The sequence below is a fragment of the Bacillus sp. FSL W7-1085 genome (assembly GCF_038595035.1).
Classification (GTDB): Bacteria; Bacillota; Bacilli; order Bacillales; family Bacillaceae; genus Bacillus; species Bacillus altitudinis.
Genome location: NZ_CP152000.1, coordinates 403,700 through 519,042, shown reverse-complemented (window position 1 = coordinate 519,042; position 115,343 = coordinate 403,700). Strand labels below are relative to the sequence as shown.

Genomic DNA, 115,343 nt, shown 5'->3' with positions numbered 1-115,343 from the left:
ATTCCGCATCTTCTATTTTTTCATCAAAAGTTTGGCTATCAAATACCTCTAGTGAAATGAGGTCATCTATATCTTGAAAAATGGTTTTGAGTGCCTTTTTTTGATCTTTTACAATGCTTTTGGCGTTTTTGATGCCCATATGAACGGCATTGTCTAAAAAGTGTTCTTCAACAAAGGTGTCGCCGCCAAAATTTGTATCATCAAGTGTCCCAGAAACACCTTCATGAAAGGCTTTTTGTTTATCAATGAAGCTAATAAACATGTCCACATTTCCGGCGAGTTCTTTGTAGAAGCTTTTAATGTTATCGGCACCTTTTCCAGTGAAGTCGTCACCGAGATTAGCAACACCTTGTAATGCCTTTTTTAAATCTATCATTTGTTCGCGGAGTTCCTGATAGTGTTTTGCCCTTGTATCCATGGCACTGGTTAGTGCTTTTGCATCAAGTATCTTGCCCAGATTAAGCCACTCCCTCCATTATTGATCATAAAGTCTATTTTACCTTTCTCACCGAATTGGAAAAATAGGCTTTAAGTTGCAAAAAATCCAGTCTGTATATTTTTATACAGAAGAAAACAAGTGACAATTGAAATGATTTTACCTATTCAACAAAAAAAGCCAGTCTCCCTAATTGGAAGACCGACTACCTGCTGTTTAGAAAAAGCGTTTAAGGCTTTTCTTGAGCGGAGGGATATCCAGCTCACCTTTTTCAAAGAATTTTTTCAATAAATATTTACTAAAGCCTGCTGCTTGTGTGTACGTGATTTTACCAGGTAACGGTGGTTCATTGGTCACCGCAACATCAATGATCACAGGTTTCTCAGCTTGAAGTGCTTGATCAAAGGCTGGTGCTAGTTCTTCATGTGATGACACCGAGATTCCTTTACCACCGCATGCTTCTGCAAATTTTGCAAAATCAATATCTTCCAGCTCTATACCATAGTTGATGTTGCCTTTTACCTGTTGTTCATATTCAATCATACCAAGGTTGTTGTTGTTTAAGATCACAACGACAATTGGCAGTTTATATTTTACCGCCGTCACAAAATCTTGCATCACCATTGTGAAACCTCCGTCACCACAGACAGCAATGGCTTGGCGATTTGGTTCATTTAATTTAGCTGATATTGCGCCAGGTAACCCACAGCCCATTGTGGCAAGCCAGCTGGAAATAATGAAATCCTGTTGCTTCATTTCGAAATGACGTGCCATCCATACCGTCACATTACCGACATCAACTGAAAGAATGGCATCATCATCGACCGCTTCTTCTAATCTAGCGATGACTTGCTGCGGTTTAAGCGGTGATGTGGCAATAGATTTTTCCTTATCCATTTCTTCTCGCCACTTCATCATGTGCTCTGTACAAGCTTCAAGGAAACCGCGCTGCTCTTTATATTCAATATAAGAGGTTAGTTCATGAAGACCAGTCTTACTGTCACTTACAATCCCCACTTCTACTGGATATCTTTTACCGATCTGATCCGGTTTGATATCCAATTGAATGGCAGGTGTGTCTTCCGGTAAGTAATCCCTATATGGGAAGGAGGTTCCAAGCATGATTAATAAATCGCACTCTTCCATCGCTTCATATGCAGGCTTCGTCCCGATCTGACCTAGGTTCCCTAAAAAGTATGGATGCCTGTCTGGAACAACACCTTTTGCTGGAAGTGTAATGACGATCGGTGCAGCTGCCTTTTCTGCAAACGAAAGAAGTTCTTCTTTAGCATTTCTTAATCCTTTTCCTGCTAAGATGACTGGCTTCTTCGCATTGTTAATGAGTTGAGCAGCCTTTAGCAGTTGATCTTTCTTCGGCCGCACATCTCCCTCTACATAAAGAGGTGATGTATAAATGGGACTCCGCTTAATTTTCTGAGAAAATAAATCATCTGAGACAGTGAGAACCGCCACCCCTTTATGGGTATAAGCAGCTTTGATGGCTTGGTTCAATAAGTCAGGCAGAGCTTCTGCTGTTTGTACTTGCTGATTAAAGACAGCAACATCGTCAAACATCCGCTCTAATTTAATTTCTTGAAATGCATCTCTGCCTACTTCAGTTGAGGCAACCTGCCCTGCTATCGCTAATACAGGTGCACCGTCCGCTTTTGCATCGTATAGTCCATTTAATAAGTGGACAGCACCTGGCCCAGCAATTGATAAACAAACTCCAAGTTTGCCTGTTAGTTTCGCATCAGCTGCTGCTGAAAGTGCTGCCACTTCTTCATGTCTTGTTTGTATAAATTGAATTTTGCTTGATTCATGCCTTAGTTCTTCGATTAATTCGTTAATACTGTCGCCGGGCATTCCATAAATATGTTTCACGCCCCACTCTTCCAGTAGCGCTGTTACTTCTTTTCCTGCGGTTCTTTGCGGCATGTGAGAAAACTCCTTTTTTCTTACTCCATACCACCGCACCCTTTTGATCAAACGTTTCAACTTGCTCTTGTTACTTTTTAAAGTGATATGGAAGAGTGGCGACAACAATATCCCGTTTCCATAATAAACGGAACCTTAATAAGAAAGCAGATTGATTATGCAAAATGGTGTGCCATCTTTTTTTCGGAATAAATTGAGGGACGAGTACCATCACTCTATATTGATGCGCATTTGCTTTCGCTTCAATCGTTTCAAGAAACTTATCAAGCGGGTGAATGAGACTTCGATAAGACGAATGTAAAATCACAAGACGCACATCACTATTCAGCTTTTCCCAATCAGCTTCAATTTTCTTGTCTTTCTCTTTATCAAACGATACATGAACCGCTATGACCTGGTCTGATAAGGATTTTGCATATTGCACAGATTGTTCGACGACACGTGTGACACCTGCTATTGGGACGATGACCACATTTCCTTTGATTTCGACAGGCTCGGTTTCATTCAATAAACGTAATTGTTCTCCAACAGACAGATAATGTTTCTTAATAGAATGAAAAATAAATAGAACAATTGGCATGAAAACAAATACCGGCCATACAAGATGGAACTTGGTCAAAATGAGAATCATGAAAACCGTAAATGAAATAAGTGCTCCTACGATATTGATAGGCATTTTCACTTTCCATCCCTGTGGTTTTTCACGAATCCACTTTACACACATACCTGTCTGAGACAAGGTAAATGGAATAAACACACCGACAGCATAAAGTGGAATGAGGTGTTCCGTTTTCCCATCAAATAACCAAATAAGCAGCATAGAAGCTACACCTAAAAAGATAATACCATTGGAATAACCGAGCCGATCTCCTCTCACTGTAAACATGCGCGGCATATATTTATCCTTTGCTAAGTTGACAGCCAATAATGGAAAAGCTGAAAAACCTGTGTTTGCCGCTAATATTAAAATTAAAGCTGTGACAGCTTGAATGACATAGTAGAAAAATGTCCGTCCAAAAGTGTCTGATGCAATTTGTGACACAACCGTCTCTTCTGGCTTTGGCGAGATGCCAAAACCAAACGCAAGCAATGTCACTCCTACAAATAGAACGGCCAGTAATCCCCCCATCATCAATAAAGTTCTCGCTGCATTTTGTGCAGCTGGTTTTTTAAAGGATGGAATTGTATTAGAAATCGCTTCAACACCAGTTAAAGCAGAACAGCCAGACGAAAATGCCTTTAATAAAAGAAATAACGTGATGCCTGATACATGTGTACCAAACGCTGTATGTTCAGGTGCTGGCGGCACTTGCCCAGTTAATAGTTTAAACCCGCCCACCCCAATTAAAATGAGCAATGAAAAGACAAATAGGTACACAGGATAAGCCAAAATAGATGCCGACTCTGTCAGTCCACGAAGGTTTAACACCATAATCACTAGGACTAATACGATTGAGATCATGACATGATATGGATATAGAGCTGGAAAAGCCGATGTAATCGCATCGGTCCCAGCAGAAATGCTCACTGCTACGGTTAAAATGTAATCGACGAGTAATGATCCACCAGCAACCAGCCCTGGTTTTTCACCTAAGTTTCTGCTGGAGACGACATACGCCCCGCCGCCTTCTGGATAAGCATAAATAATCTGGCGGTAAGATAGAATTAACGCCATTAAAAGAATTAATACACAACCTGCAATCGGGAGTGAGTACCAAAACGCTGCCGCACTGACAACTGATAGAACAATTAAGATTTGTTCTGTACCGTATGCGACTGACGACAATGCGTCTGATGACAATAATGCCAAAGCTTTGATTTTTGATAGTTTTTGTTCTCCTGCTGCCTGTGATTTTAATGGTTTACCAATTAAAATACGCTTCATCAAACTGTACATGTGATGCCCGCTCCTTTAGTGTCAAACGATTTGAGTTACAAAATTTGGATCGCCAAAAAGACACAGAGGCAATAGAATGCCCCTGTGCCTATTGTTTAGATCACAGGTTGGTCTTTGCTCTCTTTAACGCTTACGAGGTTAGCTGACGGATTCGGGCGCATGAGATTTTGCCCTACCTTAAAAGGATTCACCCCACGTGGTGTTTTATACCACCACAATTGGTTCCCCCGCTCATCGAAATGATTCAGCGATTGGTCTTTTATAAAAGAGATCATACTCCCGTTTGACACCAAAGTAAAGAGATTTTTTCAAGGTCTTTTGATCGTTTAGAACTCAGTCTTTTTACGGTTTTTTCGTACGAAATAGACAATCATCACAAGCACAAAAAGGATGAGTGCAGCGATACACACAAAGTAAATCCAAGACTCGCTGCTGCTTTGTTTTTCACTTGTTTTCAGACTGCTGGATGTGCTACTGACGGATTGATGATTAGTAAACACGCCTTTGTTTTTACTCTCTATTGCAACTGTTGCTTTTTCTGTATTTGTTTGAAGAAATTGCATTACTTCATTTGACACGTTAGCTTCAGCTGCAGTCATTCCTGAAAAGACTGTCATTTTCTGTTCTTTATTCCAAACAGATGGCTGCGTCCATACAATTCGAGCCGTTGTTTCGTTGATCATGCCGAAAGAAGATACATCATATTGATCCTTTTTCACCGGAACAATGAGATCGGCTGCTTTTTCTTTCAGAAGAGAGAAAGTCTGAATACCTCCGATAAAAATGAGAGGGTGATTTTTCAATTGTTCATTTGTCACTTGAGAAGCTTTTATTAAATGATATTGAGCTACTTCTGGCTGACTAAAAGATTCCGTCAACATGGCCATTTGATTGATTGTTTCACGTTTGATTTGATCTGGTATGATGATCAATGTATTTTTCGAAGTGAACGGGAGCGGCCATGCGGCTAAATCTGGCTTTTCACTCGTTGTTCCTTCTGGTATTTGTAAAGAGCTATTTTTGTCAATGAATATCCAGCCTTCTTCATCCGTATGTCTGCAAGATTCCATGTTTTTAAAACCACTTGTGACAAATTGCAAATCAATATATTCATTTTTTTGAAGTATCTTTGAATCTACTGGAATCGAGACATGATAGAATCCATTCGCATCTTTGCTGCCTAGTTTTGTTAATGGTACGTCGTGCGGTTCGTCATTGATCATAACAGTTAACCGTTCTGTTTTGCTTGCCGCTGTCTCAGATTTTTTGAATGAAAGATTGAGCTTTGCACCTGATTTTTGGTTAGCCAGTAGCGCTTTCGGATAATAGTAGTGGTCGGATGCCGTCTTGTTGGTCCCAACCGTGACATCATCTCCGCCAAAATCTTTCAAATGAATCTTGTGAGATGGTTTAGACGTTTGAGCTGCAGCCTTTTGAAGCACTAGGTCTGTTCCAGTCAGTTGATCCGTTAATTCTGACTGAGTTAGAACATTGATTTTTTCAGCGATTGTCACAGGCTTTTCCGCTGTCACAAATAGAATGGGCTGTTCTGTTTTCTTTGCTGTCAAAGTTCTCATCGCTAACGTAAGATGATTGCTTTTCGTTTTAATTCCTGCAGCTTGTTCAATCGTTTTCATCCGTCCATCCCAGCTTCCTTTAGCTCCCACAGCAATCGTTGGGTGAGCCACTTGCTTGATGTCCTTTTCTTGGATAAGTTTGATCTCTTTTTGGCGATCTTTGTTTTTCAACGTACGGTATACTTTGATGGCTGCTTCTAATTCAGCTGCATCCGGTGAATTAGGAATTACAATGTCTGTCTGTTCTTTCTGATCACCTGTTTGAATAAAAGGTGATGGAAAGCTATCTAATGTGAAATCTTTTGTCTGGATTCCTTTGAATGTAAGTTCACTTTCAGGATACACTTTTAGCCAATTAGCAGGTGTCTCTTGGTTGATACACACGCCTTCTTTTAAAACACCATAAAATGTGACCTGAATGCGGTGAGTACCTTTTTTCAATTGTGCTTTGTTCAACTTGATTTGAATCGACTTCTTCTGGTTTTCCCCTGATACAGGGATGGTCTTTTCGATCTCTCCATCAATCATAACAGTGAATGAGGAAGGTGAAATCAATAATGGTGAAGCCTCTATATTGAACGTCAATGTGCTTGACTCTGTTTTTTCCTGATCCACTTGATAGGTAAATTCAGTGCGGTCTTCTTGTCCATATAAGGTCACTACGTCTTCTGATAGATGCTGCGTTTTTGTTTTGCTTTCTTTTGAAAAATGAACCCAAGCATCTTTGACTTGAACTCGGTTGGATTGCGCCATTGCTTGACCTGCCATGAAAAAAGGCTGGATCGCTAAGGATAATCCTAATATATAAATCAACCATTTTAACGATTTCAATATGTCACCCGCTTTTCTTTTGTTGTTGATTGTAACGCTCGGTTTTGTACCATTTCACTTCTTGTTTCAATAATCGGCTTTTCACCTCTACACATAAGGAGTACACAACAAGCGCAATCCATACTTGGGAATAGGTAAAGTACATGAGAACGACAATGAGAATGTTTTGTTTGGTCAGCTCTGTTTTCTCTATGCTTAACGTAATCATTACTTCTGTTAAAAAGAGGAAGAAGGCTAACCCCCATAGGATGAGTGCCACAGCTCCCACAGATAAGTGAAGATCAACGAATAAGTTTACGATAAAAATGCCATTGGAGAGCAGTACACCAAAGAAAAATAAGAAATACGTAAAGAAAAAATAAAATAAATCGAAAATCATTCGTTTTCGTTTTAATTTCATAAACTGCCTTAAAAATTTGAGCACAACATATTGGTTGCCTCTAGCCCAGCGTGTTCGTTGCCGCCACCAGACTTTCCATGTTTCAGGCTCTTGTTCCCATGTAATCGCAGCAGGAAAGAACCGAATCACATAGCCCAGGTTATACACACGAATCGTTAATTCAGTGTCTTCAGCTAGTGCATGGACATCCCAGCCGCCAAGCTCTTCTAAAATGTGCCGACGGATCGCAAAGTTGGTGCCTGGTATTGTCGCAATTCCAAACCATTTCCATCTCCCGCCTTGCGCCATCCACTGGAAGCAGATCGTTTCTATGTTAATGAATTTTGTCAGGAGGTTTTTGGCTGCATTGATGACCCTGAATTTCCCGACAACAGCACCTGCTTTAGGATCATTCAATAATCCAAGAACCAAATGGTAGACGGCTTTCTTTTCAGGCATATTATCTGCATCGTATACACAAATAATGTCTCCTGTCGAAGCCTTTAAGCCTTCATTCAGTGCAGTAGATTTCCCCTTCCCTGCAAATGGCGGCTTTGTTTCAATCATATGGACATGATCGTATTGCTCACTAAATGATTGCACAATCTCCCCTGTACGATCAGAGGAATTGTCATTAATCACAATGATTTCAAGAAGGTGTTTGGGATAGGATAACTGGACCATGGCTTTTAGCGTCTGCCGAATGACCACTTCTTCATTATGTGCTGGAATGAGAATGCTGACGGTCGGCAGATCTTTCCCTTGTTTTGTCCATTTAGGCAGCACTTTTTCGTAAGTTAAATAGTGCTGAAAGCCTCCCTGCATCAGAAACATATGATATAGGAGCATGATCCAAATCAGTATTAATGATAGGTAAAATAAGATATCAGCCACCTGATTTTCTCTCCTTAAAGATCCGTTTTTTCATCGTCAGCCTTAAATACAATGTGTAAAAAGCAAATGCCACAATAAAGAGCAGCACCACCATTGTGAGTATTCGAAGCATATTTTCCATCCCGCTTCGTTTGTTTGTTTTTGGTTCAGCTATATTGGATTGCTCTATTTGAATCTGTCCATTTCCTGTTGTTTTGATCTGGACATTCTGAGTTTGAACAGTCTGTTTTGTTTTCTTTAAATCTAGCCATTCACTAGAAGGGATCGCATCCATTTGTGTGATTACATCTTGCAGCCCATCTATCCCCGCTTCCACATCATAGGACAGCCCAATGGCGGCGGATTGGATATGCTGCAAGGATTGAATTGTTTGCTCAGTCAGTATGTTTGCACCTTCTTGGTCAGACGCTGTATCTATAGACTGTTCAGGATATAAAGTCATGCCATGAAGCATGGCGGGTGTCGACAAAAATGGTGATGCACTTCTTGTTTTCCATGTACGGTCTGAGAGCTGCACCTGTCCAAATAGACTGGACACATGGCGGGAAATCACTTCATAGCCTTGCAGGGAAATGGCGTCATTTGGCACTTCAAATGCAAGAGGATATAATCCCTGCTGCGCAAGCAGTTCAATGCCTTTTGTCAGCTTTTCTTCTGTATAGATGGCTTCTTGATGTTGATTGGATGTGTTATACGCATTAAAATCTTTTTCATTTGGAAAAAAGCTTTTGTTCAGCTGTTGATTAGCTTTCTCTGGTTCATTTGACGTAACGGGCTGATCGTACTTGACATCCCAGAATTCAAAGCCTTTACCCGACTCCTCCGTTCGATACGTACGGCTAAACCCGTGAAGAACGACACTTGCTCCATTGCTTTGCAATTGTGTTAACACGTGGACAAGTTTAGGCCGGTCACTGAGCGTCACTTCATCCCCTGTTGCTGGATCAATCCATATAGGGGTCACCGCCAGCAGAAAAGGGATATGGCGAGCTGTTACGTATCGTCCAAGTTCAAGTAACTTCTTCTCCTCCGTGACGGGGTTAATCTTCCCAATCTGTAAGTACTTTGTCGTCGTTTGATTAGAAGCCGGCAGGAGACTTTCCAGCACCTCTGCAAGCAGCTTGTCGTGCTGAAGGATATTTAGCATTCCGACATATGCCGCACCTTCTTTTGTTTGAATCACAAATGGCTGTTCAGCTTGATTTTTCTTCAATAAGAATTTACGTTGCAGATCTGTCCCTTGAACCGTCTGAGCTGTGATTCCTCTCTCTAACTGACGGTATTCTTGATCATCAGTATCTTTGATTTGACTGATGTGATCTTGTTTGTGAAAAGTAAGCTTGGAGAATGGACGAAGCTGTTCCGCATTGTATCCTATTGCGATTAAGCGTTTTGATTCGTTTATAAGACGAATTGTTTGTGCTTTCAACGTTCTCTTTTCTTCACCTATATAGATAACTAGCTGAGAGTCATTGAGGTTCTTTTCAGTGATTTGTTCATCAGATAAAATGGTCGTTCGTGTGGAAAAATGCCCCACAAGTACATCAAGCATATGAACAGATGGCGTTGTCTCACCTGATTGTGTGGAATAGACGATGAGGGTCCTTGACTCTTTCTCAAGTGCACCGGCTGATGTACTGTCTTTGATCGAAAGCATAGAGAAAAGAACGATTAACAAACAACATTTCGTCAAAACATTAAAGTTCATTCATCATCATCTCGTTTTCTAGTTCTTCTAAAAATTGCTCTGGTGTCCGATAATCCGAGCTGCTTGTTAAATGACAAACATGAAAGGTTAAGGTCACTTCACGACCATTTAGCAGGACATGCGTTTGCAGTTTATCCTTTAGCTTTTCAAGAACGATCGAGACGTTTTCTGCAGGTGTGTGAGTGAGCAGCAGCCCGATTCGTTCTTCGGATAATCGAAATTTCTTATCGGTTTCTCTCACACTTTCGCGTATCTTCATACTGAGTTGCTGGAAAAGATGCTGCATTTCTTTTTCTCCATATAATGTTTTGAATTCAGCTGAGTAGTGCATATGAAGAAGGATAAAGACGAATGGCTGTTTGTATCGTTCTGCTCGTTTCATTTCCTCAGACAATTCGAGCCTCATCCGCTCTGCATTGTCAAAGCCTGTGGTTGAGTCAATCGCTACAAATTGTTTGATGGCCCTCTTTTGTTGTTCAATGGTGTAACGCATCGTTTTTATTCGCTCATGCACGTTTCCAGCAGAAATAGCAAAAAAGAGAAGCGCCACGCCCCATATCACGACATCTTGCAACGTTTGATGAGAAAAGAGGGAATTTGTGTGACCAAGCTCTGTAAAGAACATCCCGCTTCCTATAAAGAACAAAATCAACAAAGTAAAAACCAATGCTGGCAAAATACCAAATAAAATGCCGCATCCTATCACGACAAATGTGAGTGTGATGATCATGACACTCTCCGCATCACGTCCATTCAAGTAGCCCATAAATAAAATGAGTCCCGCAAACATGAGGAGCACCGTATAATACGTGCGATAGGTGTTACTGAATAACCTTTTCATTTAGAAGCTCCCTTTCTGCAATTAGAGGCAATAAATTATCAAATGAGTGTGTATCTTTTTCGTTCATGTAGCCTCCGTAATAAGGCTTGAGAGGATCTTGGATTTGCAGCTCTTTCATTCGGTGATAGACGTCTTTTGCAAAATCATCTTCTCCTTGTTTGAGTGCATATAAGATCACCAGTGCATAGACCGAAGGTGATTCATACGTCACTGCTGGCTTTAATGTGCTCAGTTTATATCGTCCATACAGTTTTCCTTCCTTTTGGAAGTTGGTTTTCAGCCATTTCATGATGACTGTTGTATCAACCTGTGCACGTTCGGCATAAAGAGCCGTATAAAGCTGGTCGATCAAGTTGATTTCCTGATCAAACGAGTAGACTTTCTTCGCTATGTCATAGGATTTTGGAAAAAATCCTTTTTGTCTCGGTGCATTTTTTAGAATGGCCAATTGGTTGTTCATCATTTGTTCTGTGAATAGGTGGAGGGATACTAGTTCTTTGATTGCTTTTGGGTCAATATATGAAAGTGTGATTGTATGTGAAGTTTGCTTTGTCGATGCATCATAATAGTCGGTCAACATACCCTTGAACATGTTTTTGTCTTTTAACGCTTTGGCGATTTTTTTGGCTGTGGTTTGATACACTGACTTCTGCCACAATTGATCTGCTTTTTGAAGTGCTGTTACTACACGTAAGTCATCAACTAAAGCATTGACTTTGCTTTTTTGATGAGATTCGATTTGCCAGCTAAGAAGATTATGTTCCAGTAAAAATTGAGTGCGCAGGACGTCTACCTGTTGATCAAAAGATGTTTGATCTTTTTTTCTAACAAGATAATCCATCCAAAGTCCGAGCGATTCTGATAAGTAAGTAGGCTGCTCCGCAAGCGAGGTCCGGATCATGCCTTGATCTGTCATTAAGTGGTGAGTCATAAAGTACTCTCCTGACAATACTGGCTTTGCAGGTTCTGGTTGAGCTGAATGTTGCTGCTGTTTCCAGGTACATCCGCCTAGTAAAATGACAATAAGTATAGCGATAGACGTACGATATATGGGTGTATCCATTCGTGTCCCCTTTCAATCCTTGTTCTCTCTAAGCATCTAACGATTTATTATAGAGCGTTTCTGTTTAAATGAAAATAAATATTTTATACCAAATTACGAGTCTTTTCGCTTACATATTCCCATTTACAGAAAAACAACATGTCAAAATACTCGAACAAACAAAAAACCCATGCGAATTCACATGGGTTTTTACACAACTATTGATCTAATTTTAGTTTCTTCAATTGTTCTGCAAGTGCGTTATTGATTGGTTCTTCCACTTTCTTTTGTTTCTTCATATATTTGGACACATCGTGCTTACTGGCTCGTTTTTGATTGGATTGTGATTTGCGTTTTTCGAAAACAGACAGTTTCTCTCTATGACCACAAACACAGGCAAATATTTTGCCATCGCCTTCCCCGCGCAGCTCAAGCTTTTTATGACAGTTCGGGCAGCGTGCATTTGTTTTCTTTGCCACATTTTTTCGATGTCCGCATTCTCTATCCTGACAAACAAGCATGGTGCCGTTTTTCCCGTTCACTTTTAACATGAGTTTTCCGCAGTCAGGGCAATGTGTGCCTGTCATGTTGTCATGCTTAAAGGTTTGGTTCGTTTGTTTGATTTCAGATACGGCTTGTTTTGCATATGACTTCATTTCACTCATGAATTGAGAAGCTTTCAATTGGCCTTTCGCAATTTTAGAAAGCTTTTGTTCCCATTCCGCTGTTAACGCAGGTGACTTTAAATCTTCAGGTACTAAAGAAAGTAGCTGCTTCCCTTTCGATGTGATGAAGATGTCTTTGCCTTTTTTCTCAATTAAGAAGCTGTTAAACAGTTTCTCAATGATATCAGCTCTTGTGGCCACTGTCCCCAATCCACCCGTTTCACCAAGGGTTTTCACTAAGTCTTTTTCCTTGTTCTCCATAAATGCAGACGGGTTCTCCATGGCAGATAAAAGGGTCGCTTCGTTAAAACGAGCAGGAGGTTTCGTTTCGCCTTTTGTCTCTTTTAATTGGCGTACTTCAAGTGACTGCCCCTCTGTTAATGCCGGCAAGTGCTGATCTGCTTCGGCTGATTCCTCGTCTTCATAGGAATCATCGTACACGGCTTTCCAGCCGGCTGATTGCACAATTTTTCCTTTCGCTGTGAATGTCTCACTGCCGATCTTGGCGATCACTGTTGTTTCCTCATATTCAAAAGGGGTCATCAGTACAGCGAGGAATCGCTTGGCAATCAGGTCATATAATTTACGCTCTTTATCGCTTAAAGCACCTGGATACAGCTCTTCCTCGGTTGGAATGATCGCATGGTGATCTGACACTTTGGCATCGTTGACAAAACCTTTATGTGCTTTAATGCCTGATTGTAGAATGCGATTCACATGCTGAGCGTAAGGTCTAACGTTCATTCCTTTGAGTCGATCTTTTAATGTAGGCACGATATCTGCCGAAATGAAACGTGAATCCGTACGTGGGTACGTGACGAGCTTATGCTGCTCATACAGACGCTGAAGTGTAGACAGTGTTTCTTTTGCTGAAAAACCGTAGCGTTTATGGGCATCACGCTGCAATTCTGTCAGGTCATACAACCCTGGAGCAAAGGATTTTTTCGCTGTTTTTTTCAGTGCATCAATCACTGCAGGTTTTCCTTTACAGGCTGCCAAGCGCTCCTTCACTACATCCTCTTGGAATGTACGGTTTTGTTTTGTCTTTGCATCCTGCCAAGTCAGCGTCAGTCCGTCTACTTGTGCAGTCAGCCCAAAGAACGGCTTCGGCTGGAATTGCTGAATGTCTTCCTCTCGCTTGGCGATCATAGCAATCGTTGGCGTTTGCACACGTCCACAGGATAACTGCGCATTGAACTTCGTTGTCAGCGCTCTTGTTGCGTTGATCCCTACAATCCAGTCGGCCTCTGCACGCGCTACCGCAGAGCGGTACAAGTTGTCATACTCTCTGCCATCTTTTAATCGTTTGAACCCTTCTTGAATGGCTTTGTCTGTAACAGACGAAATCCATAGACGTTTTAGAGGCTTTTTCACATGTGCTTTTTCAAGAATCCACCTTGCCACAAGCTCCCCTTCACGCCCAGCATCTGTTGCGATGACAATGTCTTTTACATCTTTTCTCGCAAGCTGCGCTTTGACCGCTTGGAACTGTTTACCTGTCTTTTTCATCACGACAAGCTTGAGTGGTTCTGGAATAATTGGTAAATCCTCTAGGCGCCAAGATTGAAATTCTTTCCCGTAGCCTTCTGGATCAGCCTGTGTCACCAAGTGGCCCAGCGCCCACGTGACAATGTATTGATCTCCTTCTAAGAAACCATTTCCTTTTTTATGACACTTCAGCACACGTGCAAGGTCACGTCCTACCGAAGGTTTCTCTGCTAATACAACTGTTTTTGACACGAAATTTCACATCTCTTTCTTCTATCCATCCTTTTATTATAGCAGACGTGGAGATCCGGTTCTAATGACTGAACATAAAGCTGAAATACTAGTGTAAAGACAACACACTTGAAATAGAGACATATCTACACTGAAACGTATTCAGAAAGTACCACGAAATTAGAGCTTGTAGTGCCGCATAGACACCAACCCGCCAAATTTTCGTTCATCATATGTTTTCCAGTCATACAAAAAACCCTCTGTATTCAAAAGGCGTTAGAAAAAAGAATTTAGCATTTATGCCCTAGCTCGTTTCATTGATATCGATTAATCTTTAAAATCCATCACAGCTGCAATTCTCCCATTTTTTAAAAATAACATGAACATATTTTGAATTTTTCGTAGATTTCAGCATGTCCAGACGATCTTTCGTTTATATTAGAAGATGAGAAACTAGCTTTTATACAGGAGGATTTGTATATGCATACAAGTATTAGCCGTCTGAGACAGGCGGGTTTTATTGAGGGTATGTCTCTTTTAACCCTTCTTTTAATTGCCATGCCTCTAAAATATTTTGCGGATATTCCGATGGCAGTCACCATTGTGGGCTCTCTTCATGGCGCATTGTTTGTGATCTACATGCTCATTTTGGCATATGTGACATTTAAAGTTCGCTGGCATTTGAAATGGTCCATCGCCGGATTCTTTGCGGCATTCATTCCTTTCGGCAACTTCGCCTATGATAAGGTGCTTCGCCAGTATGATACAAAAGCTTAATCAAAAGGGCTAAAACGAAATTCGTTTTAGCCCTTTTTCTACACGCTGACGTATTTTTTAAATCGATGCATATTTCACAATGGCTGCTTGACGTGTCATTTCGTGATATGCCACCCATAATTCATCACCTGGCAGTACGCTAGTGATCGGATCGATTGGCTGTTTCACTTCATACATCACGCCATCTCTCTCAATCTGAATGATCGCTAACGGCTGGTTACCGATGACACCGGAAAATGTGACATGGGTCACTTTTGCACTTCCTTGTTTCTCTTGCATAAGACTGATTTCTTTATCCAGCTCTTCTTGTTTTGTCTGCATCGTGATTTGAGTTCCTGGCGCGACCTCCATATGGTCAGGGATGAATTGACTGACCGTTTTTGTGATGGATTGACCTCCGCTAGAAACCGTCACATCCAGCATAATAGGCTTTTGTTCATGGATGACCATTGGATATTGCTTCACACGCTGGATAGTTCCTGTTAATGTCACGTCTTTCCCCGCACGATTCCGCACTTCATGCCCATAGGCTGCCATTTTCAACTGACCGCTGATGACAACGAGATCGGCTTTTTCTCCTGTTCTAAACTCAAAACCAGCGGCTTGAATCATCGGAATGGTATACCTTTTCTGATCTGCTTCAAATGTAAGTGATAAGACGGTGCCTCGTCCTACGGTTCCATATGATTCTATGTTTCTTAAAATAGCGCCTTTGATGAACTTTGGCTCGCTCGGCTGCGAGAAGTCACCCTCTTTTAAGAGCATCGCTTTTTTCTTTTTCGGATTGTAGAGAATGGCGATACGCTGACCCGGTTGCGGTATCTGAGTATAGGATACAACCGTTTTAACCGCCTTCTCGATATTTTCCCCATCATATTGAAATTGAAGCTGCATGTTAACCAGCGGCTGTTCATTGATGTAAGTACCCGTTTCTTTGACAGATACAATATTGGCTTCTAATGTGACACTGTCCTTTATCTTGTTCTTTCTCACCAGTCTCAAAATCGGCGGCAGGAAGATCGCTAGCACAAATAACAGCAGTGGGATAAAGAGCCATATCGCCCAGTTGAGAATGAGTGGTCCGCCCTTCATGACATATTGTATAAAGGTGTCAACAGACGTTTGGTGGGCTGGACTGGCATTTTCGATTGAGATGACCTTTTGCAAAGGGAATTCCTTTAGCTGTTTGCTTTTCGCCTCAAATGCCCCCGTTAATTGGTTGCCAAGTGAATAATAGAGCCAATCGCTCTTCACATTTTTATGAAAAGAGAGATCTTCTTTTTGTAAAGATTCATATGACAACGACTGAAAAAGCTTGCTGGCAGACGTCGCCTTATTCGTGCGATGATTATAAATATAACCAGTCAGCTTGCCTTTTGCTTCATCCTTTGCTGTAGAGCCTAAAAGAAGAACTTCTTCTTCATTCAACTGGTAGATAAAGGTTTGGTAAATCGGTTTTGGTGTTGGGACGACTTCCCCAAGCCTTCCCTCTGCATCCACTTTCCTTGGTCTTTTTGGATAGTTGGATTCGACAGCGACAGCAACGTTTTGTGATGATCCGATCGTTTTTTGCAGCTGCTGCACGACTTTATCTTCAATGAGGCTAAACGGTTCGGCACTTTTGGAGACATAGACCCCAAGCTGATGCTTCTCGTTTGAGATTCCGCTGACATACGCCTTCTGGTCATTTTTCAAAGTCAATTCAAACATAGGGAATGGGGTCTGCCCTCTAAAAGAATTCATGACGACATCGATGGAAACAGGTCTTGCTGGCAGCTTCAGCTCGTTGAGATTGTGGACATGAAACTGACCATTCTTTAGCTCACCGAGGACCGCAGCAGCGCCTTCCATTTCTCCTGTAAACACAAGCCGTCCATTCCATTGATATGTATTCGTTTTTAAAAACGAGGGTATCTGTAGATTTTGCTTAACGAGCTCTTTCTTTTCCCCGCTCGGCGTTAGTTTCTCGATCAACAGCTGCTCGTCTTTATTTTTTAAAGCAAGTAAGAGGTTGTTACCTTGAGTGGATGGCAGCATTTCATTAAACGTATCGCTTTCCGTGGTCCATTCACTGATTCTTTTTCCTGATTGGGGATCATACATTGCAAAATGGAGCTGCTGGTTTTTTGATACAGCACTCACCACTCGTTTTCCTTCATCAAATGTAAATATTTGTTTGACGTCATATTGCGTCGCTTTCCCTGCGGACAAATCATCTTGGTAATGGTTCCACACCAAGACACTAAGAATGATTGCTGGAATAAAGAAGACAATATACCTGAGGAAAATCACTGGTATTCTTTTCACTTGATCGCTTCCTTTCATGGAGTTCCTTTTTCTTATACGTCAGTGCAGCGAGAATGTTTCATGCTAGAAGAATACCATTCCAACTTTCTAAATCCATATTTTACATATTTGATTGTTTACGATAAAATCCAATCAGATTCAAAAAAAGGATGTTATCTCAATGGATAAGCTATCATCGATCATTCTAGCGGCTTGGCTGCGTGTTCCCCGTTGGTTCAAGCAAGGGGTGCTCGTATCTATTACCATTTTCTTTTTTTATATGTGCTTTGTAAAGGGGCTGACTAGCTGGTACACCTTGCCGCCTGTCACTTTGCTCGCATGCGCCATTTGTTCCTTTTTCATCTGGATGGTGTGGCTAAACAGTCAAAAAAACAAGTAAAAAGGAGAATTTCATGAAAGAATCCATCTTTTATTTTGCTATCTCTTTTGTTCTTCAATGGGTTTGGTTTGGGGTTGTGCATCCAGATAGAGGCGTGACACTGCTGGATATGTTGATCTTCTCTATTTTGTTTACGGTGATGTTCTTTTTTATTGGCCGGATTTGGAGGTATCAGAAGAAAGGGCGAAGTGAGTAATGATGAAGCATTTCCTCTTTCTGTCGATGAGTGTTCGTTGTTCTATTGTTGGCGGCGGATCTTTTTGAAGGAGATATCATGCGGACGGTCTCCGCTTTTATCTTCCTTTTTCCTATTTTATTGTTTAAAACGTAAAAAGGCTGCCAAATAGATGGCAGCCCGTTTCTTACTCTTTTCATGCAAATAAATAATCAATGTTTAATCTCCGTCACGGAGTGTATGAATTAAGATTCGATCATATCAGTGTGTCATATGTGTTCCGAGTGAACCTACGTTTGAAAGTAAACGCCATGGAAGTTCTGGATAACAAGACAACGAAAGCCCTACCTCTCATTCGTCCTTACGGCTCCGAAGCCGTGCCAGTGTGAATTGTAAATCAAAACGTCTTTTTTCCATTCTTCCGCTTTTATAGGGGGGCGGTTGCAGAAGGAAAAGAATAAGTTTGTTCGCTTTGACAGCGTCTCGTTCTTATCAAGTAGAAGCTCTATTGCTTCTCATTATGTCATAGAAAAAAGAAAGTTTACTTTCTTTATTTATTTGCTATTTCAACACTTAATATAAAACTATAACACGTTCCCCCAACTTACGCAAGTGTTATAACGATAATTCTGCTGGTGTCCGGTTTCCTTCGTTCATATAACGAATGGAGGTTGGGTCAATCTTAAGGATCACTAGGTTTGGATCATCTTTTCCTTTAAACCATTTCTCCATCTCATCTGACCAAAGGCGGTCGATCAGTTCTGGATCATCAGTCAATGTGGCTTTACCTGCGATTTCTGCATATGTGTCCCCAAATCCTTCACCTGAATAACCAATGAGAATATGAACATTCGGATTTTTTTCAATCTCATCCGCTTTATGTGTTTCTTTGCTTGTTGGTGTATATAATGTCAGCCCTTCATGAAAAAAAGTCATATAGCGGGTATGCGGCTTATCTTGTTCAACAGTCGCCAATGTTCCCACTTTTTGTTCGTCTAATAAGTTCATTACCTTTTGCTTTAACTCTTCTTGTGACATGTATCTTCACTCCTTCAAAATGTCATCCGTACTCTTAGGTTTCCACGACAATCCATTCATTAAACAAAGAAATGTGTTTTTCATAAAAAGACATCTTCTAGCTGATGCTATAAAAAACGGATACATTGAAAGGGGAAATTGAATATGCATCATGAAACGATGTTCCATTTGAGTTCACTTGTTATTGCAGCAGTTGTTGTGGGCATTATCATATGGTCTGTCTCATCTGTACAGAAGAACCGGAAGAAATACTAAACAAACCGCCCAATCAAATCTGGGCGGCGTGCTATTGATCATGTATTCATAAAGGAACCGCCGTTGACATGAAGTGTCTGTCCCGTCATATAAGACGATTCGTCCGAAGCAAGCAGTACATAGCAGCCTACATGCTCCACAGGCTGTCCTGGTCTTCCCATTGGGGTCTCGGCCCCGAAGTTTTCGACACTGTCTTCATCAAATGTAGATGGAATGAGCGGCGTCCAAATTGGACCGGGTGCTACACCGTTTACCCGAATTCCATCTTTCACAAGCGACTGTGCCATAGAACGAGTAAAGCCGTTGATGGCCCCTTTTGTCGCTGTATAATCAATCAGTACCTTGTTGCCTCGATACGGGTTAATAGATGTTGTATTAATAATGGAACTTCCCGGTTTTAAATAATCGAGTGCCTTCTTCGTAAAATAAAAATAGGAATAGAAATTGGTTCTAAAGGTTTGGTGAAGCTGTTCACTAGAAATATCTTGAATACGTTCTTTCGGATGCTGTTCGGCCGCATTATTGACTAAGATGTCCAGCTGTCCAAAGGCTTCAACTGTCTTTTCTACCGCTTTCTCGCAAAAGGCTTCGTCCCCGACATCCCCTGCAATTGTTAAACATTTGACGCCTTCCTGTTCTACACGTTTTTGCGTATCCTCTGCATCCTCATGTTCATTTAAGTATACGATCGCGACATGAGCTCCTTCTTTGGCATACGCAACAGAAACGGCACGTCCAATTCCGCTGTCTCCACCTGTAATCAGCGCTACCTTACCTTTTAGCTTACCAGACCCTTTATACGATTCATCCTCATAGATCGGGGCAGGATTCATTTCTCTTTCACTGCCTGGCTGCTGATCCTGCGTTTGGCGCGGAATGCCATTTGTTAAGTATTCACGTAAATCCATGTGTAAGCTCCTCCTTGATTTGTTGATGTATCCTTTCATTACCACTTCATTTTTTCACTCAAACATCCCTATGCGTCATCGATGCGTTTTGAAAACTGACAGGTTTCAGGATGGGAAAAATCGGTTACATAAACATAAAAAAGGAGCGTTCTCACATGCTGTCAACCATTTCTAAAACCTTTAGCAGACCAAAAGGCTGGCTCGGAAGCATCGCAGGTTTTATTATGGCAAATGAAAATAAGGCACTGAATCAATGGGCGATCCAGCATTTAGATTTATCAGATGGTGAAAACATATTGGAAATAGGCTATGGCCCCGGCTATAGCATCAAACATATGCTCAAGCATTTTGACGATCTTCACATTGATGGACTAGATGCTTCTTCAACTATGAAGGAACAGGCGCATTCGCGTATAAAGAAACGATCCAAAGAGAAGCAGGTCCGGCTGTATGTCGGGAAAATTGAAAAAACGCGCCTGCCGGCGGATCAGTATGACAAAGTACTTTCTGTTAACAATTATACGATTTGGGATGACCCAAAGGCTGGCGCACTCAACCTTTATCACACCTTGAAGCCGGGCGGAACACTCGTCATTGTGATGCAACCAAGAGAAAAAGGAGCGGACGCCAATCGAACAAAAGAAATGAGCGAAAGCATCCTCAATGACTTAGAATTTGCTGGATTTGATCAGTTTTCTGTTGAATATGAGGAGATTCGTCCCACCCTTGCTGTCTGTGTCACAGCAAAAAAGCCGAGAAGCGAATAAGCTCTCGGCTTTTTTCTTACCATTTTGCCTCTTTGACAAATTGATAAAAAAGTTGATGTAATTTCTGTTCAATCTCTTCCTTTGTTCCTTGTTCATAAAGTGCCATGCTTTCTTCGCTTTCAATGATGGATGAACTGATCAGGCTAAACATTTCAGCCCCTTCTTTGCCAAGCTCTAGCGGCGCCAGCATGAGGAGCATTCTGGACATAAGCTGCTGCCCGCCATCCATGCTTTTGATCTCGTATGCCTCATCAAGATCATAGATATGAAAGACCGGTTTCTTAATGAGATCATGCTTTAAGTGAAAAAGAGCAAACTCGGTTCCTGGAATGCCTAAACCACCTTGCTGCTCACGCTCAAGCAAACCGGCTGTCACTTCGTCTGCACGTTCTAAATAGCCTTGACTTTCAACCTGACGCATCAGCTCTCTCATTGTTGACTCATGCTGCTCTGTCGTCTTCTTTTTTTCGATTGTAAAATGGGACAAGATGCTGCGAATCACTGACATATAATTCGTGATTTGCTCTGCCATTCCTATCATATCAACCGTTTCCTCCACCGATTCTTTTGCAGATTCCTGCGCTCTTTTTTTCTCAATCAGATAAGGAATTTTTCGTTTAATATGAGACTTGACCCGCACTGCGTCATCCTCGTTTAAGAGCGGGCTGACCATAATGTAATCAATATGCTCATAGGGGATCGGCACGGTTGATACGATCATGTCATAGCTCGCAGCGTCGATTTCCTTTAGCTCCATTAAGGAAGATAGATCGAATTTGGCGATCTCAGGCAATTCTTTTTTTAATCGTGATGCGAGCATTTTTGACGAACCGATACCGCTTGAGCAAACGACCAATGCATGAATCTTGGTTTCTTCTTTTTTAATTTCAAGCACCGAACCAAAATGAAGCACGATAAAGGCAATTTCATCCTCTGGAAATTCGATCTCAGGAAAGAAGCGCTCCACACCTTCTTCAATCGCCATGAACAGCAAGAAGTAGTCTTTTTTTATTTGTTGTGTGAGCGGATTATAAATCCGCATCTTTTCTTTTAAACGATTCATAGCTGGTTCAAGATGAGACACGAGTCCCTCATACAATGAATCGTTTTCATTTAAATGATAGCCTGTTTTATGAGAAATAAAGTCAATGAGTTTCTTCGTTCTCAGCGCGATATCTAACTCAATCTCATCAATGCGGTATTCTGCCGTAAAGCTTCGATTTGCACTGCGCAAATGGATGGTCATGTATCCAACTTCAGCTTCAGGAATCTCTACATTAAACATGCGTTCTAATGCTCGTGCGATTCTGAGTGAAGATTCAAATTCCTTCGTCCGCTTTAATTCAAGCAATTCTTCCTCTTCCATCCGAATGGTTTCACCGATTTGAATGCGTTCAATGGCATAGGTTAAGTGAACGACAAGTGCAATATAGGCACTATCTGACAACGAGAGAGAGAGTCTGTTTTTCAAATGAAAGAGCAGCCTTTCTACCTTGAGCAGCTGTCCTCGACTGACTACCCCAAACACCTTTTCAGTCGCTTTCGTTCGATGTTTAATATTCATCTCAATCGTTTCGAGAAATAATTGAATGTCGAGACGGTCAACGATCAGGTTCCCGACAATTTTTCGTTTGGCTTCCTCCGGCCCTTTTAATTCAATGCCGTACCCACGCTTGCGGATAAGCAGTAAACCGTAAGGAGCGATCCAGTCCGTCAGTTCATCTAAGTCGTAGCTGATGGTCGCATTTGTGACCTGCAAGTCGGCTGCAAGTGTATATAATTTCACCGGTTCTTTTGCTTCAAGCAGGGCACACAGGATTAAGAGCTTCCGTTCATCAGAACTATATTCAATTTGATCTTCATTTGAAATATGAGACAGAAGCCGCTGTTTGTCTTCCTGTTCACCGACCGCCTTCAAGCCCTTCCCCGGCTGTTTATCAAGTGATAGGTTGTAATTCTTTAAAATAGGTTTAATGGATTTAAGTTCTCTATGAATGGTTCTTGTACTTACCTGGACAGAATCGGCGATCTCACGAATGGTGACATAACGATTTTGCTGAATCATATATTTGATCACTTTCTGTTCTCGTGCCGTTATGTACATGAAATGCCTCCTTCTGCTTAAATAGGTCTATTGTCACACTTTAATATAAAACGCTTTCACTGATCGATGCAACCTGAAGTTGATCTAAATTTGGCACACAGGCTGTGACAAAATGAAAGACTCACACGTTTCTCCAAAAGGAAGGTCCATAATCCTTTTGATGAAATTGAATCGTTTGTTCATGAAATGGCAGTGTGCCCCCGACCTTTAATGAATAGGTAGGATTATAGACGGGAGAGCCAAAGCAATACTCCATCGTCCCTTCCTCCGGCCGAAACATGACGGTTCGCATCGTCCCAAACAGCTCTTCATAATTGTGCACAGTCAGACCAGCAGGGTATTCTGCCTGAAATAGTTCCGTCAGAGACTCGCTTGACGGCTGTTCTTCTAAAGCTTGAATTAACATGTCGTACCTGACAACAGAATGATGTTTCGTCAACCCTTTTGCCGTGTGATCAGCGAGCGGATGGTTCGTAGCCGCAATAAATCCACGCTCCGGCCTTCTCACCTTTTTTTGCCCATCAATCATTTCAATCACAGCCGCCTCTCCCTTCCGGTCAGCAAGCATGAGGTGAACATTAGACGCGACGGGCATTTCCTGTACCAAACGGACGGCATCCTCCACCGTTTTACAGGACTCTAGCACAGCACGAATGACATGATATACTTGCAAGCCAGCAACAGCCGGCGGCTTTAAGCCTGGTTCGTTGCCAACAGGCGGACCGCATGCAGAAAATGTTACCGATAGACCATGCTCATTCATCCCATCCGATCGACCAAATAAGATTAATGATGAGCCTGTATGGACTGCTGAGCCCTTCACATGCGTAGATACAAGACGCATATCATCAAACAGCGGAGAAAAATCATAGTTGCGCAGCATCACCGTCTGTTGATTGGCAGCCTCATTCCCCTGCATCACACAATGGGAACAGCCTGGCTGAAGATGCGAAGAATAGAAAAAGGTCAAATCGCTTTCATCTATTTGCATTTCATCACAAAATCCCGAGAGCTCTTCTTCTAACTGAGGAAGAAACGGTCGAATCAGCTGCTTTGTTTCCTTCACAGCCTCTTTTGATAACGGTTCTGATTGAATGTATTGTTTCTTAAGCAAAGGGCGTTCCTTCAGCCAAATAGCCTGCTGCTTTCCTACCTCATAAGCTGTTCCTTTCAATTCATGAAAATACGCACTCATCTCCTGCATGCATCCACCTCTTTTGTCTTAGTTTCTTTTATCATATCGAAACAGCCCTTCATTTAAAAGAATGAAAAAAACTGTAATCCCGCGGGATCACAGCTGTTTGCAGGATTTTTGAAACAGCGCTTCTGCCATTGCTTCATATCCTTTGTGGTTCGGATGAAATTGATCAATCGATAAGTATGCGCTTTGATGACCTTCAAATACACCGTAAATATCCACCACTTCTACATGTGGATTCGCAGCAAGCTGGCGAAGGTGATGGTTGTATTGCTTCAGCCATCTCTCGGCGATCGGAATCTCAGGAAAAGGATTATATAAATTCAATAAATATACGCAGTATGGTTGATGCTGCCCTCTTTTTATCAGGGCGATTTCTTGAACCATTTTGCTAAAATTCGCCTGACAATGCATAGACGCTTGCAGCAGTTTCTTTTCATCTTCACCTTTTTCATACTGCAGAACAGCTTGAACAAGATCATTCCCGCAGCCTGTGATGGTGATGATGTCAGCATGAGCAATCGCCCGCCTTACATCAGACCGCTGAAAAAGCTGCAAGATCTCTTCCGTTGTTAACCCTGATTTCGCAAATACGGACAGTTTCACCGGTATATGCAACTTCTTTTCAAGCTTCGCCGCATATCGCTCCGTAAAACCGCCGCCAAATAAACGTGCCCCCACCCCAACCGTTAAGGAATCTCCAATCGCAACATAGGATCGTCCCACTCTTATCCCTCACTCTCTCCTGCCTTCTCTTATATATACGAAAAAGAAGAGCAAATGCTTGTAGCAGATGGCTTAAAGGCATCCACCTTTTTTTCAAAAACGCAGGATGAGTCGCATTTACAAACACTTTACTTGCGATATCGATCCATTTTTTGTTCAATGGGAGTAGGGTTTTTTTGCTTAAATCGCAGACTTGAAGCGTTTCAGAAAAATTTACAAACTTTTTATCTTGATTTCAAGACTTTATACCTTGACTTCAAACTATATAGTGATTACAATGAAAATATCAGTTTTTATGTAACTGTGCTTGTTACATCTTTTTCATAGCATTCCAATATGATTAAAGATGCCACATATTCAGTGTATCTTTGGGATACACTAAAAAAATCATTGAAACAGGAAGGATTGAATGAACATGGCAAAAGTTTTATACATCACTGCACATCCGCATGATGAAACAGTTTCTTACAGTATGGCTACTGCTAAAGCATTTATCGAATCTTATAAGGAAGCAAATCCAAGTGACGAGGTTGTACATATCGATTTGTACAAAGAAAACATTCCTCACATTGATGCAGATGTATTCGCTGGATGGGGCAAGCTTCAATCTGGTGCTGGCTTCGATACACTTTCAGCTGAAGAGCAAGCGAAAGTTGCTCGCCTAAACGAATTAAGCGATCAATTCGTTTCTGCTGACAAATACGTATTTGTTTCACCACTTTGGAACTTCTCATTCCCACCAGTTCTTAAAGCATACATCGACTCTGTTGCTGTAGCTGGTAAAACATTCAAATACACTGAGCAAGGTCCTGTTGGATTACTAACAGACAAAAAAGCGCTACACATCCAAGCACGTGGCGGATACTACACTGAAGGTCCTGCTGCTGAACTAGAAGCAGGTCACCGTTACCTTGGAACAATTGCAAACTTCTTCGGTATTCCTTCTTTCGAAGGTCTTATTGTTGAAGGTCACAATGCTGAGCCTGCAAAAGCAGAACAAATTAAAGCAGATGCGATCGAACGTGCAAAAGCTTTAGGTAAAACTTTCTAATTATGAACACGCAAAAAGCCAATGATCTTAACGGTCATTGGCTTTTTATTTGTTCAGTTGCAAAACCTAATTCTTTTGAAATGCCGCTGGCCGCTTTTTTGACCTGCTCAATTAAATAAGGAAGCCGTTCCTTTTGATAGCCAGCCTCAAACCCTGCAATACTAATGCCTGCTGCCACTTCTCCGTGATGATTGAAAATGGGCGCTCCAATAGCCGCAGTATAGTTTTCAAGCTCTGAATAGCTTAAGGTATATCCACGCCTGTTTGATTCTTCGATCATGTTTCGCAGGACATCTTTATCGGTAATGGTTCCGATCCCGATTTTCCCGAGCTCTACCGAATCAATATAGGCAAGTCTCTCTTCCTCTGGCAAAAAGGAGAGAATACTTCTCGCACAAGCTCCCGCATATAATGGGGATCTCCTTCCGACAGCGGTATAGAGCCGGACAGGCTGCGTTCCTTCCATTTTCTCCACATAAATGGCTTCATCTCCTTCACGAATAATGAGCTGAACAGCCTCACCTACCTCATCACGCAAGTTTTCCATAAAGGGCCTTGCAATTCTACGGATATCAAGGCGGTCTGCGACAAGCTGACCGTATTCAAGGAACATTAATCCTAATCGGTAAACACCTGAAGGATGCTTTTCTAATAACCCCATATCGGCTAACGAGTTGGCCATTCGGTGTACAGATGTTTTGGGCATGCTCGAGAGCTCAATCATGTCATTTAACGTTAATTGTTCGTGTGTGATAAAAAGCCGTAATATCTCCATTGATTTCACAACGGTTTTATTTGTGTTCTGCATGTTCCTCACCTTTTCTAAAACGAAAATGCTTCGAGTTTTAATCTTGCCGTCAGGTCCTTCATCTCTGCTTCTTGTGTGAATAAGGCTTTCTCTGCTTCTTGGCGGTCAATTTGTTGAAACGTGAGATTCGCTCCAGGCATCGCCTGCGCAATGAGCGGCAAATCGACTGTTGCCACCTCACCAATACGGGGATATCCACCTGTCGTTTGACGATCTGCGAGCAGAATAATCGGCTGGCCGTCAGGAGGAATTTGAATAGAGCCAAAAGCAACCGCTTCTGAAATCAATTCAAGTTTTTGCTTTAAACGAATCGGTTCCCCTTTCAATCTGCATCCCATACGATCAGATTGGGGAGTGACCTGATAAGACCGCTCGAAAAAAGCTTGCTGCGATTCTTCCTGAAAATGAGATAAATGTCTGCCTGCAAGCACCCGAATGACTGGTGATTTCCCGAGAGGCAAAAAATGCGCATGATTGACTGTCCAGTCTGGCGCACGTTCCCCTTTGCTTTTTAACATGTGAACGAGGCGCTCCGCCAGTGGTGACGGTTCTCCAATTGGCAGGACATCTCCTTTTTCTAGCGGACGCCCTTCTATCCCGCCTATCTTCGCTCTGACGTACGTACTTTTACTTTTCATCACCGGCTCAACATCAAATCCACCGGCTACAGCGAGGTAGGAGCGGCATCCCCTCTTACAAGGGCCAAAGGTGATCGTGCTTCCTGCTCGAATGAAGAGTGGTTTCCATAGAGGCGCTTGTTCCCCGTCAATCTCAATCTCCACATCAGCACCGGTCACGGCGATCAGCTGATCCTTCTGACATGTCAACACTGGGCCGGGCCCCATTAAAGTGATTTCCAGCACCGCTTCGTTTTCTTGATTCCCGGTGAGGATGTTGGCGATTCGGAGTGAGAGCGGGTCCATGCTGCCGCTCGTTAACACACCGTACTTCTGATAGCCTATTCTCCCTTTATCTTGAATGGTGGTGAACATTCCTGGCTTGATGACATGCATACTCAACGATCTTCCTCCTTCATGCTGAAAAATTCCTTTTCAGACAGTTGAACAAATCGAACCTCGTCCCCTGCCTTTAGTAGACTAGGTCTCTCAGCATTCGGCCGAAATAAGGACAAAGGGGTTTGTCCAATGAGCTGCCAGCCTCCGGGTGTAGATATCGGATAAACCCCTGTCTGCTTCCCTGCAATACCCACAGATCCTTTTGGAATCGACATTCTTGGTGTTTGTCTGCGCGGAGCTGCAATTTTTTCAGAAAGTCCGCCTAAAAACGGGAACCCAGGAGCAAACCCAATCATATAGACAAGATACGTCCCGGATGTGTGAATGCGTACAACTTCTTCAGGCGTCAAATCATTGATATGGGCGACTTCTTCTAAGTCAGGACCGAGCTCTCCTCCATAACATACAGGAATGTCGACGATCCGGCGCTTTGCCTGATTCCCCTCCTGCCAGTTGTCTTCAAGGAGGTTTTCAATATAGTCTTTGACCCATTCATACGGAGAGATCGAACGTTGCTTAAGCTGAGCAGATTGATACACCTTATAGGGCTCATAAAAGACGGTCACGTTTGTAAAAGCTTGAACAGCTTCCACATATCCTTCAAATGGATGCTGTTCAATACATGAAAACAGCTGCTTCACACGCTCATGAATGTCTTCACTTATATCAGTCCCGGCTTGGATGACAATGGCTGCGTCTCCTAGCGGGTGGAACGTGATCGTATCTTTTATCGTTGAAAATGTCACTCTTATGACACCTCTCTTTCTACAGGACACCGAGCTTTTGATCTCTTACATCTGTGATAAACATATGACCGGGTGCATGGGTGATCGCAATGTCTGGCTTAGTGTGCATGACGATGGCTTGCGGCGTCACACCACATGCCCAAAACACCGGAACTTCCCCTTCTTTGATCACAGATGGTTCTCCAAAGTCTGGTTGATCTACATGTTCAATGCCAATCACAGCTGGATCACCTATATGGATAGGACCGCCATGTACCGATGGGAATCTAGATGTCACCTGAACACTTCTTGTGACTTGATGCGCTGGGATCGGCCTCATACTGACAACCATCGGACCATGGAATACACCTGCCCTTTCACATGGAATGTTCGTTTGATACATTGGGACATTATGACCGTCTTCAATATGGCGGACAGGAATGTCATTCAGCATAAGTGCATGCTCAAACGTAAAGCTGCATCCGATGAGAAAGCCCACCATATCATCCTCCCAATAGGAAGAAATATCTGTTATCTCTTCTTGAAGAACCCCTTTTTTGTAAACACGGTATTTAGGGAAATCCGTTCGAATATCGGCATCAGGTGCTGAACGCCTTGGCACTGGATCACCTGGGTCGAGCACATCAAGCAAAGGGCACGAAGCCGGATTCCGCTGACAAAATAAAAGAAAATCGAAGGCCAGCTCTTTTTTGACGATCATTAAGTTGGCTTGCGCAAATCCCTCAGCAAAGCCAGCCGTTGGTCCTGTGATCTTCTGCTTACGAATCAATTCCCTTATTTGTGACGGCTCATAGGTTTGATATGCTTTCATGTGATCAGCTCCATAGTTTTGGAATTTCATTCATGATGGTATATCCGCCCATGATTGCCATGATGACAACAACAAACGCACCTGTTGCGGTCAAAAAGAATGGATGGCGATAATCACCGACAATTTCTTTTTTATAGGCAGCAATCAGCAATGTTCCGAGTGCAAGCGGCAAGATCAATGCATTGATGGCCCCAACCAAAATCAATATGTTCACAGGTCTTCCAATCGTTATAAAACAAATGGTCGAGAGCGCAATGAATCCAACGATAATGCCTCGTTGATTTTTCTCGATTTTTGGTGAGAAGGTTTTAAAGAAGGAAACGGAGGTGTATGCTGCTCCAATGACTGAGGTAATGGCAGCAGCCCACATAATAATCCCGAACATTTTATATCCAACATTTCCAGATGCTAATTGAAAAACAGACGCAGGCGGGTTCGACGGATCAATCTGTAAGCCTTTTGAGACAACTCCTAGAACGGCTAAAAATAAAGCCACACGCATCACGGATGTGATCAAAATACCGAAAATGGAACTTTTCGTCACTTGCGGCAATGCTTCCTTCCCCTTAATGCCAGCATCCAGCAGACGATGACCACCAGCAAAAACGATATAACCACCAACTGTCCCGCCGACAAGTGTGACAATGGATAACATGTCAATTTTCTCTGGCACGAAAGTTCTCATAACCGCTTCTCCAACTGGCGGTGCTGTGGAAATAGCCACATACAGCATCAGACCAATCATGACAAAACCAGCGATTTGTGTGAATCGGTCCATCGCTTTTCCTGCCTCTTTGATGACAAAAATGAGAATGGCAATGACTGCACTGACCCCAGCCCCTATGCGGGGATCGACGCCGAATATGACCTGAAAACCGAGACCTGCACCAGCGATATTTCCAATATTAAAGGCAAGACCCCCAATGACAATCAAACAGGCTAACACATATCCGAGCCCCGGCAGAACCATATTGGCAATGTCCTGTCCTCTTTTTTCCGAGACGGCAATGATACGCCATACATTTGTTTGCGCAAAAATGTCTAGTAAAATGGAAATCAAGATGACAAACCCAAAGCTAGCTGCGAGCTGCTGTGTGAACACCGTTGTTTGTGTTAAAAATCCCGGTCCAATGGCGGACGTTGCCATTAAAAAGGCTGCGCCCATCAGCATAGAACGGTTCCCTTTTGGAGCTTTCATCTGTTTGGCTTTCTCTCTTTTCATGCTGTTTCCCCCTTTGATGACGATTTATCGAAAGGCCTTGAGTTGAATAGTGGCTTCTTTTAGCTCCGCTGTAATGGTTTTTGCAAATTGAAGCGCATGACTGCCATCCCCGTGGATGCACACCGTATCTGCTTTGAGCTGAACATCTTCCCCTTGCACTGTCCGCACTTTCCCCTCTCTTACCATACGGATGACCTGCTGAACTGCCCTTTCATCCTCTTCAATAAGTGCATGAGGTTCACGGCGGGATGTCAGTGTCCCGTCTGGTTGATACGTCCGATCAGAAAAAACTTCATGTGCCACTTGAAGACCGATTCTTTCCCCTGCTGACGCAAGTTCACTGCCTGACAGCGCAAATAACACAAGGTTAGGATCAATATCATACACAGCCTTTGCAATTGATTCAGATAATTCAGTATTTTTAGCCGCCATGTTGTAAAGGGCACCATGTGGTTTGACGTGCTGCATCATGCCGCCTTCTGCTTTCAGAAAAGCTGATAGTGCACCAATTTGATAGATCACAAGATCATAGGCTTCCTCTGCTGAGATAGCGATTGGACGTCTGCCAAAACCGACTAAATCTTGCAGACCTGGATGTGCACCAATTTGAACCCCTTTATCCAGTGCCATTTTAACCGTCTTTCTCATCACAGTTGGATCTCCCGCATGAAAACCGCATGCAATATTGGCTGAGGTAACATATTCAAGAATTTGTTCATCTGAACCGATGGTGTATTGACCAAAACTTTCTCCCAAATCACAGTTAATATCCACTTGATACATAGGACCCCTCCTTGTCGTTCCGAATTGCGGAATAGAAAGTCCGAATATTCGAATTTATATTGATTATACCAACTTTGAATAGACTGCACATGAAATTGTCAGAAAATATAACAATAGAACTAGGAGAAAACAAAAAAAGTGAGAGGTCATGTCCTCTCACTTTTTCTACTCGTTTATTTAGACAGCACCCAATGTTGGATGGCTTTTGCTACCCCGTGCTCTGTATTAGGAGCCGTAATCCAATCAGCCGCTTCTTTCACAACTTCTTGTGCATTGCCCATTGCAATGCCTAATCCGGCTTCTTGAATCATCGCCATATCATTCAGACTGTCGCCAAGTGACATGACGTTGTCCATTGTGCAGCCAATGCGTTCTGCTACTTTTGCAAGAGCTGCCGCTTTGTTAATGCCTGCTGCATTGACTTCGATATTGGTTGGACTGGAATTCGTGATTTCTAGCTGTCCATTTGTTTTCAATGTATGGAGGACTTCCTCACGAACAGCATCGTCATGAATATCAAAACCAAATTTCAACCATTCGTGGTCATGAATGCGTTCAGGGAATTCTCCTCTCCACACCTTATCCACAGTAGATGCCCAGTAATCGGTTTCGTATCTGTTTTTTAGATCCCACATCATCTGAACGTGATCAGGATGCAGCAGTTCCCGTTCGATCAACTGGAAGTTTGAATCCCAAATTTCACTTCCGTTCGCTGTGACAAGATAAGAAGAGAGTTTCAGCGGCTCGACCAGCTCTCGGCATGTCATCAGCGTACGTCCTGTGCTAATCACCACATGGACCCCTTTGGCTTCTGCTTCTTTAATGGCTTGTTTATTTTCCTCAGGAATGACGTGCTCACTGTTTAACAGCGTGCCATCCATATCAATGGCAATCAATCGGATGTCTTTCTTATCAGCTTGTGTTGACAAATTGAGTACCCCACTTTGTATCATTTTTTGAATCTATCTTTATTTTAATATAAAGATGAAGATGGCACAAAGGGACGAGTTTGATCCCAAAGAAAAAAGACCTTGTGACAGGTCTTTTTTCTTCTTCTTAACGTTCACATGCGATGCCGTCTTTATCACGGTCAAGGTGTGTATTTTTTAAGTAGAGTGCTTTTGATACATAAGGCTTGTACTTCGTTTTTCCACCTTTGTTTTTCGTATTTTTGCTTTTTGCCACGCCGCCTTTATACACTTTGTTGAGTGCTTTGCAGTTTTTGTACTTGACTGTCTTTGCATCCGCTGTGTGAGTGTCAACTTGTGTAAAGCTAAGTAAAAGACCGAAAGATATGACAGCCACCATGATTTTTTTCAACATGTAAGTTCCCCCCTGTTTTTTCTCATTTTACATTTTTATCATATGTCACCACATTTTGTTTTTCAAGACGAACGAGGTAGGAATATTGGTTTTTTTGGAATTAAATGAATCTTATTGCCTATGTGGTAAAATGAGTGGGAAACCTTTCCGGTTTTGACACGTATATGAAGAGAGGAGCTTTCCACATGAAAATGAAATATACCATTCTATATGTAAACGATGTTGAAGCAAGTATTCAGTTCTACCATCATATCCTCGGTTTCCCGATTAAATTAAGAGTTGAATCCTATGTTGAGTTTGATACAGGAGAAGTGACCTTATCGATTAATTCACGCCAAGATGTGAAAGAGTCACTTGGTCTGCCTGTTCCAGAGGCAGTTAGCTCGTCACAAACGTTTGAGATTGGCTTTGTTGTGGATGATGTGAATGAAACAATTGCATCCTTGAAGGAAAAAGGAGTACCTGTCATCAAGGAACCTGCCAAGAAGCCGTGGGGACAAACGGTCAGTTATGTGTCTGATCCTGATGGACATTTCATTGAAATATGTGATGCGGTCTCCTAATAGCTGTCTGAAGGAGTGAAGCATAATGAGAAAGAAACATGCTTTTTTTGCTGGTGTTTGCTCCATGCTGTTGATTTGCAGTGCGGCGCTCATATTACAGCACCATGAATGGATTGGATTCGTCAGTGGTGGAATCTCTATTATTGCGTTCGTTGCATCTGGATTTCTTATGGGTGCATGGACCAACGGGGAAGAGGCACGAGCGGCCTATCACTCTGAAACAAAAGAACACCGGATGTTTCGTCTTGATACGGCTTTTCTTTTCATCATCTTTGCCCTTCCGCATATGGGTGCAGCACTGTTGTATGTTTTTATGTAAATAGTTGATTTGGTTCAAAGGAGTAATTAACATGGCTGTTTTTGTCTTATTCGTTGTATTTGGTTTACCTATGATCTCTTTGCTGATTGGTATTTTCGGCACATTGTTTTTAAAGAACATTTGGTTTCCTACATTGATTGTGCTGGTTGCGAGTGTGATTCTGATGTTCACCTCTATTGGTGGAAATGAATCTTTTCTCATTTGGGTCATCATCTACACAGCCTGTGCATTTCTCGGTGCGTTCATTACAAAGCGATTCCAAGTTGTTTCATAAATACTCATCAAAAAAAGAACAGTTTACACTGTTCTTTTTTTGATTAAATATCGGCACACCATAGCTCTATTTCGATTTTCAGCTCTGGCCACCCTAATGCAGTCACATAGGCAACGGTCATTGATGGATATGCCGTTTTGAAGATTGCATCCCACTGTGGGTATAGATGATCCCAATCAATTTCTTCTGTTGCCCAAATATTGACTTTGATGACGTGTTCTTCATTCAACCCTTCTGATGCAAGGATTCTCTTTATATTTTCAAACGTATTGGTGACTTGGTCGTTTAAGCTTGATGGGATCTGTCCATCCGCTCCTGTCCCTACTTGACCTGATGTCACAAATAACCCCGCACCCTTTGGCACCCTTGTGATATGACTGTAGTTGCCAACGGGTTTCGGCATACTTTCTGGGTTTTTTCTCGTGATTTTCTCCATGTAAATCCCTCACTCACTATGATTTTTCTGCGTGTTTTTCTTCCTGTAGACAGACTTCACCAATTTTTGTCTATCCTAAAAGAAAACAGCAGTGGAGTATCCGTAGCCACAAGGTAAGAACATCAATATTTTCTTTTTCATGGACGAAACACTCCTTTTTGATTGCGTGAGCAAGGTTTAAATTCATTTCATCCTACCTGATAAATGAACTACAGTCAAAAATAAACGATAACGTGTAATATCTTGATTCTTATTGCCTATTATCTAAAATCGTTCTTTTCTTGTTCATGGTTTGTTCAAATTTCTTCTATATAGTAGATCGTAATAGGAGGTAGGATACATCATGGCAAAAATAAATAAGAAAATGATTAGTCTTTGCACCGCAGCTATCAGCAGCTTATACATCACTGGTTATGCAACTACCCATCACGCGCAAGCCGTTCAAACAGCACAATCAAATACACAAACAGACGCTTCTAATAATACATCTCTCACATCAGATACTACCGCCACTCAAACAGAAGATACCACTTCAGAAACTGAACTCACGGATGGTACTTTCTCTGGTACTGGATCAAATGAGATTGGCTCTATCAGTGTATCTGTTACCATCAAACAAGGAAATATCACTTCTGTCGAGATTACGAGTGATAACACTAGATACGGACAAAGCTCCATTTCCTCATTACCCAATGAAGTGGTCATCAGACAAAGTGCTGATGTAGATACGGTGAGCGGCGCAACATTAAGTACTCAGGATTTTGAAACAGCCGTTGCTCAGGCTTTAGAGCAGGCAAAGGCATAGAGAGGAGACACCATGATGAAATGGTTAGGACAACAAAAACTCATTACTTTTCAAAAATCCATGCTGGCTATGGGAACTGTTATCAATATTCAAGTGGTTGCCTATGAAGAAGATCGACGGGCTGTTTTAGAAGACATCAACCGTGCCTTTTCCATTTTTTACGATATCGAGCATCGTTTTAGCCGTTTCCGCTCTGATTCTGAAGTCATGAAGTTAGCCAATCGTTCAAAGCAAGAGGTATTAGTCAGTGAAATGCTTTTCGATTTAACAGCCTATGCGCTAGAGTTAGCTGAATTAACAAATGGAAAGTATGATCCAACCATCGGAAAAATCATGGAACAAAAAGGATTCGATCGTTTATATACGACAGGACAAACTTTTTCATCACATGACGTTCCACATGCAGCCGTTCATTATCGTGACGTCCAGTTAAACGAGAAGAATCGGACGATCCATTTGAACAAACCGCTGATTTTGGATTTCGGTTCTATTGCAAAGGGATTTGCGTGCGATCTTGCCGCAAAAGAGCTTGAAGCATGGGAAGGCTTTATGATAAATGCTGGTGGGGATGTGTTGGTATCTGGATTTAACGAACAACAAGAAGAGTGGACAATTGGGATTCGGCATCCCATTCACAAACAGACCAACATCTCGGTCATTCAAACCACAAATTGTGCGATTTGTACATCTGGAAGCTATGAACGGATCAGTCGTTATGATCCTCATACGCACCATTTGATACACCCTCAAACGAAACAGTCTGAACAAAGTTTGTTAAGCTGTACCGTCATTGCACCACTCGGTATGCTCGCCGATAGTCTATCCACAGCTGCTTTTTTATTAGGTCGAGAAGAGGGTTATTCATTTTTAGCCGAACATGAAATACCTGCCGTGATGGTAGATCAAACCGCTGATATGATCGTAACACCGGAGATGAAGGAGGTTCACTCATGGAATCACAACCAGCACCTATCACAAACCAAACATTTTTGAAACCATCACCCTCACTAAAAGCCTACATTCGGACACCAAAACGGTATGTCATCGCCATTCTTTTGGTCCTTTTAGCCGCCGGGAGTCTGCACGCTGGTTTTCTTAGTGGTCTCGCTACAGTTGCTACCAGCATCGGGACAGCACTAATTCTTGACTCTTTCATCTCAAGAGTGATTTGGAAAAACAATAAATACACAGTCCCTGATGGAGCTCTGCTCACAGGGCTGATTATTGGCATTGTTCTAAGTCCAGCTACTTCTTTTGCTGTTTCTGTTTTCACAGCCGCAGCAGCCATTTTATCTAAGCATGTCATCACTTATCAAAAGAAACCAATTTTGAATCCAGCTGCGTTTGGTTTATGGCTCTCAGTCATTTTATTTTCTTCCAATCAAAGCTGGTGGGGCGGTATGTCTCTTCTACCTTGGTGGACCCTATTCCTTGTGGTGATCGGCGGTTATTTGGTGACCAACCGCGTACAAAAATTCCCGCAAGTTTTCGCCTTTCTAGCAGCATACGGCCTGATCCACCTCATATTGGGATTCATTGGCTTAACGGATGCTTCATCTGCTTTTATTACACCCTACTTAAATGCTGTCTTGTTTCTTGCGTTCTTTATGTTGACTGATCCACCTACTTCACCAGCAAAGAATCGTGATCAAATCATCTTTGGTATCATCTGTGCTGTCGTTTCGTGTGTGGACTTCTATTTATTTAACAGCTTATCTTACTTACTCACAGGGCTTTTATGTGCCAATGCCTGGAAAGCCTATCGAACGTACCAAACAAATCAAAAGCGACGGGTAATACGGACGAAAATCGTCTAAATAAAAAAACGGACATCGACTTCTCGACGTCCGTTTGACCATACCTTATAAACGATAACGTGCAATATCTTGATTCAATCGCATGCTTAGCTCATTGAGCCTTTCTGCTGCCTTCGCCACATTGGAGATGGCGGTGACTTGTTCGTCTGTAGATGCAGTGATTTCTTCAATCGCTGCGGCATTTTCTTGAGAAATATGGGCTGCACCATGCATCGCTTTTGTGATGAGGTCGTTTTGTTCCAGTAATGTGTTCAGCTCTTTTGCCATCGCATTTGTTTCAACGATGGTTTGTGAAATCGATGTAGAGATGGAATTGAATTCTTGTTCTGTTGCGTGAACCGCTTCATCAAGCTCGGCAAAACGATCCATTGTTTTGGACATCATGCCAGCTGTAGCCGTCGTTTCTTCTTTAATGCCTTGAATCATCTGCTGGATTTGAACGGCTGATTGCTTTGTCTGTTCAGCTAAATTCCGCACTTCACTCGCCACAACCGAGAATCCTTTGCCATGCTCTCCTGCACGAGCTGCTTCAATGCTCGCATTCAGGGCCAGTAAGTTCGTTTCATTTGAAATGCTTTCAATGGTATCTGTGATTTGAGAAATATCTTGTACTTTTGTACTTAACTGCTCAATCCCTGATCGAATGCCTTGAGATGCCTGAATGGATTGCTCATTTGATTGTTTTAATTGCTGGACAATTTGCTGACCCTGCTCGGAAGATTGGTTCGACTGGTCTGAAATTCGTTTGATCTGGTCGCTTTGTTCTTTGACGTTTTCAATGGATTGATTGAACTGAGTCATTTGTTGATTGGCTACCTCAAGGTCTGATGCTTGATGAAGTGTCCCAGTTGAGATATCCCCAATCGCTCGGCCAATTTCTTCACTGCTAGCGGATGTTTCTTCAGAGATGGCGGATAGATCTGTCGCAGATTCGACGAGCTGGCTGCTCGTTTCCTGCAAACCGCTCACAAGTGCTCTAAGCTCTCCTGACATATGATTAAAGCCTTTTGCCAACTGCCCAATTTCATCCGAGGTTTCTTTTAAGCTGGTGCGTTCAATATTGCCCGCCGCAATTTCTTTTGAAGCAGCCGTAACTTGCTTGAGCAGTCTCACTTTTCCTCGGGCTGCCAAATAAAAGACACCCATACTTAAAAGAGCGACACCTGCTGTAATGAGAATAATATAGAGCTTCATCTGCTCTAGTTCTTTATAAAATTCATCCTGAAATACGGCGATTCCTATACTCCAATTCCACGGTGTAAACTGGTTCATATAAGCGAGTTTTTGCTTTTCTTCCCCCGTGGCATCGTCTTTATCCATATAGGTGATATAGTGTGCATCCTCGCCTTTTGCTGTAGCGCCAGCGACCATTTTTTGACGATTTGTCGTGTTATCTGGGATGACACCGATGTCGTTAACCGGATGAACCTGTGATGAATAATCGGCTCCATATGCGACAAGGTAGCCTTTATTTTTATAGATAAAATCTGATTTTTGAAATTGATACCCTTTGCCGTTGTCATTTTTAGGCCCGCTCAAGTAAATACGGGCTTGTTCCTGCGCCTGTTCAAGCGTCAGTTCTTTGTTCTCCACACGGTCGTTCAATTGTTCAAGAGTGGCCATCGCTCCATTTACGATGTGTTTTAAATCTGCTTTCCCTGCATCAATTAAGACATTTTTCGCTAAAAAATACCCCGTTGTTCCTACAAGTCCGCCTGTTAAAATTGTAATAACGATAATGGCTGACATCAATTGAAAAAAGACACTTCTTGAAGCAAACGCTTTCTTTTTCATGTTCTAATTCCCCCTTACTACATATATCGTCTCATGCAGGGGAAAGTATTAAAAAAGTCATAGAAAAAAATCCCTTTCACGTTAGAAAGGGATTTTTTGATTATCGCTCGGTTTCTTTGAGGATGGCTTGATAGAGATCGTCTTCAGGTTTGAGTCCACATACCTCTTGAAGCACACCTTCAATTCCTTTTTCTTTCCTTAATGCCTGCAAGCGAACCGCTTCTTCGTCTTCTGCAAAGTCGTAAGCCAAAGCAGCAGCGATCCCTTTGATTAAGTACACTGGCTGCTTGATCTTTTTCGCTGGACCGATTAAACGGTCATCTGCTCCCAGCTTTCTAAGAGGAGAGCGTGCGACACGAGTCACTTCATCGGAAATAAACGCATTTTCAAATCGCTTGATGATTTTTTGAATATACGCATCATGTTCTTCTTTTCGGAAGCCATACGCGTCAATTAAATAACTGCCCGTTTCATGAAGGGCACCTTCGACAACTTGACGAATGTCTGGTGTATCAACAGCTTCTTTAATGGTTTTTACGCCTTGCTGATACCCGACATAAGCCGCTAGTGCATGTCCTGTATTGACGGTGAAAAGCTTCCGTTCAATATACGGCGTCAAATCTTGGACAAAGGTCGCTCCGTCAATTTGCGGAACATCTCCAATAAAGCCCGTCTCATCAATGACCCACTCGAAAAATGGTTCAACTGACACTTTGAGAATGTCCTCATGGTGCTGAATCGGAACAATGCGATCAACCGCAGCGTTTGGAAAACCCACGGTTTGTGATATCGCTGCTTGCTCATCTACTGTTAAATGAGAGAACACCGCTTCTTTTAAATGAGCACTTCCCCCAATCATATTTTCACATGCCACGATGTTGATGATATGGTCAGGCTTTTTTTGTTTTAATCCTTCAGCAATCGATGAGGCAATGATCTTCAATACGGCTGGTCCAACAGCTGTTGTAATCAAATTGGCTGTGGCAACGGCCTCTGTTAATGCTGCTGGATTTTGCGAAGAATTGATCGCTGATACGGGCCCGACTACTTCTTGCTTCTGCCCTGGCGCTGCGAGTTCAACCGTGTATTCTCCTCTTTCATTCAGCTCATTGATGACCGCTTCATTCACATCGGTAAAGACAAGCTCAAAGCCTGATGTCTTTAACAAAGAACCGATAAACCCTCTGCCAATATTCCCTGCTCCAAAATGAAGTGCCTTCATGTTAGTTCACCTCGTTAAAGATGGCGATCAGTTCATCCTGATCCTTTGCATGAATGATCCGTTCTACATTTTCTTCTTCTGAACAGACAATCGCAATTTGAGACAGAATATCAAGATGCTCGTTGTTTTTCCCAGCGATCCCAAAGACGACTTTCGCCACATTTCCTTCACCATATTCAACACCATCTGGAATTTGGATAATCGAAATCCCTGAATGAAGGACTGCCGCTTTCGCATCCTCTGTTCCATGAGGGATTGCAATGCCGTTCCCCATAAATGTAGAAGAGATCTCTTCTCTTTCAAACATTTTGTCGACATAATCACTTGTGACATAGCCGTTTGCTACGAGGACTTCGCCTGCTTTTTTGATGGCCTCTTCTTTAGAACCTGCTTGTTCGTTTAGAAAGATATTGTCTTTAGAAAGTACTTGTTTCATACATGATCACACACCTTTTTTAGAATAAAAATCAGGAAAACAACCAAAACGGGGAGTTCAATTAGGAAAAATTGGACTCAACCCGTTTCGTCATGTTATTTTTTCAATTTCTCAATCAGCTCATCATATTTCGGGCTGTTTAAGAAATTATCCACTGAGATATGCACAGCGCCTGGCAGCTTTGCCTTGGCTCTGTCTGTTAAATCTTTATGAGTAAAGACCACATCCGCATCGTCTGGGATGTTGCTGATAGAAGTGTTTGTCACATCGATATCAAGCTCTGCCTTTTTCACTTTGTTTTTCAGAATGGACGCACCCATTGCACTTGAACCCATCCCTGCATCGCAGGCAAAGATGATTTTGTTCACGTCATCTGGATTGACATCACTTGGAGATGCTGCTTGCTCGTTTGCTTGAGCGTCTTCTTTTTGTGCCGTAAGAGCAGCGGCTGCTGCACTTTTCTTGCCTTTCATGTCCTGCATCTTTTCTGTTGCTGCTGTTAAATCTTCGTCAACTTCTTTAGATGCTTTCAAAATGACCGATGCGACAAGGAACGATACGATAGCTGCTACGACAACACCTGCTAAAACGGCAAGGTGACCGCCTTTTGGAGACATCAGCATAAGCGCAATAATACTTCCTGGTGACGGCACAGCTTTTAATCCTGCATTTAATAATGTGAACGTCAGGACACCACTTGCTCCCCCTGCAATGACAGCCAAAATAAGTTTTGGTTTCATTAAGATGTACGGGAAGTAAATTTCATGGATTCCTCCTAAGAACTGAATGACAATGGCACCTGGTGCAGACTGTTTCGCATTTCCTTTTCCAAAGAACATATACGCAAGAAGAACCCCTAAGCCTGGCCCTGGGTTTGTTTCAAGCAAGAACAGAACAGATTGCCCTGTCTTCGCTGCTTGCTCGACCCCTAACGGACCTAAAATACCTTGGTTAATCGCGTTGTTTAAGAATAATACTTTTGCAGGTTCAATGAAGATACTTGCCAGCGGTAGTAAATGAGCATTGACAATGATATCTACACCTGCCGCAAGGGCTTTATTCAGACCTAGTACCACTGGGCCGATGGCATAGAATGCAATGGCAACAAGAATGGAACCGAGGATACCTGCCGTAAAGTTATTCACAAGCATTTCAAAGCCAGATTTGATTCGGTCTTTGAACAGCTGGTCGATTTTCTTAATAAGATAACCGCCCAGCGGCCCCATGATCATGGCACCTAAAAACATTGGAATGTCTGAGCCAACAATGACCCCAATCGTAGCCGTAGCACCGAGCACTCCGCCTCGATGGTCATAGACGAGTTTACCGCCTGTGTAACCAATTAAGAGCGGCAGTAAGTAGTTAATCATCGGTCCAACGAGTGTAGCTAATTGCTCATTCGGAAGATAACCACTTGGAATGAACAAAGCTGTAATCAGTCCCCATGCAATAAATGCACCAATATTCGGCATAATCATGCCGCTTAAATAGCTTCCAAAGCGCTGTACTTTCACGCGGAATCCGCTTTTTTCCTGCATCTGTGAAAACCCCTTTCTTCTCTCCCTTTATTTCGGGCTTTATAGGTCAAAAGATATAAGAACAAGAGTCAGTGAAGCCCTTATACCTATCGTAAAACGCTTTCACTTTCCCTTCAATTGAAACTAAATGTCACTTTGTCACTTAGTGTGTGACAAAATTGAAAAATAATGTGACACCTCTCGGCATACCATAGATGATAGCGGGGTAAAAGTTAAATCTACTGTTGTTTTGGCGCAAAATTCATTGGAATTTCACAACTTTCAAATGGTCACTTCTTGTTTCCTCTACTTAAATCGAATAGGCTTATATTGATCAAACATTCAAGAAACGTCTGCGCAGACAAGACATGACACAGAAAAAGTGAACCATCTTGCTATCTGTTTCGTTTACCTTTTAGAGTGGGCGGTACAATAGAAAGAGCGGTTTTTCTGTGACTCACAGTTTACTGCCGCTTTCTTTCTGATACATGAGACATTTTCATAGGTAGAAAGGCGGTTATTCACATTGTTGAAATATAGTAAGTGGCTTTTGCTGCTCATCTTCATGTTCTCCTTCTTCATGCCAAAAGAGGCATTTGCTCATGCATATGTGGTGAGCTCAAATCCAGTGGCAAATGAAGAGCTGGATCAGCAGCCTCCTGCAGTCTCGATCACATTTAGTGAAGGAATCGAAAGTGGATTTCATGCCATTAAGGTGTTCAATGCAAAAGGGGATCGTGTAGATCAAGGAGATACGGTCATCAAAGAGCAAAAGATCATGGAAGCAGCTTTAAAAAAGAATTTACCTAAAGGAATTTACACCATTCAATGGAATGCGGTATCAGCCGATGGACACTCTGTGTCTGGCATGATTCCTTTTAGTATCGGAAAAGCGGATGGAGGATTTGATCAATTAGATCAAGGACAGTCGAGTGAATCCATCGATATGGCTTCAACCATTGACAAAGCCTTTCTGTATACGTCATTTAGCTTATTTCTTGGAACCATTTTATTTGGGCTTCTATGGTTTAAAGCGGCCATAACCGACGTTTTAGCCCGGCGAATGAAGCGACTCTTAACTGTTTCATTGATCATGATGGGCGGAGCACTCTTGTTCCAGCTGCCGATTCAAACTAAATCAGCGGCAGACGTGTCCTTTTTAGGGGCATTTCAACCATCTCTTTTACAAGAAACCATTGCGTCGACTTCAGGCGGGAGTCTGTGGATGATGCTAATGGCGTCATTTGTTCTACTGACGATCTGGACAATTGTGGCGATGAAAAAAGGAAACTTCACTTCCTTCCGGGTATGGCTGTTTCCACTGCTCATTTTCATCGTGCTCCTTTGGCTGAAAGCACAAATCGGTCATCCAGCCGCAACAGATAATAAAATACTGACAACGTCACTTGACTTCATTCATCTCATTTCTGCATCCATTTGGGTCGGCGGCTTAACAGCCATTGTCCTTCTTTTGATGAAGAAACTACCGAATGAAGATCAGCCGCTCATACGCAGCACCCTGACAGCTTTTCATCCGTGGGCACTGCTCTCGGTTGGACTGATTGTGTTTTCTGGGTTTGTGAATGCGATTTTTATTCTGCAATCATTTGATGCCCTTTTCCAATCAGCTTATGGACGCACCTTCTTAATCAAACTTGGTTTATTTATCATCATGGGTCTTCTTGGGCTCGTCCATTATTTGATGCTGAGATGGGAAAAGAAGCAGAAACGAAACGTATCTTTACGAGCAGAGTGGATCATTGGGATCGCTATTTTACTATTAACAGCCGTATTCACCAATATCCCAAGTCCTCCGCCACCTGCACCAGAGCCATTCTTTGCAGCCAATCAGGTGGAGCATCGTGACCTTGTGTCTTTGAGCATTACCCCGAATGCTCCTGGTAAAAACACGTTCGAGGTGGCATTTACGAAGAAGGATGGACAAACGATCACAGACATTCAATCTGTGACAGCTAAGATCCACAAAGTCTCCTTGTTCGGTGATGAAACGCCTAACGAATTTCAGCTGAAACGATTAAAGAATGGACACTTCTCGGCTGAAAACCTCTTACTAAATGAAAAAGGCACTTGGAAAATTAACATTCATGCGTTAACTGGTTCTTTTGACAACATCGATACGACATTCATTAGAAGAAACTAAAAGGAGTTTATATGATATGAAAAAATACGTTAAAGCTTTATTACCAATGCTTCTCGCTTCATTTTTACTGGCGATTCCTGTGAGTGCACACGTGACAGTCAAACCTGATACATCTGCGACAAATGCTTGGGAAACCTATACGTTAAAAGTACCTTCTGAAAGCGACAGTCCGACAACAAAGGTTGTCATCACGATGCCTAAAGGCGTAGAATTCCAGCAATACGAGCCAGTGCCTGGCTGGAAAACAACAACTGAAGAGAAAAACGGAAAAGTCACAAGAGTCACTTGGGAAGCAACTGGCGATGGTGTCCTTGCTGGGCAGTTCCAGCAATTCGTGTTTGTCGCAAAAAACCCTGAAAAAGCCGGCGAAGCGGCATGGGATGCGTATCAATATTATAAGGATGGAACAGTAGTTGAATGGACTGGCGACAAGGACGCTGATAAGCCTCATTCGATCACAAATATTGTTGCGTCTAATACCGTAACGGATTCACATGGGCAAGAAAAACCAAAAGAAGAAAAGGCATCTGAAACAGCCTCTGCTTCTTCTTCACCACTTGTTCTTGGTCTGTCCATTGTAGCCTTAGTTGTGGCATTGATTGCACTTGGGCTTGCTTTTAGAAAGAAATAAACCTTACATGAGCGATCGTTTTTTCAAGCGGTCGCTTTTTATTTTCCCAACCTATCATTTCCAATATAGGATTGAATAGGATACTCGTGCATGCCATAATGAGACACATGACCACCTAGGAGGCTATGAGATGAACCATCTAATCATATTTGCTCATCCCCAGCAAAGCTTAAATCAAACCCTATTAGATCTTGTTGTAAGCACTCTTTTGAACAATGGTCATGATGTGACAGTTCGTGATGTGTATGCCATTGGCTTTCCGCCAGAGCTGACAACAGCAGAAAAGGCTGCCATGAAAAATGGGCATGTGCCGGTACCGGTTCAAAGAGAGCAGAAGCTGATTCAGCAAGCCGATGTCCTCACATTTATCTTTCCAATATGGTGGACAGGCTTGCCGGCGATGCTAAAGGGTTATGTAGAGCGCGTTTTTTCAGAGGGGTTTGCGTATGAGATCAATGAAAACGGAGTGGTGAAAAATCTGCTTCGAGACAAAAAAGGGGTCATTATTAATACGCATGATGCACCGAGGACCTTTCTTGATTCAAATATGATCATCACCCCCAGCCATCAGATGACGACAGATACAGCCGCCTTCGATCTGATCGGCGTTGAGCCAGTCGAACGGCTCTTGTTCAGCAGCATGGAACAAGCATCTGCAGACGACATCCACGAGATTCTCAAAGAAACAAAAGAAACGGTGGATCAACTTTTCCCACCGGCTGTTTAACATAAAAAAGACTGCCGAGACTTCTCGGACAGTCTTTTTCACATGTTATTCATCTAAACCAATTGACACATACTTCGTTTCTAAATAAGGTTCGATGCCTTCGATGCCGCCTTCACGGCCAATACCGCTCTCTTTCATACCGCCGAAAGGTGCCTGCACAGCGGATGGTCCCCCGTCATTCCAGCCAATAATCCCGTAATCTAGATTCTCAGATATATAGAGGCCATTGCGGTAATTCTCTGTAAAGAAATAAGCCGCAAGTCCAAAAGGTGTATCGTTCGCTAATTCAATGGCTTCATCTAATGTGCTAAATGTCGTAATTGGTGCAACTGGACCAAACGTCTCTTCATGCATAATGTTCATTGAAGGGTCGACATGAGTTAGCACCGTCGGCTGAACAAAATAATACGACTTCTCCTCGTCAAAATGTGTATCGCCGCCGACAAGAACTTTCGCCCCTTTATCCACGGCATCTTGAATTTGGTCGACAATTTTATCGAAGCCTCGCTTATTGATAATCGGTCCGATGGACGTGCCTTCTTCAAACCCATTTCCTACTTTCAGCTTTTCCACTTCTTTGCTGAAGCTTTGCGCAAATGCTTCATGAATTTCTTCATGGACGATTAAGCGATTGGCACAAACACACGTCTGGCCTGCATTACGGAATTTAGATGCCACTGCTTGTTTCACAGCCAATTCAAGGTTGGCGTCCTTATCTACGATCAGCGGGGCATGACCGCCAAGTTCCATAGAAACGTGCTTCACTGTGCTCGCACTGTTTTTGATGAGATGTTTTCCAACTGGTGTTGAACCAGTAAACGTGATCTTGCGGATCAATGGACTATCTGTGAAAATTTCCCCCACTTCTTTTCCATCTCCAATCACCCATTGCAAGGCTTCCTCTGGAATTCCGGCTTCATGGCCTAATTTCACAAGCTCAATGGCCGTAAGCGGCGTGTCTTCAGCAGGTTTTACGATAAACGTACAGCCCGCCGCAAGCGCTGGTGCCGCCTTCCTTGTAATCATCGCCGCAGGGAAATTCCATGGTGTAATGGCGGCAACAGGACCGACTGGCTGTTTTGTGACAAATAGGCGTTTGTTTGTCGTATGAGACGGGATCGTTCTGCCGTAAATCCGCTTTGCTTCCTCTGCGTACCACTCAATATATCCAGCGGCATAGACAATTTCTCCTAATGCTTCTTGATACGGCTTCCCGTTTTCTTCTGTGATGATTTTTGCAAGTCTTTCTTTATGCTCGATCATGAGATCAAACCATTTGCGAATGATATTTGCACGTTCATGGGCTGACGTTTTTGCCCATGTTTTGAATGCTTTGTGTGAGCGAGTGATCGCATCTTCAATCTGTTCTTTTGTATGCTGAGCAACTGAGGCAATTTCTTCTCCGGTTGCAGGATTATACACTTTGAGTTCGTTTGTCATGCTCTATCTTCTCCTTCGTTCTTGGATTCATTACATATAGTATATACCCAATGAGTGCCCAACCTAAAAGCAAAATCCATTCAGCTGGCCATGACAAGGAAGCCGGCATCCCTGGAAAATAAAATGAAAGAAAAAGGAGACTGAGTCCAATGGCAAAAACGCCGGTCGTCCGCCAATATTTAATGCGGTATGGACGCTCAAGCTCAGGTTCTGTCTTGCGAAGTCTCATAAAGGCAATGGACACAATCAAATACCCAACGATAATGCCCACACCCCCTGCATTGACAATCCACACGAGGGCAGGTCGGCCTAGTAATGGTGCAAAAAAGGCCAATGCACCTAAGAACAAAATGGCATTTGTCGGAGTTTTATACCTCGGATGAATATACGCAAACCATTTGGAAATCATGCCTCTTTCCGCCATTGCGTAGAGGATACGGCTTGCACCAATAATAAATGCATTCCAGCTCGTCACAATGCCTGCTACACCGCCAATGACAAGCACAGTCCCAAACGCCTGATGACCAAGAAGCTGTACCATGGCATCTGCTGTTGCTAGTGATGAAGCCTCAAGCTGACCTTTTGACAATCCTGCCGCTACTCCAAAGACAATGAGCAGATAAAATACAACCGCACTCACAATGGAGATAATCAAAATTCTCCCGATGATTTTCTTCGGTGCGTTAATCTCCGCCGCTACCTGCGGGATGACATCAAACCCAACGAATAAAAAGGGAATCATCACTAACACAGCCATCAGACCGCCAACCCCGCCTTGAAACATCGGCTCAAGGTTTGCAAAATCTCCATTAAATGTAGCTCCGCCTAATAGAAGAAAACCTGTCAGGATAATGGCCACTGTGAACACCGATTGAAAAATAGCAGCAGGCTTTGCGCCAATGTAGTTGAGAGCTGTTAAAAACAGCGCACCGCCAGATCCAATCAATACCCATGTAAAGTAAACATCCCATCCTCCTATATTCCATAGGAAACCAACATGCTGTGTTGGAATGACATAGTCAATGACTGTCGGAAGTGCGACCGCTTCAAACGTAATCACGGACACATAACCGAACAATACGCCCCATGCGGAGACAAACGCTGATTTGATCCCAAATGCCCGCTGGACAAAGACGAGTCCTCCGCCTGTTTCTGGAATTGCAGAGGAAAGCTCTGCATACGTTAGTCCAATAAAGATGACGAGAATGCCCCCTATGACAAAGGCAATCACACTTCCTAAAAATCCAGCTGTTAAAATCCAATCTCCCGAAAGTACAACCCAGCCCCAGCCAAGCATTGCACCAATGGATAAAAACAGTACGTCTGACTGCGACATGGTTTTAGCCATTTGTTGTTTTTGCATACAACCATCCCCCTTTGTTGTTTAGCGTGCTGTGAAGGCGTCTTCGATAATCCCTAGTCCTTCTTGCAGCAGCTCATCTGTGATGACAAGTGGTGTTAAAAAGCGAATAATATTCCCATTGATCCCTGCCGTTAATAAGAGTAGTCCGTGCTTGTTTGCATAGGCTGCAATCGCTGCGGCTGTCTTCTTATCTGGTGTACGCGTTTTTTGATCTTCCACAATTTCAATGGCCGCCATTGCCCCTAAACGCCGGACTTCCCCGATGAATGAATACTGACTTCTCCACTCATTCGCTTTGTCCTCAATGACTTGTCCAATGTGTTCAGATCGTTCATTCAGTTGTTCTGTTTCAATAATATCAAGTACAGCCAAAGCCGCCACACAGCCTAATGGACTGCCAGCATACGTCCCCCCTAGCTCCCCTGGGTCCGCTGCATCAAGTAATTCTTTTCTGCCAACGACACCGCTCAGCGGCAGGCCAGCTGCAAGTGATTTTGACACAGTGATTAAGTCTGGCACCACATCGTAGTGTTCAATCGCAAAGTATTTCCCTGTTCTTGCGAATCCTGTTTGGATTTCATCTGCCACGAATACGATGCCATGCTGCTGACAGAATGAAGCGACGTGCTGGACAAAACGCTTCGATGGTACAATGAATCCGCCCTCCCCTTGGACTGGCTCCATCACCACACAAGCGACTGTTTCTGGTGCAACGGTTGCGACAAAGAATTGATTGAACTGATCAATGATGTATTCGTCGTAGGCTGCATCGCTTAATCCTTCAGGTTTTTGATAATAATAAGGATACGGCGCTTGATACACCTCTGACGCAAATGGTCCGAATCCAAATTTATAAGGCTTGACCTTGCTTGTCATGCTCATCGTCATATTCGTTCTTCCGTGGAACCCTCTTGTAAAAGAGACAACCGCTTGTCTTTTCGTATATTTACGGGCAATTTTCACTGCGTTTTCAACTGCTTCTGCACCTGAATTTAAGAAAATGGCTTTTTTGTCGTGGTCGCCTGGTGTGAGGTGGCATAGTTTTTCTGCCAATTCGATATAGGATTCGTACATCATGACATTAAATCCTGGGTGAATCAGGCTATCTGCCTGTGCTTTGACTGCTTCCACAACCTTTGGATGGGAGTGTCCTACATTTAATGTACCGATGGCGCCTGCAAAATCGATAAAACGATTGCCATCAATATCGAAAAGCTCGGCTCCCTTCCCTTTTGCTGCAAGATGACGGTTGCCATTACTTACGCCTCTTGCGACGTATTGATCTCTTTTCCCCTGCCATTCCTCTGTTGAAAAACGGTTTGTTGTCGTTTGACTCATTGTCATCCATCCCCTTTATGTCTTTTTTATTATTCTGAATATTTTTTGGTATGATAGAAAGTACCAATATCATTTTTTTCATGGTACCAGAGAGGATGGAATGACGTGATGCTGACAATTCAACTAGATCAAACAGGGGAAAACGGGTTTATTTATCATCAAATTTACACGAAAATTAAAGAGGAAATTTTAAACCGCAACCTGCAACCACACGATCAATTACCGTCTAAACGAGAGTTAGCAGATACTTTAAACGTCAGCGTCAATTCAGTGAATGGCGCCTATCAGCAGCTGCTTGCCGAGGGATATTTATATTCAGTTGAACGGAAAGGCTTTTTTGTGGAATCACTGGAAACATTTCATGAATCAGATCAACTGAAACCCTCTTCCCTTCCAGCTGATTTAAAAGAGAATCCGATTGAGCGAGATGACTGGTATTCCTTTTCACATATTTCTGTTGATACAGCCAATTTTCCTTTTAAAAGCTGGCTGAAAAGTGAGCAAAAAGCGATTCATCTCCACCAAGAAGCCTTTGGTGAGCTGCCGCACCCACAAGGCGTCTATGAGCTACGGGAAACGATCGCCCGGCTGATTGGACTTGCACGAGGGGTCAAATGCTACCCTGAACAGCTCATTTTAAGTGCGGGTACACAGTCACTCATTCATTCGTTATCTAGCATCCTTCCAGCTGATCAAATATATGGATTAGAAAACCCCGGCTACCGTAGACTGTATCAAATGCTGAAAAACAATCATCACCGGATTGAAACGATTGGCATTGATCGAAAAGGGGTGCGGATGAGCGATATTCAGAAGAAAGAGCCAAATGTGTTGATCATTACGCCTTCTCATCAGTTCCCAACAGGGGTGATCATGCCGATTTCCCGGCGGATACAGCTGTTAAACTGGGCAGCTGATCAGCCAGACCGCTATATCATTGAGGACGATTATGACAGTGAATTTAAGTATGGCACAGACAGCATACCGGCACTGCAGAGCCTTGACCGCTATGACAAAGTCATTTATATGGGGACCTTTTCGAAATCATTGCTGCCCGGCTTGAGGATCAGCTACATGGTGCTGCCGCAGCATTTATTAAGACGCTATAAGGAAGAACAGCACTTTTTTATTCAAACGGCCAATCTTTTTACACAATACACCCTTCTTTATTTTATAAAAGATGGCGCCTATCAGCGGCATATTAAAAGAATGAATGGGCTATATGAGGAAAAACGAAAACAGCTTATTGGAGAGCTTGACACTGTCTTTCGTGACAACGTACGAATTATCGGGGAAAATGCAGGGCTGCATTTTATCGCAGAATTCCGCTCAGATCGCACGCAGCATGAGATTTTACAACGTGCCAAAGAGCGAAAGCTAAAAATGTACGGAATGGACCGTTTCACCCTTGATGAGCATGTACCCGGTCACAAAGAAGGCTTTGTCCCGCTCGTCCTCGGTTTCTCTCATATGCGGCCAGAGGATATTAAGCCAGCGGTGAAACGCCTGTATGACTCGATTTATGGGAAATGAAACAGCTCATGTAGATGAATCGTGGCGCTCCTTTGACGGGACTAAACCCATAGAGGAGTGTTACGATCACATTCTTTCATAAACGTAATAGTTGATGTGAATATTTTTTTCTAGCAATTTCACGAGTGTTTGAAGGCTTTTTAAGTTGGTTGGCAGTAACGCAATACCATCTCCCTGTTCAACGATTTTGATCATTCCTTCAAACGAATCTAACTCAAATAGGGTTCGATCACCCAGCATACGTCTGGCCTCATGTCTTAATGGGCAAAGCTGATCACGATTCACGACCAATGAGATATCATCATCGTATATTTCTTTAGATTTTCCATACACGTTCAATGCCAAGCTCTTTACCTCTTTTAATTGATATTCCGCTTTTTCCATTTGATTAAAAGAAATAATTTGATCATACACATCCTCTGTTAACTTTTTGTTGATCGTACTTGATGAAGCAATGATAAAATCAGTGGCTTGAATATCCTCTAAAACATGCTGCTCGTATAAAACGTTAAATAGAAGCTCAGAGCATAAAACGGTCTTCTTCTTTGAAGTCAATTTTTGTTGAATGGCCTTCGTTTCTTTTAAGATTTTTTGAGCGTACTGATAAAATAAATCCCCCTGTCCTGTTGAACTGATTCCATGATGATGCCGGATAAAAAATGTTGCATCATATAAAGTTTCAAGCGCTTTGATTCTTTGAGAAATATTGGATTGCGCATACCCTAAAGCTTTAGCCGCTTGATTAATCGATTCTTTTTGATACACCTCTATAAAAATAATCAAATCATTTATATTCATCATGATCACCTATCACTTTTTGTGATAACAATAACACAAATATGTATTATTCAACTGGTTTTAAGTCGATTATGATGGCTATTGAAAGGGAGTGTTTCTATGCATGCCATGCAATATCATGTGGATCTGCCTGCGGATTATGATATGAATATCATTAGAAAAAGAGTACGAAACAATGGATGGAAAACAGATGGATATCAGGATTTATTATTTAAAGCTTATTTGATCACTGAAAAAGACAAACATAGGAGTTTACACAATGGCTATTGCCCATTGTATATTTGGAAACAATCTGAGGGGATGACGGATTTTGTGTTTAAGGGGTCATTTGATCATATTTTACGTTCTTTTGGCTGGAAACAAATCAATATTGGCATCACGTATTCCGTTCATTTAACAGATGATTTTCATCGTAGCACATTCGTTCTTGAAGAGTATGTGACGATTCATCCTACTGATTGTCTGGAAAACCTAGATATCGCTCATCTCTTTTCCCATTTTAACGACAATAAGGGTGAAGTCATCGTATATAACCCCGATAAATGGAAATGCGTCAAATATTCTTTTCTAGACTCATTGCCAGTGAATATAGAGAAGCAAATTCACACTTATGAGATTATCCATCTGTCTATGGATCATTCAATGGCCTAATTCCCTTTTACACGAGACGCATCACAAATCCCCAAGGTCACAATGCCTTGGGGATTTGTCATTTATTGATGCAAAATTCTCTTACCACCGCTCCTTGTCTACAGCTAATACGGATGACAAGAGGCCTGGAAAAGCGGTATCAATGTCGTCCTTTCTGAGAGAGTAGTAACGGTGCTTCCCGTCAATTCTCACTTTCACGATGCCTGCTTCTCTTAGTACTTTAAAGTGATGCGACAGTGTGGACTTGGCAATGTTCATATGATACGTACCGCATGTTCTCTCACCCGCTTCTGCTAAGCAGCGGACAATCTCCAGCCGAACAGGGTCAGCCAATGCTTGCAGCACAGAAATGAGTCTCATGTTTTCTTGGGTTGGATGATTTGGATTATTCATACGATAAATGTATCGTATTTTGTTCTAACATACAATCTCGTTACTCGCCTATGACATTGTAACGCGACAACCTTTGGAAACGACTATGACTCATAGACACTATTTTGAAGGGAAGAACCTTATTTGACACGTACAATATGGACTTGCTTATTCATGCTCTTATTGGCAACGAGCTTATGCGCCTGCCAATCTGTTCAGCAATTTGAGTCAAAACCACCTAGTGCAGAAGAGTTATTAGCTCTCGATCCACAGGCAGATTTATTTCAATGGGAAGAAACGATCTATGAAACAAACATAGATTGGACAAAATCATTAAATGTAACAAAACATCAGCAAGTAGGTGTCATTCAGAAAACAGCTGCCACACATTTTGAACATGGAACAGCTTCTCGGTTGAAAAAAGGAACACCTATTTACTCTGTCAAGGAGCGGGAAGATCTTTTGATCATCGAACGTAACGGACAAATCCACATATATGCCGCACATGCGGAAGGATAAAATACCTGTCATCAGATAGGTATTTTTTTAAGTTCATTTTCTTGTCATGTGCCATTGGTTTTGTTATCATAGCAAAAGTGACCACTCGGTTTCCATTGTGACCATATGGTTTTGCCGATTCGGAAAGGACTTATGAAGATGAACGAAAAGCAAGAAGAGATTTTGCGGGTATCGAAGAAATTATTTTCTCAAAAAGGCTATATGAGTGTCTCCATGCAGTCAATTGCTGATGCCTGTAAAATATCAAAAGCGTCTATTTATAAACTGTTTGATTCAAAGGAAGCTCTTCTATTGGAACTGATTAAATACAATCAGCGCAAAATGAGAGAGATTTCTCAGATCATTCATTCCGAAACGACGCTGTCCAAAAAGGAAAAATTCACAAAAAAGATTAAGCTTGAGCTTGAAGAGTTTAAAGAGAATCATAAATTTTTGAATATGCTGTCCTTTGAAGCTTTTTCACAGCATTCGCCCATCGTCATTAAGCATTTACGTGAGACACGCTCCATTATCATGCAGCGACACAGAGACATCATTTTAAGCACATATGGTGAATCTGTTGCGCCTTATGTGTGGGATCTTGTGATTGTCCTCAACGGATTAATGAGAGAATTCATCTTGATGTTGGCGATCGAGCACAAGAACATCCAATTAGAAAATGCCGCCGAAATGATCATCGGTGTGATGGATCGTGTATCAATAAAGCCTTGCTCCATTGAGCCTGTGCTAACAGATCAGCTGATGGACTCTTATTTGCTTTCCACACAGGAAGAATATGATGAAGAAAAGCTTGTCATCTCGTACTTAACAAAAATAAAACAAGAGCTTCACACACTATCAAACGGAGAAGAAAAGGACGATCTCCTCTCTGCGTTTGAACTGCTGAGTCAAGAACTGTCAAAGGACCAACCGAGAACCTTTTTAATCAGCTCATTGCTTGATTATTTAGGCAAACACAGCGTTTTATCTCAAAACGTGTCACAGCTGAAAAGCATTATTTTATAGATAAAGAAGGGATAATATGAACCAATCAACAACATCGTATAACCGGTCTGTGATTGTTGGGATTTTCCTCGTTGGGGCGTTCGTTGCGATCTTAAACCAAACGCTTCTCATTCCAGCGATCCCGCATATCATGGAAGAGTTCAATATTGATGTCAGTAAAGGCCAATGGCTGACCACAGCCTTTATGCTGACAAACGGGATTCTCATCCCAATTACGGCCTTTTTAATTGAGAAATTTTCAAGCCGTTCCTTAGTCTTAACGGCTCTTAGCATTTTTACAGCAGGTACCATTCTTGCTTCGTTCGCCACGAATTTCCCGGTGCTTCTTGCAGCACGTATCGTGCAGGCAGCCGGCGCAGGGATTTTGATGCCGCTCATGCAAACGATCTTTTTAACCATTTTCCCAAAAGAAAAACGCGGGCAAGCCATGGGTATGGTCGGACTAGTGATTTCATTCGCACCGGCGCTTGGACCAACACTTGGCGGCTGGATTGTCGATTCCTTTAGCTGGAAGTTCTTATTCTATATTGTTCTTCCAATCGGTATTATTGATCTCATTCTTGCTTTCTTCTTAATGAAAAATGTCACACAGCAAAGAGACACTCGTATCGATGTCTTATCGGTGATCCTGTCTTCCTTCGGATTTGGCGGACTGCTGTACGGATTTTCAAGTGTCGGAACGTATGGTTGGACGAGTGCAACCGTCCTGATTTCACTCATTGTCGGTGCTGTGAGCTTGTTCTTCTTTATCCTGCGTCAGTCGAATTTGAAAAGACCGATGCTTGAGTTTGGCGTCTTTAAGTTTGCGATCTTTAGCTTAACGACCTTCCTCGGTATGCTCGTCTTTGCCTTACTGATTGGAACAGAGACGATTCTGCCGCTCTATACGCAGAATGTCAGAGGGTTATCTGCCCTTGATACAGGGCTGATCTTATTGCCAGGGGCTCTCTTTATGGGATTCCTATCACCGATTATCGGACGAATTTTTGACAAAGTAGGCGGTAAAGGGCTGGCTCTAGGCGGGTTTACGATATTAGCTGTCACTTCCCTGCCATTTATGATGCTGAGCCTTGATTCATCGATTACCCTCATTACAGTGGCCTACACGCTTCGTTTAATCGGGGTTGGGATGATCATGATGCCGCTGACAACAGCCGGTATTAACTCGTTACCACCGCATTTGATTCCGCACGGGACAGCAATGAATAATACGATGAGACAAATGGGCGGCTCTATCGGGACGGCTGTGCTTGTCTCCATTATGAGCAGCTCTGCTGCCAATGCAGCATTATCCGATCCAATGAAGTCAGCCGTTCATGGCATGAATACGTCATTTATCGTGTCTGGTGCTATTGCGGTCATTGGACTCGTCCTTTCATTCTTCTTAAAAGAAAAACGTAAAAACAAAGTGATGAAGCAGGAGCTATCTTCTTCGTCCTCTTCTTCATAAAGACAAAGAGCTCGGCATATCGCCGGCTCTTTTTTCATCTATTCACACATAACGTCCTCTCCAAAAATACATTTGTTCATTCAGAGAAGAAAAACCTTGATAATTTGAAGAAAAGAGTTGATAATAGAAACTATTCAATTTGTGAGAAAATTTTTACTATAGGAGATGTATGCATTGAAGGTCGTTAAATTTGGTGGCAGTTCTCTCGCTTCTGGCAAGCAGCTGCAAAAGGTATTTGACATTGTCACAGCAGATCCAGCTCGAAAAGCAGTCGTTGTTTCCGCACCAGGAAAACGGCATTCAACGGATACGAAGGTCACCGATCTATTAATTAGCTGCGGTGAACAATATTTACGTTTAGGTGAAGCAAACGATTTACAAGAAGCTGTCATCGAGCGATATGCCTCGATTGCGGATGAGCTGGGATTAGGTCAAGACATTATTGACACCATCCGGCAAGATGTAAACACGTTATTACAGGCTGATTCTTCTCATCCTGAGCGTTATCTTGATGCGATTAAAGCAAGCGGTGAAGATAATAACGCAAAGCTGATTGCAGCCTACTTTCAGCATCAAGGGGTCGAAGCGCACTATGTGAATCCTAAAGAAGCCGGTCTATTTGTCAGCGACGAGCCTGGTCAAGCGCAAGTCCTTCCAGAATCGTATGATCATTTGTACAAATTAAGAGAACGCTCTGGCATTATTGTGTTCCCTGGCTTTTTCGGTTTTAGTCTAGCGGGTGATATCGTCACTTTTTCCCGTAGTGGATCAGACATTACCGGTTCCATTTTGGCAAATGGACTGAAGGCAGATGTGTATGAAAACTTTACGGATGTGGATGCAGTCTACGCCGTCAATCCAACGATCGTTCATGAACCAAAAGAAATCACAGAGCTGACGTATCGTGAAATGCGTGAATTGTCCTATGCGGGTTTTTCTGTATTTCATGATGAGGCACTTATTCCAGCCTTTCGGGCAGGCATTCCTGTTCAGATTAAGAACACCAATAATCCAACTGCAAAAGGCACAAAAATTGTAAATCAACGGGATCATACGAATGGCCCTGTTGTGGGAATCGCGTCAGACAATGGATTTTGCAGTATTTATATCTCTAAGTATTTGATGAACCGAGAAGTGGGCTTTGGACGTAAGGTGTTGCAAACGTTAGAGGAATATGGACTTACGTATGAACACGTGCCTTCTGGCATTGATGATATGACCATTATTTTAAGGCAGGATCAGCTGGAGGAGCAGCAGATTGAACAAGAGCTTTTAGACCGATTAAAGCTTGTGCTTGATGCAGATGAAGTGGTTCTAGAGCAGAACCTCTCGCTTATTATGGTTGTAGGAGAAGCGATGCGTCATAATGTTGGTACAACAGCAAGAGCAGCAAAAGCGCTGTCAAAAGCCAAAGTGAATATTGAAATGATCAACCAAGGCTCTTCAGAGGTGAGCATGATGTTTGGCGTCAAAGCGGCTCAAGAAAAAGAAGCCGTTCAAGCCTTATATGAGGAATTTTTCTCTATGTCCACGGTGCCTGTCTCCATTTAATCAGCAGACTGTCAGATCTCCGGATCGGCAGTCTTTTTGATCTCGCACGATTTGCGCATTAAAGTATATCTATTTCTCGTTTGATTTTGTATGATAGAGACAAATCAACTATTGTTCCGGCCATTGATCGGAGCTACAAGGAGTCCTAATCCATGCCTCGTCAACAACTATTAAAACAGTTTCGCAATTTTCATGATGCTTCTACAAGTATTTTAAACATGATGAGTCAATTCATTCATATGAATACACTGTTTATTGCTAAAAATGATCAAAACACCAATCAGATTGTGAAGGTGCTAAATCATGACGAGCAGCTTCTTGAAGAAGGGGAAGAAAATCCTTACGAGAAGACATTTTGCAAGCTGGCGGTCGATCATCGCGATACGCTGTTGATCCCTGATATCCGCTTGGACGAGCGTTCAAAAAACTTAGACGTCACGAAACAGCTGCAAGGCGGCTCATTTATTGGGGTTCCCATCGATTTTACTGATGGTACGAACTATGGAACAATTTGTGGACTTGACCTAAGGCCGCAGCAATTTACAGAAGAGCATGTTCATATGTTTGAAACGATGGCATCTTTGTTGAGTTACGTCTTAGAACTCGACCAGGCCAATCGGCAGATTCAGCAATTATCTGTACCGATCGTACCTGTTGTTGACGGTGTCGCCGTGCTCCCTCTTCTTGGTGATATCGAAGAGACACGTGCGCAGCATATTTTAGAAACCATTTTACAGGAAAGCTACAGGCTGTCGCTCTCTCATTTGGTCATTGATGTTTCAGGGACAAAACGACTCAATGAACAAAGCATTCAATACTTGGTCAGCTATGCGCAAACGTTAAGACTGTTAGGCATTTCAGCTGTTTTAACAGGAATTAAGCAAGACCTTGCGCTGAGTGCGATTCAATCGAATATTTCATTTAAAGACATCACCATTCGTAAGGATTTACCGCAGGCACTTGCTCATATCGGCTTAACGTTCTCCAAAACAGAATAAGTGATGCTACACCAAAAAGGGCTAAACCGAGTTTAGCCCTTTTTATGTGGTAGCGGCAATCGAATGATAAATGTTGTTCCCTTATGTTTTTCGCTTTTTAAATCGATATGTCCTTCGTGCAAGTCCACAAGCTGCTTGACAATCGACAAGCCAAGTCCGTATTCTCCATATGGTGTATTCGTTCTCGAAATATCCGCTTTATAAAAACGTTCCCAAATGTGTTTGACTTCTTCGGGTGCAATGCCGATTCCCGTGTCTTCTACTTCAATGATCGTTTCCCCGTTCTCTTCTTTCCCTCTCAAAGAAATACGGCCGCCTTCTGTAAATTGAATGGCGTTCTTTGTGATGTTGACGAGGATTTGAATGAGCCGGTCATAATCTGCGTATACCTTTTGTTCAGGGTGAACCTCTACCATGAGCTGATTGTTTTTCTCTTCAGCCATTCGGCTCAGCTGCTCCTTAATCACTTCAAACGTATCAATGAGTGGATAGTGAAATTTTTGAAGGGTGATTTGATTCGACCTGATTTTCTCATAATCCATATTTTCATTGACGAGACGCAGCATTCGTTTTGTCTCATCAGTGATGAGCGCATAGCATTTCTCTTTCTCTTCTGCCGGCACATCCGCAGTATTGAGCCATTCGACCAATCCTCGAATGGTCGTCAGCGGTGTTTTCAATTCGTGAGACACATCCGCAATGAATTGGCGTCTTCGTTTTTCGAGCCGGTCAATTTCCTCTCTTGACCGTTGAAGACGATTGGCCATCATATTAAAATCCTCACCTAGTGTGCCAATTTCATCAAGGTGTTTGTTTTCAAGATGAATGTTGTAGTCACCATGCGCAATTTTCTCAGTTGCCTCTCTCAATTTTTTGATACGATTCACATGGAACTTCGACAGAAACAGACTGAGAATAAAGGTAATCGTCAATGCCACAAACACGATGATATATAAATACCGGTTCATTTGAGCAATCAGCTCTTCTGCTCCTTGAATAGGAGCTATGAGCACCACCCCGCCCTTCAGCTTTCCGTCTTCCATGACAGGAAGTGCCACAAGTGATGCTTCTTGATCAAGCCGGCGCGAATCACTTCGCTTGACAATGATTTCTTCTCCTTTTGCAAGCTTGGCCCACAAATCTTTTGTGAGTAACGCTTCATGCGGTGGCATCTCTTGCTGCTGAGACAACACAGTCCCTTTTTCATCAAAGACGAAAAAACGGATTTGTCTTGTCGAAAGAATGTCTTCAAATGGACGCAAACGGAAGTTCATCTCGGCTTTCGACAGTTGTTTAAAATTCTCCAAAATTTCATTCCCATACGAACTCATTTCGTCTACCCTATTTTGATAGGCAATATCTTTTACAAAATGAGACATGAGGGTGCTGATAATAATGATGGCAATGAGCAATAACCCAAGGTGACTAATCAGCAACTGGTAAAAATATTTAATCTTCATCGAACTTATACCCTACGCCCCATACCGTATACAGAAAGGGCTTAGGTCCGTCTCCGATTTTTTGGCGCAATCGTTTAATATGAACATCAACTGTTCGTTCATCACCATAAAATTGGTATCCCCAAATTTGCTCAAGCAATTGTTCTCGTGAAAATACTTGCCGAGGATGCTGAATAAAAAAGCACAGCAGATCGTATTCCTTTGGCGTTAAATTTTCGATCCGTTTCCCCTCTAGAAACACTTCTCTCGTTTTTTTATCTAACTGAAAATGTTCGGTCTCTAGCCGTTCACCCTCTTTCGCTCCTTCTTGAGTAGATGTTGTTTGAGCAAAACGTCGTTTCACTGCTTTGATTCTTGCCATTAAGGTGAGCGGACTAAAGGGTTTTGTCACATAATCATCTGCCCCAAGATCGAAGCCCAGCACCTGATCAGATTCCGTTTCCTTTGCTGTCAGCATAATAATCGGAACATCACTGATCTGCCGTACTTTTTGACAAATGGTCAGACCATCCATTGAAGGAAGCATGACATCTAAGATGAGCAGATCCCAGTCCTCCTCTTGCTTAAATCGATTCAATCCTTCTAATCCATCATGGACAAATTCCGCTTGAAATCCTTCTCGTTGAAAAAACATATCCGTCATTGTACAAACACTCTGGTTATCTTCAATCATTAATATTTTCATCATCAGCCTCCGCTGTTGCCTTTGTTTTTCTATATGTAGCTTTATTTTACATGTTCCTTCTCAAATCTCAATTGGATTGATACGATTTCATGAACTTATCATGCTTTGGTCATCTTTTATTCATACTTTTTGATGGAGTTGTATGTCGAGGTGAGCCTCATTGATTTTTGTTATGAAAAAAAACTCATCTTATTGATGAGCTTTTTTCCTTGTCATGCCAGCAGTTGCAAGTAAGCAGCGTCTTTCCCCTCTTCAACCGCCTGTAAAAGCTGCTTTGCCTGTGATGTGCTGGTGACGCTGCTTAACTTTTGTATGATGTCTTCTGTCGATAACGCACAGCCTGGTGCTCCCCGAGGGATATCGACCCGTTTGCTGATGGTGGTGCCGTCAGATAAGGTGAGCTTTACAATCGTAAATCGTCCTTTTGGCACTGCGTCTGGATGGGGTTCTATCGTTTGATCATATACTCTATTTACCCGCTTCATCCATGTCCGCAGCTCTGGTGAAATGGCTTTTTTCGTAAAAGCATCCAGTGATAAAGGTTGTCCAAACACCGCTAGTGCGATGACATACTCGACACTAAATCGTCCCTCTTCTCCCGTCAAAGGTGTCCGCTCCGTGAGTGCGGCATCTCCGCCAGGCGGAAACATGACGTCGACCTGTTCGATCTTCCCCTGTAAGGAAGAGTGTTCTTGTACTAATGACTCGATCGCATCAGCTGCATGATGCGCCGCTGAACAGAACGGATACACTTTAAACCATAGACCTGGCGACACGATACGCCACGCAGTGCCATAGTCTTCTAGCAAACATCTTTCCGCTAGTTTCTGATCCCCATAGAGAGAAAAGAAGCCCAGCTCTCCATCCAGAAGCGATTCACTCCCGCCAAAACCTGAGCAAGCTAAATCTATGGACCATACGGCTGTTTTAGCGGCGAGGCCAGCTTGTAATGGTTTCATATCAGTCCCAAACTGCTTTCGCATTCCAGCTGATTGCGCACCTGCAAAGCCGATCGCTTTCGCCAGCTCTTTCTGTGAAACTTGTTTCAAATAACCAATCGCACAGACTGCTGCAATGGCTCCGAGAGTTCCGGTATTATGCCAGCCCCGCTCATAGTGCGACTTGCCGATGGATTCACCTAGCCTTGCCATTACTTCGACGCCAGTAATGTAGGCTGCTAGAAATCGATCACTGTACGCCTCCCCGTTGGTCAGCTGGGAAAGCAAGGCCGGGATGATGACCGCACTTGGGTGTCCTCTCACATCAGAATGCACATCATCATAATCAAGGGCGTGAATCAGGTAGCCATTTAGCATGGCCGCGGATTGACGGCTGACCTTCTTCCCTTGTCCAATGACAGGAATTTGAGCCGCGCCGCCTTCTTGTTCCACCAGCGCCATGAGCTTCTGAATCCCTTCATCCTCTTTTGCAGCAAGCGCTGCTGCCGCAGCGTCTAACAGACCGTTTCGAGCCATTTGAACGGCCTGTTGATCTTGCAACGGATCAGCAGAGAGCACTGCCTCTGCGAGCTGTTTCGTTAGTTCCATGATCTTGACTCCAATGCCCGAACCGCAAGCTCGGCAAAGAAGGCAGCGGCAACAGGGAGTGCGTCTTCATTTAACGTAAAGGCAGGGTGATGCCATTCCTCGGTACCGCTCGTCCCCATCCAGACGAAAAAGCCTGAAATGTGCTCTTGGTAAAGGGCAAAGTCTTCTCCGCCTGGTGACTGTTCTGCCTCCACTACTGCGAGATCAAGCGCTCCTGCCGTTTCTTCCACAACCTTTGTCAAACGCTCGTCATTCATCACAGAAGGTAAATACGGATGCCATTTCACTTCTGCCTTTGCGCCAAATCCTTCTGCGATACCGCTCACGATCTGTTTCATGAGATCTGGAATCATCGCTCTCACTTCAGGTTCAAACGTCCGAACGGTCCCTTCCATCTCGACGCGATCAGGTATCACATTCCATGATGTGCCGCCTTGAATACGTGTGATGCTGACAACCGCATGATGCAAAGAACTAATGCGGCGGCTGACAATTTGCTGTAGGGCGCTTGTGATCTGACCGCTGATGGCAATCGGATCAATTGTGTGATTTGGAATTCCAGCATGACCACCCGTTCCTTGAATGTCGATTTCAAACCGATCGACACTCGCCATTAACGCTTTTTCTCTTATCCCGATGGTGCCAACTGGCAGGTTAGGTTTATTGTGCATACCAAATATCGCATCGACTCCATTTAAGACGCCTGCCTCTATGACGTGTTTCGCTCCTTGCGCCACTTCCTCAGCCGGCTGGAACAAAATGCGCACTGTTCCCTTGAGCTCATGTTTCCGTTCTTTTAATAGGACGGCCGCACCAAAAATCGAAGCGGTATGGAAATCATGACCGCATGCATGCATTTTCCCCTGTATCTTTGAAGAAAATGGTTCGCCAGATGCTTCTTCAATTGGAAGTGCGTCAATATCGGCTCTCAGAGCAATCGTTGGTCCCTCTTGTTCTCCTTTGATTTCACAAACGACCCCGGTTTGAAGATCTGGGAAATCGAGCACTGTGATCCCTTCCTCTTCTAACCAGCCTCGTAGTTTTTTTGTCGTTTCATACTCTTCAAATGCTAGCTCTGGATGCTCATGAAGCGCTCGGCGTATGTTAATTAAACGTTTGTTTAAAGCTTCATTTTCTATTGATTTCACTGATACTCACCCCTCTAAAGAGTAAAAAGCAGCTTATGCTTCTTCAGCCGCTGCTTCTTTTTGGATAAATCGTTTTGTTCGTTCATTCTTCGTTTCGTCAAATAGTTCGGTTGGCGTTCCCTGTTCAATGATATGACCATCTGCCATAAAAATCACATGATCTGCTACTTCTCTTGCAAACGCCATTTCATGTGTCACGATGATCATCGTTGTTTCTTGAATGGCAATGGATTTAATGACTTGAAGCACACCTGAAACAAGTTCTGGGTCAAGTGCTGATGTTGGTTCATCCAGCAGAATCGCATGTGGATCGACCGCTAACGCACGGGCAATCCCGATTCGCTGCTGTTGACCGCCGGATAGTGTAACCGGATAGCTGTCAGCTTTTTGTTCTAGCCCTACTTGTTTCAATAGCTCCATACCGATCTCATTTGCCTGCTGTTTTGTCATTTTTTTCGTCACAAGCAGTGACTCTGTAATGTTTTGCAGGGCTGTTTTGTTTTTGAATAAATTATAGTTTTGAAACACCATGGCCGTTTGCTGACGCAGGTGATGGGCTTCTTTACGTGTATATTTAGACGCATTCAGCTTCGCATCGCCAATTTCAATCGTACCTTCATCTGGCGTTTCTAATAGATTTAGACAGCGCAGCAATGTTGATTTACCGGAGCCAGAAGGTCCGATAATGGCCACAACCTGCCCTTTTTGCACGTCAAGATTAATTCCGTCTAAGACGACAAGGTCGCCGAATGATTTTTTCAAATTGGTGAGCTTGATCATGTCCACACCTCCTTAATTCCGGTAAGGTTTGCTGATTTTTCGTTCAAATAGGTCTTGTAGGAAACTATAAATGATGGTGAGTACCCAATACACAATGCCAACCGCTAAATACGTTTCAAAGTACTTATAGTTGGCCGATGCAATCATTTTCCCTTGCGCAAACATTTCTGCCACCCCAATGGTAAAGGCAAGCGATGTTTCTTTTAAAAGTCCAATAAAGGTATTCCCCGTCGCTGGAATGGCATTTCTGACGGCCTGCGGGAAAATAATTCTGACGTAAGACTGCCATCTTGTCATGCCGACAGATAAACAGGCCTCAAGCTGCCCTTCATCCACTGAATTAAGAGCCGCTCTAAAAATTTCTGCTAAGTACGCTGAGTTTTTAATACTTAAACCGATAATGACCGCTGTTAAGGCATCCATTGAGGTCATCGCAGGGAATAGCTGCGGAAGACCAAAATAAATGAGAAAGAGCTGAACCAAAGTTGGAACCGCTCTGAAAAAAGAAATATACAGCTTGGCAAATTGGTATAAGACAGGTATCCGGTTTTTCGTTATAAGCGCGAATACCACACCAATGATAATGGCAAATACCATGGAGACAATCGCCATGAAGATCGTTATCGGCAAGTATTGAATCAAGGTTGGAAAAACCGTCACCATATACTGCCAATCAATGTGATTCATGTCTGCTTTTCACCGCCGCTGTTGTTATTTTTTAATTGGAACTGTGACATCATCTTTGAAATATTTTTCAGACAATTTCTTCAGTGTTCCGTCTTCTCTTAATTCTTTGATCGCTTGATTGAATTCTTCTCTTAGCTTGTCGTGCTTTTCATCTTTGGCAAATGGGTAGCCGACTTCTTCATATACGATTGGGTTGCCGACGATTTTGAGTGGAAGTCCTGTTTTTTCAATTTGAGCTAACAAGACACTGCGTCCGTTGACGTAAGCATCTACACGGCCATTTGCCACTTCATTTAAGACACCGTCTTGTGTTTCATATGTTTTGATGTTGATTTTCTTGTCTGGGTCTTTGCTCTCTAGGTTTTTGGCATGGTTTGAGCCAAGAACAGCCGCCACCGTTTTTCCTTTTAAGTCGTCAAGTCCTTTAATGTCCTTGTTGTCCTTCTTGACAATGATTTGTGTTCCTGCGTATGCATACGTATCTGTAAAGTTGAACGTTTGTTTACGCTCATCTGTAATCGCAACTTGGTTTGATACGGTATCCAGCTTACCAGATGTCAGCTGGCCCATCAGCCCGCTGAATTCACTCAGCTGCCAGTCTAGTTTGTAGCCTAGCTTTTTCGCAATGGCTTCTGTGACCTCGACATCAAATCCTACTAGTTTGCCGTTTTCTTTATAAGCAAATGGATAGCTTTGGCCTGTAGCGCCCACTTTAAGCACTTTCTCGTCTTTGCCTTCACTCTGATTACCCCCGCCGCATGCTGCTAACACCGCAAGCATTGCCGCAAATAAAACAACTAGCCACTTTTTGTTTTTCATGTTCGTACACCCTTCTTTCCTCTTATGGTTGTGTAATATCTGATCGTAATTGTTTTTTAAAATAAATGGTGATATGGCCTTTGCCTAGATCCTTTTCACCTGCTCTGACATAGCCTTTACGCTCATACATGTCCATGAGCCACGGATGCTTATCAGCTGTCCCAAGAGAGACAAACGGTACCTTTAGTGTGTCCCTTAGCACTTCCGTTTCAACCCACTCAAGCAAGGCTGAGCCTGTGCCTTTTTTTGCCGCTGGTTCTGAAGCAAACCACCAAATATGCGGAACGCCGAATGGTCCTGGCTGTTCTCCCCACGGCATACGGAGTGATAAGGTGGAGAGAAGCTCTCCGTTTTCTTCCATTACATAGCAAAGGTTCTTTTGTACATTTTTCTGAACGAGGGCGACATCTGCATGTGCTGCTTGGAACTGGATGCCGAGCTCACGAATCGGCTCATAGGCTCTTGTTGTCAGTTCAAGCAACGCTTCTATATCATCCTCAGTTGCCAGACGAAACGTATATCCCAACGTTAGTCACCTCACCTTTATGTCGTGTAGCGATTTTTTGGCTGTTTTAAGCCGAGATTTTCTCGTAAAGTTTTTCCTGTGTATTCTGTTTTGAACAGGCCTCTTTCCTGAAGGATCGGAACGACGCGGTCTACGAAGGCATCAAGTCCTTCTGGCAATAATGGCGGCATCACGTTAAAACCGTCGGCTGCTTCCTCAACGAGCCATGTCTCCATCACATCTGCTAGCTGCTCTGGTGTTCCAATGAAGATATGGTGCCCACGGGAACCTGCAACAGATTGGTAGAGCTGGCGAATGGTCAGGTTGTCCTTTCTCGCCATATTCATCACAAGGTCAAAGCGGCTTTTCACGGCATTTGACGCGCTTGGATCAATCTCTGGAAGTGGTCCGTCTAGTGGATACTGCGAAAGATCAATACCCCCTAAGTAGTTTTGTAAAATGCTAAGGCCGATTTCTGGAACAATCAGCTCTTGTAATTCTTCATACTTCGCTTTTGCCTCTTCTACTGTATCGGCAATGATTGGGAAGATGCCCGGCATGATGCTGACATCCTCTCTAGCTCGTCCAGCAGCCTCTACTTTTCCCTTCAAGCTTTGGTAAAATTCCTTCGCTTTGTCGAGATCGTTTTGTGCCGTAAAAATAAGCTCAGCCGTTTTAGCCGCAAGCTTTTGACCATCTTCAGAAGATCCTGCTTGAATGATCACCGGCTGTCCTTGCGGTGTGCGTGATACGTTAAGCGGTCCCCGTACGGAGAAGAATTCACCTTTGTGCTGCAGCTCATGAAGCTTACTAGACTCAAAGAATTCCCCTGTTTCTTGGTTTCTGATAAGGGCGTCCTCTTCCCAAGAATCCCACAAACCTTTGACGACATCGACGAATTCTTCAGCTCGTTCGTATCGTTTGTGGTGCGCTAAATGCTCTTCTCCGCTAAAATTTTTCGCTGTTTCTTCAATAGAAGATGTGACCACATTCCATGCTGCTCGTCCGCCTGATAAATGATCGAGTGAGGCAAACTGTCTCGCAATATGGAATGGCTCACTGTATGTAGTTGATGCTGTTGCTGCTAAACCAATTGTTGAGGTAGACTCTGCAATCGAAGAAAGCAGGGTGAGCGGTTCAAATCTCGTTAATACATTTGGATGAGATGTATGATTAATTGATAAGCTATCGGCTAAAAAGAGCAAATCCAGCTTCCCTTCCTCGGCCTTTTTCGCTAATTGTTTAAAGTAATCAAGATTCATGGCTGCGTCTGGTACTGCTTTCGGATGTCTCCAAGAGGCGACATGATGTCCAGTTCCCGCGATGAATACGCCTAGTTTGAGCTTCCGTTTCGGCTGTGACACTTGTTTTTCATCCTTTCTATATCTTCCTTGTATCAAGTTATTATTTTACAAGATACATTTTTCTGATTGAATTAATCGGTTTTATCCATAAAAAAAGGGCAAATGTTGTGAAAAATGAAAAATAATTATTACTATATGCCCTTTTTACATGATTGTCAACCGCCTTCTGAACCTCCAAAAAAAGGGATTTACAGGCGTTTACGGTGGATCAATTTCAATATTTCCGATGAGCCGGTCCGTGGAGTGTGTCATCAATTGACTGCGCTCTAGTACGTTATGGGCAATCACTGAATGAGTGGAAGATATGGTGCGGACGGCAATCGCTTTTTGAGGAGAGAGATTAATGATGTTATTCCGCAGCACACGTGCTGAGACAACCTCATCAAGAAAAACGGCTGTCGGCTGTCCGATTGAACGATTTAAATAAAAGCGGTTATCACCAATTTGGGGTGAGCCATTTTTAATATACATCACCACATATAAGGACGTTTCTTCAAAGGAATTGTCTTTAATCTCTAAAGGAGCGGTCGTATTGCTGTAGACGGCATAGTTTTGATAGTGCTTAAAACGATTCTGCCATATGAAAGCCTTTGCATTTCCTGTCACGCTGATTGTATACGAAGATGCGAGCTGTGAATGTCCTTCTTGAATAAAGTGATTGCCGTTGATCCCCGCTTCTCCCTCCTGCACCCATATCCCTCGGCTGAATTCCTTGAATTGATTATGCTGAATTAAGATATTCGTTCCTCTGACCATCGCCGCATCGATGACAGAGTAGACGGTATTGTTTGAAAAAACAATGCTGTCTGATTGATAAATACGCAGCGATGTACTTCTAAGCCGTGTGTTTGTCCCTGACTCAATATGGTTTCCTTCTATTAAAATACGATTGGCCATATAGACAGACACAGCCGCATCTTCAAAAAGACTGATTTTATTACCTGTGATGTGCACGCTGTCTCCCCTCACATCAATACCCTTTTCAAATCCTTCAATCATATTGCCAATAATGATCACATTGTTTTCCGATTGATCAAGCGGCACGCCTAAGCTCGTAATCCCTGCTTTTGTCACGCCCCCTCCCACTGCACGAATCAAATTATTCGCAATGATCATTTCAGTGGCGAAGCCATAGGAGATACTGCTGTCCGTTTGATTGCCTTCAATGATCACACCATAGCCGTTGAAATTATAGATAGAGCTGGCTGCGCCGCCTCTGACTATGTTGTTTCGAATTTGAATATTCAGCGGTTCCTCCAAGTTGGTCGCATTTTCTCCGTATCCTTCAATATCAATGCCCATTTTTGGCTCGACCCCGTTTACCCCTGCCCTTTCAAGCAAACAGTCTTCCACAATGACACCATCACAGCCTGTAATAGAAATATTGTTTCGCCTTGAATCAGTGATGGTGCACCCAGAAATATGAATTGACGAAGCAGGCGAGTACGATTCGATATGGGTCAATAAACCGTGCGGACTGACAATGATACCGTCTCCCGTACAATTGTTGATTTGAACACGATCGATATTCACATGGGAAGCACCTTCAATACACACCCCGAAGCCCCATTCATGTGTTTTTCTTTCTGGCGGGAGTGCCTTGTACACATGCTCATCACGGTCGCCTTCAATCCGCCCGCCCCGAATGGTCACATGCTCTACCTCTCCTATATAAAAGGCTGCATATCCCCACGAATCATTTGGTTTCACTTTGATAACGGCATCTGATGCCATCTCAATACAAATATGACTTGGCACTCGAATGCCGGCATGACGAAAAGGAAAAAATTGATCCCCCCTGTACACCGCATCTATTAGATACGTTCCACTCGGCAGCCAGACGTGGGAGTAGCCCTGTGCTTTTGTCCATTCCAGGCATTCGTTCAGTTTCGCTGTACAGTCCGTTTTCCCGTCAGCAATCACGCCAAAGTCTAATACATTGACAATGGGTTTCTTCAGATCAGATTCATTTACATCCCCCAATTAAAACCCCTCCTTTTTACACATGTCCTCTTGTCATCCTATGCATGTGGGAAAGGTTTGCTTGTACGATATTTCAAATTTTATATAAATTCTTCTGAAATAACTTTCCGATGATTTTCACTTGAGCGAATTTTTCATCTTTTTGAGTCTTTACGCCTATTGAACTAACATTTTCCTGTTTTAGAATAGTTTTATATTGACACAAGAACTATACAAGAATATCATTTTTCTCATATCTCTTTTTTTAAGAAAGGATCTATGCCATGTCTACAATTGACCACGATAAAATTGTTAAAAGTGTTCCTCAAAAAGGGTTTTTTGGACATCCTAAAGGACTTTACACACTGTTTTTCACTGAATTTTGGGAGCGTTTTTCTTATTATGGCATGCGTGCACTACTTATTTATTATATGTACACAGAGGTGACAAAAGGCGGTCTTGGCTTCGACCAGACAACCGCTAATTCGATCATGTCTGTCTATGGTGCGCTTGTCTATATGTCAGGCATTATTGGCGGATGGCTTGCCGACCGGGTATTTGGTTCATCCAGTACGGTCTTTTATGGCGGGGTATTCATTATGCTTGGTCATGTCATTTTGGCACTACCTAGCGGAGCAACAGCGCTCTTTATTAGTATGGGGCTGATTATTATTGGGACAGGCCTCCTAAAGCCGAACGTGTCAAACATAGTCGGTGACCTATATACAAAAACAGACCCTCGCAGGGATTCTGGATTCAGTATTTTCTATATGGGGATCAATATGGGTGGTTTTATCGCCCCATTAATTGTCGGAACACTCGGTCAAAAAGTGAATTTCCACCTTGGTTTCTCACTCGCTGCCGTTGGTATGCTTGTTGGACTTATTACGTTTGTCATCACGAAAAAGCCGAATCTTGGACTTGCCGGCACTTATGTCACAAATCCACTATCAGCTACTGAACGCAAGAACTTCAAAATTTTCGGTACATTGATCGTGATTGTACTTGCTGTTTTTGCTGTCATCGGTATTCAAACAGGAGCGCTCACGATTAATCTATTCACTTGGTTTGTCAGTGTCCTTGGTGTGCTGATTCCAATTGTTTATTTTATTGTGATGTATTTTAGTAAAAAAACGAGTGCAGTGGAGCAGTCGAGGGTACTCGCTTATATTCCATTGTTCCTAGCTGCGGTGATGTTCTGGGCCATTCAAGAACAAGGCTCAAATATTTTAGCCACATATGCAGATCAGCGAACAAACTTGAATTTCCTTGGCATGACATTAGCCTCTTCTTGGTTCCAATCATTGAACCCAATCTTTATTGTGCTCCTGTCACCAGTATTTGCTTGGTTATGGGTCAGACTCGGTAAGAAACAGCCGTCTACCCCGATTAAATTCTCACTTGGCCTTCTGTTCGCAGGATTATCCTTTATCATCATGATCATTCCTGCCTACATGTCTGGACCAAATACACTTGTAAGCCCACTATGGCTCGTTCTAAGCTTCTTCCTTGTCGTCATCGGAGAGCTTTGCTTATCACCAGTTGGGCTGTCAGCGACAACAAAGCTGGCACCTGCTGCCTTCTCAGCGCAAACGATGAGCCTTTGGTTCCTTTCAAATGCGATGGCACAAGCCATTAATGCACAAGTGGTCAAGCTGTTTGATAAAGTGCCAGAAACCGTCTATTTCGGGATCATCGGCATGCTCGCTATCGTTTTATGTGGTGTCATGCTTCTGCTTACACCGGTGATTAAGAAAGCGATGAAAGGTGTGCATTAAATTGAAAAAGAAGCCTCCCAAATGGGAAGGCTTCTTTTTTTGAATTAAAACCGAATTTCATCATCTCCGTGGATTTGCAACTGGAGCGGTTCACTTTTCACCTGATGTTTTTTCACATAGCGGTGATAGACAACATATCCAATGATCATGAGCGGTACGCCGACATACAGCCCAATCCGCTGCTCAGCATCAAAGGCAAGACTGATTAGCACAATCGAATTCAGCGTGATCGCAATGATCGGCAGTGCCGGATAAAGAGGGGTTTTAAATTTTAGGTTTTCCAGCTTTCCGCCTGCTTTCAAATATCTTCTGCGGAAAAGCAGCTGTGATAATGTAATCGTAATCCAGCCGGTTTGGGCACTCATGCCCGCAATAGACACGATCCAAGCAAAAACGGTTTTCTCTGCAAAGAATCCTGATAATAACGAAATACCTGTAAACAGGAAAGTGAGCAGTAAGGCATTCATCGGGATGCCCCGCTGATTGACTCGTCTAAACGCCTTCCCTGCCATTCCTTCCTTCGACAAAGAGTACAGCATTCTCGTAGAGGCATATAGGCCAGAGTTCGCCACAGATAATAAAGCAATGATAATGACAAAGTTCATGATATCTGCCGCATAAGGAATGCCCGTTCTCTCAAACACAGTGACAAATGGGCTTTGCAGCACACTCGCTTCTTTCCAAGGCACCATGCCCGCTAAGACAAAAATAGATAAAACGAAAAAGACAAGGGTGCGCCAAACCGTCTGATGAATCGAGCGAGGTACGGTTTTCTCCGGATTTTCACTTTCTCCTGCCGCAATCCCGATCAGCTCCGTCCCTTGAAACGAAAAATTCACCGTGATCATCGTGACGACAACGGCCAGCAAGCCATTCGGAAACAGACCGTCACTCACAAAATGACTAAAGTAAGGAGCTGGTTCCCCGCTCGTCGTTTGAATAAAACCAAACATCGCCGCTCCGCCTACGCCAATAAATAGTAAGATGGCAACAATCTTAATGGTTGAAAAGAAAAACTCCGACTCCCCGAACGCTTTCGCTGACCTGGCATTTAATAAGAACAAACACAGCCCAAATATGAGACACCAAATCCACACATCCACTTGTGGAAGCCAGCGTCTCATCAGCTGCCCTGCTGATAAAAATTCCAGCGCCACGGTGGCTGCCCAGCCAAGCCAATAAATCCAGCCAACAGCAAATCCTGCTGCAGGACTCACAAATTTCGTCGCATACGTATGAAACGACCCCGACACAGGAAGCGCGACTGACAGCTCTCCCAAACACAGCATGGTTAAATACATAATCAATCCGCCCACTATATAGGAAAGAACAGCTCCAACTGGCCCTGCTTGTCCAATCGTATAGCCTGTTCCAAGGAAAAAGCCTGTCCCAATGACACCGCCAAGAGAAATCATAAATAAATGGCGGGAGGTCATCGCCCTTTTCAATTGTTCGGGCTGATTTTGTCCAACATCCACAATGATGCCCTCCTTCTTCTAAGATGTTCTGTTATCAAAACATGTCTCCATGTGATTATTCCATTTTCAAAACAACCTACTAATTATACATCTTTTATAATAAATATGCTTCCTTCTATCGTCACTGTTTCAAAGTCTTTATTTTAGTAATGTTCGCACAACTAAGAGCAAATAGACATTGTAGAGAATGGAGGTTTGAAAGAATTGGGTTCAGGGCATAAAGTTGGTGAGATTCGCTCAAGCTAGTTTCAAATGCTTTACTTTTAGGTTGCTTCTCTGTAAGATCATATGTTGTAAATACCAACAAGAAAAGTGGGGAATAAAATGAAAAAAATGTTCTTTGCCATTATTTTAGGCGCTTGTGTTGCATTGATCACAGCATGTGGATCAGCTGCAAACGACAGCGCAAATAAACAATCTGGGTCTAAGGAATCAGGTGACCTTTGGAAGTCCATTCAGGATAAAGGCGTATTAACCATCGGTACAGAAGGTACATATGCTCCTTTCACCTTCCATGACAAAAAGACAGATAAATTAACTGGCTATGATGTCGAGGTCATCACAGAAGTCGCAAAACGTCTTGACTTAAAACCAGAATTCAAAGAAACACAATGGGACAGCATGTTTGCTGGTCTGAATTCTAAACGTTTTGATGTGGTAGCGAACCAAGTTGGTAAAACTGGACGTGAAAATCAATATGATTTCTCTGATAAATACACAACATCTCAAGCCATAGTTGTGACAAAATCAGATAACAATGACATCAAGAAACTTTCTGATGTGAAAGGCAAAAAAGCAGCACAATCATTAACAAGTAACTACAACAAATTAGCTACAGATGCTGGCGCTAAAATTGAAGGGGTTGAAGGTCTTGCACAATCCATTCAATTGATTCAGCAAGGGCGTGCTGATTTGACGTTCAATGATAAATTAGCTGTCTTGAATTACTTGAAAACAAGCGGTAACAAAAACCTAAAAGTTGCATTTGAAACAGGAGATCCACAAGAAACGTATTTTGCCTTCAGAAAAGGCAGCGGCGAAGTCGTTGACAAAGTGAATGGCGCACTAAAAGAAATGAAGAAAGACGGTACACTCGCTAAGATTTCTAAGAAATGGTTTGGTGAAGATGTTACAAAATAATATCCTCGGAGTCGTCATTCCGTGGGATCTTCTTCAGCAATCTTTTTGGCCAATGGTGATGCAGGGAATTTATTATACAATTCCCCTCGCCATCATTGCCTTTATCATTGGTCTTTTTATCGCGCTTGTGACAGCTCTTGCTAGAATGTCTAAAATCAAAGCGCTCAGATGGATTTTTTCTATCTATGTGTCGGCTGTTCGCGGAACGCCGCTTTTTGTGCAATTGTTTATTATTTTCTATTTCTTTCCGACATTTAATATCACACTTGATCCATATCCAAGTGCTATCATCGCTTTTTCTTTAAACGTAGGTGCGTATGCTTCGGAAATTATTCGTGCATCCGTCCTCTCTGTTCCAAAAGGACAATGGGAAGCGGGGTATTCGATTGGGATGACCCATCGCAAAACGCTCGTCCGCGTGATTTTACCGCAGGCAGTGCGTGTATCGATTCCGCCGCTGTCTAATTCATTCATTAGTTTGGTGAAAGATACATCGCTTGCCTCCCAAATCCTCGTGGCAGAGATGTTCCGTAAATCACAAGAAATTGCTGCGGCGAACTTGGATCAAATTTTATTTATTTATATGGAAGCAGCCCTGATTTATTGGGTATTCTGCTTCATTCTATCGCTCGTTCAACACCAAATTGAAAAACGACTTGATCGATATGTCGCAAGGTAAGGAGGGAACGACATGCTAACAGTCAAAGGCTTAAACAAATCCTTTGGTGAAAATGAGATTTTAAAGTCGATTGATTTTACGATCAACAAAGGGCAGGTTGTGGCGATTCTTGGTCCATCAGGTTCAGGAAAAACAACGATGCTTCGCTGTTTAAATGCACTTGAAATTCCAAATGCCGGCTCCTTTACCTTCGATGATTTCTCGATTGATTTTTCTAAAAAAAATAAACAAGCTGATTTGCTCAAGCTTCGCCGGAAGTCAGGCATGGTGTTTCAAGATTATCATCTGTTCCCACATCGCACTGTTCTTGAGAATGTGATGGAAGGTCCAGTCCAAGTCCAGCGCCGTCCGAAAGAAGCGGTGCGAAAAGAAGCGATTCAGCTCCTGCAAAAGGTAGGACTTGAGGATAAAAAAGATTTGTATCCCTTCCAGCTGTCAGGCGGTCAAAAGCAGCGTGTCGGCATTGCCCGTGCACTTGCCATTCAGCCAGAGCTTATGCTTTTTGATGAACCAACCTCTGCGCTTGATCCTGAGCTTGTCGGAGAAGTCTTAAAGGTCATGAAGGATCTAGCGAAAGAAGGCTGGACGATGGCGGTTGTCACACATGAAATCAAGTTTGCCCAAGAAGTGGCGGACGAAGTGATTTTTATTGATGGCGGCGTCATCGTTGAACAAGGTCCTCCTGAAGAAATCTTCAAACGACCAAAGGAAGAACGAACAAAACAATTCTTAAACCGGATTTTGAATCCAGTATGATGAAAAAAGGCTGTTCTCATCATGTGAGAACAATCAGCTTGTAGACAAAGTCTACAAGCTTTTTTATATAATAAGGGTAATAACACAATTCTGTGGGGGATGAACATGTTATGGAAACATGAAGAAGAAAGAAGAAATCAACTAGAAGTAGTGGCTTTAGATGAATTAGTACCTAAAGATCATCTTGTACGAAAAATTGATCAAGCGATCGATTTTGATTTAATTTATGATCTCGTCAAAGATCATTATAGTTCTGTTAACGGTAAACCAAGTGTGGATCCCTTTGTTCTCATTAAAATGGTTTTGATTCAATATCTATTCGGCATTCGCTCCATGCGTCAAACCATTAAAGAAATTGAAACCAATGTGGCTTATCGTTGGTTTATTGGATATGGATTTTCGGAGAAAATTCCGCACTTTTCTACCTTCGCTAAGAGCTACGTGAAACGCTTCCACGATACAGATTTATTTGAACAAATTTTTTACCGAATCTTAAGAGAAGCGATGAAAAAATGTCTCGTTGACCCTTCTATCGCCTTCATTGCTCAACCCATGTAAAAGCGAACGCTAATAAGAAAAAACTTGAAAAGAAAATCGTTCGAGTAGAAACACGAAGTTATCAAAATCAGCTTCATGAGGAGATCAATATTGATTGTGAAGAACATGGAAAAAAGCCCTTCCTCTACAGAATAAAGAAAAGGAAAAAGAAATCAAGGTCAGTACAACTGAACCAGAGAGTGGCTACTATGTAAAGGATGAACGTGAAAAGTTATTTGCTTATTCATTTCATACAGCTTGTGATTCAAAAGGATTTATTTTAGGATCACTGGTCACTGGTGGAAATGTTCATGATAGTCGTATGTTAGATTCACTCGTATCAAAGGTGACAAAGAAAGTCGGAAAACCAAATGTAGTTGCAGTAGATGCTGGATATAAAACATCCTTACATCGCCAAGTTTTTAATGGATAAGAGATAAGACCTGTCATGCCTTACACTCGTCCGAGAACAAAAGCTGGTTACTTGAAAAAGAATGAATATGTGTATGATGCACATTTTGATTGTTACATTTGCCCAAACGGGCAAATTCTTTCTTATCGTACAACAACTAGAGAAGGCTATAAGCAATATACGTCCGATTCAGAGGTATGTAAATCCTGCTCATTTCTAGAGAACTGTACACAAAGTCAAAATCATACCAAACAAATTCATCAGCATATTTGGCAGGACTATCTAGATGAAGCAGACCATCTGAGACTCACACAAATGAATATGGACATCTATGCAAAACGGAAAGAAACAATAGAAGGCGCCTTTGCGGATGCAAAAGAAAAGCATGGTATGCGTTGGACGAAACTTCATGGACTAAAAAAAGTTTGAATGCAAGCGATGCTTACTTTCGCTACCATGAATCTTAAAAAATTAGCAAACTGGACATGGAAAGAACCATGTCCAGCGTAAGACATCAGATAGATTTTATCGAAATAAGTGAAAACCCCACTTTTACTTGAAGTAAAGGTGGGGTTTGTCTACGGTCTGACTGTTCTCATCATGTGAGAACAGTTTTTTTGATTTTACGCATCAAGCTAGCAAATCTGCATGGACCCATAAAGTTATCATGGCCAAAATAATTATTCAATCTTACGATAATTTTTTATTAACCATTTCATCTAAAAAATTGGATGACTTCTCTCCCATACAATTTTTATTAACTAAAAAAAAAAACTGTAAAAGTATTTTCAAATTAAAAAATTACTGATTGATTTCCCTTAAAACTTGATAAAACGATAGTTTATTTCTTACTGTATATTTTATATTTTATAAATTTTAATAGGTACAGCCCTTAAATATTGAATCTTTCCTTTCAGTATCAAAATCTAAGGAACACATTTTTTATGAGTAGAATTACTCTTAAAAGCAGCAATATTTCAAATTCATTAATTTTTAAGGAAAAACGACAATTTTCACCTTACTTCGACAAAACGACGGTGTTATATTGCATTTAGATACATTTTATTACATCAATGGATAATTAGTTGAATTAAAGAGTAAAAATGACAATTTTGATATACCTCGTTTTAAACAAATGTTAATTCGTTTAAAACTAAATGAAACGCCAGCAAACAAATATATATCTATATTTACAATTCATGTAGCAAAGCCAGTTTTTAAAAGAACATTCTAACACATGTATTTGTCATTCAAACGGCGCTTAACTTAATCCTTCAAGCCTAGAATTTAAACTAAACCAATAAATTCTATCCTCTTTGAAATGCACAGTTATTTTTCATCATGATAAACACCTTATTGTTTCCTTAACAAATATCTTACGTGAAACCTATAATTAATTATCCGAATTTTGCAATACTTATATGCATAAATGGAAAATTTAAATTGCTTCTTAATCCGAAAATTAAATTGTATAAACATAGTATAAAAAAGGGGTTAAATCCATGAGTAATCAATATATCTATACATTAACTAAACATTTCTGGATTTCTTGCGCCCATAAAGTCACAGGTGCGGGAAAATGCGCAAGGCTTCATGGCCATAACTACAAGGTTACCTTTTGCATTACCGGTTCAGCATTAGACGAAAAAGATATGTTAATAGATTTTCGTGAAGTGAAGCACCATTTAGAGAAAAAGTATGATCATTATGTGCTAAATGATTTTGACGAATTTAACAAAATAAAAGGAGGATATGAGCCGAGCACCGAAAGGGTCGCTCAGGTTTTTTTCGAGATAATAGAATCATTATGCAACGCAAAGAGGAATCAGCCACATATTAAATGGATTGAAGTTCAAGAAACCAATGAAGCCAGTGCGAGATACGAAAAACTTGAAAGGAGGTGATCTTGTGGAAAAAGAAATCGTGAAAAAAGAGGAAGATCAAATTTCTGAAGATTTGCTCTTGACTGACGAATTGGAGCTTGAAGAAAAAGAACTTTTTTTAACCAACGCTAAGACGATATAACAAAAAATAGGATCTACAAAACAAATCGTTTTGTAGATCCTGATAATGATAGGGTGTGATCTTATAGACATTTTAAAAAAATGCTATGAAGATTTTTTAAAGATAGATATGGAAACAGAAATCGGACATCTTCTTAAACATAAGCAAGCTGAAAAAATAATTGGCATATGGAACTTATGGAGCGGTATCAGCTTCACACAGTTTGAAAAGTATGTGTGGCAATGCATAAATAAGGCAAAAAAAATTCAAGACGTCATCAATATAACCGGAACGATGCACATTGCCATAAATCTCCTCTACGTTTTAAGGAATCACCAACTATGTAAAATAAGCAAAATTGGCGAAATCGAATTTTCAAATGATCTGATGAACTTTGAGGTTGCTGGTGATCTCGCAACTGCGGTTTTTCCGGAACGGATAAGAAACAAAAAAGAACATGGGCAGTTTCAAGCAACATGGACCACTTCGGTTAAGCGTGCAAATATAATTTTTGAGAAAGTGCCTCCGTGGAAAGATGTATTTTTTTGCGGCGATGATGATTTAACAAGCCTTGCTCTTGCCCAAATCAGTGGCAACGCATTTAACATATCTGTAGGTGATATAGACAGCGATCTCGTGTCTTTTATAGAATCCATCAACAGACGGGAAGGGTTGCAAATTGAAACATTTGAATTTGATGTCACATATGAAGCCCCTGACAGGCTTAAAAAGAAATACGACGTATTCCATTGTGATCCCCTCGATCATGGGCAAGGCATAGATTTATGGTTACAGAGGGCACAAGAAGTATTGAAAGGCGAACCAGGGGATTTGATTTATCTGAATATTAGTGCGGATCGTCTCGGACAAAGAGAGTATCTTCTATTCAAGCATCTCCACGAGATGGGCTTTTACTTGGAGGAAAAACATAAAAATTTTAGTAGCTATCAAGTGGAAGAAGAACCTTTTTTAAATAAGGAAAAATTAAATGATGAAATAGGAAAATTAAACCTTGAGTACAGCGCAATAAAAGATTTATATATTCATACAGATCTATATGTTTTCATCAGAAAAGCGGTTAGATCAATTTTTCTTCCGCAAGAATTTTTGGAGATTAGAAGAAAAATATGATGAGGTGTTTTAATGTACGTGCTAGGTATAAATGGTTGGGATAAAGGTGTGCACGATACGAGTGCAAGTTTATTTTATCAAGGAAAATTGCTCGCTGCCGCTGAAGAAGAACGATTTATAAGAAGAAAAAAAGCTTTTGACACAGTGCCCGTTCATTCTATTTCTTATTGCTTGCACGAAGCAGGTATTACAGCAGATGAAGTCGACTATATAGCATTAGGCTGGGATGTGGAAAAACTTGAAATTGAGTATGGCGACAAACAAAGGCTGACAACTAAAGATATCTTGCATTGTGTTTTCCCTAAAAATATGTTTCCGAGAAAAAAAGACCCAACACTACAAATGTATCCCCACCATCAAGCCCACGCTGCTGGCGCATACTATAGTTCCGGATTTGATGACGCAGCAATACTTGTAGTAGACGGTTCGGGCGAGGAAGAGTCCATCACAATCGCTAAAGGAGAAAAAGGGCATATCGATTATCTTGAAGTTTACCCTTTGGAATGTTCCTTGGGAATCTTTTATGAGGGGTTATCAAAATATATTGGTCTGGGCAGATTTAGAGAAGGAAAAACAATGGGCTTGTCATCTTATGGAGTATGGGAAGGGAACGTCCCGTTAATTGTCAACAAACATGATGGATATAGAAGAACTTATAATCAAATTTTAACAGATTGGGTACGTTACTTTTATAAAAAATTCGGTGAAAAGAGAAATTCAGCACATTATGTCTACGACCACAAAGGGGCTAAACTATACGATCAACTTGATGCATTATCTTATAATCATGTGGCAGCTTTTGGACAAAAAGCATTGGAAGAGAATTTGATCTACCTTGCCAAGAGGGCGATAGAGATTACCGGTTGCTCTCGATTATGCATCTCCGGCGGCGTCGGGCTTAACTGTGTAAGCAATAGGAAACTGCTTGACTTAGAAGAAGTTAAAGATATTTTTATACAGCCCGCTGCATCTGATGCAGGAGTATCATTAGGGGCAGGAGCAATGCTGTCTAAAGAACTGGGTTTTGATGTAAAGCTTTCGAAAGACCATGTCTATTCAGGACCGGCCTTTAGTGATAGAGAAATTAAAGATTTGCTAGAACAATACAAAATTAAATATGAGTTTTTTGAGAATGGCATAAACGAAGCTACAGTCGAGCTTTTAAAAAAAGGAAGTGTCGGAGCTAGATTTTCCGGAAGAATGGAATTCGGACCAAGAGCTTTAGGAAACCGAAGCATTCTGGCCAATCCGCAAAGCAAAACAATGCTTCAAAGGGTAAATTATATAAAAGAAAGGGAACAATGGCGCCCACTTGCACCTAGCATTAATGCAGAGAATCAGACGATGGCGATAAACGAGGTAACGGCATCTCCTTATATGCTTTTAAACGCAACAATACATAAATCCTCGCTAGAGTTGCTTCAGGCAGTAACTCATATCGATGGTTCCACAAGGCCTCAAATCGTAGATAGAGAGGTGAATTCACCTTATTGGGAGCTTATTCAATGTTTTTATGAAGAAACCGGAATACCAGCTGTTTTAAATACGTCTTTTAATATTGGAAATGAGCCGATCGTTTGTTCACCGAAGGATGCAATTCGTTCATTTTTTTGTTCTGAGCTAGATTTTCTATTCTTAAATCATTTTTTAATCAAAAAATAAGATGAGGTGAGTGTTCATGAGTTCTACCTATCCAAACTTTCCGGAATACAAACTGAAAAACATCTATAAGGGGGAAACCTTCTTTAAGAGAGGGGCGACCAGCGACCATATCTTTCACGAAGAATTTGAACAATGGCAAAAATTCTTTTGTAGTGATGAGTACCTTCCGCCAGCCGGAAAAGACATCATTTTATTCCAAGTCTGCACATGGGCAAAACCATATGACTTTTCTTATATTGGAAAAAAAATAAGAAAGATAACAAATAAATTTGAAAGGATACACCCCATCATATTGTCTAATGCAGGCGTTATCCCTTATGAATATCAAATGAATCCGGCATTTTGCGCATACGATTGGATACAAACAGAGGATATATCCGAAGAAGAAGCTTTAAGAATGAAAAAATTATATCAAGATTCACTTTTAAATCGAATAAAGAATTATTTAACCTCCAAGCAGCAACATTATAAAGCAGTTGTACACTATTGCATGCCAATAAAGGATTCAATTGTGACTGACATTCATGATTTTTGCAAAACAATAGACCTCACATATTTTCATACACCTGGTTTGGAGACATTCAGAAGTTCAAAAGGCGTCTTGACTAACTTAAAGGATTGGGGAGAGTTTTATATTTTAGATCCTGTGTTGAATGATTTGGAAAATACTTTAAAAAAGGTGAGTAGCATTGATAGATCTGTCAATCGTAATACCAGCTTATAATGACCCTAGACTTGACGATTGTTTAAAAAGCATAGACATAGAGGCAGAAATTATAGTCGTACTCAACGGCGCAACCAAACAAGTTGAAAATATCGCCAAAAAACACAATGCAATAATGGTCTATCTTCCCTTTCCAAATCTTGCAAAGGCTTATAACGAAGGAATCAAGTCTTCAAGCAAAAATAATGTTCTGCTAATGGATTCAGATTGTATTTTTAGAAAAGGCTGTATAGATAAGTTATACAACATGTTGTATAAACATCCGTTAGCTAAAGGAAGGGTTCTTTTTGCCTACCGGTCAAAAACAGAAAAAATAATTGCAACTTCCAGACATATTCATACCACTAAAAAAAATGCGTATTCCCCCCCTTTAGCATTTAGAAAGAATATTTTAGATCAAATAGACAACTATTATTTTGACGATCAAATAAACTGGACAGAAGATTATGATTTTGATGCAAGAGTGAGGAGGGCTGATCTCAGCATCGGATACGATGATAGTGCCCAAGTCATACATCCTGCCCTGACGCTGTTAGGCGATTTGAAAAGCTCTTACAACTATGGAAGGGGACAAGCAAGAGGGGTTAAATCGAATAAAGAATGGTATTCTCCTCCTAGCAACCTGTTGAAAAGCATGCTAAAAAGTTGGACTCCTTTGAAAAATAGGTTTGGTACGGGTGTAGCTATTTATCTTTCTTTATGGCAGATTGCATTTTTCATGGGGTTTAAAAAGGAAAGCAAATCATTTGAAAGAGGTGTAAAAAAGAGTGGTTCAGCAAATACAACAGTATGACAATATCTCTAGCGTTTATGATAAATTAATTCCTGAACCGGACGGACTATTTGATTTCTACAGCAGCTTTGTAAAGGAAGGTATCACAATTCTTGACATCGGATGCGGATCTGGCCGACTGGCCTTTCAATTAGCCCAAAACGGTGCAACCGTTCATGCTATCGATATTTCCGCAGGAATGGTTGAAAATGCAAAAAGGAAACTTGCTACATCTGACCAGAAAACATTAGAACGTATACATTTTGAGAAGGCCGATATAAAAAATTTCCATTGTGATAGCCAATTTGATTATATTTTTATGAGCGGTGGTGTTTTTGAGTATCTTTTGACCCCAAAAGATCAGGTCGAAGCGCTAAAAAAAATTAAGCAACTGCTAAAACCTGAAGGCAAGTTTATTTTTGACATCATATCGCCGCCGCAAGTCTGTCCTTACGACAAGAGGCAAAAAGATTTTGGAAACACAGCTAATCCCTCCAAAGATCATCAATATATTAAATCCCAAAGTATATTTCGAATAGACCATTATAAACAAATTGTATCAACTTATTGTTTATTTGAAATACATCAAGGTGATAAAGCAACGGAGAAATACGAATTCAAGTTTTTAACTAGATATTCACTACCGACAGAACTGTTTTATCTTCTAAAATCCAGAGGTTTTACTGTTTTAGACTTTTATGGGGATTACAATAGAGAACCTTTCAAGCGAGGCAGCGAGTTTATGATCTACATCACAAAGCTTTCTTAAAGAAAGGAGAAAGTGAATGCACACAAATAACAGAAAACATTTAGTCATCGCGCCACATCATGACGATGAAATGATCGGATGCGGGGGAACAATTGCCAAAGCGATTAAACGCGGGGATCAGGCGAGAATTATTATCGTCACAAAGGGCGAACTTTCCGGAATCGATGGCAGCATTGAACAAAATATTCAAATACGTGAAAACGAATGCAAAAGAGCTTGCGCAATCATCGGCACACAAGATATTCATTTTTTAAAAGAAAAAGACCGGGCGCTCACCTATAGAAGAGATCTTGTTGAAAGAGTGCTGATGCATATAGATGATTATCGGCCTGATTATGTATACTATCCTCACTCGGAAGAAGCTGACCGTGACCATCGAATTGTTCATGAAATTACCAGTGAGGCATTATTTTTAAACCGCTCTAATTTTCTGCGAAACAAAAACAAGATCAAAAGATGTTTGCAGTATGAGATTTGGACTCCGTTAACCACTTATCAATTAGTCAGTGATATCAGTAGTGTGATAGACCAAAAAATGGAGGCTTTAAGCGCATATAAATCTCAAGGAGCCATCCTCCAATTGGAAAATGGGGTTAAAGGGTTAAATGCATATAGAGGTATGCAGGTCGGCACTGAGTTCGCAGAAATTTTCAAATTTTAAAACTTATCAACGGAAGGATTTGGTTATGTTCATACAGGTCGAAAATGTATCACGTTCATTCAGCAGAGCTTCAATGGATGAAGGATTTTGGAATTCCGTTAAGAGTCTATTTCATAGAGAAAAAGAAGTCATTCATGCTATAAACAATGTTTCTTTTTCAATTCCAAAAGGAAAAATTATTGGTCTTATCGGTGCAAATGGGGCAGGCAAGTCAACTTTAATTAAGCTGATGACGGGTTTGATTACACCGACTTCAGGGAGGATAACGGTCGATTCATTTACGCCGCATAAAAAAGAACCGGCGTTTTTAAAGAAAATAGGGGTTGTATTAGGACAAAAAAATCAATTGTGGTGGGATCTTACACCATACGAAACATTTTTGCTCCATAAAGAAATATATCAGATTGCCCAAGCTGAGTTTGAGGATCATATAGAGCGACTGACAACCGCTTTGCATGTGAAGCATGTTGTGAGATCTCCCGTTCGAAATCTTTCTCTTGGCGAAAGAATGAAATGTGAATTGGTAGCCGCGCTACTTCACTCTCCTGAGATTTTATTTTTGGATGAGCCAACAATTGGCTTAGATTTTATTGCTCAAAAAAATATTAGACGATTCTTGAAGTCATACTGCCGGGAACGGGAAGTGACAGTTATCTTAACGAGCCATTATTTACAGGATATCGAGGAGCTTTGTGAGCAAATTATGATTTTGCGAGATGGAGCGCTTTATTATAATGGGAGCTTTAAAGGTTTGCCAGGTTTAAACGATGATGAATACAAGTTGTTGTCGATCACCCTATCAGAAATGGAAAACCTTTCGCTTTTGAAGCAATATGGTGAAATCATCGAAGAACTGGATCATACTGTTCTTTTGAAAATTAGTAGAAATACATTCAGTCAGGCTTTGAGGGATATTATCAATAATTACGATATTATTCATTTTGAGGAGAAGCATACAGAAATCCAATCTTTATTAGAGGAGATTTATAAACAATCAGAGCATGTCGGAGTTGAAAAAAATTGAGAAAATATATTAAGCCGGGGCTCATGGCCATACAGACGGCTTTTCAGTATCGACTCAACACCCTGCTGTATATGGCATTTAGCCTGCTTCCACTTATTGCAGTCATTTATTTATGGCAGAATGTCTACGATCAAAAACAAATCATTGAAGGCTACACAATTGAATCAATGATTACATATTTAATTATAGCAAAGATTCTCGAGATCTTATTGCTTCCTTCTTTCCACTGGTCAATTCAAGATGAGGTGAGCAGCGGTGAACTTTCAAAATATTTAACAAAACCTATTTCATACTGGGGATTCTGGTTTTCAAAAAATACCGGAAATAAGCTGGTCCAATTAACGCTTGTTATTATTCCAATAGGAATTATTTCTTTTTGCAATAGAGAATATTTTTTATTTCCTGATTTTCATGATTTAGCAGGTCTGATTGCAGCTGCCATCTTGGCGATGATTTTGTATTATAATTTGTATTTTCTTGTTTCTCTATTTTCTTTTTATTTTGTTGAGATAGCTTCGTTCTTTTTTACAGTAGATATTTTGCTTGAACTGCTATCAGGTACGCTATTTCCATTAAAGCTTTTGCCGGACCCATTTTTTCATATCGTTAAAAATCTCCCATTTGCCTATTTGATTGATTTTCCTGTAAACATATATCTTGGCCGTTTGGGAATGGGAGAAATCTTTTACGGCTTATTTATTCAACTTATATGGATCGGCATACTTTCTGCTTTTTCGAAGTATGCGTGGAAACGTGCGATGTCAAAATATGAATCGGTTGGTGCATGAAATGAGATACATCACTCTTTTTCTCCACATTGTTAAAATCAATAGCATTAATTTAATGATGTACAGAACCAACTTCTTTATGAATATTATTGACAGTCTCATATGGTTTGTCATTACACTAATTTTTTTCAATACACTCTTTGGTTATGTGGAAAACGTCAATGGATGGAGTATATATGACATTTATTTACTAATCGGAACAAGCGAGATATTAAAATCTTTAATTTTTGTATTGTTTATCAATAACCTTCCCTATATCCCATCATTGGTTAATAAAGGAACCTTGGATCTTCTTTTATTAAAGCCCGTAAACAGCCAGTTTATTATTTCTTTGCGGAAATTAGATATGGGGAATTTCGGGAATTTAATTCCAGCAATTTTGCTTGTTATATATGCATTGATCAATCTACATGTCGCCTTACAAATAAACCAAATATTTGAATATTTGTTCCTTATTTTAACCGGAGTAGTGCTGGCTTACGCACTCTGGTTTATCACTATGACATTATCGATTTGGATTACGAAAGTTGACGGTCTGCACGAATTGTTTTTAGGGGCAATGACGCTATTTAGATATCCGACGTCTTTTTTTAAAGGGATTGGCAGAATAATTTTTGTTTTTATTTTTCCTATAGTGATCGTCGCAAATGTACCGGTGGAACGCCTTCTTGATGTGTCTAATGAAACAAACGTTTATCAGTATTTCTTATATGTTATTGGTTTTCTAGTATGTAGCGCGATATTTTGGAAATTCTCTCTGAAACATTATCAGAGCGCGGGAGGGTGATGAGCGTAAAATGAATGCAGATACAACAGTATTACCAATGGTCGAAATTTTCGAAACAATAGAGGGTGAAGGATCTGCTGTGGGAAAACAGACGACATTTATAAGGCTGTTTCATTGTAATCTGCGTTGTGTGTGGTGCGATACAAAATACAGCTATGCCCCCAGCAAACCCGAGTTTGAAGCTACAATAGAAGAGATCGCACAGAAGGTGTCCCGTTTGGCAAACCATTATGTTTGTTTAACCGGGGGAGAGCCCTTAATCCATGGGGAAAAATCTTTAGCTTTAATTCAGAGGCTGGCTAAAATCGATGTAATTAAAGATATTCATATTGAAACAAATGGTGCTATTCATTTAAAGACTTTTATAAACATGAGGCGTCAATCCCCTAAAATGTCCAATAAAGTTCGATTTATAATGGATTTTAAACTACCAGAAAGTGGAGAAATGGAAAAAATGATCTATGAAAACTTTGATTTATTAGATGAAAATGATGAAATCAAATTTGTTATAGGATCTGAAAACGATTTTCAAATCGCCATGGATGTTATTGACAAGCATCATAAAAAGGGCCGGCTATTAATGAGTCCGGTTTGGGAGACGATGAAGCCAGCGAATCTAGTCAAAAAAGTTCTAAACAGCCGGCGGAAAGATATTCAAGTTAATCTTCAGATTCACAAAATCATTTGGGATCCGAAAGAAAGGGGTGTTTAATATTAAAAAGAATGATAAGAAAGCAGTCGTTGTTTTAAGCGGTGGATTAGACAGTGCCACCTGCATGGGAATTGCAGAGAATGAAGGATACAAGTTGCATGCCCTCACGTTTTACTATGGGCAGAGACATTCCAGAGAAGTGGAACAAGCTAAAAAAATTGCAGAGCATTATCAAGTACAAGAGCATAAAATTGTAAATATTGATTTTTTAAAAAATTTAGGAGGCAGCGCATTAACCGATGAAAATATAGATGTACCGAAAAAAGTGAATCAAAATAACATCCCGATAACATATGTACCGGCTAGGAATTTAATTTTTCTCTCCTGTGCATCAGCTTATGCGGAAGTGATTAAAGCAGAAGCTATTTTCACTGGAGTAAGTAGAGTCGACTACAGTGGGTATCCAGATTGCCGTCCAGAGTTTATTGAAAGCTTAAACAATACGGTCCGTCTTGCGACCAAAAGAAATATCGAAGGGGAAAAAACAAACATTTATACTCCTCTTATCAATTTAAGTAAAGCGGATACAATAACGCTGGGACTTAAGTTGAATGTGCCTTACGAGCTTACTACCTCCTGCTACAACGGAGAAGAGTATGCCTGTGGTGAATGTGACAGTTGCACATTAAGGTTAAAAGGTTTTAAAGAGGCTGGTTATAAAGATCCTATTACTTATAAAAATATTCAAATGATTTAAAAAACGGAAAATCGGTAGACACCAAAGATAACCTTATCATTTAAGTAAACAATAAATCAATGTACTGATCAATTTTACGAATCAGGTGATCCTCTTTGATCCAATTGATCTAACAATACAAATTCTGCTTCGTGCTGAGGATAATTTCTAATGTGGAACATGAGAAAATCACCTTCCTGTACTAGACTTTTTCCTATTATAAATGAGAACATGGAAAATTTAAGAAAAAGGCTGTCAAGATTTTCTCGACAGCCTTTTTTTATATCTCTTTTTGCAGCCGCAGCGCTAGTAAATCTTGCAGGAGCAGTCTCGCTCCCTCTGGGCTGACAACTACACCGCCTGACAGCGCCTTATTGGAACAGGTGACTTGCCCTGTAACGATACAAGGTTTATCCTGCCAATAAGGCTTTATCACAATGTGACTTTCTTCTTGATAGATTTCAATAAAATCTTGTGGATGAATTTTCAACCGTTTTCTTATATCTGTCGGCAGGACAATTCTTCCAACATTATCTATATACTTTACATCTTCTTTATTTAACAAATTGACCCCCCCTGCATCTCTAGATATGATATAGAAGATTCCCTGTTTATCAAGGGATTAAGCGCTCTAATCGATTAATGAAAGAATGAGCTGCAGGCTGATCCAGTGGCTAAACACGCTTCCCATATATAATATATCTGTTTGGCGCAGGCCCAATGAAAGAAAAAGGATAACATGTGGTGAGGACAAGTTCTTCCTTTTCCTGTTGTAGTGTAATAATACTTTGATCATCTTTTTTCACAATCTTTGTTTTCTCAATTTCATAGGTAAACCGACCGTATGAAAGCTCTATGACAAGTTGATCCCCTTTCACAAGTTCTCCTGTTCGTCTAAACACAGTATCACGATGCCCAGATAAAACGATTTGTCCCTGTTCGTTAGGAAAATAGCTCTCGTGATAATGACCCACTCCCTTTGCCAAATCCTCCGCCGCTGTTCCTTCTACAATTGGTAACTCAGCGTTTAACTTTGGAATGTGCAAGAGCCCAATGGTTTCACCAGCCTCCGGCACAAAAGAGGAATCCATTTTCCCCTTTTGCTGGATGGCTGCTTGCGCTGACTGGAATGATTGATCTACTTGTCTTTGTCCATCAACGATTTTCATATATCCTACAATCACAAAACAAATACCTGCTGTAATCAATAGAGCTGAGATGATTTTTTGAAACATGGACGATTATCCGTTTCTTTTTCTTCTTTTCCATACAATAAGGGATGCACCTATTAGTACAAGTGCAAATCCTGCTAGTAAAAGATTGTACATCTCTGTTGCAGTGTTCGGAAGATGATGACCAGGTGTATCCGGTTCTGAATGAGAAGGCTGCTCTGGATTTGCTGGCACCTCTGGCACATGCGGCGGTACTACCGTTGTTGAGTTTTCAGGTTTGTCTGGTTCGTCAACATTATCACCCTTCACAACTGCGATATTTTGAATGGTTTTACCTTCAGATCCTTTCGCGACCTTCGCTTCAAAAGTCACCGTATGCCAGTCTGTGTCTTTGATATCACCAAATTGTCCGGTGACTGTGCCTTTTGTGTAGTCTCCGTTGTCGTCATCTTTTGCATCTGTGACGGCTTGTCCATCTACTTTTAATGATCCTTCGACGTATTCAAGACCTTTTGGTAGTTGATCTGCGATGACTAGATCTTTGATGATACTGTCTTCTACACTATTTTTTGTTTTGATGGTGTAAAGAAGGATGTCGCCTACCTGAACTTGTTTTTCATTTGTATTGCCTTCTGCTTTTTGAGAGATCTCAGATGTTTTTTCTGATTCAAGCTTTGGATCTCTTGGATCAATGTTTGTTTCGGTGGTCGGCTCATCTGGCGGCGTGTTTTCGCCTGTTACTTTTGCTGTGTTTTGAATGGTTTTATCCGCTTGGCCTTTAGCAACCTTCGCTTCGAAAGTAACAGTATGCCAGTCTGTGTCTTTGATATCACCAAATTGACCGGTCACTTTGCCTTTTGTGTAGTCTCCGTTGTCGTCATCTTTTGCATCTGTGACGGCTTGGTCATCTACTTTTAATGATCCTTCGACATATTCAAGACCTTCTGGCAGTTGATCTGCGATCACTAAATCTTTGATGATACTGTCTTCTACACTATTTTTTGTTTTGATGGTGTAAAGGAGAGTGTCGCCTACTTGTACTTCTTTTTCATTTGTATTGCCTTCTGCTTTTTGAGCAATCTCAGATGTTTTTTCTGATTCAAGCTTTGGATCTCTTGGATCAATGTTTGTTTCGGTTGTCGGCTCATCTGGCGGTGTGTTTTCGCCTGTTACTTTCGCTGTGTTTTGAATGGTTTTATCCGCTTGGCCTTTTGCTACTTTCGCTTCAAAAGTCACCGTATGCCAGTCTGTATCTTTGATATCGCCAAATTGACCGGTCACTTTGCCTTTTGTGTAGTCTCCGTTGTCGTCATCTTTTGCATCTGTGACGGCTTGGTCATCTACTTTTAATGACCCTTCGACGTATTCAAGACCTTTTGGTAGTTGATCTGAAATCACGAGATTTTCGACGATGCTGTCCTCTTCAAGATTCTTTGTTTTGATCGTATAAAGAAGGGTATCGCCTACCTGTGGTGTTTTTTCATCTGTGTTCCCTTCTGCTTTTTTCTGAATGCTCGCTGTCTTTTCTGATGCTAGTTTTGGTTCACGAGGATAAATTTCTGTTTTCGTTGTTGGATCATCTGGCGGTGTGTTTTCACCTGTTACTTCGGCAGTGTTTTGAATGTCTTGACCAGCCTGTCCTTTTTCAACTGTGACTTCAAACGTCACGGTATGCCAGTCCGTGTCCTTCACATCACCAAAATAACCTGTGACCTTTCCATCTGTGTAGTCTCCGCTATCGTCGTCTTTCACATCTGTGACAGATTCTCCATCAATTTCAAGAGACCCAGCGACATACGTCAGCCCTTTTGGTAATTGATCTGAGATCACTAGATTTTCCACAAGGCTGTCTTCTATCGTGTTCTTTGTTTTAATTGTATAAAGCAGGGTATCTCCTACTTCTGGATGCTTCTCATCTTTGTTACCTTCAGCTTTTTTCTGCAAGACCGCTGATTTTTCTGATTCCAGCTTTGGATCACGAGGATAGATTTCTGTTTTTGTTGTTGGATCGTCTGGTGGTGTGTTTTCACCTGTGACACTCGCTGTATTTTGAATGTCTTTGCCAGATTGTCCTTTTTCAACCGTCACTTCAAATGTCACGGTATGCCAATCTGTATCTTGAATATCACCAAATTGTCCTGATATGGTACCATCTGTGAAGTCTCCGTTATCGTCATCCTTTGCGTCAGTGACTGCCTCTCCATCCACTTGAAGTGAATCCGGCACATACGCTAATCCTTCCGGCAGTTCGTCTGAGATCACTAAATTTTCAACGAGACTGTCTTCTATCGTATTCTTTGTTTTAATCGTATAAAGAAGTGTATCACCGACCTCTGGATGCTTCTCATCTGTATTGCCATCTGCCTTTTTCTGCAAGACCGCTGATTTTTCAGAAGTCAGCTTTGGGTCACGAGGATAGATCTCTACATTCGTTGTCGGCTCGTCTGGCGGTGTGTTGCCGGTTGTGACACTCGCTGTATTTTGAATATCTTTGCCTGCCTGGCCTTTTTCAACTGTGACTTCAAACGTCACGGTATGCCATTTCGTATCTTTCACTTCACCGAACGTTCCAGTGACAGTTCCATCTGTCATATCACCGTTGTCGTCATCTTTTACATCTGTGACCGGATTTCCATCTACCTGAAGTGAATTTGGTACATAAGATAATCCTTGAGGTAACTTGTCAGAAATCACAAGGTCTTCTATTACACTATCTTCAATAGCGTTACGGGCTTGAATGGTATACAGCAATGTGTCCCCTACTTCTGGGTGCTTCTCATCTGTATTCCCATCTGCTTTTTTCTGTAAGACCGCTGATTTTTCTGATTCAAGCTTCGGATCACGAGGATAAATTTCTATGTTTGTTGTTGGATTGTCTGGCGGTGTGTTTTCCCCTTTGACATTCGCTGTATTTTGAATATCCTTGCCAGCTTGCCCTTTTGCTACTTTCGCTTCAAATGTCACGGTGTGCCAATCGGTGTCTTTCACATCACCTATTTGACCTGTCACAGTACCGTTTGTAAAATCACCTTTGTCTTGATCCTTTGCATCTGTTACGCTTGTGCCATCTACCTTAAGAGATCCAGAAACATAGGTTAAGCTGCTCGGAAGGTTATCTGATATGATCAGATTTTTAAGAATGCCGAATTGCACCGTATTTTTTGCTCTAATTGTATAAAGCAAAGTGTCGCCTACTTCTGGATGCTTTTCATCTGTGTTGCCTTCTGCTTTTTTCTGTAAAGCAACAGATTTTTCTGATTCAAGGTTAGGGGGATATGGATCGAATTCAGGCTTCACCCTTGAAGCTAAGTCGTAAGATAATGAATCACCTACAGTGCCCATATATGTTGTACTTAATGTTTTCGCATCAAGTGTAAAAAGAGTAGAATGACCAATAGAGTCATCTTTTCCTGATTGTAATAGCATTTGTCCATTTGGCAAAAAGCTAATTCCTCGTACTCCTCCCTCAATCGGTTTACCATCTGCATTTGTGATTGGAATCACTCGAATGACTTCAGCTGTTTCAGGATTCATTTGCGCAATGGACCCACTGGTATTAGATGCGAACCAAAGATAGCCATCCTTATCGACGACAAGGTCTCCGCCAATGTCTCCGCCAATGCCAGGACCAACGTCATAACCGACAATTTTCTTAGACGTTTTTTGACCAGTTGCTAAGTCGTACGTTGCAAGGTAGGGTTCTCCATCAACCGCATACGAATGAATATATTTACCGTTATAAACAACGGCATTAGGCGCTCTTCCGCCTAAAACACCTACACGCTCTGCTTGTCCAGTGGTCGCATTTATTTTATAAAGAACTGGCTCTCCACTTGCTGTCGTAGTTGCATACACAGTGTTTTCTTGATCATTCACAGCAACACCGTTCACTACAGTCGAATTAATTCCCTTCACCTGTACACTAGCCTTTACGTTTGTTGGATTTTGCCCATCAAGCTGATAAAGAACTAACTTCCCATTTCCAATCATGTAGGAATCTGCGTTATTGACAACCACCGTCCCAGCGGCTTTCGTAACAGGTGGCGAAACTGTTAATAAATTCCCAGCAATCAGCACCAATATTAGAAATAATTGACTCGTTCTTTTTAATATGTTCATTTTTTGACATCCCCTTTTCCCTGCTCTAAATCATAATGGTATGTACCAGTTCACCTCCCACACTTTGGTAAAGAATATCAGTAACATTTCAGAACCCTCAACATGACTAAAAGACTATTTTCGACAAAAATAGCCCTTTTGTCATATACAACTTTCGACATCTGATCCAACTATGTTTTTTCCAATAAAACAAGTTTTTTTATCGTGTATCAAATATTTTATCTATCAATAAAAACAGGCCTAACGGCGCAATTTACATACAATCTATTCTAATTTATCTTAAATATTCTTTAATTGGATAAAGGTTGTTTTTTTGTCATTTTATATTGAATTTTTTTCTTATTTTCATAAAAATTGTTAATTATTGGTTCACTTTGTTAAAAAAAACAAGGCAAAAGTCTTGCTCCAAAATTTGATGTTTTCTGCTCTTTTTATGGAAAAAATTCTTTTTGTCGAGTAAGCGATTACAATGGAGCAAAGCCATTTAAAGGTGCGTGCGAGTATGTTACGATTGAAATCGAGTGTTTAAGAAAGAAGGGAAAGCTTTTGAAGCGGGAACATCTTTTACGTTGGTTTTTTTATTTTGTTGGATTGATTGTACTTGCTTTTGGACTATCGCTGACAGTGAAGGGAAAGATCCTTGGCATTGGTCCGTGGGACGCTTTTCATTATGGACTGTTTCAGCATTTTGGTTTAACCATTGGACAATGGTCGATCATTATTGGTGCACTCATTGTGACACTGACATCTGTTTTCACGAAATCTTTTCCAAAGATCGGCGCCCTTCTCAATATGGTGCTGATTGGCGTGTTTATTGATTTCTTTAATGCAGTATTACCTGCACCACATGGGTATTTACCTGCTTTATATGTATTTATTACGGGCGTGATTGTGTCTGGGTATGGCGTTGGCATTTATGTCTCAGCTAATCTTGGCGCCGGGCCAAGGGATTCATTAATGCTGCTCATCTCAGCAAAAACAGGGCTGAACGTACAGTGGGTTCGAAATGGTATTGAGTTAACCGTGCTTCTATTTGCATGGATGCTCGGCGGCCCGATTGGCATTGGAACGATTCTGACGGCCATCTTTACTGGACTCGTCCTTCGCTTTTCATTGCCACAATCGACACGGCTCTTGCAGCTGCTCATTACAAAAACAGCGGAGAAACCTGTTCAAACCCTTACCCGATAAGAACAAGCCATTCTACTAAAAGAATGGCTTGTTTTGTGCTAAACTAAATAGACGAAATATTCTTAAAACAGGAGATGATCCTCTGATGCAGCTTTTCCATTATCATTACTGGACACCATTTGTTGAGGAGACGGAGCAGGCGTACACTTCATTAGGCTTTGAAGTAAAGGGTCGTTTCGCAAAGGAAGGTTCCTTTCCTCCTCCGCAGACATGGGATGATTTTAGAGAGAAGAAGCCCTCTTTCCGAATCATTGAGATGAGAAAGGGACAGATCAATATCACATTTGGTTATAGTAAGAAAGTCCTTTTTGATCACATCGGCTTTCTAGTGACTGATGATGAATATGATCAGCTGCTGGTACAAGCGCAAAAGAGAAACTGGGCAATCCAGACCGGGGAGCGAAGAACGTTTCTTTCTACACCGATGCGCTTAAGGCTTGAATTGCAGCGGCGGACAGATGTGATTGAAACTGGTGAAGAAGCAATTGCCGAGATGACGATCGCAGTACCTGATTTGACTCATACACCTGCGGTCGATCAGTTGCTGGACGGTTTGACACAACCTATTCATTGGAAAAAAGGAGAACGTCTCTCTTTACTTGAAGTGAAGATGATGGATTCTCATGGGATGAATACGACCGATCCAAACGGTGTTCACGTCCTCAAACAAGGATAAAAAGCAGCGAGATACGCTGCCTTTTTTATGATTGTTTACGGATTGGAATCCAAATCAATGTCACATGATCTGGAGAATGTATCTCTCCATCTAAAGGGTACGTTTCCATCTCCATTCCCCCAGCATGCTCATATCCTGAGGCAGGAAACCATTCTGTGAAAATGCGTGTCCATGTTGAATGCACAGCGGTTTCGACAGGCCCCTTTGCCTGAAATACAGCCCACGTACTGGCCGGAATCTGCTCGACTGTCATGGTCGAATCTGGTTCTTCCTCACCTTGCTCAATCCCAATGATATAGTCAAATGTTTCAAGCGTTTCATCAAAATGCGCACATACACCGATATATCCGAGTTCTCCAGCTGCATGAGCCAGTGAATCCGTCCATCCTTCTTGATTGACACGCTTCCAAAAGTCGGGAATATCCTGTTTGTTTTGGCTATTCTTTGTTGTTGTCTTTAGTCTTCTGCCCATGATTGAAAATGAATCCTTTTCCACAATACGATAATGCATCGGTTCGACTCCTTTTATTTGAAGTTCGAAGGAGAGACGAGGGTAGGCTTTCACTGTATACTTGCCTGTTTTCACTGCTGCCGGTGTATATCCGTGATGCCGCTTGAAGGCTTTCGCAAACGACTCTGGGGTTTCATAGCCATACTTCACCGCCGCATTAATGACTTTCACTTGCTTGGTCATGAATTCTTCTGCCGCAAGGGTTAATCGTCTTTTGCGAATATATTCTGCTACTGCAATTCCTGTCAGCATATGGAATAGCCGCTGATAATGAAATTTAGACATACAGGCGGCCTCTGCCACTTCTTCGATCTGCAAAGGCTGATCCAGCCTCTCTTCCATATAATTGATACTATCCATGATCAAGTGAATCATTTTTCCCTCTCCTTCCTTTTCCACTATATCGAGAACCGCCCGCACCTTCCTGTCATTTTGTGCTTTCATTGAACAGGATGTCTGTTTCTCTTTTGCAGAGGTTCATCCAATGGTACAATAAATGTAAAAAATTGAGGTCCTTTATGAAGATTTTCGCTATTCAATTACAACCTTTAGATGATAGAAATGCACGAAAACAAATAGAACAGCTGAAGCCTTTTGTATCACTTGAAAAACGCGCCGCCGCTGAGCGCTTTCGTTTTTTGATCGATGCAAGAAGAACGCTTTTAGGTGAGGTACTGATTCGTCACATCATTCATGAGATGTACGCACTGCCTATGGAACAGATCATTTTTGAAACAGAAGGGAATGGAAAGCCTGTTGTCCGGCAAATTCCTTCTTTTCATTTTAATCTTTCTCACTCTGGTGATTGGGTCGTGGGCGCAGTAGATGATGCGCCTGTTGGCATTGATATTGAAGAGATTAAACCGATTGATTTAGCCATTGCCAAACGATTTTTTTCAGCTGACGAATATCAAGATTTACTCTCACAGCCGGCAGAACGGCAGGAAGCCTATTTCTTTCATTTATGGTCCATGAAGGAGGCTTTTATCAAGCTGACAGGGAAGGGAATATCCTATGGTCTTTCATCCTTTACCGCTCGCTTGTCAGAGGATGGACAGGCTACTTTGAGATTACCTGATCACGAAGCCCCTTGCGTTGTCCAAACATATTCGCTTGATCCTGCCTACCAAATGGCGGTTTGTACAAGAAAACCTGCTGCGGCTGAGCACGTCGATATACTCACTTGTGAGAACATGCTATCTCGCCTTAATAACGTGTGATTTGTTGAAGTGATGACTTTAGCAAATCGACGCCTCGTGCGATTTCCTCTTCTTTTACATGCCAAATGTTCAGCTGAAGTATAGGCTCCTTTTGATAAGTAGAAATGAAATGGCGGTCGATCGGCTGAACCATCACAGAAGCCTTTTTTAGCTGCTGAATGAGCTGATTCATCGGAATGGACCGGTCGACACGAACGTGGGTATGGGTAGCTGGCTCCTCTTCCCCCAGCTCATAAGCGCCTTGATCATTTTTCAAACAGGCCACAAGTTGTTTGGATCGAGCTCTATAGGTCGCCTGCATCCTTTCTCTATGACGCTCAAACATCCCGCTTTTCAAATAAATTTCTAAAGCAGCCTGCGAGAGCATCGAGCTGTCGATATCAATAAGCCGTTTATGTTCACTAAAGGGGCCAATCAGCTCGTTTGGTAAGACGACAGCACCTGTTCTAAGCCCCGGAAAAATGATTTTTGAGAAGCTTTTTAAATAAATGACTTTCCCCGCCTGATCATATGAATAGATCGGGTCTCTTTTTGTATCGAATTCTAAATCAGCCAAATAATCGTCTTCAACGATGTAGACATCATATGCTTCGGCAAGGGCTGCAATCGCTATTTTTTCTTGTTTCGACAGACTCGTTCCAAGCGGGTTTTGAAATCTTGGCATCGTATAGAAAAAGCGAATATCACCCTCTCGGAAGATACGCTCCAATTCCTGAAGGTCGAGTCCGTTTTCCGTCCGCTGAATCCCCCGGACAGGTAGCTGGTTTTTCTCTAAGTATTGGAGGAATAGGTGATAGCCTGGCTGTTCGACCAATATGGTCTGTTTTCCATTCGGAAACGGGATGGTGCTTAAAATCGATAAAGCCAGCTGAATACCAGAAGTCATGACGATCTGTTCTGGAGAGGCAAACACTTGATAATCCGTTAAACGCTTTGAAATGATTGGCAGTAAAGATGGTAATCCATTGGTGGTGCCATAAATAAATAAATCATTTTGATACAGATCAATCGCTTGATTGATGCAGTGCTGAAAATCGACATATGGAAACACAATGGGATCAGGCGCTGAGGAAGCAAAATCAATCCATGTGCTGCCCTTCTTAACGGCTGACTGATTGGTTTTCACGACAAAATAGCCACTTCTTTCTACAGAGTACAGCAAGTGTTCACGCTCTAATGTGTCTAGTGCTTTTATGACAGTGCTTTTGCTCACAGCATATTGAGCCGCTAAGTGACGAATGGATGGAATTTTCATTCCAGCATTGTATTCACCGCTCTCGATTTTGTTTTTTATATTCAACACAAGCTGATCATATTTCCTCACAGTACTACCCTCCTTGTACCGGTACAGATATCAATAACTCTTATTGTACACTTTACTTGATCCGTTTACGATAAAAAGACAGAACCGGTCAATTCAACTGAAGCATGCATGCTCTTGTAAGGAGAATTCTGATGGATATGTCAAAACAAAAAGCGTATGCTGCTTCGATCGCATACGCCTGTATTATTGGTTTTTCATTCTTGTTTGTCAAAGTGGCCTTAGCATCAGCGAATCCAATTGATGTATTAGCACACCGATTTACTGTTTCTTTCGCAGCCGCTCTTTTGTTATTTCCATTTTTACGAAAAAAGTACCGTTTTTCCATTCAATGGCGTGATCTCATTTACATTGTGCCATTTTCCTTGCTTTATCCTGTGTTGTTTTTTGCATTTCAAGTGTGGGGGCTGATGTTTACCTCTTCATCAGAGGCCGGCATTATTCAGGCGACCATCCCTATTTTGACAATGGTGCTTGCAGCATGGTGTTTAAAGGAACGCCCTACCTCGATCCAGGTGCTGTTTACCATTCTTTCTGTGTCCGGGGTGATGCTCCTCTTTGTGGTGAAGGGAATTGATGTGAAACATTCTCATCTCATTGGTTATGTGCTGATCTTACTTTCAGCCTTATCATCCAGTGCCTATAGCGTATTTGCCAGGGTGATGACACGGCGATTCCATGTCATTGAACTGACTTTCGTGATGACATTCTTTGGATTTGTCTTCTTTAATGCTGCTGCTCTCATTCGGCACTCGGTAAATGCTACACTACCGCAGTTTTTTAGTCCGTTTACGCAGCCATCCTTTGTATGGTCTATGCTCTTTTTAGGCATTCTCTCTTCACTGCTCACAGCGTATTTATCAAACTATGCTCTTTCCCACCTTGAAGCAGCAAAGGTGAGTATCTTTAACAATCTTTCTGCTTTCATTACCATTGCCGCTGGCGTGCTTATTTTACATGAAACGATTGATATGGTTCACCTCATCGGGGCTGTGCTCGTCATTGGCGGAGTGATTGGCGGGAATGTGGTGAGGAAGGGGAATTCAACACAGAAGAACTAGACAAAACTAACAACAAAACCATTTATTGTCTTGTATTTTTTTGTATAATAAGGAGGGAGAACCTTTCCTTATTATACAAACTAAAATGGACGTGTTATGAGTGCATATATTTATAGTATATACAAAGATATTGATCCTCAACGAGTTAAGAGGCTATCAACGTAACAGACCTTATTTATATGTGTTATTTGTGATGAACTACATACTAGCACCACTCTTCCTAGGTGGACTGCTTGCGTTTTTTATCAAAAACGTATCAATCATCTACATCTCATTTTTCATTTTTTTAACAACGATTCACCTTGATAAAAGTCTTATGCGAATCTTATTTTCTTCAGATAAAAAACAAATGGCCATCCTGAAATTGAATATGGATCAATATATTTTTGGGAAAGATATGAGTAAATTTTTCGGTGTCATGATTGGTTTTATATGCTTTTTTTTAGGTTCTTTCTGCATGATTTTAAACACACATGCTTTGTATCATTCTTTTATTCTTGGAGCCTTAGGCATTAGCTCGTTATTATTCGGATATTTACTTAGATTGAACTTATTATTACTTCTTACTAGACCTAGATTCTTTTCAATCACACCCATGATTCAATACATCACCACTGGGATCATTGCTTCTTGGATGTTTTTTGTTTTTAAATTCGAATTATTTTCTATTCCTTTTTCTAACCAATTGGTGCTTACGCTTGCTGCTTTGATCTTTCTTACTTGTCTTATTTTGTTAATCAATTGGAAAAAGAACCTTAGATATACGCCTATCTTCCATTCAGATGAGAAGGATAGAAATCATCAAAACACAACATCAAGATCTTTCGATCATATTTTATTTTTTGAAATCACCCTTCTTTTGAGAAACCCTCCAATACAATGGTCGGTTTTACTATTTATATTAACAATATCTGGTGGTCTATTTACTCTCATTCTGTATGGTGTTCATACAAACCAAATCGAAACACTGAATATAGAAAATGATTTTTTGTTTATCTTTAGTGTGATATTCCCTATGATTTTTATTTCTAACGCCCTTCAATCTTATGTCTCTTTTGATGTTGATGGTCCCATTATTCCTTTAAAACATAGGTTACCTCACTTTATAAAGAACAAAATAAACTCTAAGTTGATATTATCCGTTTTATTACATATGTTTTTTTGTATTGTATATGCTATCTTTTCTACTTTTACAATAAATGTAGATCACCCCTTTTATGTGATATTTACTTTGTTAGTTAGTAGCGTTTTAATAGGCGTATGCACAGTTGGTTCTACTGTTCTATTTCCTTATTTTAAATGGGAGTATGTGTATCAAGTTCCTAGCACACTGAGCAAATTAACATTAAACCTTTGCTTCAGTTTCATTTTAGGCTTATCCGTTATGTCCTCATATAACCTAGCCTCTTTTATTGCGGCAAATACGATCATGATTGTTTGTACAGTGATCATCATCGTCATCATGTTTTTATTTTGGGATAAAACGATTAACAAAAACTGCAAATCAGTTAAAACATTATTCGAGTGAGGGATTGTATGCTTTCAATTCATGATCTAATCAAGGAATATACAGAGTCCAACTTCAAAATATCAATTCATGAATTACATTTTCATAAAGGCTCAATTGTTGGATTATTAGGCAAAAATGGTGCTGGAAAAACAACCATTCTTGAAATAATCGCGGGGTTGATCACACCAGATAAAGGTGAATTGATCATACAAAAGGATATAGCAAATGGTTTTTCAACTGTCGGTTACATGGAAGATGATCCAACACTTTTTGAAAACTTAACATGCTTCGAATTGATTAAATATCAATCCATGTTAGTTGAACAACCGTTAAATAAAAAACAGATTCAACATTTATTAGAAAAATATGGGCTTGAAAAACAAGCCCATATTCGCTCTTCTTCTCTATCCCGAGGGATGAGGCAGAGAATTTCTTTTATATTAACCACCTTACACAATCCAGCTATTATCTTATTAGATGAACCATTTACCGGTCTAGACCCAGCAAATATGACACTTATGAAAAGACATCTAAGAGAATTTAAGGCTCAAAATAAAACGATCATTCTTTCTACACACATCCTGCAATTTGCCGCTAACTTATGTGACGAGATCCTTTTTATAAATGAAGGACAAATCGTTCATTCAGAAAAAAAACCTTCCGAAGAAATATTTGATGAAGGTCAGCTTGAAAAAAGATTCTTTGAAACGTTATCCTAAATAGCAGTTTCTCTGCGTTTAAAATGATATTCAGCTATAGAAAACAACGGCCCTCGTTTGACGGGGCCGTTGTTTTCTTTTATTGGCTGATGAATTGCCTTTTTGTTGTCTGCTCAATGACATGCCTCATATGTTCTGCGAACTGCTCGAGGTGTGTGTTGATATACATGTGGCCTCCTTCGAAATCAGTGCGTTCGATGGCATTTGCCCATGTTAGCCAGCCGTCTGCGTCTTCCATGCATTTCTTATCTTGCTTTCCGTTCAATAAATAAACGGGTGATTGAATGATTGTTTTGTCTGTGTGCTGGAAGGATTCTAATGCTTGATAGTCGGCACGTAAGGATGGTGTAAAGTAATCCATCATTGGCTTGTTCTCTAACAATTCTTTTGGAATTCCGCCCATTTCAGCAATATGCTGAACAAATGCTTCATTCGATAAATGGGTCAATATTTGTCTTTTTGTTTGCGGCGGCTGAATGGCAGAAATGACAACTGCTGCCGGATCGATGCCTTCCCTTTCTAGCAACTGAGTCAGCCTGTACACCACAAGTCCGCCCATGGAATGTCCGAACAAAATAAATGGACGGTTTAATTTGCCTGTCAGTCCTTCTTTATACAATTCAGCCAGCCGGTCAATGCTTGTTTCAAGCGGCATGAGGTTCGTTCCATGACCCGGAGGCTCTGCTGCTGTCACTTCGGCCGTGTCCTTCAGCTGTTCAAAGAGCGGACGGTAAGAGGCGGAATATCCGCCTGCAAAAGGAAAACAAATAAGCTGAATGAGATCTGATTTTTTTTCAAAGGTTTTAAATAATTGGTTCATACGTCCTTACCCCTTTACGATCGTTTCAAGAATCTGCGCAAGTTGATCTGCCTGCGGTCTTTTCATCATGGTCACGTGGTCGCCTTTTATTTGATAATACGAGCACGTTTCTCTCGTGTAAGCTTCCCAATCGGCAAATTTTTTCTGGAAATCTGTGGCGTGATCGCTGCTTTGTATAATATAAAACGGCACAGAGAATGGGTCTTTTTCTAATTCAATGGCTTGTGACATGATGGTATTATGAGTCTGCATTTGCAAGTATTTATCTAAATAGTGATCATTCATAAATTGATGAACGACTTCATCCTTTTCTGCTTCTTTGAGGATTTTCTGCTTCACTTCTTGGAAGCTGAGCCCTTGTAATGCTTCTGGTTTGATGCCGACGAGGTTCCCCATACCTAGGACGAGGGCCAGCATTTTCACTTCTTCTTCGTTCATATCGGCATGAAGCGCTTGATCTGCCTCATCTCTTAATACCGGAACCGTATCTAAAATGATCAATCCTTTTGGCGCTTTTCCTGCATGACAGAGTCTCTGATTCATTCCGTAAGCAAGATGTCCGCCCATGGAATGCCCTGCCAAATAATCAATGCCTGGTCGATAGAATGTCTCAATGGCTTCAATAAAAATGGTGACAAGCTCTGTATAATGAAGGAATTGTGGTTCTTCATCCTCATACAAGCCTGGAGACTGCAAGGCGTAAACAGCTCCTTCATGTGTCATGAGCTTGGCCACATCGATATACCCCATCACCGTTCCACCAGCAGGCGGTGCAAAGAAAATTCTCGGTTCAGCCGGATCCCCTTTTTTCAACTCGATCACATAGTCTTTCGGCGCTCTTTCGACAGGCTCGCCTGTTTCTGGCACTGTGTCCAAATATGCCGCTAACTGCGCTGGCGCTGGGTGCATGAAAATCCATTTCGGATCAACACGGACACCTTTTTCTTTTAATTTGGCAACGGCTTGAATACTCATAATGGAATCTCCGCCTAAATCAAAGAATGAATCATGAATTCCTACTCGTTTGACACCAAGCACTTCACTGAAAGCTGTCACAATCAGCTGCTGGGTTTCTGTTGCCGGTTGATCGTCTTCATGTGAGGAAGAGACTGCGTCTGTCGGCTCCGGCAATGCTTTTTGATCGACCTTCCCATTTGTTGTGACAGGAATTGCGTCAAGTACGATAAAGTAACTTGGAATCATATAGCCTGGCAGGCTTTCCTGTAAAAATGCTTTCCATCCAGGAACAGGCTCTCCCCCATCTGTGACAAGGTAGGCTGCCAGCCGTTTTGAGCTGCCGTACGTTTTAGCAATGACGGTACATTCTTTTACTTGTGGGTGTTTGAGCAGAGCTGTCTCAATTTCTCCACATTCAATTCGGTAGCCTCTAATTTTGACCAAGTTGTCTTTTCGGCCAAGGTATTCAATACTACCATCAGACCGCCATTTCCCTAGGTCACCGGAACGATACAGTTTGTCCCCTTTTAATGCCGGGAATGGATTGTCAATAAACCGCTCCTGCGTACGCTCTGGGTCATGCAAATATCCCTTCGCCAGCCCTGTTCCACCGATATAGATTTCTCCTTTGACGCCTGTTGGTACTGGATTGAGATGATCATCTAGTATGACAACCGTTGAGTTGGCGACTGGCACACCGATTGGCACTGATCTTGCATCCTCGGGTACGTGTGTGACTTGATAAGTGGTCGCTAATGTTGTGTTTTCTGTTGGACCGTAAGCATTGATCAGCACACCCTTCATATGTGGCAATGCCTTTCGTGCATGCTCACTAGACATGGCTTCTCCGCCAACGAGTAATGTACGGTATCCAGCCACACTTTTTGGATCATGCTCAATCAGCCGGTTGAATAATGCAGTTGGCAAACAGTTGGCTGTGACTTGATGCGTTTTGATTAAACGAGTTAATTCGTCCATATTCAGAGCAGCATATTTCGGGATTAGAACCAGCTGACCGCCATTGAGCAACATTCCCCATAATTCAAAGGTAAAGGCATCAAATGCATAGTTAGACAGCTGAAGCATTTTATCTTCTGAACCAAGCTCAATATAGTTTGTTTCTTTCACTAAGCGGACCACTCCTGCATGAGGAAGCATCACGCCTTTTGGTGTGCCTGTTGAGCCTGAAGTGTAGTTAACATAGGCAAGCTGGTCTTCTCCTACAATCGATTTTTCCCTTTGATACACTGCGCCTGTTTCTGGTAATGGCTTGTCCATTTCAATCTTTGTGCCGCTCAGATCGTCTAAACGATTAATCAGATGCGACTGGGTTAAGATGATATCGCTTTGTGTATCGCGAACGATCAGACCGATGCGGGCATCTGGATACTCAGGTGACATCGGTACATAAGCAGCACCCGACTTGACGATCCCTAGAACTGAGACCATCATGTCAAACGAACGATCAAACAGCATCGGGACAAGTGAACCTGGTCCAACGCCCTTTGACTGTAAATAGGCAGCCAGTTTTGTCGCCTTCTCGTCTAAATCTTGATATGTCATATGCTCTTCCATATAGGATACAGCAATCCGGTGCGGGTCACGCTGCACTTGTTCTTCAAATAATTCTTGCAGCGTACGCTTTGGATAAGGCGTGTCAGTCTGATTTTTCCCTATGATCATGGCATTCTGTTCTGTTTTGTCCATGACGCAAAAGTCAGCAAATGTCCGTTCAGGCTGAGCCGTCATGCCATCTAACAGATTGAGATAATAATTCATCATACGGTGGATCGTTTCTTGCTCAAATAAATCCGTATTATATTCCACATGGATAGACAGCTTGTCCTCCTGCTCAAATACATGCAAGGTGAGATCAAATTTAGAGATGGTATGATGGACCATCACTTGTTCCGATGTCAGTCCTTTTAGGTTGATATCCAGCGAATCAGTGACATACCCCATGGCGACTTGGAAGATCGGTGAACGACTTAGGTCTCTATCAATTGAAAGGTCATCTACAAGCTTGTCGAATGGATAATGCTGATGCTCAAAGGCTTTTAACGTCATTTCTTTCACCTTTTCCAGTAAATCGGCAAAGGTATCGGCTTTTGAAACGTCCTGTCTCAGCGCCAACGTATTGACAAACATGCCGACGAGCTTCTCTGATTGTTCGACATCACGGCCAGCGATCGGCGATCCAACAATGACATCTGTTTGTCCAGACAACTTGTGAAGCAGGACATAATAGGCTGACAACATCGTCATAAATAGTGTTGTCCCCTGCTGCCTCGACAAGGCATGTAAACGACGAACAAGCGGTTCATCTATCACAATTTGCTCTGTAGCCCCATTAAATGTTTGAACCGGCGGACGAGGACGGTCAAACGGGAGCTCTAATACCGGCAACTCTCCTTGTAACGTTTCTAGCCAATAGCTCTGAGCCTCATGGTGGTTCTTTAATTGCTCATTCTCCCAATGAACATAATCGGTCCATTCAATCTCAAGTGCAGGTAGCTCAGGCGTTTTCTCTGATAATAGCGCACCATACACGACTTCTAATTCTTGAATAAGCAGGCTGAGCGACCATGCATCGGAAATGATATGATGCTGCGCACAAAGCAAGTAATATTCCTCTTTCCCTATATCAACAATTGTCCATTGTGCAAGCGGTCCCCGTTCTAAGTCATAGATGCGGTTCGCCTCTTGCTGAATCAGCTGTTCCAATCTTCTCGCTCTTGTTTTTTCATTAAATAATGAGAAATTCGCAACGATTACTGATGGCGGAAGATCTTCACGGATGACTTGAACCGGCTTGCCGCCAATGGTTTGAAATGTTGCGCGCAGTGCTTCATGACGTTTTGTTAAGAGACCGATCGACTTTGTTAACGTTTGGATGTGTAATTGGCCCATCAGCTTCCAAGCACCTAATATATTGTAATGATGGCTCTTTTCTAATGTAGATAAGAACCAAATCCGCTGCTGAGCGTGTGACAGTTCATAGCTTGTTCGTTTTTCCAGCTTTGGAATGCTGGCTTCCTGAATAGCTGGTGCTCCATTGATGTCATCGACCATTTGTGCCAAGTGTGCCAGATTCTTGCTTTCAAATAATATTTTTAGCGGTGCCTTTATTGAAAACTCATGATTAATACGAGAAATCGTTTGAGTGGCCTTTAATGAATGTCCACCAAGGTCAAAGAATTGATCCTCTTTGTACACACGATCGACTTCTAAAATATCCTCCCAGATGGCCGCAAGCACCTGCTCTGTCTTCGTTTCTGGCAATTGCTTTTCAAACGGCTGTGCGTGTTTGTGATGGAACTGTTTGAGGGCTTCATGATCAATAGAGCCATCTTGTTTTTTCGGTATATCTTCCACTTGCCTGATGTCCCATTTCCCCTCTATGATGTCTGTGATCTTGTCAGCATCCACTTCTTTGCCTGATTGCACCGTATAGTACAGTTTCTTTTCAAAATGCGGGATTGGTGCTGGTTGAAGATGTTCAGCGATTTCTTGATTCGCCCCATCTAGGCCGATAAATAGATGCGCTTCATTCAGCCGAACACCTAGACATAATGAATGGAGTCCTTGTTTTTTTCCAATCAATTGAAAGCCCTTGCGAACGGTTAGCGCAGCCCCAGTATGTCCCTTAGACAAACCAAGATTATCCCACATGCTGAAATTCAACGAAATCGCTCTTCTTCCCTCATGATAGGTAAGAGCATGTGCGAGTCCATCTAAAAAGCTGTTCGCCGCAGAATATGCGCCAAATGTGGTGCCGCCAAAAAAGCCATTCACTGATCCAAAAAAGACGAGTGGAACTGACGGGTCATGCTTGAAAGCTTCCTGCAGCACCCAAGCACCATCTGCCTTCCCTGAAAGTTCTTTGACGAAATCTTCTTCTGTTGTATGAGCCAGTGTGTACGTATCCACATGCTGAAAGTGCTCAGATACATTGCCAGCACCGGCTAAATGAAGCGCTCCTCGGATCGACTGTCCGAAATGCTTTTCTGCTTCATAAATCGCCCGCTCGACGTCACATAAATTCGTCACATCGGCTTGTACATAAAGAACGTCTCCCATATCTTTAAGTTGTGAGAATGACGCCTCTTTTTCTCTGTCTTCTTCAAGGGATGTCCGTCCAATTAACACGAGCTTCAAGCCAAATTGGAGCATTTGCTTAGACAGTTCAAATCCAATACCGCCAAGCCCGCCAGTCAGCAAGTACAAGCCTTCATATTCTAAAAACCCTTCTGTCTGAGGTGCCGTCATCATATTCACTTTTTCCAGCTTTGGTACGAGGCGCTGGCCATGCCGGTAAGACACTTCTGCTTTCAAATGAATCGCACCTAGTTCATCCGTAATATGCTTGGCATCCTGTTCCACATTCTCCGCTTCAATATCAAGGTGAGACACTTCTGCCCCTTCCCATTCTTGCGGGATGGTTTTTAATAATCCGGCAAGAGACGTTTTCTCCACATGAAGCTCATCTTGCGGTTTTACAAATTGACCACCTTTTGTGACAACAACGAGACGCATCGGCTCTTTATTTGCTTGTCTCAATGCTTGATACAAATACAAAATGGATTGGCTAGTGCTTGCATTCAGTTCTTTGAACTGCGCAGGGCTCGCAATCATCTCCTTGTCTGATACATTCCACAAGTGGAGCATACGGTCAATTTTTAATTCATCGGCTTCAAGCGCCGCCACAAGCCTGACGTAATCCCCCTTGATTCGAGGGTTCATCTGATACATCCCTTTTGACAGGCGTAAAAATTCATAACCCTTTTTCACAGAAACATAAGGCAGGTTCATTTGTTCAAATTGTGTATAAAGCGATTGATAAAGCCCTTTTTCATCCTCAAATACGAGTACATGATCAGTGGATACTGGCTGGGATGGACCGATATTCTCTTTTACCCAAATACGTTTAAAGAACCAATCTGGGAGGGTTTGTTCATTTTCCGAAGCAAGATCAAGTGCACGTTCAATGTCATGAAATACCCCATCTTTCAGTGCCGCACCTAGTTGGGCACGTTGGATTTTTCCGCTTTCTGTTTTCGGAAATTGGTCTTTTTTCACCGGAATGATATGGTCAGGTTCGATTCCCATTTTGCGAATGATGCTCTCTCTAATCTGCTGAATCATTGTGATTTGATCCTCTATCGAATCCTTCTGCGTGACAAAAAAGACGGCGAGTGTGTCATTACTTGATTCGGGATTGTAAATGCCGTACGCAGCGGCAAAGGTGACTTCAACCCCCTCAACTTCTTCCACAACGGCTTCAATTTCGTAATTCAAATAGTTCGCTCCGTTGATGACGATGATATCCTTTTCTCGTCCTGTGAGGACAAGGCGCCCTTCATGAATAAATCCTAAATCTCCTGTATGAAACCAGCCGTTTTCCGCAAATACTTCTTCATTGGCTTCCTCATTTTGATAGTAGCCCATCATAATCGTTGGACTCTTCACCTGCAAGCGGCCGACTTGATCTTCTGGCAGCACTTGGTGATGCTCGTCTACAATCCGAATCCATACAGAAGGGATTGGTGCACCGACTTCTGTAAAAGTCATCTTGTGCGGATGATCGTGCGTCACATACTGAATCTCACTTGTTAATGTGGTCTGATCAATGGTCAGTTGTCCACCCTGATCATCATGACGCATGAATTCTTTTGACTGGACAATGGCTGATGATGTTTCTGACATGCCATAAGCCGGCACCATCGCATGGCGGCTTAATCCGTTCTCACCCATGATGTGCATGAAACGCTGCGTCACTTTAGGAACAACTGCTTCGGCGGCGTTCATGATATAGGTCAAGGTGGAGAGATCCCAGCTCCCTTTGCGAATGTCGTCTTCATATTCATTCATCATCGCAAAGGCAAAGTTTGGCGCCCACGTCCTTGTGACACCGTATCTTTCTACCCAATCCAGCCACACCATCGGCCGTTCGATAAATTGATCAATGGATGGACTAATTTGCTGGCAGCCGAGGTAGACATCATGGACATGAAACATGACAATGCCCCCTACATGATCAAGCGGCATCCAGTTCATTGATACATCCTCATGCGTGAAACCATTTGCCTGCTCAAAGGAAATGATTCTAGATAAAATGCTTTGATGGTTGTGCCGGATACACTTTGGCACACCCGTACTTCCTGAGGACAGCAGCTGAAGCACAGGCTCATCCGGCTCTGGTTCATAATGCTGTTCATCTGGGTCACAGGCAAGTAATGTTTCGATTGTTAAAATCGGAATCGCTTTTGCTTCAAACGTTTCTCGCAGCCCTGCAATGTCCTCAGCACTCGCTTCATTTGTAATAATGAATGGCTCATTTTGAAGCTGAAATACGCCCTTGAGCTTGTTCACACCTTGATTCATTTCATCATACACAGGTGGTACAGAGACTGGGGTTGGAATGATTCCACCGAGAATACAGCCCCAGAATACTGTGATAAAATCTTGATGATCTTTCAATTGAAGCAGCACTTGATCGCCGTTTGAAAGTCCGGCTGCCCTTAATCCAGATAGGACACGTTCCGCTCCTGTGAGTAATTCCGGGTAAGTCTGGATCGCTTCATGACCGCCTTCTTTGAGATACGTGACTCCGCGATTTGGTGACATAAAGGCGGCTCGGATCAATACCTCTGTCAATGTGACTGGTGTACCTGGTTTTCTGATCACATCACCTCCATAAACAAGAGCTGGTGGTTTTTCTTGTACGGAGGATTGTATGGTTTGACTGACTTCATCTTTTGAAAACGATTCGTTTCCATTTGTACGCTGTCTATCTGGGAAGAGGTCATCTAAATGATAGGGTGTTTGTTTTTCTGTCTGACTCTCTATCAAAACGGCTGCTTCCTCTACTCCATCTATGGCTTTCGTGCGTTCTTCTATCTTTCTTCGTTCCTCTTCATCTAGTACATCAATGGCAAGCAGCGCCTCGGTATCGACCGCTCCACTTTCTTTTCGCGGCAAGGAAGGGACGAGGACGAGTGCGGCTGGCACTTCATCAGGATGAAGCGGGCCTTTCATCATATCCTCTCTTGTCAACGAAGGGTCCTTCGCCTGTGCAAACAGCACAAGCGATAGGCCTCCTTCTTGATTTTTCTTCGGGATGAGCGCACATTCCTTTAGTGGAAAGTGAAGCATGAAGACTTTCTCTAATGCTTTGAGATCGATTCGTTTTCCATTGATCCTGACAATATGATTTGCTGCATTTCCTTTTCGTCTACTAACTAGCATTCTTCTTCTCCTCCTACATCCAATCCAAAATCTGAATCTTGCTTTCTTCCGTCCAAACGCCGACATCCCCTGTCGGATAAAGATATTCGCCTGTTTGATGTTTGAATGGATGCGGAATTTTATGCGCCTCCATCCAATCGGCTAGCTCTCCAAAAAGTGCTTTGATCTCTTTGGCGCCGATAAAAATATCTCCAGAAAATCCAATCGGCATGAGCTGATGTTCTTCATTCAGGACATATATTTCCTTTTCATAGGCAGGATCATGTACGCCTGCATAAACTTCTTCTTGGTCTGGGTATAGCACGCTGACATGTGCGTTTTTCGCCCAATCACTGATCATCCGTTCTTTTTCCTCATTTGTCACAATGGTGAAGGAAGATAGCGGCGTATCCACTTGTTCTGTCATGGCTTCAAGTGTGTGAATCAGCTGCTGCATCAGCGTTTGTATTTGCTTTTCTGTATATTGATTTAAGTTGTATGTGATCCGAAGCTCCAGCGTATCTCCCGGCACTGCGACAAGGGTTAAGTCATAATTTGTTTCTTCATGACTGGCGATGTCTAAAATGCGTACGCCATACGGCTCAATGGACTCAATCGGATAGTTTTCAAACACGACAATGCTGTGAAACAATGCCTCTCCATTTGGAATTTCCGTCATCTGCTGAATATCTGGCAATACGGTATACTCGTATTCTCTCATCTGAAAAACGGTTTCCTGTGTATGGGCGAGCAAACGCGCAATCGTCCAGTCCGAATGGATCGGTAGACGAAGCGGCAATGTGTTAATAAAGAGCCCTGTCATGCTTTCCACTTCTGGTAAGTCGGCTGGCCGGCCAGATACGGTCACCCCAAATATGACATCCTCTGCGCCCGAATGAAGGTGCAAGAGCAGTCCCCACGCTGATTGAATCAGTGTGCTCATCGTGACCTTCTGCTTGCCAGTCATCTTCTCCAGCCTCTGCTGCATCTCTGGCGTCAGTTTGACGCTGGACTGCGCCATGCTTGCTTCTTGGTCTGAAGCATGTTCTTCGCCGTCTCCTGGAAGCGGTGTCGCTTCCTCTACGCCTGACATATAACGCTGCCAGAATTCTTGCGCCTTCTCTTGATCCTGCTTCTTCAGCCATTCGATAAAATCTTTATATGGACGGACTGTAGAAAGACTGATCTCTCGCTCGTCCACAAGAGAGCGATACAGCGCAAAAGATTCCTGAATAAAACTGAACAAACTCCAGCCATCGATTAAAATGTGATGAAAACTAAAGACAAACGTGCATCTTTCCTCATCACAACGGAATAAAGCAACCCGAATCAGCGGTTCATCTATATGGTCTAAATTGAAATCCTTTGAACGATCAGATACTAAAAACTGTTCGATTGTCTCTTCTTGCTCCGCATCACTCAGGTGGCGCACATCGTGCTGAGTGAGGTGGATGCTTCCTTCTGATTGAATGAACTGAACAGGCTCCTTCAACCCTTCCCAAGCGAATTTTGTTCTCAAAATCGAATGACGTTCTACAAGAAGGTTCCAAGCTTGTTCATAGGCATCACCGTTTGTTAAGCCTTGGAGCGTCATATGCACCTGACCAAAATAAGCTTGTGAGGCTTGATCTAGCAGTGCATGAAACAGCATTCCTTGCTGCATTGGAGACAGCGGATACACATCGACTACATTGTCTGGAAGTTCATCTATTTGCTTTTGCGTAAGCTGAACCATCGGAAAATCAGATGGTGTAAAGCCGCCGCTCGCTTCAACACAATGCGTCAAGATGATCTCCATTTTTTCTTTAAAACGTTCAGGTAACAACCGCACCTCTTGATCTTGCAGCAGTTCCCGATTGATCATAAAGTTCATCTGCAACTGCCCATCTGTAACATATCCATACACATCGATCAAATGCTGTCTTTCTGCTTTCGGATCGTGAACATGTCCATTTCGTTCGTCTGCTATATAAAGCTTGGCTTCGCCATCTGCCTGATCTAACTGACCGAGGTAATTGAAACTCATCTGCGGCGTTACCGTTTTGAGTAAACGAGATTCTGTCATGTATTGAAGCAAACCATAGCCGATTCCCTTTTGCGGCACAGCTCGTAAGGTTTCTTTGACGTCTTTGATTTGTCTTGCAACATCGGTTTGTATAAAAGGAATAAAAATAGGATAAGAGCTTGTAAACCAGCCGACTGTCCGTGACAAATCCATCTGTTCAAATAAATCCTCGCGTCCATGCCCTTCTAACGTGATGAGCATTGGCTTTCCAATGGCTTGCGTGAGGCCTGATAACAGTAAATCGTTAATCTCTGTTCGGTATGCTTGTGAGGCCTGTCTAAGTAACATATCTGTTTGTTCCTTTGTGAGCTGAACCGACAGGATCTCTGCATGTTCTTCTATATTAGAAAGCGCAGGCAGTTGGAAAGGAGAACCTTCTTCCTCTTGATCCTTGATTTTTTGCCAAAAAGAGGCCTGCGCTTGTAATTGATCTGTTTGTGCATATTCATATAAGGCATCTGCCCACTGCTTATAGGAGGCGGTTTTTTTCGCAAATATGATGTCCTGCCCCGTAGCAAGCTGTTTCAATCCATTTAGTACATCTTCTTGTATCATGCGCCATGATATGCCATCCATGACGAGATGGTGTGCAGCAATAAAGAGCTCAGACGTGTCTTCACCTGTATGAAAAAGAATCGCTTTGATCACTTCTCCGCGCTCTAATGACAATGTTCCTTGACAGGCACTTGTCTCCAAGCGGATTTGTTCCCGTGCTTCTTCCTGAGATACATCCGTCACATCAAAGAATGTGACACATGGTGTGACACCAGGCTCACGAATGGTTTGAATCCATGTGCCATCTGCCTCTTTTGTATAGATAGCTCTCAGCATATCGTGATGATCGACCAGTTTTGAAAGAACCTGTGTTAACTGTTCATGTGGAACAGATCGCTTCATTTCAATATGCGCCGATAGATTCCAATAATCTTGATTGGTCATCGATTGCTCAAAGAACCAAGATTGAATCGGGAGAAGACGAACCTCTCCTGTCACAGGTGATTGATCATAGACCGTAGAGGCCTCTGCCTTTCTCATCACTTGTGCGAGTTGTGAGATGGTCTGTTTTTCAAATACATCTCTCGGCTGGATGACGTAGCCTTCCTGTGCTAAGCGTGCCACCATTTGTATGACAATAATGGAATCTCCGCCAAGCTCAAAGTAGTTATCATGGACGCCAATAGAAGGAGCGCCTAGCAGCTGAGACCACACTTTTTCTAACACACGTTCTTCCTCAGTAGCTGCTTTGTCAATGGCTGTTTCTACTTCTTCTTGCCTCCACTCTGGCGGCGGAAGACGCTTTTGGTCTACCTTGCCATTTGGCGTGAGCGGTAATTCATCCAGCTCTATTAATAGGCTTGGTACCATATAATCTGGCAGAATGTCTTTTAAGTTTTGGCGAATGTCTTGCGTGGTCATGCCGCCTTTTTGGACAAAATAACCGATCAATCGCTTATGACCACTCTCATGCTGATGCGGGATAACGGCACATTCTGTGATGTCATCAAATGTCAGCATAGCGGCTTCAATTTCTCCACATTCCACGCGGTGTCCACGAATTTTTACTTGATGATCGATTCTTCCAAGACAGTCAATGATGCCATTTGACAGCCAACGGCCCATATCGCCTGTTTTATATAAACGCGCTCCTTCTTGGAAAGGATGCGGGATAAATGATGATGCTGTTTTTTCTTCATCTCCAAGGTAACCAAGTGCTAGCCCTGTGCCGCCAACATAAATTTCGCCGATGACGCCTTGCGGAACTGGCTGCATTTGGTCATCTAATACATAAGCTTGTGAATAAGCAATAGGCTGTCCAATCGGGACCGTCGCCTGATCTTCTTCCAGTGCCCGAATGTGATGCACACAGGAGAATGTTGTATTCTCTGTTGGTCCATAACCATTTAAAAGCCCTTCAGGCAAATATGGTAGTGCTTTTCGGATATGAGCGGCTGATAAGGCATCTCCGCCGACCAATAATGCATGAAGTCCAGATAAAGCTTCTGGATGCTCTTCTGTTAAACGGTTGAACAGCGGCACAGTCAGGAACCCTGTTGTAATCTGATAAGTTTTTAGTGCTTCCGCTAATGTATCCATTGATAAAATGGTATTTCGATCCGTCAGTATGAGCCTTCCCCCGTTTAAAAGGGCACCCCATATTTCATACGTAAAAGCATCAAAAGAGAAGCTGGCGATTTGTAAAATGCGCGTTTGTTCATTAAGGGTGACATAGTCTGTTTCACACACAAGCCGGACGACCGCTTGATGCGGGATCAGTACTCCTTTTGGCTGTCCAGTTGACCCCGATGTGTAATTGATATAAGCAAGTCCATCAGGTCTTAGTGCAGCGGGCATGACCTCTGCTTCTGGTAAAAATTCTTCATACCCTTGATCAAGACAAATGAGTTCCGTTTGATGGATGGATACTTTTTTCAGCCATTCATTTTTTGTCAGTAAAAGCTGAATCCCTGTATCTCTCAGCATATAATCAATGCGGGCATCTGGATATTCAGGATCAATTGGCACATAAGCCCCTCCTGCTTTCACAATGGCCAGCACCCCAAGAATCATTTCAGGCGATCTGTCGATGAGCAGTCCAACTGGTTCATGCGGCGTCACGCCTCGTTGCTGTAAATAGGCTGCTAGTCGATCGACTTTTTCATGTAACTCTTGGTACGTCCACTCATCTCCTTGGAATTCGAGCGCCACTGCATGAGGTGTCTTTTTCACTTGCGCTTCAAATCGTTCCGTCATAAGCAGCGGACCTTTTGGTTGATCAGTCTTTCCGCTCCATTCATAGAGCAATTGATGCTTTTCTTTCTCTGGCAGGAAATTCACTTGTCTGATCGGCTGCGCTGGATTTTCACAAATGCTTTCAAGCAGGTGCTCGTAGTATGCGAGGAATCGCTCCATCGTGTCATCAGAAAATAAATCCGCTTGATACTCAAGTTTTAACTGAAGACCTTCAGCTCCTTCAAACACAAACAGGGAGAGATCAAATTTCGCTGTATCATTATCTTCAATGGTTAAAACCGACGTCGCCTCCCCCATTGGAGATGCTTCCAGCGGTAAGTTTTGCAGAACAAACATGACCTGAAACAGCGGCTGCTTACTGGCATCACGCACAATATTCAATTCATCGACCACCATCTCAAACGGCACATCCTGGTGTGCATAAGCACCGACAGTTGTCTCCTTCACTCGCTCTAATAATTCCGTAAAGGCTGGATTCCCGCTATGGTCGATCCGAAGCGCCAATGTATTCACGAAAAAGCCGATTAAATGCTCC

95 protein-coding genes, 1 pseudogene and 1 riboswitch (2 of these 97 running past the window's edge) are annotated in these 115,343 nt (G+C 42.0%); of the genes and pseudogenes, 44 read left to right on the top strand and 52 right to left on the bottom strand.

Translation table 11 applies throughout. The annotated features are described in order from the left end of the window. The 9 genes from MKY11_RS02465 to MKY11_RS02425 all read right to left on the bottom strand — a co-directional run. Positions 1-457, bottom strand: partial view of a T7SS effector LXG polymorphic toxin gene (locus MKY11_RS02465; RefSeq protein ID WP_342502103.1) — the 5' end (the start) only. It extends 1,184 nt beyond the left edge of the window; only the first 457 of its 1,641 coding nucleotides appear in the window; its start codon is at positions 455-457; its stop codon lies beyond the left edge, outside the window. 195 nt (positions 458-652) lie between these two features. Further along, entirely contained in the window at positions 653-2,374 is a 1,722-nt protein-coding gene (locus MKY11_RS02460) for a pyruvate oxidase (protein WP_058336782.1), read from the bottom strand. 70 nt (positions 2,375-2,444) lie between these two features. Continuing rightward, positions 2,445-4,271: an APC family permease gene (locus MKY11_RS02455; protein ID WP_007498061.1), complete on the bottom strand. Its 1,827-nt coding sequence runs from the start codon at positions 4,269-4,271 to the stop codon at positions 2,445-2,447. Positions 4,272-4,383: 112 nt separating this feature from the next. Continuing rightward, positions 4,384-4,531, bottom strand: a riboswitch (cyclic di-AMP (ydaO/yuaA leader). Positions 4,532-4,597: 66 nt separating this feature from the next. Beyond that, positions 4,598-6,679, bottom strand: coding sequence for a cellulose biosynthesis cyclic di-GMP-binding regulatory protein BcsB (locus tag MKY11_RS02450; RefSeq protein ID WP_058336783.1), 2,082 nt, complete (start codon positions 6,677-6,679; stop codon positions 4,598-4,600). A 4-nt stretch (positions 6,680-6,683) separates the two neighbouring features. Further along, positions 6,684-7,952, bottom strand: a complete 1,269-nt coding sequence (locus tag MKY11_RS02445) for a glycosyltransferase (RefSeq protein WP_058336784.1) — start codon at positions 7,950-7,952, stop codon at positions 6,684-6,686. Beyond that, a complete protein-coding gene (locus MKY11_RS02440; RefSeq protein WP_144679560.1) occupies positions 7,945-9,660 on the bottom strand; it encodes a DUF2334 domain-containing protein in 1,716 nt (571 codons plus the stop codon). The genes MKY11_RS02445 and MKY11_RS02440 overlap by 8 nt, the downstream gene beginning before the upstream one ends. Next, positions 9,650-10,501, bottom strand: a complete 852-nt coding sequence (locus MKY11_RS02435; RefSeq protein ID WP_144679562.1) for a GGDEF domain-containing protein — start codon at positions 10,499-10,501, stop codon at positions 9,650-9,652. Before MKY11_RS02435 ends, MKY11_RS02440 begins: the two co-directional genes overlap by 11 nt. Then, entirely contained in the window at positions 10,482-11,564 is a 1,083-nt protein-coding gene (locus MKY11_RS02430; protein WP_144679564.1) for a glycosyl hydrolase family 8, read from the bottom strand. The genes MKY11_RS02435 and MKY11_RS02430 overlap by 20 nt, the downstream gene beginning before the upstream one ends. Before the next feature lie 197 nt (positions 11,565-11,761). Then, positions 11,762-13,948 carry a DNA topoisomerase III gene (locus tag MKY11_RS02425; protein ID WP_342501808.1) on the bottom strand — a complete coding sequence of 729 codons (2,187 nt, stop codon included), beginning with the start codon at positions 13,946-13,948 and terminating at the stop codon, positions 11,762-11,764. A gap of 459 nt (positions 13,949-14,407) precedes the next feature. Here MKY11_RS02425 and MKY11_RS02420 point away from each other — a divergent pair, with 459 nt between their 5' ends. Beyond that, on the top strand, positions 14,408-14,704 hold the full coding sequence (locus tag MKY11_RS02420) for a DUF3817 domain-containing protein (protein WP_008347156.1): 297 nt from the start codon (positions 14,408-14,410) through the stop codon (positions 14,702-14,704). Between the two features lie 57 nt (positions 14,705-14,761). Here MKY11_RS02420 and MKY11_RS02415 read toward each other — a convergent pair whose 3' ends face one another. Further along, the gene (locus MKY11_RS02415) at positions 14,762-17,011 is read right to left on the bottom strand and encodes a hypothetical protein (protein WP_342501807.1); all 2,250 of its coding nucleotides are present in this window, start codon (positions 17,009-17,011) and stop codon (positions 14,762-14,764) included. A gap of 160 nt (positions 17,012-17,171) precedes the next feature. Here MKY11_RS02415 and MKY11_RS02410 point away from each other — a divergent pair, with 160 nt between their 5' ends. Both MKY11_RS02410 and MKY11_RS02405 read left to right on the top strand, forming a co-directional pair. Continuing rightward, on the top strand, positions 17,172-17,390 hold the full coding sequence (locus tag MKY11_RS02410; RefSeq protein ID WP_024720228.1) for a hypothetical protein: 219 nt from the start codon (positions 17,172-17,174) through the stop codon (positions 17,388-17,390). Positions 17,391-17,403: 13 nt separating this feature from the next. Then, positions 17,404-17,586 (top strand): hypothetical protein, encoded by a 183-nt coding sequence (locus tag MKY11_RS02405; RefSeq protein WP_008347162.1) that lies wholly within the window; start codon positions 17,404-17,406, stop codon positions 17,584-17,586. 594 nt (positions 17,587-18,180) lie between these two features. Here the strand turns inward: MKY11_RS02405 and MKY11_RS02400 are convergent. Together MKY11_RS02400 and MKY11_RS02395 are read right to left on the bottom strand one after the other, a co-directional pair. Then, positions 18,181-18,603, bottom strand: a complete 423-nt coding sequence (locus tag MKY11_RS02400; RefSeq protein ID WP_008347166.1) for a pyridoxamine 5'-phosphate oxidase family protein — start codon at positions 18,601-18,603, stop codon at positions 18,181-18,183. Between the two features lie 293 nt (positions 18,604-18,896). Then, positions 18,897-19,766: an SDR family oxidoreductase gene (locus tag MKY11_RS02395; protein WP_025206772.1), complete on the bottom strand. Its 870-nt coding sequence runs from the start codon at positions 19,764-19,766 to the stop codon at positions 18,897-18,899. A gap of 155 nt (positions 19,767-19,921) precedes the next feature. Between MKY11_RS02395 and MKY11_RS02390 the strand changes: the two genes are divergently transcribed. Beyond that, entirely contained in the window at positions 19,922-20,533 is a 612-nt protein-coding gene (locus MKY11_RS02390; protein WP_024720226.1) for a class I SAM-dependent methyltransferase, read from the top strand. 16 nt (positions 20,534-20,549) lie between these two features. On the opposite strand, the gene MKY11_RS02385 is transcribed toward MKY11_RS02390, so the two are convergent. The 3 genes from MKY11_RS02385 to MKY11_RS02375 form a co-directional block, all read right to left on the bottom strand. Continuing rightward, positions 20,550-22,637, bottom strand: coding sequence for a BglG family transcription antiterminator (locus tag MKY11_RS02385; RefSeq protein WP_342501806.1), 2,088 nt, complete (start codon positions 22,635-22,637; stop codon positions 20,550-20,552). Between the two features lie 121 nt (positions 22,638-22,758). Further along, a complete protein-coding gene (locus tag MKY11_RS02380; protein WP_135010103.1) occupies positions 22,759-23,841 on the bottom strand; it encodes a C45 family peptidase in 1,083 nt (360 codons plus the stop codon). An 87-nt stretch (positions 23,842-23,928) separates the two neighbouring features. After that, positions 23,929-24,561 (bottom strand): GDSL-type esterase/lipase family protein, encoded by a 633-nt coding sequence (locus tag MKY11_RS02375; RefSeq protein ID WP_342501805.1) that lies wholly within the window; start codon positions 24,559-24,561, stop codon positions 23,929-23,931. A 415-nt stretch (positions 24,562-24,976) separates the two neighbouring features. Here MKY11_RS02375 and MKY11_RS02370 point away from each other — a divergent pair, with 415 nt between their 5' ends. After that, on the top strand, positions 24,977-25,612 hold the full coding sequence (locus MKY11_RS02370; protein ID WP_024720223.1) for an FMN-dependent NADH-azoreductase: 636 nt from the start codon (positions 24,977-24,979) through the stop codon (positions 25,610-25,612). A gap of 34 nt (positions 25,613-25,646) precedes the next feature. Here MKY11_RS02370 and MKY11_RS02365 read toward each other — a convergent pair whose 3' ends face one another. The 8 genes from MKY11_RS02365 to MKY11_RS02330 all read right to left on the bottom strand — a co-directional run bounded on the left by MKY11_RS02365 (position 25,647) and on the right by MKY11_RS02330 (position 32,321). Next, positions 25,647-26,420 carry an IclR family transcriptional regulator gene (locus MKY11_RS02365; protein ID WP_047946144.1) on the bottom strand — a complete coding sequence of 258 codons (774 nt, stop codon included), beginning with the start codon at positions 26,418-26,420 and terminating at the stop codon, positions 25,647-25,649. A gap of 14 nt (positions 26,421-26,434) precedes the next feature. Next, a complete protein-coding gene (locus MKY11_RS02360) occupies positions 26,435-27,439 on the bottom strand; it encodes a biotin-dependent carboxyltransferase family protein (RefSeq protein ID WP_342501804.1) in 1,005 nt (334 codons plus the stop codon). Continuing rightward, a complete protein-coding gene (pxpB, locus tag MKY11_RS02355; protein ID WP_342501803.1) occupies positions 27,436-28,182 on the bottom strand; it encodes a 5-oxoprolinase subunit PxpB in 747 nt (248 codons plus the stop codon). Before pxpB ends, MKY11_RS02360 begins: the two co-directional genes overlap by 4 nt. A gap of 19 nt (positions 28,183-28,201) precedes the next feature. Next, complete coding sequence (locus MKY11_RS02350) at positions 28,202-28,993, bottom strand: putative hydro-lyase (protein ID WP_342501802.1); 792 nt, start codon at positions 28,991-28,993, stop codon at positions 28,202-28,204. A gap of 4 nt (positions 28,994-28,997) precedes the next feature. Further along, positions 28,998-30,215 (bottom strand): NRAMP family divalent metal transporter, encoded by a 1,218-nt coding sequence (locus MKY11_RS02345; RefSeq protein WP_007498097.1) that lies wholly within the window; start codon positions 30,213-30,215, stop codon positions 28,998-29,000. A 24-nt stretch (positions 30,216-30,239) separates the two neighbouring features. Further along, positions 30,240-30,998 (bottom strand): 5-oxoprolinase subunit PxpA, encoded by a 759-nt coding sequence (locus tag MKY11_RS02340; RefSeq protein WP_342501801.1) that lies wholly within the window; start codon positions 30,996-30,998, stop codon positions 30,240-30,242. Between the two features lie 173 nt (positions 30,999-31,171). Next, positions 31,172-31,927 (bottom strand): Cof-type HAD-IIB family hydrolase, encoded by a 756-nt coding sequence (locus MKY11_RS02335; protein WP_008347194.1) that lies wholly within the window; start codon positions 31,925-31,927, stop codon positions 31,172-31,174. A gap of 127 nt (positions 31,928-32,054) precedes the next feature. Next, positions 32,055-32,321 (bottom strand): excalibur calcium-binding domain-containing protein, encoded by a 267-nt coding sequence (locus tag MKY11_RS02330; protein WP_080673874.1) that lies wholly within the window; start codon positions 32,319-32,321, stop codon positions 32,055-32,057. A 185-nt stretch (positions 32,322-32,506) separates the two neighbouring features. On the opposite strand from MKY11_RS02330, the gene MKY11_RS02325 reads away from it, so the two are divergent. Genes MKY11_RS02325 through MKY11_RS02315 form a run of 3 tightly spaced genes read left to right on the top strand, consistent with a single transcriptional unit; the run spans position 32,507 to position 33,477 of the window. Continuing rightward, entirely contained in the window at positions 32,507-32,884 is a 378-nt protein-coding gene (locus tag MKY11_RS02325; RefSeq protein ID WP_058336799.1) for a VOC family protein, read from the top strand. 25 nt (positions 32,885-32,909) lie between these two features. Next, entirely contained in the window at positions 32,910-33,203 is a 294-nt protein-coding gene (locus MKY11_RS02320; protein WP_017358499.1) for a DUF5316 family protein, read from the top strand. A 31-nt stretch (positions 33,204-33,234) separates the two neighbouring features. Further along, the gene (locus tag MKY11_RS02315; protein WP_327878062.1) at positions 33,235-33,477 is read left to right on the top strand and encodes a DUF2651 family protein; all 243 of its coding nucleotides are present in this window, start codon (positions 33,235-33,237) and stop codon (positions 33,475-33,477) included. A gap of 43 nt (positions 33,478-33,520) precedes the next feature. Here the strand turns inward: MKY11_RS02315 and MKY11_RS02310 are convergent, their stop codons facing one another. After that, the gene (locus tag MKY11_RS02310; protein ID WP_007498112.1) at positions 33,521-33,913 is read right to left on the bottom strand and encodes a RidA family protein; all 393 of its coding nucleotides are present in this window, start codon (positions 33,911-33,913) and stop codon (positions 33,521-33,523) included. Positions 33,914-34,256: 343 nt separating this feature from the next. Between MKY11_RS02310 and MKY11_RS02305 the strand changes: the two genes are divergently transcribed. From MKY11_RS02305 to MKY11_RS02295, 3 genes are read left to right on the top strand one after another with little or no spacing between them, the layout of a single operon-like run. Further along, entirely contained in the window at positions 34,257-34,718 is a 462-nt protein-coding gene (locus MKY11_RS02305; protein ID WP_057078487.1) for an FMN-binding protein, read from the top strand. 15 nt (positions 34,719-34,733) lie between these two features. Further along, positions 34,734-35,711: an FAD:protein FMN transferase gene (locus tag MKY11_RS02300; RefSeq protein WP_342501800.1), complete on the top strand. Its 978-nt coding sequence runs from the start codon at positions 34,734-34,736 to the stop codon at positions 35,709-35,711. Beyond that, complete coding sequence (locus MKY11_RS02295) at positions 35,669-36,535, top strand: RnfABCDGE type electron transport complex subunit D (protein ID WP_342501799.1); 867 nt, start codon at positions 35,669-35,671, stop codon at positions 36,533-36,535. Before MKY11_RS02300 ends, MKY11_RS02295 begins: the two co-directional genes overlap by 43 nt. A 45-nt stretch (positions 36,536-36,580) precedes the next feature. Here the strand turns inward: MKY11_RS02295 and MKY11_RS02290 are convergent, their stop codons facing one another. From MKY11_RS02290 to MKY11_RS02275, 4 genes are all read right to left on the bottom strand, one after another. After that, the gene (locus MKY11_RS02290) at positions 36,581-38,329 is read right to left on the bottom strand and encodes a cache domain-containing protein (RefSeq protein ID WP_342501798.1); all 1,749 of its coding nucleotides are present in this window, start codon (positions 38,327-38,329) and stop codon (positions 36,581-36,583) included. A 100-nt stretch (positions 38,330-38,429) separates the two neighbouring features. Continuing rightward, positions 38,430-39,551, bottom strand: coding sequence for a mannitol-1-phosphate 5-dehydrogenase (locus tag MKY11_RS02285; protein WP_024720207.1), 1,122 nt, complete (start codon positions 39,549-39,551; stop codon positions 38,430-38,432). A 1-nt stretch (position 39,552) separates the two neighbouring features. After that, positions 39,553-39,987, bottom strand: a complete 435-nt coding sequence (locus MKY11_RS02280; protein ID WP_019743148.1) for a PTS sugar transporter subunit IIA — start codon at positions 39,985-39,987, stop codon at positions 39,553-39,555. A 95-nt stretch (positions 39,988-40,082) separates the two neighbouring features. Continuing rightward, positions 40,083-41,525: a PTS mannitol transporter subunit IICB gene (locus MKY11_RS02275; RefSeq protein WP_342501797.1), complete on the bottom strand. Its 1,443-nt coding sequence runs from the start codon at positions 41,523-41,525 to the stop codon at positions 40,083-40,085. A gap of 505 nt (positions 41,526-42,030) precedes the next feature. Here MKY11_RS02275 and MKY11_RS02270 point away from each other — a divergent pair. The 3 genes from MKY11_RS02270 to MKY11_RS02260 all read left to right on the top strand — a co-directional run bounded on the left by MKY11_RS02270 (position 42,031) and on the right by MKY11_RS02260 (position 45,023). Further along, positions 42,031-43,665, top strand: coding sequence for a copper resistance protein CopC (locus tag MKY11_RS02270; protein ID WP_327872036.1), 1,635 nt, complete (start codon positions 42,031-42,033; stop codon positions 43,663-43,665). 16 nt (positions 43,666-43,681) lie between these two features. Then, positions 43,682-44,296 carry a DUF1775 domain-containing protein gene (locus MKY11_RS02265; protein WP_342501796.1) on the top strand — a complete coding sequence of 205 codons (615 nt, stop codon included), beginning with the start codon at positions 43,682-43,684 and terminating at the stop codon, positions 44,294-44,296. A 130-nt stretch (positions 44,297-44,426) separates the two neighbouring features. Next, a complete protein-coding gene (locus MKY11_RS02260) occupies positions 44,427-45,023 on the top strand; it encodes an NAD(P)H-dependent oxidoreductase (RefSeq protein WP_216896144.1) in 597 nt (198 codons plus the stop codon). Positions 45,024-45,068: 45 nt separating this feature from the next. Here the strand turns inward: MKY11_RS02260 and MKY11_RS02255 are convergent, their stop codons facing one another. From MKY11_RS02255 to gabT, 3 genes are read right to left on the bottom strand one after another with little or no spacing between them, the layout of a single operon-like run. After that, positions 45,069-46,463, bottom strand: coding sequence for an NAD-dependent succinate-semialdehyde dehydrogenase (locus MKY11_RS02255; protein WP_047946157.1), 1,395 nt, complete (start codon positions 46,461-46,463; stop codon positions 45,069-45,071). Beyond that, the gene (locus MKY11_RS02250) at positions 46,438-47,826 is read right to left on the bottom strand and encodes an APC family permease (protein WP_342501795.1); all 1,389 of its coding nucleotides are present in this window, start codon (positions 47,824-47,826) and stop codon (positions 46,438-46,440) included. The genes MKY11_RS02255 and MKY11_RS02250 overlap by 26 nt, the downstream gene beginning before the upstream one ends. Positions 47,827-47,847: 21 nt before the next feature. Continuing rightward, positions 47,848-49,164, bottom strand: coding sequence for a 4-aminobutyrate--2-oxoglutarate transaminase (gene gabT, locus MKY11_RS02245; RefSeq protein ID WP_039166217.1), 1,317 nt, complete (start codon positions 49,162-49,164; stop codon positions 47,848-47,850). Positions 49,165-49,272: 108 nt separating this feature from the next. Between gabT and MKY11_RS02240 the strand changes: the two genes are divergently transcribed. Continuing rightward, positions 49,273-50,697 carry a PLP-dependent aminotransferase family protein gene (locus MKY11_RS02240; protein WP_342501794.1) on the top strand — a complete coding sequence of 475 codons (1,425 nt, stop codon included), beginning with the start codon at positions 49,273-49,275 and terminating at the stop codon, positions 50,695-50,697. 66 nt (positions 50,698-50,763) lie between these two features. On the opposite strand, the gene MKY11_RS02235 is transcribed toward MKY11_RS02240, so the two are convergent. Beyond that, positions 50,764-51,495: a LysR family transcriptional regulator gene (locus MKY11_RS02235; RefSeq protein WP_342501793.1), complete on the bottom strand. Its 732-nt coding sequence runs from the start codon at positions 51,493-51,495 to the stop codon at positions 50,764-50,766. Between the two features lie 99 nt (positions 51,496-51,594). Here MKY11_RS02235 and MKY11_RS02230 point away from each other — a divergent pair, with 99 nt between their 5' ends. Continuing rightward, positions 51,595-52,146: a DUF4865 family protein gene (locus MKY11_RS02230; RefSeq protein WP_024720198.1), complete on the top strand. Its 552-nt coding sequence runs from the start codon at positions 51,595-51,597 to the stop codon at positions 52,144-52,146. A gap of 81 nt (positions 52,147-52,227) precedes the next feature. Here MKY11_RS02230 and MKY11_RS02225 read toward each other — a convergent pair whose 3' ends face one another. Next, the gene (locus tag MKY11_RS02225) at positions 52,228-52,539 is read right to left on the bottom strand and encodes a metalloregulator ArsR/SmtB family transcription factor (protein ID WP_007498144.1); all 312 of its coding nucleotides are present in this window, start codon (positions 52,537-52,539) and stop codon (positions 52,228-52,230) included. 123 nt (positions 52,540-52,662) lie between these two features. Between MKY11_RS02225 and MKY11_RS02220 the strand changes: the two genes are divergently transcribed. From MKY11_RS02220 to MKY11_RS02200, 5 genes are all read left to right on the top strand, one after another. Next, the gene (locus tag MKY11_RS02220) at positions 52,663-53,037 is read left to right on the top strand and encodes a hypothetical protein (RefSeq protein WP_251185567.1); all 375 of its coding nucleotides are present in this window, start codon (positions 52,663-52,665) and stop codon (positions 53,035-53,037) included. 138 nt (positions 53,038-53,175) lie between these two features. After that, positions 53,176-54,042, top strand: coding sequence for a TetR/AcrR family transcriptional regulator (locus MKY11_RS02215; RefSeq protein ID WP_008347242.1), 867 nt, complete (start codon positions 53,176-53,178; stop codon positions 54,040-54,042). Positions 54,043-54,058: 16 nt separating this feature from the next. After that, positions 54,059-55,492 carry an MDR family MFS transporter gene (locus MKY11_RS02210; protein ID WP_007498149.1) on the top strand — a complete coding sequence of 478 codons (1,434 nt, stop codon included), beginning with the start codon at positions 54,059-54,061 and terminating at the stop codon, positions 55,490-55,492. A gap of 174 nt (positions 55,493-55,666) precedes the next feature. After that, the gene (locus MKY11_RS02205) at positions 55,667-57,043 is read left to right on the top strand and encodes an aspartate kinase (RefSeq protein WP_342501792.1); all 1,377 of its coding nucleotides are present in this window, start codon (positions 55,667-55,669) and stop codon (positions 57,041-57,043) included. A gap of 152 nt (positions 57,044-57,195) precedes the next feature. Continuing rightward, a complete protein-coding gene (locus tag MKY11_RS02200; protein ID WP_024720194.1) occupies positions 57,196-58,041 on the top strand; it encodes a GAF domain-containing protein in 846 nt (281 codons plus the stop codon). 32 nt (positions 58,042-58,073) lie between these two features. On the opposite strand, the gene MKY11_RS02195 is transcribed toward MKY11_RS02200, so the two are convergent. From MKY11_RS02195 to MKY11_RS02150, 10 genes are all read right to left on the bottom strand, one after another. Next, positions 58,074-59,501, bottom strand: coding sequence for a HAMP domain-containing sensor histidine kinase (locus tag MKY11_RS02195; RefSeq protein WP_327862147.1), 1,428 nt, complete (start codon positions 59,499-59,501; stop codon positions 58,074-58,076). Continuing rightward, positions 59,491-60,186: a response regulator transcription factor gene (locus tag MKY11_RS02190; protein WP_017358523.1), complete on the bottom strand. Its 696-nt coding sequence runs from the start codon at positions 60,184-60,186 to the stop codon at positions 59,491-59,493. The genes MKY11_RS02195 and MKY11_RS02190 overlap by 11 nt, the downstream gene beginning before the upstream one ends. A 212-nt stretch (positions 60,187-60,398) precedes the next feature. Continuing rightward, complete coding sequence (locus tag MKY11_RS02185) at positions 60,399-61,733, bottom strand: MmgE/PrpD family protein (protein WP_342501791.1); 1,335 nt, start codon at positions 61,731-61,733, stop codon at positions 60,399-60,401. Then, positions 61,724-62,881: an amidohydrolase gene (locus tag MKY11_RS02180; protein ID WP_342501790.1), complete on the bottom strand. Its 1,158-nt coding sequence runs from the start codon at positions 62,879-62,881 to the stop codon at positions 61,724-61,726. The genes MKY11_RS02185 and MKY11_RS02180 overlap by 10 nt, the downstream gene beginning before the upstream one ends. Positions 62,882-62,914: 33 nt before the next feature. Beyond that, positions 62,915-63,661, bottom strand: a complete 747-nt coding sequence (locus tag MKY11_RS02175; protein ID WP_008347264.1) for an amino acid ABC transporter ATP-binding protein — start codon at positions 63,659-63,661, stop codon at positions 62,915-62,917. A 12-nt stretch (positions 63,662-63,673) separates the two neighbouring features. After that, positions 63,674-64,348, bottom strand: coding sequence for an amino acid ABC transporter permease (locus MKY11_RS02170; protein ID WP_007498163.1), 675 nt, complete (start codon positions 64,346-64,348; stop codon positions 63,674-63,676). 24 nt (positions 64,349-64,372) lie between these two features. Further along, complete coding sequence (locus MKY11_RS02165) at positions 64,373-65,167, bottom strand: amino acid ABC transporter substrate-binding protein (protein WP_007498164.1); 795 nt, start codon at positions 65,165-65,167, stop codon at positions 64,373-64,375. A gap of 22 nt (positions 65,168-65,189) precedes the next feature. Beyond that, the gene (locus MKY11_RS02160; protein WP_024720188.1) at positions 65,190-65,693 is read right to left on the bottom strand and encodes a GNAT family N-acetyltransferase; all 504 of its coding nucleotides are present in this window, start codon (positions 65,691-65,693) and stop codon (positions 65,190-65,192) included. A gap of 17 nt (positions 65,694-65,710) precedes the next feature. Beyond that, positions 65,711-67,036, bottom strand: a complete 1,326-nt coding sequence (locus MKY11_RS02155) for an LLM class flavin-dependent oxidoreductase (RefSeq protein WP_274660782.1) — start codon at positions 67,034-67,036, stop codon at positions 65,711-65,713. A 198-nt stretch (positions 67,037-67,234) separates the two neighbouring features. Then, the gene (locus tag MKY11_RS02150) at positions 67,235-69,019 is read right to left on the bottom strand and encodes a right-handed parallel beta-helix repeat-containing protein (protein ID WP_341014935.1); all 1,785 of its coding nucleotides are present in this window, start codon (positions 69,017-69,019) and stop codon (positions 67,235-67,237) included. A 263-nt stretch (positions 69,020-69,282) separates the two neighbouring features. Between MKY11_RS02150 and MKY11_RS02145 the strand changes: the two genes are divergently transcribed. After that, complete coding sequence (locus MKY11_RS02145) at positions 69,283-70,776, top strand: peptide MFS transporter (RefSeq protein ID WP_342501789.1); 1,494 nt, start codon at positions 69,283-69,285, stop codon at positions 70,774-70,776. Between the two features lie 44 nt (positions 70,777-70,820). Here MKY11_RS02145 and MKY11_RS02140 read toward each other — a convergent pair whose 3' ends face one another. Beyond that, the gene (locus tag MKY11_RS02140) at positions 70,821-72,212 is read right to left on the bottom strand and encodes an amino acid permease (RefSeq protein WP_047946191.1); all 1,392 of its coding nucleotides are present in this window, start codon (positions 72,210-72,212) and stop codon (positions 70,821-70,823) included. Between the two features lie 366 nt (positions 72,213-72,578). Here MKY11_RS02140 and tcyA point away from each other — a divergent pair, with 366 nt between their 5' ends. The 16 genes and pseudogenes from tcyA to queC all read left to right on the top strand — a co-directional run bounded on the left by tcyA (position 72,579) and on the right by queC (position 87,509). Then, positions 72,579-73,394 (top strand): cystine ABC transporter substrate-binding lipoprotein TcyA, encoded by an 816-nt coding sequence (gene tcyA / locus MKY11_RS02135; protein ID WP_007498178.1) that lies wholly within the window; start codon positions 72,579-72,581, stop codon positions 73,392-73,394. Further along, on the top strand, positions 73,381-74,073 hold the full coding sequence (locus tag MKY11_RS02130) for an amino acid ABC transporter permease (protein ID WP_008347286.1): 693 nt from the start codon (positions 73,381-73,383) through the stop codon (positions 74,071-74,073). The genes tcyA and MKY11_RS02130 overlap by 14 nt, the downstream gene beginning before the upstream one ends. Positions 74,074-74,085: 12 nt before the next feature. Then, positions 74,086-74,829: an amino acid ABC transporter ATP-binding protein gene (locus tag MKY11_RS02125; protein WP_007498183.1), complete on the top strand. Its 744-nt coding sequence runs from the start codon at positions 74,086-74,088 to the stop codon at positions 74,827-74,829. Between the two features lie 105 nt (positions 74,830-74,934). Next, positions 74,935-76,288, top strand: a pseudogene (locus tag MKY11_RS02120) (IS1182 family transposase). A gap of 992 nt (positions 76,289-77,280) precedes the next feature. Beyond that, positions 77,281-77,682, top strand: coding sequence for a 6-carboxytetrahydropterin synthase (locus tag MKY11_RS02115; RefSeq protein WP_056703552.1), 402 nt, complete (start codon positions 77,281-77,283; stop codon positions 77,680-77,682). Between the two features lie 229 nt (positions 77,683-77,911). After that, a complete protein-coding gene (locus MKY11_RS02110; protein ID WP_162242777.1) occupies positions 77,912-78,913 on the top strand; it encodes a bis-aminopropyl spermidine synthase family protein in 1,002 nt (333 codons plus the stop codon). A gap of 12 nt (positions 78,914-78,925) precedes the next feature. Further along, positions 78,926-80,575: a carbamoyltransferase C-terminal domain-containing protein gene (locus tag MKY11_RS02105; protein WP_342501788.1), complete on the top strand. Its 1,650-nt coding sequence runs from the start codon at positions 78,926-78,928 to the stop codon at positions 80,573-80,575. 16 nt (positions 80,576-80,591) lie between these two features. Beyond that, a complete protein-coding gene (locus tag MKY11_RS02100; RefSeq protein WP_056703563.1) occupies positions 80,592-81,299 on the top strand; it encodes a DUF5591 domain-containing protein in 708 nt (235 codons plus the stop codon). Further along, on the top strand, positions 81,265-82,092 hold the full coding sequence (locus MKY11_RS02095; RefSeq protein WP_056703565.1) for a glycosyltransferase: 828 nt from the start codon (positions 81,265-81,267) through the stop codon (positions 82,090-82,092). Before MKY11_RS02100 ends, MKY11_RS02095 begins: the two co-directional genes overlap by 35 nt. Next, positions 82,067-82,840, top strand: coding sequence for a class I SAM-dependent methyltransferase (locus MKY11_RS02090; protein ID WP_056703568.1), 774 nt, complete (start codon positions 82,067-82,069; stop codon positions 82,838-82,840). The genes MKY11_RS02095 and MKY11_RS02090 overlap by 26 nt, the downstream gene beginning before the upstream one ends. A 16-nt stretch (positions 82,841-82,856) precedes the next feature. After that, positions 82,857-83,501 (top strand): PIG-L domain-containing protein, encoded by a 645-nt coding sequence (locus MKY11_RS02085; protein ID WP_056703571.1) that lies wholly within the window; start codon positions 82,857-82,859, stop codon positions 83,499-83,501. 73 nt (positions 83,502-83,574) lie between these two features. Next, a complete protein-coding gene (locus MKY11_RS02080) occupies positions 83,575-84,525 on the top strand; it encodes an ATP-binding cassette domain-containing protein (RefSeq protein ID WP_162242778.1) in 951 nt (316 codons plus the stop codon). Continuing rightward, positions 84,522-85,313, top strand: coding sequence for an ABC-2 family transporter protein (locus MKY11_RS02075; protein WP_056703577.1), 792 nt, complete (start codon positions 84,522-84,524; stop codon positions 85,311-85,313). Before MKY11_RS02080 ends, MKY11_RS02075 begins: the two co-directional genes overlap by 4 nt. Before the next feature lies 1 nt (position 85,314). Beyond that, positions 85,315-86,100, top strand: coding sequence for an ABC-2 family transporter protein (locus MKY11_RS02070; RefSeq protein ID WP_056703580.1), 786 nt, complete (start codon positions 85,315-85,317; stop codon positions 86,098-86,100). Between the two features lie 10 nt (positions 86,101-86,110). Further along, positions 86,111-86,812 carry a radical SAM protein gene (locus tag MKY11_RS02065; RefSeq protein WP_251185572.1) on the top strand — a complete coding sequence of 234 codons (702 nt, stop codon included), beginning with the start codon at positions 86,111-86,113 and terminating at the stop codon, positions 86,810-86,812. A 1-nt stretch (position 86,813) separates the two neighbouring features. Then, on the top strand, positions 86,814-87,509 hold the full coding sequence (gene queC, locus MKY11_RS02060; protein WP_082515459.1) for a 7-cyano-7-deazaguanine synthase QueC: 696 nt from the start codon (positions 86,814-86,816) through the stop codon (positions 87,507-87,509). A 259-nt stretch (positions 87,510-87,768) separates the two neighbouring features. Here the strand turns inward: queC and MKY11_RS02055 are convergent, their stop codons facing one another. The 3 genes from MKY11_RS02055 to MKY11_RS02045 all read right to left on the bottom strand — a co-directional run bounded on the left by MKY11_RS02055 (position 87,769) and on the right by MKY11_RS02045 (position 92,779). After that, a complete protein-coding gene (locus MKY11_RS02055; RefSeq protein ID WP_041508244.1) occupies positions 87,769-88,053 on the bottom strand; it encodes an AbrB/MazE/SpoVT family DNA-binding domain-containing protein in 285 nt (94 codons plus the stop codon). A 109-nt stretch (positions 88,054-88,162) separates the two neighbouring features. Beyond that, complete coding sequence (locus MKY11_RS02050) at positions 88,163-88,723, bottom strand: class D sortase (protein WP_335350120.1); 561 nt, start codon at positions 88,721-88,723, stop codon at positions 88,163-88,165. A gap of 6 nt (positions 88,724-88,729) precedes the next feature. Further along, positions 88,730-92,779, bottom strand: a complete 4,050-nt coding sequence (locus tag MKY11_RS02045; protein ID WP_342501787.1) for an isopeptide-forming domain-containing fimbrial protein — start codon at positions 92,777-92,779, stop codon at positions 88,730-88,732. A 546-nt stretch (positions 92,780-93,325) separates the two neighbouring features. On the opposite strand from MKY11_RS02045, the gene MKY11_RS02040 reads away from it, so the two are divergent. Then, positions 93,326-93,970, top strand: coding sequence for a YitT family protein (locus tag MKY11_RS02040; protein ID WP_007498187.1), 645 nt, complete (start codon positions 93,326-93,328; stop codon positions 93,968-93,970). Positions 93,971-94,055: 85 nt separating this feature from the next. Further along, positions 94,056-94,646: a hypothetical protein gene (locus MKY11_RS02035; RefSeq protein WP_041508242.1), complete on the top strand. Its 591-nt coding sequence runs from the start codon at positions 94,056-94,058 to the stop codon at positions 94,644-94,646. Between the two features lie 25 nt (positions 94,647-94,671). Here the strand turns inward: MKY11_RS02035 and MKY11_RS02030 are convergent, their stop codons facing one another. After that, positions 94,672-95,532 carry an AraC family transcriptional regulator gene (locus MKY11_RS02030; RefSeq protein WP_342501786.1) on the bottom strand — a complete coding sequence of 287 codons (861 nt, stop codon included), beginning with the start codon at positions 95,530-95,532 and terminating at the stop codon, positions 94,672-94,674. 143 nt (positions 95,533-95,675) lie between these two features. Between MKY11_RS02030 and MKY11_RS02025 the strand changes: the two genes are divergently transcribed. Beyond that, on the top strand, positions 95,676-96,377 hold the full coding sequence (locus MKY11_RS02025) for a 4'-phosphopantetheinyl transferase superfamily protein (protein ID WP_035704395.1): 702 nt from the start codon (positions 95,676-95,678) through the stop codon (positions 96,375-96,377). Here the strand turns inward: MKY11_RS02025 and MKY11_RS02020 are convergent. Further along, complete coding sequence (locus MKY11_RS02020; RefSeq protein WP_342501785.1) at positions 96,364-97,701, bottom strand: PLP-dependent aminotransferase family protein; 1,338 nt, start codon at positions 97,699-97,701, stop codon at positions 96,364-96,366. The genes MKY11_RS02025 and MKY11_RS02020 overlap by 14 nt on opposite strands. A 131-nt stretch (positions 97,702-97,832) precedes the next feature. Here MKY11_RS02020 and MKY11_RS02015 point away from each other — a divergent pair, with 131 nt between their 5' ends. The 3 genes from MKY11_RS02015 (at position 97,833) to MKY11_RS02005 (ending at position 100,988) form a co-directional block, all read left to right on the top strand. Further along, the gene (locus MKY11_RS02015) at positions 97,833-98,759 is read left to right on the top strand and encodes a DMT family transporter (protein WP_060811887.1); all 927 of its coding nucleotides are present in this window, start codon (positions 97,833-97,835) and stop codon (positions 98,757-98,759) included. 193 nt (positions 98,760-98,952) lie between these two features. Beyond that, the gene (locus MKY11_RS02010; protein WP_249855975.1) at positions 98,953-100,287 is read left to right on the top strand and encodes a hypothetical protein; all 1,335 of its coding nucleotides are present in this window, start codon (positions 98,953-98,955) and stop codon (positions 100,285-100,287) included. 8 nt (positions 100,288-100,295) lie between these two features. Beyond that, the gene (locus MKY11_RS02005; RefSeq protein WP_212361711.1) at positions 100,296-100,988 is read left to right on the top strand and encodes an ABC transporter ATP-binding protein; all 693 of its coding nucleotides are present in this window, start codon (positions 100,296-100,298) and stop codon (positions 100,986-100,988) included. 79 nt (positions 100,989-101,067) lie between these two features. Here the strand turns inward: MKY11_RS02005 and MKY11_RS02000 are convergent, their stop codons facing one another. The 3 genes in view from MKY11_RS02000 to MKY11_RS01990 are tightly spaced (at most 13 nt apart) and all read right to left on the bottom strand, a layout consistent with a single transcriptional unit that may run on beyond the window. Then, positions 101,068-101,808 carry an alpha/beta fold hydrolase gene (locus tag MKY11_RS02000; protein ID WP_138278091.1) on the bottom strand — a complete coding sequence of 247 codons (741 nt, stop codon included), beginning with the start codon at positions 101,806-101,808 and terminating at the stop codon, positions 101,068-101,070. 6 nt (positions 101,809-101,814) lie between these two features. Further along, positions 101,815-110,013, bottom strand: a complete 8,199-nt coding sequence (locus MKY11_RS01995) for an amino acid adenylation domain-containing protein (protein ID WP_342501784.1) — start codon at positions 110,011-110,013, stop codon at positions 101,815-101,817. 13 nt (positions 110,014-110,026) lie between these two features. Further along, positions 110,027-115,343: the 3' portion of an amino acid adenylation domain-containing protein gene (locus MKY11_RS01990; protein WP_342501783.1), read on the bottom strand. Its footprint extends 4,826 nt past the window's final position; 5,317 of the gene's 10,143 nt are visible here — the last part of the coding sequence; its start codon lies beyond the right edge, outside the window; the stop codon is at positions 110,027-110,029.

Bases quoted from the DNA above. Each gene is read 5' to 3' on its own strand.
- MKY11_RS02015 (WP_060811887.1), top strand. From the start codon at position 97,833: ATGGATATGTCAAAACAAAAAGCGTATGCTGCTTCGATCGCATACGCC.
- MKY11_RS02300 (WP_342501800.1), top strand. From the start codon at position 34,734: ATGAAATGGTTAGGACAACAAAAACTCATTACTTTTCAAAAATCCATG.
- MKY11_RS02410 (WP_024720228.1), top strand. From the start codon at position 17,172: ATGGATAAGCTATCATCGATCATTCTAGCGGCTTGGCTGCGTGTTCCC.
- MKY11_RS02185 (WP_342501791.1), bottom strand. From the start codon at position 61,733: ATGGAACTAACGAAACAGCTCGCAGAGGCAGTGCTCTCTGCTGATCCG.
- MKY11_RS02400 (WP_008347166.1), bottom strand. From the start codon at position 18,603: ATGTCACAAGAAGAGTTAAAGCAAAAGGTAATGAACTTATTAGACGAA.
- MKY11_RS02395 (WP_025206772.1), bottom strand. From the start codon at position 19,766: ATGGATTTACGTGAATACTTAACAAATGGCATTCCGCGCCAAACGCAG.
- MKY11_RS02460 (WP_058336782.1), bottom strand. From the start codon at position 2,374: ATGCCGCAAAGAACCGCAGGAAAAGAAGTAACAGCGCTACTGGAAGAG.
- MKY11_RS02030 (WP_342501786.1), bottom strand. From the start codon at position 95,532: ATGATTCACTTGATCATGGATAGTATCAATTATATGGAAGAGAGGCTG.
- MKY11_RS02110 (WP_162242777.1), top strand. From the start codon at position 77,912: ATGGAAACAGAAATCGGACATCTTCTTAAACATAAGCAAGCTGAAAAA.
- MKY11_RS02295 (WP_342501799.1), top strand. From the start codon at position 35,669: ATGGAATCACAACCAGCACCTATCACAAACCAAACATTTTTGAAACCA.
- MKY11_RS02265 (WP_342501796.1), top strand. From the start codon at position 43,682: ATGAAAAAATACGTTAAAGCTTTATTACCAATGCTTCTCGCTTCATTT.
- MKY11_RS02065 (WP_251185572.1), top strand. From the start codon at position 86,111: ATGAATGCAGATACAACAGTATTACCAATGGTCGAAATTTTCGAAACA.
- MKY11_RS02320 (WP_017358499.1), top strand. From the start codon at position 32,910: ATGAGAAAGAAACATGCTTTTTTTGCTGGTGTTTGCTCCATGCTGTTG.
- MKY11_RS02285 (WP_024720207.1), bottom strand. From the start codon at position 39,551: ATGAAGGCACTTCATTTTGGAGCAGGGAATATTGGCAGAGGGTTTATC.
- MKY11_RS02010 (WP_249855975.1), top strand. From the start codon at position 98,953: ATGAACTACATACTAGCACCACTCTTCCTAGGTGGACTGCTTGCGTTT.
- MKY11_RS02225 (WP_007498144.1), bottom strand. From the start codon at position 52,539: ATGAATAATCCAAATCATCCAACCCAAGAAAACATGAGACTCATTTCT.
- MKY11_RS02330 (WP_080673874.1), bottom strand. From the start codon at position 32,321: ATGTTGAAAAAAATCATGGTGGCTGTCATATCTTTCGGTCTTTTACTT.
- MKY11_RS02190 (WP_017358523.1), bottom strand. From the start codon at position 60,186: ATGAAAATATTAATGATTGAAGATAACCAGAGTGTTTGTACAATGACG.
- MKY11_RS02310 (WP_007498112.1), bottom strand. From the start codon at position 33,913: ATGGAGAAAATCACGAGAAAAAACCCAGAAAGTATGCCGAAACCCGTT.
- MKY11_RS02210 (WP_007498149.1), top strand. From the start codon at position 54,059: ATGAACCAATCAACAACATCGTATAACCGGTCTGTGATTGTTGGGATT.
- MKY11_RS02025 (WP_035704395.1), top strand. From the start codon at position 95,676: ATGAAGATTTTCGCTATTCAATTACAACCTTTAGATGATAGAAATGCA.
- MKY11_RS02240 (WP_342501794.1), top strand. From the start codon at position 49,273: ATGCTGACAATTCAACTAGATCAAACAGGGGAAAACGGGTTTATTTAT.
- MKY11_RS02100 (WP_056703563.1), top strand. From the start codon at position 80,592: ATGAGTTCTACCTATCCAAACTTTCCGGAATACAAACTGAAAAACATC.
- MKY11_RS02085 (WP_056703571.1), top strand. From the start codon at position 82,857: ATGCACACAAATAACAGAAAACATTTAGTCATCGCGCCACATCATGAC.
- MKY11_RS02385 (WP_342501806.1), bottom strand. From the start codon at position 22,637: ATGTACATAACGGCACGAGAACAGAAAGTGATCAAATATATGATTCAG.
- MKY11_RS02340 (WP_342501801.1), bottom strand. From the start codon at position 30,998: ATGTATCAAGTGGATATTAACTGTGATTTGGGAGAAAGTTTTGGTCAA.
- MKY11_RS02420 (WP_008347156.1), top strand. From the start codon at position 14,408: ATGCATACAAGTATTAGCCGTCTGAGACAGGCGGGTTTTATTGAGGGT.
- MKY11_RS02215 (WP_008347242.1), top strand. From the start codon at position 53,176: ATGAACGAAAAGCAAGAAGAGATTTTGCGGGTATCGAAGAAATTATTT.
- MKY11_RS02050 (WP_335350120.1), bottom strand. From the start codon at position 88,723: ATGTTTCAAAAAATCATCTCAGCTCTATTGATTACAGCAGGTATTTGT.
- MKY11_RS02175 (WP_008347264.1), bottom strand. From the start codon at position 63,661: ATGATCAAGCTCACCAATTTGAAAAAATCATTCGGCGACCTTGTCGTC.
- MKY11_RS02440 (WP_144679560.1), bottom strand. From the start codon at position 9,660: ATGAACTTTAATGTTTTGACGAAATGTTGTTTGTTAATCGTTCTTTTC.
- MKY11_RS02235 (WP_342501793.1), bottom strand. From the start codon at position 51,495: ATGAATATAAATGATTTGATTATTTTTATAGAGGTGTATCAAAAAGAA.
- MKY11_RS02365 (WP_047946144.1), bottom strand. From the start codon at position 26,420: ATGCAGAACACAAATAAAACCGTTGTGAAATCAATGGAGATATTACGG.
- MKY11_RS02000 (WP_138278091.1), bottom strand. From the start codon at position 101,808: ATGAACCAATTATTTAAAACCTTTGAAAAAAAATCAGATCTCATTCAG.
- MKY11_RS02230 (WP_024720198.1), top strand. From the start codon at position 51,595: ATGCATGCCATGCAATATCATGTGGATCTGCCTGCGGATTATGATATG.
- MKY11_RS02430 (WP_144679564.1), bottom strand. From the start codon at position 11,564: ATGGATACACCCATATATCGTACGTCTATCGCTATACTTATTGTCATT.
- MKY11_RS02145 (WP_342501789.1), top strand. From the start codon at position 69,283: ATGTCTACAATTGACCACGATAAAATTGTTAAAAGTGTTCCTCAAAAA.
- MKY11_RS02255 (WP_047946157.1), bottom strand. From the start codon at position 46,463: ATGACAAACGAACTCAAAGTGTATAATCCTGCAACCGGAGAAGAAATT.
- MKY11_RS02435 (WP_144679562.1), bottom strand. From the start codon at position 10,501: ATGAAAAGGTTATTCAGTAACACCTATCGCACGTATTATACGGTGCTC.
- MKY11_RS01995 (WP_342501784.1), bottom strand. From the start codon at position 110,013: ATGCTAGTTAGTAGACGAAAAGGAAATGCAGCAAATCATATTGTCAGG.
- MKY11_RS02290 (WP_342501798.1), bottom strand. From the start codon at position 38,329: ATGAAAAAGAAAGCGTTTGCTTCAAGAAGTGTCTTTTTTCAATTGATG.
- MKY11_RS02200 (WP_024720194.1), top strand. From the start codon at position 57,196: ATGCCTCGTCAACAACTATTAAAACAGTTTCGCAATTTTCATGATGCT.
- MKY11_RS02005 (WP_212361711.1), top strand. From the start codon at position 100,296: ATGCTTTCAATTCATGATCTAATCAAGGAATATACAGAGTCCAACTTC.
- MKY11_RS02350 (WP_342501802.1), bottom strand. From the start codon at position 28,993: ATGAAAGCATATCAAACCTATGAGCCGTCACAAATAAGGGAATTGATT.
- MKY11_RS02080 (WP_162242778.1), top strand. From the start codon at position 83,575: ATGGATGAAGGATTTTGGAATTCCGTTAAGAGTCTATTTCATAGAGAA.
- MKY11_RS02345 (WP_007498097.1), bottom strand. From the start codon at position 30,215: ATGAAAAGAGAGAAAGCCAAACAGATGAAAGCTCCAAAAGGGAACCGT.
- MKY11_RS02390 (WP_024720226.1), top strand. From the start codon at position 19,922: ATGCTGTCAACCATTTCTAAAACCTTTAGCAGACCAAAAGGCTGGCTC.
- MKY11_RS02125 (WP_007498183.1), top strand. From the start codon at position 74,086: ATGCTAACAGTCAAAGGCTTAAACAAATCCTTTGGTGAAAATGAGATT.
- MKY11_RS02140 (WP_047946191.1), bottom strand. From the start codon at position 72,212: ATGACCTCCCGCCATTTATTTATGATTTCTCTTGGCGGTGTCATTGGG.
- MKY11_RS02275 (WP_342501797.1), bottom strand. From the start codon at position 41,525: ATGCAGGAAAAAAGCGGATTCCGCGTGAAAGTACAGCGCTTTGGAAGC.
- MKY11_RS02070 (WP_056703580.1), top strand. From the start codon at position 85,315: ATGAGATACATCACTCTTTTTCTCCACATTGTTAAAATCAATAGCATT.
- MKY11_RS02370 (WP_024720223.1), top strand. From the start codon at position 24,977: ATGGCAAAAGTTTTATACATCACTGCACATCCGCATGATGAAACAGTT.
- MKY11_RS02105 (WP_342501788.1), top strand. From the start codon at position 78,926: ATGTACGTGCTAGGTATAAATGGTTGGGATAAAGGTGTGCACGATACG.
- MKY11_RS02260 (WP_216896144.1), top strand. From the start codon at position 44,427: ATGAACCATCTAATCATATTTGCTCATCCCCAGCAAAGCTTAAATCAA.
- MKY11_RS02115 (WP_056703552.1), top strand. From the start codon at position 77,281: ATGAGTAATCAATATATCTATACATTAACTAAACATTTCTGGATTTCT.
- gabT (WP_039166217.1), bottom strand. From the start codon at position 49,164: ATGAGTCAAACGACAACAAACCGTTTTTCAACAGAGGAATGGCAGGGG.
- MKY11_RS02165 (WP_007498164.1), bottom strand. From the start codon at position 65,167: ATGAAAAACAAAAAGTGGCTAGTTGTTTTATTTGCGGCAATGCTTGCG.
- MKY11_RS02250 (WP_342501795.1), bottom strand. From the start codon at position 47,826: ATGCAAAAACAACAAATGGCTAAAACCATGTCGCAGTCAGACGTACTG.
- MKY11_RS02305 (WP_057078487.1), top strand. From the start codon at position 34,257: ATGGCAAAAATAAATAAGAAAATGATTAGTCTTTGCACCGCAGCTATC.
- MKY11_RS02280 (WP_019743148.1), bottom strand. From the start codon at position 39,987: ATGAAACAAGTACTTTCTAAAGACAATATCTTTCTAAACGAACAAGCA.
- tcyA (WP_007498178.1), top strand. From the start codon at position 72,579: ATGAAAAAAATGTTCTTTGCCATTATTTTAGGCGCTTGTGTTGCATTG.
- MKY11_RS02195 (WP_327862147.1), bottom strand. From the start codon at position 59,501: ATGAAGATTAAATATTTTTACCAGTTGCTGATTAGTCACCTTGGGTTA.
- MKY11_RS02170 (WP_007498163.1), bottom strand. From the start codon at position 64,348: ATGAATCACATTGATTGGCAGTATATGGTGACGGTTTTTCCAACCTTG.
- MKY11_RS02380 (WP_135010103.1), bottom strand. From the start codon at position 23,841: ATGCAGGAGATGAGTGCGTATTTTCATGAATTGAAAGGAACAGCTTAT.
- MKY11_RS02325 (WP_058336799.1), top strand. From the start codon at position 32,507: ATGAAAATGAAATATACCATTCTATATGTAAACGATGTTGAAGCAAGT.
- MKY11_RS02315 (WP_327878062.1), top strand. From the start codon at position 33,235: ATGGCTGTTTTTGTCTTATTCGTTGTATTTGGTTTACCTATGATCTCT.
- MKY11_RS02405 (WP_008347162.1), top strand. From the start codon at position 17,404: ATGAAAGAATCCATCTTTTATTTTGCTATCTCTTTTGTTCTTCAATGG.
- MKY11_RS02045 (WP_342501787.1), bottom strand. From the start codon at position 92,779: ATGAACATATTAAAAAGAACGAGTCAATTATTTCTAATATTGGTGCTG.
- MKY11_RS02035 (WP_041508242.1), top strand. From the start codon at position 94,056: ATGCAGCTTTTCCATTATCATTACTGGACACCATTTGTTGAGGAGACG.
- MKY11_RS02130 (WP_008347286.1), top strand. From the start codon at position 73,381: ATGTTACAAAATAATATCCTCGGAGTCGTCATTCCGTGGGATCTTCTT.
- MKY11_RS02455 (WP_007498061.1), bottom strand. From the start codon at position 4,271: ATGTACAGTTTGATGAAGCGTATTTTAATTGGTAAACCATTAAAATCA.